This window comes from Streptodolium elevatio (assembly GCF_053592165.1).
Window position 1 is genome coordinate 114,398 of the sequence record NZ_JBSFVE010000010.1, and the last position, 83,415, is coordinate 197,812.

Sequence of the window (83,415 nt, forward strand, 5' to 3'; positions counted from 1 at the left end):
ATGCGGTAGGTGGGCATGAGCGGGACACTACTCCATTCATGATTTGCATATGCAAGGCTTTGGATCTCACGACCTTGCATATGCGATAGGCGAGGGGGCGGTGCCGGAGCACCGGGCGTTATGGGGGACCATGGTGCCGTGGCAAAGAAGCGCGGGCTCGAGACCGTCCGGGACATGGTGTTCTCCCTTGGAGTCGTCGGCATCGTCGTGGTCGCCCTGCTGATTTTCGGACGGCACAGCGAGCGGGACCCGGTCCGGCCGATCGACTATTCGCTGAAGTTCCAGCAGGCCAGCCAGGTGGCCCCGTACCCGCTGCTCGCCCCGCAGGGGCTGCCCGACCAGTGGCGCGCGACGTCCGCCGACTACGACAGCCGCAACCCCACCCGCGTCACCTGGCACATCGGGTTCATCAACCCGAACGAGCAGTACGCCGCGGTCGAGCAGGTCAACGGCCCGTCGGGTCCGTTCGTCCAGGACAAGGGCAAGAAGGGCAAGCCGGTCGGCGTCCACGACGTCGCGGGCGTGCCGTGGAAGTCGTACGACGGCCCCAAGTACCGCTCCCTCGTCCACGAGCAGGGCGGCGTGACCACGATGGTCACCGGGACCGCGACCTTCGAGGACCTCGCGCAGCTCGCCGCCGCGCTGCGTCCGGCCACCGCGGGCGGGGCGCAGGCAGCCGTCGCGTCCTGAGGCACGGCTCCGCTCCGACTCGTCCCGCGCGTTCCGCTCGTGCTGCCCGTCTCGCTCAGCGTCCCCGCACGGCCCTTTCACGCCGCTCTCCGGCGCGGTGCCCTGACGGGCAGTCAGGGTTGGGTGGTCCGGCATCGAGAGTTCATCACGGTGTCGCCCGAATGTCTTGATCGCGATGTCAGCCTTCGCCGGTGGACGTCTCGTACTTCTGCGGAACACTCGCCGAGCTGAGCGCCGAGCGGCTCTACCGCCTGCTCGCGCTGCGCAGCCAGGTCTTCGTGGTCGCCCGGCAGCGTGCGCGCCACGAACCCGACGGGCTCGACATCGAGCCCGAGACCCTGCACGTGTGGGGCGAGCGCGACGGCGTACCGATCGCCACGCTCCGCCTGACCGAGGAGCCGGACGGCATCCTGCGCCTCGGCCGCCTGTGCACCGCGACCGCCGACCGCCGCAAGGGCTACGCCACCACCCTCGTCGAGCACGCCGTCATCCTCGCCGAAGGCCGGCCGATCGTCGCCGACGTGTTCGTCCGGGTCGCGCCGTGGTTCCTGCAACGCGGCTTCACCGCCCTGGGCGGCCGCTCCGTCGTCGACGGCGAACCGCACATGCACCTGTGCTTCACCCCGGGCCAACAGGTGCCGGCCCACCCCGAGTCCCGCAACGCGACGACGCAGCAGGCCGCGGCGGCCGTACCGCAATCCGTGGACGCCGGCGGGCAGCCGTACGTCCCGGCCTGGGTCGCCCTGTGAGCCTCGACCGGGTGCGGGCCCGAGGCGCAAGCCGCTGGCGGCCGGTGGACGCGCGCCCCGGCGAGGGATGGGAGGTGCTTCCGCGCCTGCGCTGGGTCGTCCTGGGCGGCGTGGCCGCACTGGTCATGCTGGTCGTGACGATCGTGGTCGCCCTGCACGGCTGACCCGGACCGGATCAACCACGCCGGACCGGGGCCGAGCCGACCGGGCCCGCGTCGAACCGGACACGCCTGCCCGCTCAGTCCTCGGCCGCGTCCTCGGCCTGTGCCTTCATGACCGCGTCGAGGCGCGCCCGCGCGCCGTCGAGCCACTGCCGGCACACGTTCGCCAGCTTCTCGCCGCGCTCCCACAGCGCAAGCGACTCCTCCAGTGAGATGCCGCCGGTCTCCAGCCGCCGGACGACCTCGACCAGCTCGTCGCGGGCCTGCTCGTACCCGAGGGACTCCTCGCCGGAGTCGACCGCGGCGTCCACACTCTTCTTGGCCATGACGCCCAGCCTATGCGCCGCTACCGACGCGCCGGAGTGACGCCGATCAGCGCGCCGCCGTCCGCTCCGAACGGACGCAGGACGCGGACCGACACGCCGTACGCCCGCTCCGGCCCCGGGTCCCCGGTGCCCAGCACCGACCCGCCGAACGGGACCCCGTAGTGCTCCGGATCGGGCGACCCGTCCGGCTTCACGACCCGCGTCGAGTAGGGCTCGCGGGCCGGCACCACCGTGCCGCCGTCCCGGAAGCGGTCGACCGGACGTCCGTCCAAGTACTCCGCACCCGCGGCCCAACCCCGCGCGTCGCTGAACTCCGCCCGCCCGTCCAGGGCCGGGAAGTCCTGGCACCACTTGCCCTGCGTGTGGCATGCGGTGAACGGCTTGGTCGCCTCCGCCGAGAACGCCGCGTTGGACGACTGCGCGCGGTTCTCGAGGTTCTTGAGCGGGTTGCGGGCGATCGAGTAGTTGGCGCCCGTCTCGCCGCTCCAGCGCAGCGGATCCACGTGCGCGTCCACCAGCAGCACCTGCCCCTTGGGCCCGTGGCTCGGCGGCGCGTCGAGATTGAACCGCACGCCGTTGTTCTGGTACTCGGCGTCCCGCAGCCACACCAGCAGCCCCGGCACGTTGTAGGGCACGCGCGCGATCCGCGTCCCCCCGGAGCCGCTTCCACTCGCGGCCCCGCTCTTGACCGTCGTGTACGCGTAGTTCAGCCCCTCGTCGAAGCCGACCGGCGCCCGCCACTCCAGCAGGTAGTACTGCTCGCGCTCCACCGATCCGGACGTGCGCGACCAACCCGCCCCACGCGTGATCGTCGACGTGCCGAGTACCGCGCGCCAGCCCGCGTCGCCGTTCTCCACGTCGTCGGACCACACCGTCGCGCCGTCCGCGATCAACGCGAAGTCGTCGGCGAACCAGCCGCGTTCGGTGAACGCGGCGTCCGTCATCGTGGACAGCCGCACCTGGACGGTCTGCCCCGAGTACGCCGTCAGGTCCACACGGTCGTGCCGCCAGCCGCCGCTACTGCCGGTCAGACCGCTCGTCTTGCGGAACTCCGCGAGGTTGCGGTTGGGGTCGGGGTAGTCGGGCGGCGTCGAGACCGGGTTCCCGGACTCGTCGTGCACCGCGAGCTGCGTCCACGTCGTGCCGCCGTCCGTCGAGGCCTCGACGAAGCCGTAGTCCCAGTCCTCTTCGATGACGTAGTCGTTCCACATCCACAGCGCCGCGTCGCGGGCACCGGCCGGGACGGACAGCTCGCGCACGATGGACGTGTCCGCCCACTCCTGGTCGCGCCCGGAGTACCACATGTTCCCGCCGGAGTGCGGTGTCCCGATGCGGACCGTCTCCGGCGGCAGGTCGACGCGTACCGAATCGGGCATGCCCCGACGGGGTTTCGCCGCGGCGCCGACGGCCAGGACCTGCTTCGGGTCGCCGACCCGCACGACCTTGGGGTCGGTCCACCCCAGCACGTACTTCGACCACGCGCCCATGTGGGCGGGCATCGCCTGGAACAGGGGACCGGAGTGCGAACCGGACGACATCAGGTCCCAGAAGTCGACGTCGGTGTCGCCGCCGCTGAAGTTGTCGTACAGGTCGGGGAGTCCGAGGTCGTGGCCGAACTCGTGGGCGAAGACGCCGACTCCGGAGTCCTCCGGCTGCACGATGTAGTTCGCCACCCGCAGGTCCGTGCCCGGCACCGGGTGTCCGCGCAGCACGTTGCTCGCGTGCGCCCAGATCGCGTACGTCCCCTCCGCACCGCCGCCCGCCGACTTGTCGCGGCCCGCGTGCACCAGCACCAGATGGTCGACGACTCCGTCGGGCTCGCGCAGATTGCCGTCGTGATCGGCGTCGCCGAGGTCCTCGCGGTCGTAGTCGGACCACGGGAAGTCGGGCCGCGCCGCCGCCAGGGCGTCGACCGCGTCGACGACGAACTGGCGTACGCCGCGCGGGTTGTCGGGGTGGCCGGTGTTGTCCTGCATGATCGCGTCGCACTTGCCGGCGCCGTACCAGGCCTCGGAGTGCGGCACGGTCACCCACCCAGCGGCCTCACCGCCCACGCTGTAGGCGCCCTGGGACATCTCGCGGTACATGTTGCGCATCGTCAGGCCGGTCAGGTCGACGCCGGGGCGGCCGTCCGGGCCGGTCAGATCGGGGCGTACGCGTTCGGTGAGGCCGCGCTCGGAGTACAGCATCGCGTTGTAGTGCGCGGGCGAGAAGTCCGGCACCCACAGGGTGTTGTTGTCGTCCGTGCCCGCCGGGTCGGGCAGCAGGTTGTGCTTCGGACCGTTCATGACGGTGCCGGGCGGTTCGGTGACGCAGGTGGGATCCGCCACGCTCTTGGGCCTGGCGAAGCCGGAGAAGTCGTCGTTCGCCTGGTCGTTGAACTCGACCAGGATGGTGAGCAACTGCGCCTCGTTGGTGGACGGTCGGCCCGCGCGCCGGTCGCGCTCCTCGCGCAGCGCGCGCGGACTGCGGCCGGCCGCGGACGCCTCGGCCTCCGCGGCGGCGAGCGCGCGGGCGGCGACCGGGTTGCCGTCGGCGAACTTCCGGTCCACGTCGTGTGTGTGGCGGAGATGCGTGTTGCCGGGGTGTGTGTCGTCGGGGCGCGTGTCGCGCGGCGTGGGACCGGCCTGCCCGCCGACCTGCCCGCCGACCTGCGCGGCCGGGCTGTTCGCTGCGTCGCGGAGCGAGTCGGGCGGCAGATCGTCGCGCGCGGCAACGTAGTTGATGTAGTCGTCCGCGGCCGAAGGCTGCCAGACGGCCTGGCTCGCGGATGCCGCCGCCCGGGTGCTGTGCGGCGCGGGGGCCGCGGCGGCGACGGTGGCCACCGCGATCAGCGGCAGCGCGGCGCGTACGACGGCTCTGCGGACGGTGAACAGCCCGGCACGGCGCATGGCAGCCCCTACGGATCGGAGTCCAGAGCCCGAACGTAAGCGCGCCTCGGGGCCGAAAGGGGCACCGCGCCGAGAGCCCGTACGTGATCCACCCGAACGGACGACAACTAGTCGGACAAATGGTTGGACGCAGGGTCGGACGACCATCCCGGGAGGGCCGGAAGGTCGATGCGATTATCCGGCAACTCCCGTTGTGACGAAGGGAAATGGCAGGGATTCGTCCGTTCGGGTGGGTGTCCTGTTCGGCGCTACCCAACGCCGTCGCCGGTGCCGCATGCTCGGCGTCAAGCCGGTGTTCGACCCGGCGTCCACGACGAGGCGCTCTGGAGGCAGGCTTGCCGGACATCCCGGAAGACCGTTCGTACACGAAGGACCACGAGTGGGCGCAGCAGGCCCAGGCGGGGCGCTGGCGCATCGGCCTCACCGACTTCGCGCAGCGCCAGCTCGGCGACGTCGTCTACGTGGAACTCCCGGCAACGGGAGTCAAGTTGGACGCGAACGAGCCGCTGGGCAGCGTCGAGTCCGTCAAGGCGGTCTCGGAGATCTACATGCCGCTGGGCGGCACCGTCACGGCCGTGAACGACATGCTCGCCGACAGCCCGGAGCAGGTCAACGAGGACCCGTACGGCGACGGCTGGCTCATCGAGTGCACGTCCTCCGGTGCCGTGAACGAGGACGGACTCCTGACCGCCGCCGAGTACGCCGAGTACGTCCGCCAGGAATCCGAGGAGTAGCCGCCCGGCCGGAACGGGGCGGTGGACCTCGGTCCAGGAGTGGGGCCCGGCCAGGAGTGGCTGCCGGGGCCTCACTCCCCGGCGACCACCACGCTCAGGCGGCCCGACGCGAGCCGGGCGGTCAGCTTCTCGCCCGGCTCGACCTCGTCCGGGCTGCGGACCGCCTGGCCGTTCTCCTTCTGCAATACGGCGTACCCGCGCTCCAGCGTTGCCGCCGGGGACAGCGCGACGACGCGCGCCCGGGTGTGCTCCAGGTCCGTCGCCGCGTGGTCCAGCCGGTGCCGCAGCGTCCGCCGCGAGCGGTCGACCAGGGCCTCGACCTCCTCCTCGCGCACCTCGACCATGCCGTACGGATCCGCGAGCACCGGGCGGCTGCGCACCGACGCAAGCCCGTGCTCCTCGCGCTCGACGCGCATCGCGATGGTGTGGCGCGCGCGGTCGCGGAGCTGGTGCACGCGCGCCATCTCCTCGCCGACGTCCGGGACGACCTTCTTCGCGGCGTCGGTCGGGGTCGACGCGCGCAGGTCGGCGACCAGGTCGAGCAGCGGGGTGTCGGGCTCGTGGCCGATCGCGCTGACGACGGGGGTGGCGCAGCGGAAGACCGTACGCACCAACTGCTCGTCGGAGAAGGGCAGCAGGTCCTCGACACTGCCGCCACCGCGGGCCACGACGATGACGTCGACGGACGGATCGGCGTCCAGTTCCTCGACCGCGGTGACGACCTGCGGCACGGCGTGCGCCCCCTGGACCGCGACGTTGCGCACCACGAAGCGGACGGCCGGCCACCGCCGCCGCGCGTTCTCCAGCACGTCGCGCTCGGCCGCGCTCGCCCGGCCGCAGACCAGCCCGACGCGGTGCGGCAGGAACGGAAGGGGCTTCTTGTGCCGCGGGTCGAACAGGCCTTCGGTGGTGAGCGTCCGCTTCAGCTGTTCGATGCGGGCCAGCAGCTCGCCGATGCCGACCGGCCGGATCTCCGTCGCGCGCAGGGAGAGCGTGCCACGCCCCTTGTACCACTCGGGCTTCGCGTACACGACCACGCGCGCGCCCTCCGAGACCACCTCGCTCACCGCGTCGAAAACGCGGCGGAAACAGGTCACCGAGATCGACACGTCGGCCGACGGGTCGCGGAGCGTGAGGAACACGACACCCGCTCCGGGACGGCGGCTCAGCTGGGTGATCTGGCCCTCGACCCAGACGGATCCGAGTCGGTCGATCCAACCCCCGATGAGGCGCGAGATCTCCGATACGGGGATAGGGGATTCCGCAGAGGTGGTCAGCGCCATGCCGCCACATTACGGGTCGGGACCGACACTTTGGGTGGACGGGGCCGCTCGGCCGCCGACCGGAGCGCAGGCACCCCCGTACCATGGACGGCATGACTGAGGTCGCTCCGCAAACCCGCCGCGTCCTGCTCGCCGCCCCCCGTGGGTACTGCGCGGGCGTGGACCGGGCCATCGTCACCGTCGAGAAGGCCCTGGAGCTCTACGGGCCGCCGGTCTACGTCCGCCACGAGATCGTGCACAACAAGTACGTCGTCGAGACGCTCCGCAAGCGCGGTGCGATTTTCGTCGACGAGGCGTACGAGGTGCCCGAGGACGCCACGGTGATCTTCTCGGCGCACGGGGTGGCCCCGGTCGTGCACGAGCAGGCCGCCGAGCGCCGCCTCAAGACCATCGACGCGACCTGCCCGCTGGTCACCAAGGTCCACAAGGAAGCCGTGCGCTACGCCGAGGACGGCTACAACATCCTCCTCATCGGCCACGAGGGCCACGAAGAGGTCGTCGGCACGATGGGCGAGGCGCCCGAGAGCATCACGCTCGTCGACGGCCCGAAGGACGTCGCGAACATCGAGGTGAGCGACCCGTCCAAGGTGGTGTGGCTGTCGCAGACCACGCTGTCGGTCGACGAGGCCATGGCCACGGTCGGCGCGCTGAAGGAGAAGTTCCCGCTGCTGGAGAGCCCGCCCAGCGACGACATCTGCTACGCGACACAGAACCGCCAGATCGCGGTCAAGCAGATCGCCGCGGAGGCGGACCTGATCATCGTGGTCGGCTCGAAGAACTCGTCGAACTCGGTGCGGCTGGTCGAGGTCGCGCTGGAGGCCGGTGCGGGCGCGTCGTACCTGGTAGACGGGGCCGACGAGATCGACGCGGCGTGGCTGGACGGGGTCGGCACGATCGGCGTGACGAGCGGGGCCTCGGTGCCCGAGGTGCTGGTCGACGGTGTTCTGGAGTGGCTGGCCGGGCAGGGCTTCGACGACGTGCGCGTGCACACCGCGATGGAGGAGCGCCTGGCGTTCTCGCTGCCGCAGGAGCTCCGCCGCGACCTGAAGGCGGCCGGGCAGCAGGCCTGACCGTTTCTGGCTCCCTTGGCCTGGCTCCCTTGGCCTGGCCCCTGGGGCGTGACGCGGGTCTTGAGTCCTCGCCCCGAGAGTTCGGGGAGGACGGACCGCCAACTGCACAAAGATTCCGCGGACTTCACAGGCCCGCGTGAACGCAGGCGCCGACGAACCCGGCGTCGGCGGTCACGCGGGCCTTTTGTTCATGACCACCGCTGCTTCCGGTACGCGGTGTTGCCGCGCCCGCGAAGCCCGCTACGGCCTTCTCGGCCCTCCCGGCGCTTGCGTACCGCCGCCTGCGGACCGCCGTCGCGTCGCCTCGCGGTCCGCCCGGAAGCGGACGAGGGCGATCGCCGCGGCCAGGGCCGTCCCGCTCCACAACACGCCGGCCTTGAAGGTCAGCGCCGTGAACATGTCCAGCACGGTCCGGACCACGAAGCCCTCGCCGTTGTCGCTCGGGAAGAAAAGACTGAGCGCCAGTATGGTCAGCGCGAACGCGAGCGGCGGCGCGATCACCGCCGCCGCCAGGTCGCGCATCCGCGTCTTGGCCGCGACCACCACACAAGTCGCGAGGAAGACCACGGCGAACGGCGCACCCAGGGTGCCGGTGAGCATGCGGTCGAGCACGCCGCCGACCAGGGTGACCCCGGACGCCACGACCAGCGCACCTGGCGCGGTCAGCCCCGGGGCGGCGGCCGGGCGGCGGCGTTGCGCGGGGCGGCCGTTGTCCGGGCCCGGCCTGCCACCGGGTCCGCCGGGGCTCTGACGTACGCGCCCCCGACCGCTGGTCACCGACGGAGCGGCGGGCGGGGACGCGGGGGGCTCCGACGCCGCCGGTCCACCCCATCCGGGCTCCGCCGGCCGCGACTGCGGCTGCGCCGAACGCGCTGTCTGGCCCGCATGCGGGGGCTGAGGAGGTTGTGACGGTTGAGGCGGCCGACCCGCGCCGGCTCCCGGCGCATCGGCTCGGTCGGGGTGTCCGGGCGGTCCTTGGCCGGCGGCCCCTGGCCCGGGAGTGCCGGGTTCGGGTGACTCCGCGCTTGACGGTCGTCGTCGGCGCACCGGCTCACCCCGCCCAGGCGCGGGTACGGGACGCCGCCCCTGCGGGGGACGCCCGGCCGCCGATGGGCGGGGTGCTCGGCTGCGCTGTTCCACAAAGCCACGGTATGTGGTGAACCACGGACAAAGGGGTGAAGAACACGCGCATCCTCAGCTGATCCGAACGGAGCCACCCGGGTGGCCGGTGTGGCCGGGCCCCTCGTCGCCAGGGCCGTCGGCGGACTCGCCGGGGAGCCGCGGCAGGGTCGGCGACGAGGGTGACGAACGTGCCGACGCCTTCGATGACAACTGCGCCGACGACTGCGCCGACGACTGTGGGACCGACTGCCCGGAAGACAGCGGGGACCACGCATACGCCCTGCCGTCGAACGGCGGCAGTGAACGCAGCCGGTTCCCCTCCGCCGCGGAGGCGACCAGCTCCGGAGCGGACAACGCCCGCCCCGTCTGCTCGACCCGCGACGGTACCGCGAGGTCGTCCTCGACCATGCGCAGGTCGCGCATCCGCCGCGCGCCGACGAGCACGCGCGCCTCCCGCGAACCCGCCGTGCGGTTGTCCGCACCGACCGCGCCCCCAGCACGCCCGGCGCGGGCGCCCATCGCGAGCCCGCTGAGCAGCAGCAACACAGCTGTGACGTCCATATGTTCATCCTTACGGCTCAGCGCCGCCCGGACCCCCACGGCACGCCGACGCCCTCCTCGCGTGACCTGCGCCGCCCAGCCGTGAGTGCCCGGTGGGGGCGGTGTACCGCGCCGATAGAATGGCACCGGCGTACCCTGTTCCGGCGCGCCCGGGCGGGTCCCCGCGCCCACCCCACCAGCCACGCCCACCAGCCGCCTCACCAAACACCAGGGAAGCCACGTTGTCGCTCACCATCGGAATCGTCGGTCTGCCCAACGTCGGCAAGTCCACCCTGTTCAACGCCCTCACCAAGAACAACGTGCTCGCGGCGAACTACCCGTTCGCGACGATCGAGCCCAACGTGGGCGTGGTGGGCGTTCCCGACGAGCGGCTGGGCAAGCTCGCCGAGATCTTCGCCTCGCAGAAAGTGCTCCCCGCCACCGTCGACTTCGTCGACATCGCGGGCATCGTGCGCGGCGCCTCGGAGGGTGAGGGACTGGGCAACAAGTTCCTCGCCAACATCCGCGAGTCGGACGCGATCTGCCAGGTCATCCGGGTCTTCACCGACCCGGACGTGGTCCATGTCGACGGCAAGGTCTCGCCGAAGGACGACATGGAGACCATCAACACCGAGCTGATCCTCGCCGACCTCCAGACCATCGAGAAGGTGCTGCCGCGCCTGCAGAAGGAGTCGCGGCTCAAGAAAGAGTCGGCGGTCGCCGCGCAGGCGGTCGAAGAGGCCCAGAAGGCGCTGGAGAGCGGCCAGACCGTGTTCGCCGCCGGCCTCGACTCCGCCCCGCTGCGTGAACTGCACCTGCTGACCGCGAAGCCGTTCCTCTATGTCTTCAACGTCGACGAAGAGGAACTGGTCAACGAGGAGCTCAAGGCCGACCTGCGGGCGCTCGTCGCGCCCGCCGAGGCCATCTTCCTGGACGCCAAGATCGAGTCCGAGCTGATCGAACTCCCCGACGACGAGGCCCTCGAACTCCTGCAGAGCCTCGGCCAGGAGGAGTCCGGCCTGTCCCTCCTCGCCCGCGTCGGCTTCGCCACGCTCGGCCTGCAGACGTACCTCACGGCCGGCCCCAAGGAAGCCCGCGCCTGGACGATCAAGAAGGGCGCCACCGCCCCCGAGGCTGCTGGTGTCATCCACACCGACTTCCAGCGCGGCTTCATCAAGGCCGAGGTGATCGCCTTCGACGACCTCGTCGAGACCGGCTCCCGCACCGAGGCCCGCGCCAAGGGCAAGGCCCGCATGGAAGGCAAGGACTACGTCATGCAGGACGGCGACGTCGTCGAGTTCCGCTTCAACGTCTGAGCGGCCGGCACGTGGGAGCGGCCGAGCGTTCGACCCGGCGCGGGTTCTGATCGGGGCTCGTCGCGGCCTGACATTGCCGTGACAAGTACAGGACCGGAAGGACGTATTACCGTTTCGCGTCGGACCGATGGTGTTCGTCTCTTGGGAAAATCCGATCCTGCTAGCATCTCGCCGCATGGTGACGGAGAACCGGCCGAGCGGCTGGTATAAGGATCCCTCGGGGCAGCCGAACACGCTGCGTTGGTGGAACGGTTCGGCGTGGACCGACGACTTCCGCCTCCAGTCCGACTTCCTTGGGTCCTCGAACACGGGGGACGAGGCGCAGTCGAACGCCCAGAACTCCGCTGCACAGGCGCCGCCCGCCGGGCCGCAGCCGCCGTACACGGTGCACGACGAAGTGGCCGCGCAGCCGACCGTGGCCGCGTCGGCGTCGGATCAGCCGCCCTGGCCCGGGGCCGACCGTCCCATCCCGCAGCCGATCGCATCCGTGCAGTTCGAGGCCGTCGAGCCGGACCGGCGCAAGCGGTTCGTCATCATGGCCGTCGTGGCGGCCGTCCTCGCGGTGGGCACCGGACTCGGCGGATACTTCCTGGGCCAGGGCGACGACGACAAGGCGACCACGACCGCCGGGCCGTCGCCGACCACGTCGGCCACCGTCGCCGCGCCCGCCGATGTCACCAGCCCCGACGGGTTCGCCGGCAGCGCGCTGGCCGGCGGCAAGCCGATCCCCGGGGCGCAGCCGATCACCGGGCCCAAGGAGATTGCGAAGTTCTCCGTTCCCGCCGGGTGGACACCGCAGGTCAACCCCAAGGCCACAAGCGAAGAGAGCCGCTTCGTTCTCGCGCCGTACGAGTGCACCGGGAGGGCCGCCAACACCTGCACCCGGGGTACTGTCGTGCACAACCTCCGCCTGTTGAGCGGCGGTTGGTCCGACCTCAAGTCGCTCACCCTGGGCATGGGCGGGGAACTGCTCGCCGTCCAGGGCGGTACCCCCGAGGTCGCGGCCAAGCCGCTGAAGCAGCAGGCGATCACGTTCCAGGGAAACGACGCGTACCTTGCGCTGTGGGACCTGCCGAACCTGGTCGGGAAGACCGCGCCGAGCAGTTACTGCGGCGTCCTCTCGGTGCGGATCGGCACCACCGAAGAGGTCGCGGTGTTCCAGATGTGCCTGGACCGTACCGCCGAGGCGCCCGCCGTCTCGCTCATGGACGAGATCGCCAACTCGATCCAGATGCAGAAGAAATAGGCCACGCCGCGGCGGTCAACCGGACCGCCGCCGGCACTTGAACCGAAGCGCAAGTCGCAAGAGGAGGGACACGGTCCGTGTCTGGGACGGGGGACCGCCGTGGCCGCCGCAGGGCCCGTGAGGGCCGAGTTCGCCGCGCCAACAAGCGCGAGCGCAGGAACCGAATAGCGCACCGCGCGTATCTGGACTGCGCCACTGTCGCGGGCCCGCTGAACCCGGCTCCGGACGGCCCTTACACGGTCGCCTTCCGCGCGGTCGCCCGTCCGTGGACCAAGTTCACGCTGCACGTGCTTGTGCTCGTCAACGTCGTTGCGGGCCTTGCCTTCGTGGGCTGGCTGCTGCTGCCCGAGCACGTTCCCGGAGCCGGCATCACCTGGGTCCAGGGATGGAAGCTCACGGTAGCGCGCATCGCGTTCTGCGCGGTGATCATCGTGGAACTCACCCGGCTTGTCCAGACCGTCTCGGTGTGGATTTTCGCCTCCCGGGCGAAGGACCCGCTGCCGGTCGAGCCCGAGAGCGGGCTGCGCGTCGCCGTGCTCACGACCATCGTCCCGGCCAAGGAGCCGATCGAGATCGTGGAGCGCACGCTCGTCGCGATGAAGGAGATCGAGTACGACGGCCAGGTCGACGTCTGGATCCTCGACGAGGGCGACGACCCCGAGGTGAAGGCCATGGCCGCCCGCATCGGCGTGCACCACTTCAGCCGCAAGGGCAGGCCCGAATACAACCGCCTGGAAGGCGAGTTCCGCGCCAAGACCAAGTCGGGCAACCACAACTCCTGGCGCGCCGAGCACGAGCACAACTACGACGTCGTCGCGCAGATGGACCCCGACCATGTGCCGCTGACGTGCTTCCTGGAACGCACCCTCGGCTACTTCCGGGATCCCGACGTCGCGTTCGTCGTCGCACCGCAGGTGTACGGCAATATGTACGACAACTGGGTCGCCCACGGCGCGGGCGTCCAGCAGTTCATGTTCAGCGGCGTCGTGGAACGCGGCGGGAACGGCCTCGACGCCCCTCTGCTGATCGGCACCAACCACCTCTACCGGCCCACGGCCTGGCGGCAGATCGGTGGTTACCAGGACTCGATCATCGAGGACCACCTCACCAGCATGCGGGTCCAGGGCACCGACAACCCGGCGACCGGAAACCGCTGGAAGGGCGTCTACACGCCCGACGTGCTGGCGATCGGCGAGGGCCCCACGTCCTGGACGGACTACTTCAACCAGCAGAAGCGCTGGGCATACGGCATCTGGGAGATACTCCTGGACCGCAAGATGCGCTCCGGGATCCGCCTGAGCCTGCGGCAGCGCATCCTGTACGGCTTCGTGCAGTTCTACTACCCCAGCGTCGCGGTGACGAGCCTGCTCGGCATCGTGGCGACCGCCACCTACCTGCTGTGCGGCATCAGCGCGATGCGCGTCAACGGCGGCCACTGGCTGGCCCTGTGGGCCGCGAGCATGGGCAGTTGGTTCGTACTGTGGCTGTGGCTGAGGCGGTTCAACCTCGCGGCCCACGAGCGCCGCGAGGTCGGCGCGGCCGGCATAGCACTCACCTTGTTCGCCGGACCGGTGTACGTCTCCGCCGCGATCGCCGCCATCCTGCGCAGGCCCCTCGCGTACGCGGTCACCGCCAAGGGCGAGTTGCGCAGCGCCGAGTCCCTGAGCACGTTCCGCCTGCACCTGTTCTGGGCGGCGCTGGCGGGCGGCCTCATCGGGGCGAGCATCATGCTGTCCAACGACCAGACCGTCTTGCGGGTCTGGGCCGGGCTGGCGCTGTTCACCGGCCTCATGCCCCCGCTGATGTCCTTGTTCACCGGACGCCGCGCCGCCCGCGACGCGGTCAAGGCCGCGGCCTCGCGGGCCGAGCAACTCCAGGAGGCACGAGGGCGGGCGGCGGCCAAGCAGGCGAAGCAGGCCGAACGGGCCGAACAGGCCAAGAACGCCGCCGAGGCCGAGGAGGCCAAGTCGCCGCGCGGGGCGGGCGGGCAGGCCCACGTACCGATGCCGCGGGCCACCGACGACGGGACGGCCCATCCGGCCTCCGACCCGGCCGGGGAGCCGGCGTCCGGTAGGACGCGAGATGCTGCGCCCGGCCAGACGGCCGACGAACCCGGCGACGAGGTGTCCGACTTCGACGGCTTGTACTACGACGAAACGGTGGCCGGTGCGCACGGCCGCCGGGCGGTGGGGTGACGGTCGTGCGCATCACCGTCCCCCGCGTGCTGGGGGCCTTGGTCCTGGCCCTGATGATCACCTACACGTTCGTGTGGGCGCCCAATCTCGTGGACTCCCAGGCGGCGCCGGAAGCGCCCGGCCTCGGGCCGATTCCCGAGCACCAGCCGGCCCCTTCCTGGGTCAAGGAGCGTGCCGCCGCGGCGCCGACCGAGGTCTTCCCCCCGGCGGGCAAGAAGTTCCTCGGCATCATGACCGCGCACGGCTCGTACGACCTCGCGCCGCTCGACGAGTTCGCGCGCGCCGTCGGGCGCGACCCCTCCGTGCTGCAGTTCTCCGTGGGATGGGCCGACTCCCCGTTCGACCGGCGGCTGTTCGACCAGGTGGCGAAGCGGGGGCTGATGCCGCTGATGGCCTGGGAGCCCTGGGACTTCCGCAAGGAGAGCCCGATCGAAGAGGAGCGCGGCAACCAGCCCGAGTACGCGCTGCGCCACATCATCGCGGGCCGGTTCGACGACTACATCACCAAGTGGGCCGAGGGCGTCAAGGAACTGGGCTACCCGGTCGCGATCCGCTTCGCCCACGAGATGAACGGCTTCTGGTACCCCTGGGCCGCCCAGGCCAACGGCAACACGACGGACCAGTACATCCAGGCGTGGCGCCACGTCCACGACATCTTCACGCGGGTCGGCGCGGACGAGGTGACCTGGGTGTGGAGCCCGAACCGCGACTACGACGGCTCGACGCCGATGCAGTCGCTCTACCCGGGGGACGAGTACGTCGACTGGGTCGGGCTGTCCGGCTACTTCGGCACCAAGGGTGTCGAGGAGTACAAGTCCTTCAACGAGATCTTCCAGCCGACCGTCCGTGCGCTGCGCCGGTTCACCCAGCGGCCCGTCGTCATCACCGAGACCGGTGCGGTGGACTTCGACGGACGCAAGGCGGAGTGGATCTCCGAGATGTTCCGGCAACTGCCGGAGAATCCGGACCTCATCGGCGTCATCTGGTACGAGGCACGCAAGGAGCGCGAGGCGGACTGGCGGATCGCCGTGTCTCCGGCCGCGTCGGAGGCTTACCGTACCGGCATGGGGGATGCGCGGTACGACGTGAAGTGGACTTTCAAGGCGACTCCGCAGCACTCCGTGGAGCAGGCCGCCGACCCGCCGAAGTCGCCCGCGCCGCCTTCGGCTCCGTCCACCACGACGAAGCCGCCGACGAGCACGGCCCCGGCCCGCCCGACGACGACGAAGCCGCCGACCAGGACCACCACGAGACCGGCGGGTTCCAGGACGCCGACGGCCACCCGGACCGCTCGAGGCGGGGCGGGCTGAGCCGTGCTGATGAGGGCGGGGGAGATCACGCGACTGCGTTCCACGGCCCGCAGCCACCCGGTGCTCACCGCGGCTGCGGCCCTGTTGGTGGTGGCCGCGCTGCTCGGCGCCTGGATGCTCATGCCGCCGCGCTTCATGGACGACTTGCAGCGGGCGGCCGCCGCACAGGAGCGCCCGCCCGCGCCCATCGCGCAAGTGGTGCCGGGAACGGACGAGTTGTGCTCGGGTGAAGTGAACCGGCACCCGGCCCGCGAGGTCGCCGGCGGGCGCTACCAGGTGAACCCGAACGAGTGGAACGCAGTCGGCGGACTGTGCATCCGTTCGGACGGCGGCACGGACTTCCGGATCAGCCAGAGCGGGGTCAACGGGCGGACGGTGGTCGACCCGGACCGCGGCCCGGGGGCGTACGCGCACATCACCACCCCGCTGAACGGCGGCATTCTGCCCATCCGCGTCGACAACCTGCGGTACGCCGTGAGCAGTTGGACGACCGCGACGGTCGACTCTGGCACCTGGAACGCGGCGTACGACCTGTGGTTCAGTCCGGTCCACGGCGAGTGCTCGTTCACGGCCAGCGCCGAGCTGATGATCTGGATCGACAGCCGGGGCAAGGAGCCGTCGGGGGAGAAGGTCGACGACCCCGTGCGAATCGCGGGCGTTTCGTACACGGTGTACCAGCTGCCCAAGAAGAGCAGTCACACGGTGATCGTGTACCAGTTGGACGACCCCACGCAGGCGGTCCGGGACCTCGACCTGCGGGCGTTCGCCCTCGACGCCGTCCAGCGCGGGTACGTCCCCAAGGACTCCGAACTGTGCTCCGTGCAGGCCGGTTTCGAGGTCTGGGACGGCGGCGTCGGGCTGCGCACCGAATCCTTCTCGTTCGACGCCGCGGTCGGCCTGCCGCGCGGCGCCGTCACGTCGGGACTGCCCGGCATGTGCCTCGCGGCTCCGGTGGACGGCCGGACCCCGGTCGTCGCCACCTGCGACGCGTCACCCGCGCAGGAGTGGACGACCGACCGGAACACGCTGGTCCAGGACGGCAGATGCCTGGAGGCCGGACGCAACGGCGCGGTCTTCCTCGCGAAATGCACGGGGGCCACCGCCCAGCAGTGGCAGGCGGGACCGGACGATTCGCTGGTGGGCGAGGCCTCGGGCAAGTGCCTCGCCGCCGGGGACCCGGCCCCGAACCGGTCGTCGGTGCCCCGCGTCCAGACGTGCGAACGCGGGGCGGCGCAGACGTGGTACCCGCCCCGCTGACCGGGCTCGGCCGCGCCGGCCGGCTCGGCCGCCCTGGCTGAAGAGTTCGAGCTGGAGAGCGGGGCGAGGTCGGTGAAGTCGAGGACCTCGGCGTACCAGCGCGCGCCGGCGTCGCAGTCGGTGACGGACAGCGAGACGTGCGAGAAGCCGATGTCCGGGCATGGGGCCCCGGGATCGAAACGCGGATACTCCGGCTCGGAGTATCTGGCGCCGGCGCCATACTCCGGGCCGGAGTGTCTTGTCGGCGCCGCGGTCCGTCAGCGCCGTGTACGAGGAGCCCAAGCGCCTGGTCGCCGCCGGGCTCGCGGACGCCCGCAAGGAGTATCACCGGCAAGCGCCCGCGGACCGTGTACGCCGTTACCGAGGCGGGTCGGACCGTCCTGCGCGCCTGGCTCGCGCACGAGCGCGAGACCCCCGCCGCCGGGAAGACGACCTACTGCGCGTCGCGTTGGCCGATCAGGGCGAACTGGGCGACCTGCGCCGGACCCTCGCCCGCATGCGCGGACGCCGCCGACCGGGTCGCGCAGAGCCGCGCGCGCGGACGAATACGCCGCGACGGGCTGTCCGCACCCCGAGCGCCTGCCCGTCATCACCCTGGTCACGCGGATGTTCACGGAACAGGCGGAGGCGGCGTACGGCTGGGCGGTGTGGGCGGAAGGGGCGGTGGCCGAATGGCAAGGGCGTGACGCCGGAGTCAGGCGTCCGCGTCCCGGCCGATGCCTTCACCCCGACGGCCGACGGGGCCGAGCCGGGCCGCCGAGGCAGGCGCCGCCGGGCCCGGCCGCACGCCGGGCCCCGCCCAGCCGGATCTGGTCGTGCCGGATCGCGTCGTGCCGGATCCCGCCGCGCCCGACCACGCCGGCTACGAGGCCAGCGGTCCGTACCCCGCGTAGTAGCTGCGCGCCGGGAGGACCGGGACCCACAGCGTGGTCTCGCCTTCGCGGGCGAACGTGAAGGTGACGCGCCGCGTGTCGCCCGAACGGACCAGGTCCGCCGCGTTGGGGACGACCGCCGTCGTGTTGCCCGGGCCACCGAGTTGCAGCGTCTGCTTCGGCAGCACCCGCAGTTCGGGGTGGTTCGGGGCCGGGGTGATCTCGGCCGGGAGCGGGAGCTCGTTCACCGAGATCCGCTGGATCTGGTCGGGGGCTCCGCCGCCGTTGTAGATGGAGCCGGTCACCGCCAGCGGCCCGCCGCCGCCGAGCGGCCCGGTCAACAGCACGACGTTCTGGATCAGCAGCGGCCCGAGCGAGGCGGCCGGGGTGTCGGGGCGGATCTCCAGCGTCTCGGCCTTTTTGCCCGCCCCGCAGCCCGCGAGGGCGAGGGGGACGGCGGCCAGGAGCACTGCGGCGAGGGCGCGGCGGAAGCGGTGGGGGTGCGGCACGGCGGCGTCTCTCCATCACTCTCGGAGCGAGTCGGATACCTGCGTCATGTCGCGATTATCCGAATTCTCCGAAAAGTATGTACGGCGGCGTCCGCCGCGGCCCGCCGACGCGCCGGAGCCCGCCGACACCCGGGCCCCACCCCCCTGCCGACCGGCGCCCAGCCGCTACTTCGCGCCGTGCTGCCGGGCGATGGCGTCGATGTCGGTCGCCAACTCGACGTCCAAGGAGGTGACGCCGCCCGCATCGTGCGTGCTCAGCGCGATGTGCAGGGTGCGCCACCGGATGTCGATGTCGGGGTGGTGGTTCATGTCCTCGGCGGCGACCGCGATGACGTCCACGATCCGGATCGCGGTCGGGAAGTCCGGCGCGGTGAGCGTCCGGCGGATCTGCTTGACGTCTCCCGTCCAGTTGTCCAGGCCCGAAAGGGCGGCGAGTACGGCGGCTTCGTCCAGGATTTGGGGCATGCTCCGGAGGCTGCTCCCCGCATGCGCGCGCGTCAAGGGCCGACACGGGGACGCGGCCGAGCGGTCCGCGTCTTCCCTCGTACGCCCGTACCACCCCTCGAACGCCGTAAAGTGGTCCGGCATGGACCGGCCGGAGGCGACACCGCACCCCGAGGACGACCTCGTCATCGTCGTCGGGGCCGCGATCCTGCACGCCGGACGCGTCCTCGCCGCCCGGCGCTCCGCACCCCCGCACCTCGCGGGCGGCTGGGAGTTCCCCGGCGGCAAGCTGGAGCCGGGCGAGGCCGAGGCCGACGCGCTGGTCCGCGAATGCCACGAGGAACTGGGCGTCACGGTGCGCGCCGTGCGGCGCCTGCCCGGTGCCTGGCCCCTCAATCCCGGATACGTCCTGCACCTGTGGCAGGCCGACCTGCTGGACGGCGAACCCCGCCCGCTGGAGGACCACTCGGAGCTGCGCTGGCTCGCCCCCCACGAGTTGGGGGACGTGGCCTGGCTGCCGCAGGATCGGGACGCCGTCGCGGTCGTGGCGCGCCTGATGGCCGCCACACCGGCAGGCTGACCGGCTGTCGAACCGCACGACCGCACGACCGCACAACTTCAGAACCCCACAACTGCACATCTTCACAAATTCCGACTAATCCCGTGGGCCGTGACAAACTCGGCCATTCGGCTTCAGTTCGGAACACAGGGCAAAGGCTTGAAAAAGCCGCGAATCGGGGAAACGGCACCTAATAGCAGCGACGTGAAGGATCCGCGGTCCATGGAGCAGGGTCAGAGCGCCGGGCGGCCACCGGGGGGCACAACCCCCAATTCCGTGGCGCCCGGAACCCTGTACGACCTCGTCCCGAGCGCCACCTGGGTGCTGGACGCGCAGGGCCTCATCACCATGTGGAGCCGCTCCGCCGAGAAGCTGTTCGGCTACCGCCGCGACGACATCCTGGGCCGCTGGGCCGGCGACCTCCTCGTCCCGCCGCTGACCGAGGCGGACCGCGACCGCATCGAGCAGGAGATCGCGGACGCCGAACTGGCCGGCGGTACGTACCGCATGCGGCGCGCCGACGGGAGCATCGGCGAGTTCGAGTCGCGCTCGGCCTTCGTCACCGACGCCGCCGGCAACCGGTCGATCCTCATCACCTCGGTCGAGGCCGACGCCCTGCACCGCGTCGAGGCCGACCTCGCGATGCGCGAGGCGCTGTTCGACCAGTCGCCGATCGGCGTGGGCATCTTCGACACCGAACTGCGCTACGTCGCCGCGAACGAGGCGCTGGCCGCCATGGACGGCGTGGCCGTCGCGGACCACCTCGGCCGCACGATCGACGACATCATGCCCGGCATCGACACCGCCCGGGTACGCACCATCCAGCAGCGTGTCCTCGACACCGGCGAGCCGGTCGTCGACTCGCGCATCTTCGGACCGATCCCGCTGGACGGCGGCCCGCGCACGGTCTGGTCGATGTCGTACAACCGCCTCCAGGCCCAGGGCGGCAAGATCCTCGGCATCAGCTGCTCGCTGATCGACGTCACCGAGCGGCACTACGCCATGGTCAAGGTCGACGCCGCCCGCAAGCGCCTCGCGCTGCTCAACGAGGCCGGCACCCGCATCGGCGCGACCCTCGACATCCCCCGCATCGCCGAGGAACTGGCCGCGTCCGTCGTGCCCGGCTTCGCCGACCTGGCCGCCGTCGACCTGCTGGAAGCCGTCATGGTCGGCGACGAGATCCCGCCCGGCGCACACGGCGACAGCACGGTCATGTACCGCGTCGCCTCACGCGGCGCCCGGCCCGGCCGCTACACCGACGAACTCCTGGAACAGGGGTCGCGGCTGGTGTACTCGGCCGACTCGACCTTCGGGCGCTGCCTGCGCAGCGGCGGCTCGTACCTGGTGCAGAACATCCAGGACGAGATGTACGAGGAGCTGATCCGCGACACCGGCCGCGCCGAGTCCGCCCGGGTGCTCGGCCTGCACACGCTGATGGTGGTGCCGCTCAGCGCCCGCGGCATCGTGCTGGGCACCCTGCTGCTCGGCCGGGGCGAGGGCCGTCCGGCGTTCGACCCCGACGACCTCACGCTCGCCACCGAGCTGGGCGCCCGCGCGGCCGTGTCGGTGGACAACGCGCGGCTCTACCACCGGCAGCGCGAGACGGCCGTGATGCTGCAGCGCAGCCTGCTGCCGCAGGACCTGCCGGACATCCCCGGCATCGAGGTCGCGCACCGCTATCTGCCGGGCAGCCTGGTGACCGAGGTGGGCGGCGACTGGTTCGACGTACTCCCGCTCTCCGGCGGGCGCATCGGCCTGGTCGTCGGCGACGTGATGGGCCACGGTGTGCACGCCGCGGCCGTGATGGGGCAGCTGCGCACCGCGGTACGCACGCTCGCGGGCCTCGACCTGCCGCCTTCCGAAGTCATGGGCCATCTCGACGACATCGTCGCCAGCCTCGGCGAACTGCACTACGCCACCTGCGTGTACGTCGTGTACGACCCGGTGGCCCGCACCTGCGAGTTCGCCAGCGCCGGGCATCTGCCGCCGGTCCTGGTACCGCCGGGCGGCGTCCCCGTACCGGTCGACCCGCCCTCGGGTGCCGTGCTGGGTGTCGGCGGAGTGCCGTTCGAGCAGAAGGAGTTGCAGGTCGAGCCGGGCAGCCTGCTGGTGCTCTACACCGACGGCCTGGTCGAGACGCGCGAGCGGGACCTCGACACCGGCATCGGCCTGCTCTGCGACGCCATCGCCGAGCACCGGGGCCCGCTGGAGGAGGCGTCGGACGCCGTCATCTCCTCGCTGCACAAGGAACTGGGCTTCGACGACGTGGCTTTGCTCATGGCCCGCCTCGACGCGCTGCCGGAGGACGCGGTCGCGTCGTGGTGGCTGCCCGCCGAACCGCCGGTCGTCGCCCGGGCCCGCGAGCTGACCCGCAAGACCCTGCACGACTGGGACCTGGAGATCCTGGTCGACATCGCCGAGCTGCTGGTCAGCGAGCTGGTGACCAACGCCCTGCGGTACGGCGCAGGTCCGATCCGGCTGCGGCTGCTGCGCGGCCGGAACCTGCTGTGCGAGGTCGCGGACGCCGTACCCAGCCTGCCCCGGCTGCGCGAGGCCCGCGACACCGACGAGGGCGGCCGCGGCATGCAGCTGGTCACCACGCTCGCGGAGCGGTGGGGGAGCCGGAGGGCGGGCCACGGGAAGATCGTGTGGTTCGAACTCCAGCTCCCCACCGGGGAGTAGCGCCGGCGCGTCAGTTGCCGCGGCGGCGGATCTTGTTGCCAAGCCAGACCAGCGGGTCGTACTTCCGGTCCGCGACGCGCTCCTTCATCGGGATCAGCGCGTTGTCGGTGATCTTGATGTGCTCCGGGCAGACGTCCGTGCAGCACTTGGTGATGTTGCAGTAGCCGAGCCCGTGTTCGTCCTGCGCGGCCTTCTGGCGGTCCGCGACGTCCAGCGGGTGCATGTCCAGCTCGGCGATCCGCATGAGGTAGCGGGGCCCGGAGAACGCGGGCTTGTTGTCCTCGAAGTCACGGATCACGTGGCAGGTGTTCTGGCACAGGTAGCACTCGATGCACTTGCGGAACTCCTGCGAGCGCTCGACGTCCACCTGCTGCATGCGGTACTCGCCGGCCTTCAGCTCCGGCGGCGGGGTGAACGACGGGATCTGCCGCGCCTTGGCGTAGTTGAACGACACGTCGGTCACCAGGTCGCGGACGACCGGGAAAGTCCGCATCGGCGTCACGGTGATGGTCTCTTCCGGCGTGAAGGTGCTCATGCGCGTCATGCACAGCAGGCGGGGCCGGCCGTTGATCTCGGCACTGCACGAACCGCACTTGCCGGCCTTGCAGTTCCAGCGCACCGCGAGGTCCGGGGTCTGGGTGGCCTGGAGGCGGTGGATGATGTCGAGGACGACCTCGCCCTCGTTCACCTCGACCGTGTAGTCGCGCAGCTCACCGCTGTCCACGTCACCGCGCCACACGCGGAAGTTGGCCTTGTACGACATCAGTCCTTCTCCTCGTCCGAGGCCGTGTCCGCGGTCTCCGCGGTCTGTGCGACGTCCGCCGGCTTCGCGGGGCCCGGCGTCTCCGCGGTGTCCGCGGTTTCGAGAACCTCCGCGGTTTCGGCAGTCTCCGCGGTTCCGGCGGATTCCACCGTCTCCGCGGCTTCCGCCGGCCCGCCCGGCAGTTCCGCGTCCGTCAGGTACTTCTTCAGCTCGTCCAGCTCGAACAGCGCGAGCAGGTCGCCGCGCATCGGCTCGGGGGTGCGGCGTACCAGGTCCACGTGGCCGCCGTCGGCCGCGAGCGTGCAGGCCAGGACGACCTTGCGCCATTCCGCGGACATCGCCGGGTGGTCCTCGCGCGTGTGCCCGCCGCGGCTTTCCTGGCGCTCCAGCGCCGCCTTGGCGATGCACTCCGACACCAGCAGCATGTTGCGCAGATCGATGGCGAGGTGCCAGCCGGGGTTGTACTGCCGGTGGCCCTCGACACCCGCCTTCTCGGCGCGGGCCCGCAACTCCTCCAGGCGGCCCAGGGCCTCGGCCATCTCGCCCTCGCGCCGGATGATGCCGACGAGGTCGTTCATGGTCTGCTGGAGCTCCTGGTGCACCGAGTACGGGTTCTCGGCACCCTCGTTGTTGAACGGCGCCACCGCCTCGGCGGCTGCCGCGTCGATCTGGTCCTGGTCCAAGTCGCGCCGTGCGTCACCGAGTTCGGCGACGTACTCGGCCGCGTACAGGCCGGCGCGGCGGCCGAAGACCAGCAGGTCCGACAGCGAGTTGCCGCCGAGCCGGTTGCTGCCGTGCATGCCGCCGGCGACCTCGCCCGCCGCGTACAGGCCGAGTACGCCCGGCGTCGCGGCGGTGTCCGGGTCGACCTCGATGCCGCCCATGACGTAGTGGCAGGTCGGGCCGACCTCCATCGGTTCGGCGGTGATGTCGACGTCCGCCAGCTCCTTGAACTGGTGGTGCATGGACGGCAGTCGGCGGCGGATCTCGTCGGCGGGCAGGCGCGTCGAGACGTCCAGGAAGACGCCGCCGTGCGGTGTACCGCGGCCGGCCTTGACCTCGGAGTTGATGGCGCGGGCGACTTCGTCGCGCGGCAGCAGCTCGGGTGGCCGGCGGTTGTTGTCCGGGTCGTCGTACCAGCGGTCGCCCTCGGCCTCGGACTGCGCGTACTTCTCCTTGAACACGTCCGGGATGTAGTCGAACATGAACCGCTTGCCCTCGGAGTTGCGCAACACCCCGCCGTCACCGCGCACCGACTCGGTGACCAGGATGCCCTTGACGCTGGGCGGCCAGACCATGCCGGTCGGGTGGAACTGCACGAACTCCATGTTGATGAGGGACGCCCCGGCCAGCAGCGCGAGCGCCTGGCCGTCGCCGGTGTACTCCCACGAATTGGAGGTCACCTTGAAGGACTTGCCGATGCCGCCGGTGGCCAGCACGATCGCGGGCGCGTCGAAGACCACGAACCGGCCGGACTCGCGCCAGTAGCCGAACGCGCCGGTGACCCGGTTGCCCTCCTCGGAACCGGCGTCCGGCACGGTCAGCAGCCGCGTGACGGTCACCTCCTGGAAGACCTTGAGCCGGGCCTCCGGATCGCCGAACTCCGCCTCGTCCTCCTGCTGGAGCGCGACGATCTTCTGTTGGAGGGTGCGGATCAGCTCCAGGCCGGTGCGGTCGCCGACGTGCGCCAGCCGCGGGTACTCGTGGCCACCGAAGTTGCGCTGGCTGATGCGGCCGTCCTTGGTGCGGTCGAACAGCGCGCCCCACGTCTCCAGTTCCCACACGCGGTCCGGGGCCTCCTGCGCGTGCAGTTCGGCCATCCGCCAGTGGTTCAGGAACTTGCCGCCGCGCATGGTGTCGCGGAAGTGCACCTGCCAGTTGTCATTGCTGTTCACGTTGCCCATCGACGCGGCGATGCCGCCTTCGGCCATGACCGTGTGGGCCTTGCCGAACAGCGACTTGCACACCACGGCGGTACGCATTCCCCGCGAGCGCGCCTCGATGGCCGCGCGAAGCCCGGCGCCGCCCGCCCCGATGACGACGACGTCGTAGCTGTGCCGTTCAACTTCGGACATGAAGCTCGGTGCCTTTCCTGGGACTTGAGCCTGGAACGTGAGCCTGGGATCGAGCGTGCGACTAGAAGAAGCGCGGGTCGTCGAACGCGCCGGAGGCGACGAAGTACACGTACAGGTCGGCGAGCGCGACGCTGAACAGCGAGGCCCAGGCGAGCTGCATGTGCTTGGTGTTGAGCCGGCTCACCAACTGCCAGTAGCGGTAGCGGACCGGGTGCTTGGAGAAGTTCTTCAGCCGCCCGCCGATGATGTGCCGGCACGAGTGGCAGGAGAGCGTGTACGCCCAGATCAGCAGCACGTTGGCCAGCAGCACCAGCGTCCCGAGGCCCATGTGCCCCCACGCGCCGTGCTCGTCCCGGAAGGCGATGATCACGTCCCAGGTCAGGATCCCGGCGACCACCACCGCGAAGTACAGGAAGTAGCGGTGCGAGTTCTGGATGATCAGCGGGAACTTCGTCTCGCCGCTGTACTTCGAGCGCGGTTCGGGGACGGCGCACGCCGACGGCGACGCCCAGAAGCCCCGGTAGTACGCCTTGCGGTAGTAGTAGCAGGTCATCCGGAAGCCGAGCGGGAAGATCAGGATGATCAGCGCGGGGGAGAGCGACCACCAGTCGCCGAAGAGCGGCGCGTTGGCGCTCATCGGCATGCTGTCGCAGTTGGTCGACAGGCAGGGCGAGTAGAACGGCGAGACGTACGGTTCCGCGAAGTAGTCGTCGTTCGCGAACGCACGCCAGGTCGAGTAGATGATGAACGCGACCAGGATCGTGACCGTGACGGCCGAGCCCAGCCACCAGCGGTCCGTGCGGAGATGCCGTTCCTGGATCTGCGCCCTGCCGGGCGCGGCGGTGCCGGTGGCCATTCGTGGGTGCCCTTCTCGGCTGCGTGTTCCCTGGGTACGGGTGGTGCGCGTGGCGTACGGCTAAGGCCGCTGCGGCCGCATGCCGCCGATCCCTTCGTCGTCCGCGTCCGCGAACAGCGAGGGATCGTATGGCACTTCGGGCAGCGGTTCGAGCTCGGCACGCGGGCTCGGCGGCCCGGGATGCCGGTCGTCCGGGGCGTGTTCGCACAGCAGCGCGAGCGAATCGCGCAGTCGCTCGACGTCGCCGCAGACCCGGCGTATGTCGAGCGTGTTCCCCAACCGTCCGCGCACCGACCGCAGTACGCGGTCAAGTTCGTCGAGCTTGCGCTGTGCGCGGGTCAGGTCGTAGTCCACGGTCGTCGTCATGTCGCGCGCTCACCCCCTGGTCGCCGGCCCCGCGCCGTCGGGGGACCGGTTGGTCGGTGTTGCGGACGTGCTCATCGTGCGTGACGTGCGTGACGTGCATTGGCGTGCCGGACGTGCTTTTCGTGCAGGCGGGACGCATGCGCGCGCAGCCCGGACACACAGTCGGCCCGGCACGCGGTGCGAACCTCGGAAGTGTGGCGCGATCCGGGAAAGATTGGAAAGTGCTATCCCGATCTTTTTCCCGGTCACCCGCCGATTTCCCCCGCACGAGGGACGAAAGGGCACCCGGTGACCCGGAGACCGGCAATTGGTGATCATGAATGCGTGATCGTGTATTCATGATCACGAACGGTCGGTCGGGCAGAGATGATCAAGAAAAGACGGTCAGGAATGCAAGATCAGCCCCCCCCCGACCACGCCGATACGGGCGAGTCCGGGCGCGTGCTCCCGGGCGCTCCAACACCCGAGCTGCGTCCTTGGGACGGTTCTGCGCCGCATAGGCGCGCGCGATCGTGCAGCAGTGATGCGCGGCGGCAATCACCAGCGGTCCGGTGCCGAGATCCACACTCTCGGGCCGGAGCCCGACCGCATAGGACCAAAGTGCGCGGAGCGCGGGGGCCAACGCGAAGAGCAAGCGCCACGTGACGGCCATCGAGCCCAAGGCCCACCAGGCGTCGGTCATGTCCCAGTCGAGCGCTTGCGAGCCGATCAGAAACGCGGCCGACATGATCACCCAACGGGCGAAGAAGCCGAGGGCATCACGCTGCCTGTCGTGTCGACGGCTTCCGGGACCGGTGCGGCCGTCCCGGAAGCGGGTGGGGTTTTCGGAGGTCATGCGTACGCATGATCCGCACTTCGTCGAACACGCGTGCCCGTGTTGCCGAATCGCAATAGCGCCCGACGCGCCCCGCCCGACAAGATCGGCCTGACCTACTCCTCGTGCAGGGTCGCGGCCGGGCTGGACTCGATGCGGTTGCGGGTGGCGGTGATGCGGGGGCGGCCGGGGAGGATGCGCTCGGCGTCGGCGAGGGCCTGGCGGGCCGTGGTGATGTCGCCGGCGGCGGTCAGTGCGAGGGCGAGGACGCAGAGGGCGTCCGCGTGGCCCGCCGGGGTGCCCTTCTTCTCCGCGCGGACCGCCTGCTCCGCACTGCGCACGCCCTTCCGGGCGTCGCCGTGCAGGACCAGGAGGAGCGGGTGCGTCTCCTCTTCGCCGGCATACTTCAGCAGCATGCCGGACTGGTGCACGTAGTAGTCGGCCGGTGCGGCGAGGGCCTGCTCGGCGGCGGTGAGGTTGCCGGCCATCGGGACGGTGCCCATGACCAGCGCCTGCACCATGACCTCGCCGAAGAGGCTGCGCGCGGTCTCCCAGTCGGGGTGGCCGGAGTGCAGGCGGTTCAGGTACGTCTGGGCGAGCTGCGCGGCCCGCGCGTCGTCGGCCTGCGCCTCGGCGGCGAGGACCTGCGCGTACGTGCGGTACGGCTCGGCCTCCGGGCCCTCCGGCATCAGGTCGGCGATCTGCGTCACGGTCCGGACGTCCCCGACGGCGTACGCCTCCGTCAGCCGCTCGTGCATCATGCGCGCCCGGGCCGTCGTCCCGCTCTCGGCCGGAGCCGGCGGCGGGTCGTCGAGCCCGGGGGAGTCGAAACCGGCGGCGTCGGGCCCCGAGGCGTCCGCCCCCGGGCCGTCCGATCCGGGGCCACCGAAGGGGTTCCCCGGGCCGCCGCGGCGACCGCCGCCCGCGCCGCCGGAGCCCGCGGAATCGGCGCCGAAGGCGCCGCCCGGGCCCCAGGGGTCGCCGCCGCCGTCGCCCCGCCGCGCCGACCAGCGCCGCCGCATCCGCTCGCTGAAGGATTCGCTCACACCGTCGATTGTGCCCCGACCCGGGCGTCGCCCGTCGATCCGCGTGCCCCGGGGCGCGCGTCGTCGGGGGTCCGCGGGCCGGACGTGACCGGACGTGATCAGCGTTGCCCCGTACCATGGGAGGTGCCGCGGCGGACCGGCCCGGCTTGCATCCCGGCATATCCGGCGGAACCGGACGTAGACATGCTGACCGGATGCGACGTCCCGAGCCCAACGGAAGCGCATACCCGCATGCCCACGCGCAACGACATCCGCAACGTCGCCATCGTCGCCCACGTCGACCACGGCAAGACCACCCTCGTCGACGCCATGCTCAAGCAGGCCGGTGCGTTCAGCGCGCACCAGCACGTGGACGACCGGGTCATGGACTCCAACGACCTGGAGCGCGAGAAGGGCATCACGATCCTCGCGAAGAACACCGCCGTGAAGTACCACCCCAAGGACGGCGGGGACCCGATCACCATCAACATCATCGACACCCCCGGCCACGCCGACTTCGGCGGCGAGGTCGAGCGCGGCCTGTCGATGGTGGACGGTGTGGTGCTGCTGGTCGACGCGTCCGAGGGCCCGCTGCCGCAGACACGCTTCGTGCTGCGCAAGGCGCTGTCCGCGAAGATGCCCGTCATCCTGTGCATCAACAAGGTCGACCGGCCGGACTCGCGTATCTCCGAGGTCGTCGACGAGACGTACGAGCTGTTCATGGACCTCGACGCGACCGAGGACCAGATCGAGTTCCCCATCGTCTACGCGTGCGCGCGGGACGGCATGGCGTCCCTGAACCGGCCGGAGAACGGCGTCACGCCGGACAACGACAACCTCCAGCCGTTCTTCCAGACCATCCTGGACACCATTCCCGCCCCGACGTACGAGGAGGGCCACCCGCTCCAGGCGCACGTCACCAACCTCGACGCGTCGAACTTCCTGGGCCGCATCGCGCTGTGCCGCGTGCACAACGGCACGATCCGCAAGGGCCAGACGACCACGTGGTGCCGGCACGACGGCAGCATGGAGAAGGTCCGCATCACCGAGCTGCTGATGACGGACGCGCTGGAGCGCAAGCCCGCCGAGGAGGCCGGCCCCGGCGACATCATCGCGATCGCCGGTATCCCGGACATCATGATCGGCGACACCATCGCCGACGCCGAGGACCCGCGCCCGCTGCCGCTCATCACGGTGGACGAGCCCGCGATCTCGATGACGATCGGCACCAACACCTCGCCGCTGGTCGGCAAGGGCGGCAAGGGCCACAAGGTCACCGCGCGCCTGGTGAAGGACCGCCTCGACAAGGAGCTCGTCGGCAACGTGTCGATGCGCGTCCTGCCGACCGAACGCCCGGACGCCTGGGAGGTCCAGGGCCGCGGCGAACTCGCGCTGGCCATCCTGGTCGAGCAGATGCGCCGCGAGGGCTTCGAGCTGACCGTCGGCAAGCCGCAGGTGGTCACCAAGGAGATCAACGGCAAGGTGCACGAGCCCTTCGAGCGCCTGACCATCGACTCGCCCGAGGAGTACCTCGGCGCGATCACCCAGCTCCTGGCGACCCGAAAGGGCCGCATGGAGACCATGACGAACCACGGAACCGGTTGGATCCGCATGGAGTTCGTCGTCCCGGCGCGCGGCCTCATCGGCTTCCGTACGGAGTTCCTGACCGAGACCCGCGGCACCGGCATCGCGCACAGCATCCACGAGGGCTACGAGCCGTGGGTCGGCGAGCTGCGCACCCGCAACAACGGCTCGCTGGTGGCCGACCGTTCGGGTGTCGTGACGGCGTTCGCGATGACCAACCTCCAGGAGCGCGGCACGCTGTTCATCGAGCCGACCATCGAGGTGTACGAGGGCATGATCGTCGGCGAGAACAGCCGCTCCGACGACATGGACGTCAACATCACCAAGGAGAAGAAGCTCACCAACATGCGCTCGTCCACCGCGGACGAGACGGAGAAGCTGATCCCGCCGCGCAAGCTCTCGCTGGAGCAGGCCCTGGAGTTCTGCCGCGAGGACGAGTGCGTCGAGGTGACGCCGGAGACCGTGCGCATCCGCAAGGTGGTGCTCAACCAGCAGGAGCGCGCCCGCGCCGCGTCCCGGGCGAAGCGCTCCTGACCGAAAAGCGTTCTCGATCGAATTCCGGGCCCGGCCGCCGGCCGACCGTTCGGCGGTCCGCGGCCCGGCCCGGGGTCCGACAAGATCGAATTCATCGGCAAGATCGAATTCAATTGCGCGAAAAGCCCCAACCGATGGCCCACAGTCTGGACTGTGGGCCATCGGCGTTTTACCGGGCAATCGCGGCGAACTGCGCAGTCCACGCGCATAGTTGATCAGCCGGGAGCGCGCTGATCGAACACCCGGGTCCGTTCAGCGGGAGACCGTTCCGTTTGGTTGGCAGGCAATTCGTCCCGATGGATAGCCATTTCAACGGAATATCGCGAGCAGGCTTAACTGAAATGCAACAGTCCAAGCCTGGATGTAGATCATTGGGCGTCGGATAGTTGCGCTTGCGCCCGAGTCCGAATTCGCTGTCCGTTCCCCGTACGACGCTCGGGCGCCGGCATGATCATTTCCTGCCCACACCGGGAAATCGATCAAGCCGGTCCGCACCTGTGCAATCTCCCTCCCCCTTCCTGTCCGAAGAACTTCGAGGAGGCAGACCGTGCGTGGATCTACGCGCGTGAAAATCGGAGCTGCGGTGGCCGTGTTGGCCTTGGCGGCGACCGCGTGCAGCACCGATGACGACGATCCCAAGACCCCGCCCGGCAGCCCGGGGGCGTCCCAGTCGGGAGGCGGCAAGAAGGGCGGGTCGATCGCGGTCCAGCTCGGCGAGCCGCAGCACGGCCTCGTACCCACGAACACCGCGGAGAGCGAGGGTGCGGAGGTCCTCAACGCGCTCTTCGCCGGGCTCGTGGACTACGACATCGAGACCAACGTCCCGCAGAACCGGGTCGCCCAGTCGATCGAGAGCACCGACAACAAGGTCTGGACGATCAAGATCCATCCGGACTACACGTTCCACAACGGCGAGAAGGTGACCGCCAGTTCGTTCGTGGACTCGTGGAACTACGGTGCGAACCAGAAGAACGCGCAGGAGGCGCTGCCGTTCTTCGACAAGATCGAGGGATCCCAGGACCTGGCCCCCGGCGAGGGCAAGGAGCCGACCGGCGACAAGTTGAAGGGACTTGAGGTCGTCGACGACACGACCTTCAAGGTGACCCTCAAGGTGCCGTTCGCGCAGTTCCCGACGATGCTGGGCTACAACGCCTACTACCCGATGCCCAAGGCGTTCTTCGCCGACCCGAAGAAGTTCGACGAAGAGCCCATCGGCAACGGTCCGTTCATGATGGACGGCAAGTGGGAGCACAACCAGCACATCAAGGTGAAGCGGTACGACAACTTCCCCGACCGCGACGGCGACGCCATGCTCGACGCGGTGACCTTCAAGATCTACGAGAAGCTGGACACCGCGTACAACGACCTGCGCGCCAAGGCCATCCAGATCACCGACAAGCTCCCGGTCTCCGCGATGGGCACGGTTGAGAAGGACTTCCCGGGCCGCACCTCCAACAAGCCCGAGTCCGCGGTCGGCTACATCGGCTTCCCGATAGCCACCAACCCCGCCTTCGCCAAGCCCGAGCTGCGCAAGGCGATCTCGATGGCCATCAACCGCGAGGCGCTCAACAAGGCGATCTTCAGCGGTACGCGTCCCCCGGCGGACGACTTCGTCAGCCCGATCATCCCGGGCTACCGCAAGGGCGCGTGCGGTGAGGCGTGCACGTTCAACCCGACCAAGGCCAAGGAGCTCTACACCGCGGCCGGCGGGCTGCCGGGCAACAAGCTGGAGCTCGGCTACAACGCGGACGGCGGCCACAAGGACTGGATCGAGTCCGTCGTCAACATGCTCAAGCAGAACCTCGGCATCGAGGTCACGCCGCGGCCGTTCGAGAAGTTCGGGGCCATCCTGGACGCGCTGGGCGACAAGCAGTACAGCGGCGGCTTCCGCATGGCGTGGTCGATGGACTACCCGTCGATCGAGAACTACCTGCGCCCGATCTTCAGCAAGATCGCGATCGAGAACGGCTCGAACTACGGCGGTTACGTCAACGAGCAGTTCGAGGCGGCGCTCGCGGCCGCGGACGTCAAGCAGGGCCAGGAGGGCATCGCCGCCTACCAGGCCGCCGACGACATCCTGCTGAAGGAACTCCCGTACATCCCGGTGTTCTTCTACCAGGGCTCGAACGCGTGGACCGACCAGGTCACCAACGTCAAGATCGACGCGCAGAACCGCATGCGCCTCGACCTGGTGACGATGGCCTCGTAACGCAAGCCGACGTCGCATCGGCGGTACGCGGCCGGGGGTCCCGCACGGGGCCCCCGGCTCCGCCCCGCCGTACCCGGGCGCGGCCATGCCCCGCGTCCGGGCGAGGCCCCCACCGGGAGAACTCATGTACCGCTACCTCGCGCGTCGGCTGCTGCAGGCGATACCCGTCCTGATAGGCACGACGCTGCTGATCTACCTCATGGTGTACCTGCTGCCGGGGGATCCCGCGAGGGCCCTGGCCGGGGACCGCCGCTCCGACCCGGTCGTGGTCGACATGCTGCGGGAGAAGTACCACTTCAACGACCCGTTCCTCGTGCAGTACTGGCACTACATCACCGGGATCGTGCAAGGCGACTTCGGCACCACGGTCCGCGGCCGGGACGTCGGCGAGATCATGGCCGAGCGCTTCCCCTGGACGATCAACCTCGCGCTCACCGCGATCGTCATCGAGGCCGCCGTCGGCGTCGTCGCCGGCATCATGGCGGCCCTCCGGCGCGGGAAGTTCTTCGACAACCTGGTCCTCATCGCGACGCTGATGATGATCTCCATCCCGACCTTCGTGACCGGCTTCATCCTGCAACTGCTGGTCGGTGTCGAGTGGCAGGTCCTGCCGGTGTCGTTCAACGAGGCGGACGGCTTCAAGGCGTACATCCTGCCGGGCTACGTCCTCGCCTCGCTGTCGCTCGCGTACGTCACGAGACTCATGCGCACCAGCCTCGTCGAGACGATGCGCTCCGACTACGTGCGCACCGCGGTCGCCAAGGGCCTGCCGCAGCAACGCGTGGTCCTGCGGCACGGGGTGCGCAACGCGCTCATCCCCGTCATCACCTTCCTCGGCGCCGACCTCGGCGCGCTGATGGGCGGCGCGATCATCACCGAGCGGATCTTCAACATCCCGGGCGTGGGCGGGCAGTTGGCCCAGTCGGTGTATCTGCGAGAACGCCCGGTGGTGGTGGGGATGGTCACGGCGCTCGTGCTCATCTACATCGTCGCCAACCTCCTCGTCGACATGCTGTACGCCGTTCTCGACCCGAGGATCCGGTATGAGTGAGATCGCGAAGAGCGACCCGAACCAGTCCACCGAGGCGGTCTCCGCGGCCGACATCGAGATCGGCGCGATGGGGCAGCGCGTCGGCAGCCTGTGGACCGACGCGTGGTACGACCTGCGCCGCCGCAAGCTGTTCATCGGCTCCGCGGTCGTCATCTTCATCCTGCTGCTCTTCTCGGCGTTCCCCCAGCTGTTCACCGACCACAACCCGCGCGACGCGGGGGCCTGCCAGTTGATGAACTCCCTGAAGGAACCGAGCAGTTCCCACTGGTTCGGCTACGACGTGCAGGGTTGCGACGTCTACACGAAGGTCATCTGGTCGACGCGCAACTCGATCGTGGTCGGCTTCTCGACGGTCATCATGGTGACCCTCGTGGGCGGCACCCTGGGCCTGGTCGCCGGCTACTCGGGCGGCTGGATCGACGGGCTGCTGTCCCGCTTCGCCGACATCTTCTTCGCGATCCCGCTGATGCTCGGCGCCATCCTGGCCCTCGCGGTCTTCGACACCGGCGACGCCTTCACGGTGGCCCTGATCATGGCCGCGCTGGCCTGGCCGAAGATCTTCCGGCTGATGCGCGGGGCGGTGATCGCGAACAAGCACAACGACTACGTGGTGGCGGCGAGAGCCCTCGGCGGCGGCACGTTCCGCGTCACCGTGCGGCACATCCTGCCCAACGCCATCGCCCCGGTGCTGGTGTACGTCACCATCAGCCTCGGCGAGTTCATCGCTGCCGAGGCGGCGCTGTCGTACCTCGGCGTCGGCATCCAGCCCCCGGGCATCTCGTGGGGCCTCATGATCAGCGACGCGCAGGAGCGGTTCCTGCTGGCCTCGCACCCGCTGCTGTTCCCGTCCCTGTTCCTGAGCGTCACGGTCCTCAGCTTCATCCTCATGGGCGACGCGGTACGCGACGCGCTCGACCCGAAGAGCCGGTGAGGAGGACGAGGTGACGATCCACATCACGGATCCGGTGCTGATGAAATCCGATGCCCCGCTGCTCGAAGTCGACGACCTGCACGTGGAGTTCCACACCCGCGACGGGGTCGCCAAGGCGGTGAACGGCGTCTCGTTCGCGGTCCACGCGGGGGAGACGCTCGCCGTGCTGGGCGAGTCGGGCTCCGGCAAGTCGGTGACCGCCCAGGCCATCATGGGCATCCTCGACATGCCGCCCGCCCGCATCGCCCGGGGCGCCATCCGCTTCCAGGGGCGCGACCTCCTGGAGATGGGCGCCGAGGAGCGCCGCAAGATCCGCGGCCGCCAGGTCGCGATGATCTTCCAGGACGCGCTGTCCGCGCTGAACCCGGTGCTGTCCGTCGGCTACCAGCTGGCCGAAATGTTCCGGGTGCACCGCAAGATGTCGCGCAAGGAGTCCAAGGCCAAGGCCATCGAGCTGATGGACCTGGTGAAGATCCCGGCGGCCAAGGCGCGGGTGAACGACTTCCCGCACCAGTTCTCCGGCGGCATGCGGCAGCGCATCATGATCGCGATGGCGATGGCCCTGGAGCCGGACCTGATCATCGCCGACGAGCCGACCACCGCGCTCGACGTGACGGTGCAGGCCCAGGTCATGGACCTGCTCGCGGAACTCCAGCGGGAGTTCCACATGGGCCTGATCCTGATCACCCACGACCTCGGCGTGGTCGCGGACGTCGCGGACAACATCGTCGTCATGTACGCGGGCCGCATCGTCGAGCGGGCGCCCGTCCACGCCCTCTACAAGACGCCGGCCCACCCGTACACGATGGGCCTGCTGGAGTCGATCCCGCGGCTCGACCTCAAGGGCCAGGATCTGGCCGCGATCAAGGGGCTGCCGCCCAACCTGACGCGCATCCCCGCGGGCTGCGCGTTCCACCCGCGGTGCCCGTACGTGCAGGACATCTGCCGCGCCGAGACGCCTCCGCTGCAATCGGTCACCGGCGAGCAGGTGTCGCCGCACCGCGGGAGCGCGTGCCACTTCTGGAAGGAGGCGCTCGATGGAAGCATCGGTCGATAAGCAGGCCGCCGAGGCGGCTCGGCCCGCCCCGGAACCGGAGCCGACCGGCGACCCGATCCTCCAGGTGAAGGACCTGGTGAAGCACTTCCCGCTGACCCAGGGCATCGTCTTCCAGCGCCAGGTGGGGGCGGTCAAGGCGGTGGACGGCCTCTCGTTCGAGCTGCGCAGCGGCGAGACGCTGGGCCTGGTCGGTGAGTCGGGGTGCGGCAAGTCGACGGTCGCCAAGCTCCTGATGAACCTGGAGAGGCCGACTTCCGGCCAAGTCCTGTACAAGGGGCAGGACATCTCGAAGCTGTCCGGCAAGGCGCTCAAGGCGGTGCGGCGCAACATCCAGATGGTGTTCCAGGACCCGTACACCTCGCTGAACCCGCGCATGACGGTCGGCGACATCATCGGGGAGCCGTACGCCATCCACCCGGACGTCGCCCCGAAGGGGGACCGGCGGAAAAAGGTGCAGGACCTCCTGGAGGTCGTGGGCCTGAACCCGGAGCACATCAACCGGTACCCGCACCAGTTCTCCGGGGGGCAGCGGCAGCGCATCGGCATCGCCCGCGGGCTGGCGCTGAACCCGGAGATCATCGTCTGCGACGAGCCGGTCTCGGCGCTGGACGTGTCGGTGCAGGCGCAGGTGATCAACCTGATGGAGAGACTGCAGAACGAGTTCAACCTGTCGTACATCTTCATCGCGCACGACCTGTCGATCGTGCGGCACATCTCCGACCGCGTCGCGGTGATGTACCTGGGCAAGATCGTGGAGATCGGCGCCGAGACCGAGATCTACGACCACCCGACCCACCCGTACACGCAGGCACTGCTGTCGGCGGTGCCGGTGCCGGATCCGGACGGTCGCGACAGCCGGGAGCGGATCATTTTGACCGGTGACGTGCCGTCGCCGGCGAATCCGCCGTCGGGCTGCCGGTTCCGCACCCGGTGCTGGAAGGCGCAGGACATCTGCGCGAGGGAAGAGCCGCTGTTGCAGGTCAAGTCCCAGTTGAACGGACCGGCTGTGCACGCGAGTGCGTGCCACTTCGCCGAGGTGCGGGACGTGGTCCAGGCGCACTGAACCGAGCCGTTCTGCTCCGCTGACCGGACCGGCTGATCCGGTCAGATTGCACGACACGCGACCCCGCAGGGTGTCACCTCGTGATCGAGGTGGCACCCTGTTGTTTTGCGCCCGGCATGCTACGCGCGTCACTTGACGCCGCGCCAGACCCATCGGCCTTTCGGGTACCGCCACTCTCCGTAGCGTTTCCCGGAGTGGGAGGAGAGGTAGGGGCGGCGTGTGGTTGTTCGTTCATCGGACTGTATGCTCCGGGCTGCGGTACACCGTGTCCGATTGATTCCGCTAGCTCCGGGAAGGTGTTCGACCACAGGTCGAGACGTTCGGGAGGGTCGCGTGATCAAACCGCAATACTCCAAAGGGTTGGAGTAGGCGAATCGGTGACGGATAGTAGATGCGCTTGTGCTCGGAACACGGTCATGCGCTCAGCGGCGCGACTGAACGGGCAGCCGCGGCGAGGACACCCACGGGTTGCCCGTCGTACTTCACTTCCGAAGTGACCCTTGAGGAGGCAACCCATGCGCGGAACGACGCGCGTGAAGTGGATCGCCGGCGTGGGCATGCTCGCGCTCGCGGCCACGGCGTGTGGTGGCGACAGCGACAGTGGTGGCGGCGGGGGTGCGCCGTCCGGTTACTACACGGCCAGCAGCACCGAGCCGCAGAACCTTCTGCAGCCCGCGAACGCCAACGAGACCGGCGGCTTCTACCCGCTCTCGATGCTCTTCCGCGGCCTCTACACGTACGACGCCAAGACCGGCGAGACCGTGTCGGCCATGGCGGAGTCGATGGATTCCCCGGACAACGTCACCTGGACGGTCAAGCTCAAGACGGGCTGGACCTTCCACAACGGTGAGCCGGTCAACGCGAAGTCCTTCGTGGACGCCTGGAACTGGGGCGCGCTGTCCACCAGCAAGCAGCTGAACTCCACCTGGTTCCAGCCGATCGTCGGCTACGACCAGGTGCACCCCGCCGAGGGCAACCCGACGGCGCAGACGATGTCGGGTCTGAAGGTCGTCGACGACACCACCTTCACGATCCAGCTGACGCACCCGATCTCGTCGTTCAAGGCGCAGATGGGCTACACGCCGTTCATGCCGCTGCCGCAGGAGTTCTACAAGGACCCCGAGAAGTACGGCGCGGCCCCCATCGGCAACGGCCCGTTCCAGCTCGACACCGCCAACGGCGGCTGGGACCGCAAGAAGTCGATCACCGTGAAGCGGTTCGACAACTACCAGGGCGCCGACAAGGCGAAGTCCGACGGCGTGCGCCTGGTCTTCTACACGACCTACGACGCCGCGTACACCGCGCTCCGCGACAACAAGCTCGACGTCATCGACCAGATCCCGGTCTCGGCGGTCGGCAACTTCCAGAAGGACCTCGGCAACCGCGCCATCGTGCAGCCGCAGCTGTCCATCCAGAAGATCGGCTTCCCGCTGTACGACGCCGGCTGGGGCACCCCGGGCGCGGCCAAGGTCCGCCAGGGCCTGTCCATGGCCATCGACCGCGACGGCATCACCAAGGCCCTGTACAAGGGCATGGAGCAGCCTGCCGTCGACTGGCTCGCCCCCGGCGTGCCCGGTCAGATGGACATCTGCGGCGAGACCTGCAAGTACGACCCGGCGAAGGCCAAGCAGCTCATCGCCGAGGGCGGCGGCATCCCCGGCGGCAAGCTGACCATCGCGACGAACGCGGACGGCCCCCACAAGGAGTGGGTGACCGCGGTCTGCAACAGCATCAACCAGGCGCTGGGCTCCACCGCCTGCGAGCCGAAGCTGTACGCGGAGTTCTCCGTCGCGCGTGAGGAGATCACCAACAAGAAGATGACCGGGGCGTACCGGACCGGCTGGAAGGCCGACTACCCGTTCCCGGACAACTTCCTGAACGACATCTACCGCACGGGCGCCGCGTCCAACGACTCGGGCTACTCGAACGCCAACTTCGACAACCTGGCGAAGCAGGCGCAGGGGGCCACGGACGAGGCCCAGGCGCTGAAGCTCTGGCAGGACGCCGAGAAGCAGATGGTGCAGGACCTGCCGTCGATCCCGCTCTGGTACTACGTGACCAAGGCCGGTTCCTCGACCAAGGTCTCGAACGTGTCGTTCGACGTGTTCGGCAACCCGGAGTTCACCGAGGTCACCGTCAACAAGTGACCCGTACCTGAGGGTTCGGCCCCGTCCGCTCCGGCGGCGGGGCCGCCCGCAAGGGCTTCGCAAGACCGCCTCAGCCGGCGCCGTGATCCACGGCGTCGGCTGAGACGCGGCAGGTGACGTGCCGAATTCGACAGCAGGAGGCTGGCATGGGGCGTTACGTCGTCCGACGGCTGCTCCAGATGATCCCGGTGTTCATCGGGACCACGTTCTTGATCTACTTCATGGTCTACCAGCTCGGTGGGGACCCGATCGCCGCGATGTTCGGCGACAAGGCCGCCGACCCGGTGTTCGTGAGACAGATGCGCGAGGAGTACCACCTCAACGATCCGCTGATCGTTCAGTACTGGTACTACCTCACGGGCCTCCTGCAAGGGGACTTCGGCACCAGCTTCAGCGGCATCCCGGTCGCCGACGAGCTGCGGCGCGCCTTCCCGATCTCGATCCGGCTGGCGCTCATCGCGTTCGCCATCGAGCTCGTGGTCGGCATCGGGGCCGGCCTGCTGGCCGGTCTGCGGCGCGGCAGGTTCGCCGACTCCGTCGTCCTGGTGACGACGCTGATCGTCATCTCCATCCCGGTCTTCGTGCTCGGCTACGTGCTGCAGTACTGGCTGGGCCTGCAGTGGAACGTCTTCCCGGCCACCGCGACCCCGGGCGACCCCACGTGGGAGGACCTGATCCTGCCCGGCATCGTGCTCGGCAGCCTCTCGCTCGCGTTCGTCGCCCGCCTGACCCGGACGAGCATCGCGGAGAACATGCGGGCGGACTTCGTCCGCACCGCGACGGCGAAGGGTCTTCCGCGCCGCCGCGTGGTGACCGTGCACCTGCTGCGCAACTCCCTGATCCCGGTGGTGACCTTCCTCGGGGCCGACCTCGGCGCACTCATGGCCGGGGCGATCGTCACCGAGGGCATCTTCAACGTCGACGGGGTCGGACGACTGATCTACCTGGCCGTCACCAAGCACGAGAGCGCCACAGTCGTCGGCGCGGTCGCCGCACTGGTGATCGTGTACCTGGTGATGAACCTGATCGTCGACCTCCTGTACGCCGTCCTGGACCCGAGGATCCGGTATGTCTGAGCACGACAAGCAGCGCGAACAGCTGCCCACCAGCAGCCAGGAGCAGCCGCACTTCGGTTCCCAGGAGTCGCCGACGATCTTCCTCGCGGACGCGGACGGCACCAGCCTGGAGAAGAACGGCCCGTACTCCGGCCCCGAGGCCCCCGGCCAACTCGACAAGCCGCGCGGCGCGTGGGCCGAGGCGTGGCGCGAACTGCGCCGCAGCCCGCGGTTCTACATCTCGGCGTTCCTGCTCCTGCTCCTGATCGTCATGGCGATCTTCCCGGGCTGGTTCACCGACCAGGACCCGCGGTTCTGCCCGATCGCGCGTACCGACCTCAAGCCCTCGGGCGACCACTGGTTCGGTACCAACACGCAGGGCTGCGACATCTACTCGCGCACGATCTACGGGGCGCGCGCGTCGATCATCGTCGGTGTCGTCACCACCGCCCTCATCGTGGTGGTCGGCGGCCTCGTCGGGGCGCTGTCCGGTTACTTCGGCGGCTGGGTCGACTCGATCCTGGCCCGCGTCACCGACATTTTCTTCGGCATCCCGCTGCTGCTCGCGGCCCTGGTGTTCATGAGCTCCTTCCAGGACCGCACGGTCTGGACGGTGGTCGCCGCGCTCGGCATCTTCGGCTGGATGCAGACCGCCCGCATCATGCGCGGGTCGGTGATCACGGTGAAATCGTCGGACTACGTCGTGGCGGCGAGAGCGCTCGGCGCCGGGACCGGGCGCATCCTGATCCGGCACGTGCTGCCGAACGCCGTCGCGCCGGTGATCGTCGTCGCGACGATCTCGCTCGGCACCTTCATCTCGGCCGAGGCGACGCTGTCCTTCCTGGGCATCGGCCTGCCGCTGACCGAGGTCTCGTGGGGCGCCGACATCAGCACCGCGACCAACGTGCTGCGCGACGCCCCGTACCAGCTGTTCTTCCCGTCGCTGTTCCTGTCCGTGACGGTGCTCAGCTTCATCCTGCTCGGCGACGCGGTCCGCGACGCCCTCGACCCGAAGCTCCGCTGACGGGGGAGGGGACAACACAAGTGACGACGAACCAGCTCACCAAGCCCGAGCCGACGGACACCGCGCCCGGCGCGCCGCTGCTCGAGGTCGACGACCTCCACGTCGAGTTCCGCACGCGCGACGGCGTGGCCAAGGCGATCAACGGCGTCTCGTACTCGGTCGCGGCCGGCGAGACGCTGGCCGTGCTCGGCGAGTCGGGCTCCGGCAAGTCGGTGACCGCCCAGACGATCATGGGCATCCTCGACATGCCGCCCGGTGTGATCACCGGCGGCGAGATCCGCTTCCACGGCCGCGACATGCTCAAGATGAACAAGGAGGAGCGCCGGCGGATCCGCGGCCAGAAGATCGCGATGATCTTCCAGGACGCGCTGTCCGCGCTCAACCCGGTCTACTCGGTGGGCTTCCAGCTCGCCGAGATGTACCGCGTGCACAAGGGCATGTCCCGCAAGGACGCCAAGGCCAAGGCCATCGAGCTGATGGACCTGGTGAAGATCCCGGCGGCCAAGGAGCGGGTGAACGACTACCCGCACCAGTTCTCCGGCGGCATGCGGCAGCGCATCATGATCGCGATGGCGATGGCCCTCGACCCCGAGCTGATCATCGCGGACGAGCCGACCACCGCACTCGACGTGACGGTGCAGGCCCAGGTCATGGACCTGCTCGCGGAACTCCAGCGCGAACGGCACATGGGCCTCATCCTGATCACCCACGACCTCGGCGTGGTCGCCGACGTCGCGGACAAGATCGCGGTGATGTACGCGGGCCGCATCGTCGAGGAGGCGGCGGTCCACGAGCTGTACGCCAACCCGGCGCACCCGTACACCGAAGGCCTGCTCGCGTCGATCCCGCGCCTCGACCTCAAGGGCCAGGACCTGTACGCGATCAAGGGCCTGCCGCCGAACCTCATGCGCATTCCGCCCGGCTGCGCGTTCAACCCGCGCTGCCCGTACGCGGAGGACATCTGCCGCACGGACGTGCCGCCGCTGATCGAGGCGGCCCCCGGCCGGCACAGCGCCTGTCACTTCGCGCAGCGTGTGCTCGACAACAACGGAGGCTCGTGATGGCACCCAGCGGTGAGCCCATCCTCCAGGTGAAGGACCTGGTGAAGCACTTCCCGCTGACCCAGGGCATCGTTTTCCAGAAGCAGGTCGGCGCGGTCAAGGCGGTCGACGGCGTCTCGTTCGACCTGCTGCACGGCGAGACGCTGGGCCTGGTCGGCGAGTCGGGCTGCGGCAAGTCGACGGTCGCCAAGCTCCTGATGAACCTGGAGAAGGCGTCGTCGGGGCAGGTCCTCTACAAGGGCGAGGACATCTCCAAGGTGTCCGGCAAGGCGCTCAGGGCCGTGCGGCGCAACATCCAGATGGTGTTCCAGGACCCGTACACCTCGCTGAACCCGCGCATGACGGTCGCGGACATCATCGGCGAGCCGTACGCGATCCACCCCGAGGCGGCGCCCAAGGGCGGCAACAACGCGGTCAAGAAGCGCGTCCAGGAACTCCTGGAGCTGGTCGGCCTCAACCCGGAGCACATCAACCGGTACCCGCACCAGTTCTCCGGCGGTCAGCGGCAGCGCATCGGCATCGCCCGCGGGCTGGCGTTGAACCCGGAGATCATCATCTGCGACGAGCCCGTGTCGGCACTCGACGTGTCGGTGCAGGCCCAGGTGATCAACCTGATGGAGAAGCTGCAGAACGAGTTCAACCTCTCCTACATCTTCATCGCGCACGACCTGTCGATCGTGCGGCACATCTCCGACCGCGTCGCGGTGATGTACCTGGGCAAGATCGTGGAGATCGGCGCCGAGACCGAGATCTACGACCACCCGACCCACCCGTACACCCAGGCACTGCTGTCGGCGGTGCCGGTGCCGGACCCGTCGGGCCGCGACAACCGCGAGCGGATCATCCTGACCGGTGACGTGCCGTCGCCGGCGAATCCGCCCTCGGGTTGCCGGTTCCGCACCCGGTGCTGGAAGGCGCAGGACATCTGCGCGAAGGAAGAGCCGTTGCTCCAGATCCGCACGGGGCTCCAGGGGGCCGCGGTGCACCCGAGCGCGTGCCACTTCGCGGAGGAGAAGGACGTCGTCCACGCGCACTGACGCACACTCAACTGCCGGGCCGGGCCACGTGGGACGTGGCCCGGCCCACAGTCTTTGCGGCGGTGTGCACGTATTCTGACCGGTGGCCGGAAATGTTCGGTCGTGGGTCGTTCGGCTTGGGGAGTTCCACGCGTGCGCAGCAAGACCGTGTCCATATGGGTGGCCGGGACCGCGGCCCTGGCGATCGCCGCGACCGGGTGCACGGGAAGTGAGGGCGGCGCGGCGTCGGCGGCCAAGGACGCGGCGCAGAGCCCGCAGGGGGCGCCGGCCCCGTCGACGCCGCCCCGGCCGTACGACTGCCTCCCGGCAGCCGCCGCGGCCGCCGCGCCCGGGACCCCGGTCGATCCCGCGGCGGTGTACAGCGCGTCTTCGACCGAGCCGCAGGATCTGCTGCCCGGCAACACCGGGTTCGACCGGAACACGAACCACGCGGTGGGCATGCTCTTCCGGGGCCTGGTCGACTACGACCCGGCGAGCGGAAAGCCGGTGTCGGCGATGATGGCGTCCTGTACGACCACCGACGCACGCAGCTACACCATTGCCGTCAAGCCCGGCTGGACCTTCCACAACGGCGAGAAGGTCACCGCGAAGTCGTACGCGGATGCCTGGACCTGGGCACTCGATCCGGCCAACAAGGCGGCCGGCGAGGAGGTTCTCGCCGAGGTCGACACGGTCAAGGCCGCCGACGAGGCCACGCTGCTGGTCACGCTCGACGAGGCCGACTCGTCGTTCCCCGCGCAACTGGGCCTCGCGGCGTACTCGCCGCTGCCCTCGGTCTTCTTCCAGGACCCCGGCCGCTTCGCCCGCGAGCCGGTCGGCAACGGCCCGTTCCGGATCGACCCGGATGCGGGCTGGCGGCAGGGGGTGTCGCTCACGCTGCGGCGCTACGACGCGTACGCGGGTCCCGACAAGGCCCAGGCGGCAGGCGTACGGCTGGAATTCGGCAGCGACGCCGCGCGCCGCGGCCCGCTCGACGTGATCAGCCTGCTGCCCGCAGTCGAGCCCGGACGCACCGTGTCGGCACCCGGCGGAACCGTGGTGCACCAGGTGATGTCCACTGCCGAGGTGCTGTACTTCCCGATGGCCGACCCGGCGTGGTCGGCGCCCGGCGCGGCGAAGGTGCGGCAGGGCCTGTCCCTCGCGATCGACCGCGAGGCCATCGTGCGCGCGATGTACCCGGGTGGTGCGTGGCAGCCCGCAACGGACTGGCTGGCCGCGGGAGTTCCCGGCGGCGACAACGCCTGCGGGGAGCTGTGCGCGTACGACCCCGAGCGGGCGCGGCAGTTGGTCGCCGAGGGCGGCGGCGTCCCCGGCGGCTCCGTGACCCTGTCCTACGCCCAGGACGGCGGCCGCGGCAGAGTGTTCAAGGCGATCTGCGACAGCATCAACACCGCGCTGGGATCCGCCGTTTGCGTGCCCGCGCCGGTGGCGGGCCTCGGTGAGCTGCGGAGCAAGGTCGACGCGCGGCAGATGACCGGGATGTTCCGGGGCGGCTGGACCGCCGACTACCCGAGCCCGCGGAACTTCCTGGACCCGATGTTCCGCGGCGACTCCGAGGCCAACGACTCCGGCTACCGGAACCAGTTGTTCGACGAGTCGGTGGCGCAGGCCCGCAAGGCCGCCGACCCCGCCAAGGCCGCGCAGTTCTGGTCGGACGCACAGGCGCAACTCGCCATCGACATGCCCGCGCTGCCGCTGTGGTCGTACGGCAAGGCGCTCGCAAGCGGCCCGAACATCGCCAACCTGGCGGCAGATCACTTCGGGACCCCGGTATGGACGCGTATCGGCGTCAAGGCGCCCGTGGCGCCGCGTAGCTGACGCGAAGGCCGGGCGACGCCGAGTCGCCCGGCCTTCCGTTTCCGTGCCGAGCCTCGGCGGCTCGCGGGACGGCCGGATCAGCCGCCCAGCGAGCGCCGGAGGAAGTCGACCTGGAGCAACAGCAGGTTCTCCGCGACCTGTTCCTGCGGGGTCATGTGGGTGACGCCGGAGAGCGGGAGGACCTCGTGCGGGCGGCCGGCGGAGAGGAGGGCCGAGGACAGGCGGAGGGTGTGGGCCGCCACGACGTTGTCGTCGGCCAAGCCGTGGATGATCATCAGGGGGCGGGCCTCGTCGGCCACCGGTCCCAGATCGCCGCCCTCCACCAGGGAGTTCACCGCGTAGACGGTCTGCTCCTCGTCGGGGTGGCCGAGGTACCGCTCGGTGTAGTGGGTGTCGTACAGCCGCCAGTCGGTGACCGGCGCGCCGGAGACGCCGGCGTGGAACACGTCGGGGCGGCGCAGCACCGCGAGGGCCGCCAGGTAACCGCCGTACGACCAGCCGCGGATCGCCACCCGGTCCAGGTCGAGGTACGGGCGGTCCACGGCCAGCGACTGGAGCGCCGCCACCTGGTCGTCGAGCGTCGCGCCGGCGAAGTCGCCGACGATCGCCTTCTCCCACTCGGGCGAGTAGTGCGGCGTGCCGCGGCCGTCCGCGACGATCACCGCGAAGCCCTGGTCGGCGAACCACTGCGAGGTCAGGTGCGGGTTGCGCGCGGCGACCACGCGCTGCCCGTGCGGACCGCCGTACGGGTCCATCAGCACCGGCAGCTTCCCGCCCGAGGTGGCGTCGAAGCCGCTCGGCAGCAGGATCGCGCAGGGGATGCGGGTCGGGCCCGCGGTGGTCAGCTCGACCTCGGCGGTGAGCACCGGGGTCTCCGGGTAGGAGGCGATCTCGCCGATCGGGGACCCGTCCTGAAGGACCGTCACCTTCGGGCCGGAGCGGTCGAGCGACGACGAGACCAGGACCGTCGTCGCGCCCGAGCGGACCGCGCCGTGCACGCCCGGAGTCGTGGTGACGCGCTCGGCGCCGCCGGGGCCGACCCGGTAGACGTGGATCTGGCCGGTCTCGGAGTCGGCGGCCTCGTACCCCGCCGAGGCGGTGACGAGGATGTCCGCGGCGCTGCTGTCGACCACCGAACGGATGTGCAGCGTCGCGTCGGTGAGCACGCGCGCGTCGGCGACCAGGCGGCGGGCGCCGTCCGCGTCCTCGACGCGCAGCAGTTCCCCGTTCGGGGTCCAGGCCGGGGCGCCGGGGACGATGTCGATCCACACCGGGTCCACCTGCGTGTGGAGTTCCGTCGTCGCGCCCGTGGCGGGATCGGCCGACAGCACCCGCTGCGTGCGCTGGTCGCGCGACTGCACGACCAGCAGCGGCGGCCCCGAGGCGGTCCACGCCACATTGGCGAGGTACGGGAACTCCTTGCGGTCCCAGGCAACTTCGGTGCGTTCCCCGGACTCGGCCCGCAGCGCGAACAGCGTGACGTCGGCGTTGGGGGTGCCCGCGGCCGGGTATGCGACCTCCTGCGGCGCCGACGCCGGGTTGGCCGGGTCGGCGATCCACCAGCGGTCGACGGGGGAGTTGTCGACGCGTGCCGCCAGCAGCGTGGTCCCGTCCGGCGACCACCAGTATCCCCGGTTGCGCTGCATCTCCTCGGCCGCGATGAACTCGGCCGCGCCGTAGGTGACTTCGGCGTTCTCGGGGGTCGCGAGCGCGCGGTCGTCCGAGCCGTCGACGGCGGCGACGCGCAGTTCGCCGCCCGCAAGGTAGGCGACGTGGCGGCCGGTGGGCGACGGGCGGGGGTCGATGACCGGTGCGGGCGTGTCGAGTTCGACGACCGTGCCGGCCGCGAGGTCGGCCACGAACAACCGCCCGGACAGGGTGAAGGCGGCGACGGTCCCGGCGCTGTCGACGGCGTAGCCGACGATGCCCGCGGAGCCCTCGCGGCTGCGTTCGCGACGGGCGCGCTCCTCCGCGGACAGGTGCTCCTCGGCGCCGCCGAGCAGGACCGCCGGGTCGGCGACGATGCGCTCGCCGGACCCGGGGGAGTACGCCCACAGGCACGTCGCGCGGTCCTCGCCGGACCGCGAGCGCAGGAACAGGACAGTGGCACCCGTACCGCCGCCTCCGGTGATGGTGAAGGCGCGCGGGACCCCGAGCGTGAAGCGCTGGGTGCGGGCGTATTGCCGGGGAAAGGTGATCTCCGAGCTCATGCGCCCAACCCTACGGGCGAGGCGCCCCGGGAACACGGGTTCGGGCCGTACGGCGGCGGACGGGCTATCCGGGTGATTTCGAGCCGTGCGCGTTGCGTTACGCACCGTATCTGGGCTTGATTCGTTGGTAGCGGGTTTTTGTCCGTCAATCATTCCGGGAGGTGCGTGACCATGGCGGTCTCGGTCTCCGTCGTGATGCTTCTGGGCGTCGCGGTCGTCTTTCTGCTCCGCAAGGCCGGGCTCCGCCCGGTGCACGCCGTCGTGTGTGTGCTGCTCGGCTTCTACCTCGCGGGGACCTCGCTGGCCCCGTCCATCCACGATGCGGGTGCCAGCTTCGCGGGCATCGTCAACGGCATCCATTTCTAGTTCCGTCACCGGCTGACCCTGCCCTCCCGGCCGTCCCCTGCCGGGTCCGGTGGTGCTCGGTGGTCCACGGCGGTGTCCGAGTGCGGGACCGTACTGTGGCGGCATGTCCACAGACGATCATCGGACCGGTCCCGCCAACCGCTGGCTGGAGGTCACCGGCGGCACCCGCGGTCCGGCGTACGCCGCCCGCTTCCGCGAGTTGGCCGCACAGGGCCGTGACCTGCACGGCGAGGCCCGCTTCTGCGACGCCTTGGTCCCGCGCGGCGCGCGGGTGCTCGACGCGGGCTGCGGCACCGGCCGCATCGCCGTCGAACTCGCCCGGCTCGGCCACAAGACGGTCGGTGTCGACATCGACGCCTCGATGCTCGGCGAGGCCCGGGCCGCGGCGCCCGGTCTGGCCTGGGTGCTCGGCGACCTCGCGACGCTCGATCCACAGGCTGTGGACGGGCCGGACGCCTTCGACCTCGCCGTCGCGGCCGGGAACGTCATGGTCTACCTGACCCCGGGCACCGAGGCCCGCGCGGTCGCGACGCTGGCGTCCTGCGTACGCCCGGGCGGCGGCCTCGTCGTCGCCGGCTTCGCGCTCGACGGCGGCGACGGCGGCACGCGCGTCGAGGTGTCCGCCTACGACGCGGCGTGCGCGGCGGCCGGGCTCGAACCCGTCGACCGCTTCGCCGGATGGGACCGCGAGCCCTGGGACCCGGCGGGCGGGTACGGCGTGTTCGTGCACCGCCGCCCCTGAGCGCCGGCCCCTGATCGCCCCCGGTCCCATCGCCCCCGGTCCCGTCGGTGCGGGCGTCGGTGTGCGTCGGAGGCGCCACGTACGCTGGCGTTCATGACCGATGCGCCCGCGACCCCGCCCGCGACCCCGCTCAGCCTTCTCCTCGTGCACGCCCATCCGGACGACGAGGTGATCAACAACGGTGCGAGCATGGCCCGCTATGCCGCGGAAGGTGTGCACGTCACGCTCGTGACCTGCACGCTCGGCGAGGAGGGCGAGATCCTCGTGCCCGAACTCGCGCACCTGGCCGCGGACCGCGAGGACGGGCTCGGCGCGCACCGCATGACCGAGATGCTCGACTCCATGAAGGCCCTCGGCGTCGACGACCAGCGCTACCTGGGCGGGCCGGGCCGCTACCGCGACTCCGGCATGATGGGCACGCCGCCGAACGAGCGGCCCGACTCCTTCTGGCAAGCCGACGTCGACGAGGCGGCGAGCCACCTCGTGCCGATCGTGCGCGAGGTCCGGCCGCAGGTGCTGGTGACGTACGACGAGATCGGCGGCTACGGCCACCCCGACCACATCCAGGCGCACCGCGTCGCGATGCGCGCCGCCGAGTTGGCCGCCGACCCGGCGTACGGCACCGGCGAGGCATGGGCGGTCGACAAGATCTACTGGAACGCGATGCCCCGCTCGGTGCTCAAGGAGGGCTTCGAGCGGATGAAGGCGGAGGGCAAGGAACTCCCGTTCGAGTTCGTCGACATCGACGAGTTGCCGTTCGTGGTCGACGACGCACTCGTCACCACCGCGGTTTCGGCGGCGGACTTCTTCGACGCCAAGGTCGAGGCGCTGCGCGCCTATCCGACGCAGGTGTCCACCGACGACGCGTTCTTTGCGCTGTCCAACAACGTGGGCCAGTCGATCATGTCGGTCGAGCACTACCGGCTGGTCAAGGGCGAACGCGGGCCGGTCGGGCCGGGCGGTATGGAGGACGACCTGTTCGCCGGGCTGCGCGGGTGACCTCCGCGGCGTGCGGCGGCCGGGTTACAGTGCATCGGTGATTTCCAAGGTCGGCCGGATCGCGGCGTACGTCCTCCTGTTCGCACTCGGCAGCGCGGCGGGTGTGCTCGGTGCGTTCGCCCAGGCGGCCTACGCGCCGGGCGGGCTGATCGTCGCCCTGGCCGGTGCGGGGGGCCTGTTCGTCGCCGGCGGACTGCTGATGGACACCAAGGCGGGCGCGGCCGTACCCGCGGCCGCGTGGCTCGTCACCGTCTTCTACATCGCGGCGGCGCCGCGACCCGAGGGCGACTGGGTGTTCACCGGGGGCTTCACGTCCTATCTCTATCTGTTCGGCGGTTCCATCGTCGGTGCGATGATCGCCATGCAACCGTGGGGCGGCGCAAGCCGCCAGCTACTTCTTTCGGGTGAACGGCTGCCCGGAGGCGGCAAGTAAGGCACCAGGCCGCCGCATGCTCGTTGTGCGGGGCCGTGGGGCGAGGCTGCGGAGTCGGACACGTCCCGGCCGCCCGGAGTGCGAACGTAACTTCCGGCGCGCCGCATTCGTTGCTCCGCCTGTAGCGGCCAAGTTCTCGAGTCCATTGGCCCCACGTGTGCCGTCAAGGTACGCGGTTCCGTCCCGGTACGGCGCGCCGCATACGATCATCATTCGGTCGGTCGCGGGAGCCGTCAGACGCAACCGGTCGTCGGTGGCCGCCTCCCGGGGCGGTCGAAGATCGCAACGGAGAGTTCGTTCGTCGTGAGCAACGACCATCCCACCACGCCCTCAGGCGTGCCCGGCGAGGAGCCGCACCCCTTCTTCGGACGACCGCCCGAGCGGACCGAGCCTCCGCCGCGTTCGCTTCCCCCCGAGGGGGCGCCCGTCCCTCCGCTGCCCTTCCCGTCGCCCGCCGGGCCGTCGTCCGGGGGTTCGCCCGCGTACGGCGAGGACCGGCTGCCGCCGCGCGACCCGGCCGCGTTCGACGCGTGGTTCGACGACGAGCCGGTGCGCCCGGCGGCGTCCGGCGGGGAGACCCCGCCGCACCCGCGATCCCCGTCGTACCCGGCTCCGGAAGCGCCGACGTACCCGGCCGGCCCGTCCTACTCGGACAGCCCGTCGTATCCGGACGCGCCGGGTTACCCGGAGACCCCGTCGCACTCCGCGGGCTACGCCGGGCCCGGCACCGACTCCGGTACCGCGGGCCACCCCGGTGCTCCGGGGGCACCCGGTGGTTCCGGAACACCCGGGGGCCCGGGAGCATCCGGTGCCCCCGGCGTGGAGGACACCGACGGGGACCACGGGGACCGCAGCGCTTCCGGGCTGCCCACCCGTGCCGGGCGCCGCAGCCTGATCGGAGCGTTCGGCCCGCCTGCCGATCTGCGGACGCCGACGACCTCCGAAGGGTTCACCCAGGACGCGTCCGGAGCCGAGGTCGGCGACCAGACGATGACCACGCGCGTCAGCATCAAGATCCCCGGCTCGCGGCCCATCCCTCCGGTCGTACTGCGCGGGCAGGCGCCCGTCGGCAGGCCCGAGGACGGCTACCCGGAGTTCGACGAACGCGGCTGGGACGACGTCGACGACCACGAGTTCGGCGTCGACCCCGCGGCCGATCCGCAGGCCGCCCCGCGCGCCAACCGCCAGGAGGCCGGCCGTCGCGCGCCGGTGCCCCCCGCCGTCGCCGCGAAGCGCAAGCGCCGCCGCCTCGCGATTGTGTCGATCGCGGCGGTGTTCGCACTGCTCGGCGGCATCTACGGGGGGTCCCTCGCGTACGCGGGCGGCGGTGTCCCGCGCGGTACCTCGGTGCTCGGCATCGACATCGGCGGCCAGTCGAAGTCGGAGGCGGTGCGCACCCTGGAGACGCACCTCGGCAACCGCGCCTCCGGCCCCTTCGCGGTCAAGGTCGGCGACAAGGAGCTGGCCCTCGACCCGCCCAACGCCGGTCTGATCTTCGACACCCGCGGCACGGTCGACCGCGCCGCCGAGCGCACCCTGAACCCGCTCAAGTCGGTGCCCGCGATGTTCGGCGGCGGCCGCGAGGTCAAGCCGCGCACGATCGAGGACCCGGCCAAGCTGGGCGCCGCGCTGGAGCAACTGGTCGCGGAGGCGGGCGAGGAGCCGCGCGAAGGCGGTGTGTCGTTCGCGGGCGGCAAGGCGGCGGCGATCGCGCCGCAGGCGGTGCAGGTGCTGGACACGCAGGCGGCGGTGGCGCTCGTACGCGACGCCTACCTGTCGGGCAAGGGCGGCGAGAAGGGCAACCCCGTCGTCCTGCCCACCAAGCTGTCCACGCCGAAGGTGACCCAGGCCGAAGTGGACCGGGCGATGCGCGAGTTCGCGGTGCCGGCGATGTCCGGCCCGGTGACGCTGACGGCCGGCAAGGTCAAGCTCCAGCTCGACCCGCAGACGCTGGCGAAGTACCTCACGATGGAGCCGGACGCCAACGGCCGGCTCAACCCGAAGATCAACACGGCCGGCCTCCAGGACGCGCTCGGCAACACCTTCTCGGCGGTCGGCCAGAAGCCGGTCGACGCGACGTTCAAGGTGGAGAACGGCAAGGTCGCGGTCGTGCCCTCCAAGCCCGGGCAGGGGGTGTCCGGCGAGACCGCCGCGCAGGCGCTGCTGGGCGTGCTCACCAAGCCGACGGGCCGCACCGCGCCGGTGACGCTCGGGCCGGTCGAACCAGCGTTCACCACCGCGAAGGCGGAGGCGCTGGGGATCAAGGAGGTGGTCTCGACGTACACCACGGAATACCCGTACGCCGCCTACCGCCTGACCAACATCCACCGTGCCGCGGACCTCATCGACGGCAGCGTCGTGATGCCCAATGATAAGTGGTCGCTCAACGACACGGTCGGCGAGCGGACCGCGGAGAACGGCTTCGCCAAGGGCACCATCATCAACAACGGCCGCTTCCAGACGGACTTCGGCGGCGGCGTCTCGCAGGTCGCGACGACGATGTTCAACGCGGTGTTCTTCGGCGGCCTGAAGGACATCATGCACCGGCCGCATAGCTTCTGGATCGACCGCTACCCGGCCGGCCGCGAGGCGACCGTCGCCTGGAAGTCGCTCGACCTGGAGTGGCAGAACGACTCCGGCAAGCCGATCTACATCGACACCTCGTACACCGACTCGACGGTCACCGTGACCCTGCTGGGCACCAAGAAGTACGACCAGGTGAAGTCGGTCAGCTCGGCCAAGTACGACCTGGTGGCGCCGAAGACCGTGCACGACACCAGCGCGGGCTGTGTCGCGCAGGCACCGTCGCAGGGCTTCAAGATCGACGTGACGCGGGTGTTCATCCAGGGCGGCAAGGAGGTGCGCCGGGAGCAGTTCCACACCAAGTACGACCCGGCGGACAACATCATCTGCGGCCCGGCGGCCCCGCCCGCGGGCGGGGCCCCGCCATCGGGGGCGACACCCCCGGCAGGTGGCGGGACGAGCGACTAGCGCGCCCCGACCCGCCTGGAGTACCGATCGACATCGGCCGGCTTCCCGTCAAGGGAGCCGGCCGATGTCCTGTGCGAGATCGAGGCCGAGCGTGCGGTCGAGGTGGATCAGCGACTCGAAGCGCGCGCCGGGCGGTACGTCCGGGTCGGCGCGGAGCGCGTCGGTGAGCGCGAGCGCGCGGGCGGTGTCGAGGTCGTCGTCGACGGCGGCGTGGACTTCCGCCACCGGCGCGGCGGCCAGGGCCGCCGACGGGGATTCGGCGAAGCGGGCCACGTCCGCACGCAGGAGTGCGAGGCGTACCGCGGCCTCCGCGATCACGTCGGCACCCGGCGGCGCGTCGGACGGGCCGGCGAGCAGCGCGAGGCGCAGCGCGAGCGGGTCGGCGGCGGACCAGGCCTCCGCCTCGGGGGTGCCCGCGGCGGCATCGGCGGGGACCGTACGCAAAATCCGCGGGCCGTCGGCGGCCTGCTCCTCGGACGCGCCCGCCGACGCGCCCGCCGGCCGGTCCCCGGACCGCTGGTGGCCGTCGGGCGTGATGTGCACGTCCACGCGCGCGTCGGGCCCGTCGCCGTTCGGCGGATGGATGTTGAACCGCAGCGGATCCGGCAGTTCGGGGTGGTCGCAGGCGTGCCGGAAGACCGCGACGAGGAGATGGTGGCGTTCGCCCGCGCGTCGCACCAGGTCGGCGGCGAGTGCGGCGCGCAGGGACGCCGGGCAGTAGGCCACCCGCAGCCGCCTGGTGCCGGGTGGGGCGGCGGGCTGCGGGCGGCCGGTCGGGGTATCGGTCAGGTGCAGCATGAGCGCACCGTACCCGTGCGCTCCGGTGGGAACGCGTCCGCGGCACTGCTTGTCAGGGTCAACGCACGCCGGGGCCTTCGGGTTGCGGCCGGACGGCGGTGAACCGCAGGCGGGCGTAGTCGGCGAACCACCGGCCGTCGGCGTCGGCCAGGCGGTCGCGCAGCAGTGCGTCCGTGCGGGCCAGGAGCGCCGGGCGGCTCTCCTCGGGGAACGGCGCGAGCACCGACGCGCCGAACATGCGCCACCAGTCCGCGGCGGTGTCGCCCGGGCTGAGCGGTGTCGGCCGCGCGAACCAGTGGGCCGTGTGGACCTCGAAGCCGGCCGCCTCCAGGCGCGTCGCGTACTCGGCGGTGGACGGGAAGTACCAGGGCAGTTCGACCGGTACGCCCGGTGCCACCTCGGCCGCGGCGGCCCGCAGCCCGTCGATCAGCGCCGCGACGTTGCGGTGCGCGCCGAACTCGGCGACGAACCGGCCGCCGGGCCGCAGTGCCGCGTACACGCGGGCGATGACGTCGTCGGGCCGCGTCATCCAGTGCAGTGCGGCGTTGGAGAACACCGCGTCGAACGGCTCGTCGACCCGGAAGGTGTGGGCGTCGGCGACCGCGAACGTCGGTGCGCCGTCGCCCTGGCCGTGCTTCGCGAGGGCCGTGCGGATCATCTCCGCGTCGCCGTCGACGCCGTGCACGCGGGCACCGCTCGCGGCGATCTCGACTGCCAGGTCCCCTGTGCCGCAGCCCAGGTCGAGCACCCGCTCGCCGGCGCTCGGTGCCAGGAGGTCCACGACTCCGCGCCCGTATGCCGAGACGTAGGCGAAGTTGTTGTCATACTGCGTCGCGTTCCAGGTCATGCCTTGCAGCATAAGGGTCGTGTTCAGGGGTTGAGACTCGTTTCTTGAATAGTGAGACGACTTGGCGGGGTGTGACGAAGAACCGGACAGAGGCGGCGCGGTGTTGCGGCCGGTGCGGCGAATCGACCGAGTAGAGTCCATGCGCCACCGGCGGCGGCTCGCCGAGCGACGTTCGCCGGGCCGGGGCTCCGGGACCAACCCCTCGGATTTGTGCCGCACTTCGGAGGCAGGGCCATGGTGCTGCGCCGCGCGAATGCGCCGGGAAGACGCCCGGCTCCGACGTCGCGTGCGCTCGCGGCGCTTCGCGGACGCGTACGTTGGGCCGTCACCGCGGTCGTCCTCGCCGCACTTCCGGCCGTGTTCGTGGTCGCGTTCGGAGACGACGGGAAGCACACCAAGCTCACTGCCGAGTATGTGCGGACCGGCACTTGGCAGACCGGCTTCAGTGCGCAGTACGTCGTCCGCAACACCGGCGACGGCACCACGCACGGCTGGACGCTGCGCTTCCGCCTCGCACCCGGCAGCGAGGTCTCGACGCTCTGGAACGGCCGCATGGACCACGACGGGGCGCGCTACACCGTGCGCGCCCGCGACTGGAACCACGATCTGAGACCCGGCGAAACCGCCGTGATCGGATTCGAGGTCCGGCACGTCGACCCGGCCGCGCCGGCGCAGCAACAGCCCGTCGAATGCAGCATCAACGGCCGTTCCTGCGTGGTGGGGGACACCCGCGGAGTGGCTGCCGAGGGGAACACCGACGAGATGCGCGCGGCGCCGAGAGACGAGGCGCCCGCCGGGCCGCGCACGCCTGCGCCCCGAGCCGCAACCCCCACGACTGCGCCCCCGACGCGGACCGCCACGGCACCCGGCGCGTCGCCGTCGGGCGGCGCGACCGGCACAGGCGCCGCACCGACCGTGGCCGGCCCCCCGCAGGGCGCCGCCGCCGGGACGCAGCCCCGTACCCCCGTCCGCCCCTACATCGACCTGGCCGCCCCCGCCCCGCTCGACCTCGACAAGGCCATAAGCAGCACCGGAGTCGGGGACTGGACGCTGGCGTCCGTCGTCGACGCGGGCGGCTGCGAGCCGAGTTGGGGAGGCGGGGCACGCCTCGACGACCCGGCGATATTGCAGCGGTTCGGCGAACTGCGGACGCTCGACGCCGTCGCGGCCGTGTCCTTCGGCGGCAGCGCGTCGTCCGATCTGGCCGCGACGTGCGAGTCCCCGGAAGCGCTGGCCGTGGCGTACCGCAAGGTCGTGGACCTCTACGACGTCGAGCGCATCGACATCGACGTCGAAGGACGCTCGCTCGGGCGGCCGGACATCGTCGAGCGCCGCAACGAGGCGCTGAAGCTGCTGCGCGGACAGCTGGAGGCGGCCGGCGGCAGACTGGAACTCACCTACACGCTCCCGGCGCTGCCGACCACCGGCCTCGGCGCGGAAGCGGTCGCGCTGCTGGCCGACGCCGCCGCACGGGGCCTGCACGTCGACACGGTCAACGTCCTGGCGATGGACTACGGGCAGGCCAACGTCAAGGAGCCCACCGGCCAGATGGGCCGGTACGCGATCGACACCGCACGCCTGGTCCACGGCCAACTGCGCGGCGTCTGGCCCACCCTGACGTCGGATCAGGCATGGCGCCTGATCTCGGTGACGGTGACGATCGGCGTCGACGACGCGCCGGGCGAGGTCTTCACCCTCGATGACGCCCACCTGCTCGCGGACTTCGCGGCACAGCAGCACCTGGGCCGACTGTCGTGGTGGGCCGCGGGGCGCGACCGGGCGTGTCCCGACAACGCGGCGACGGCGGCGGATCCGCTGTGCAGCGGTGTGCCGCAGGCCCCCTACGCGTTCCTGGGCGCGTTCCTGGGCCGTGTGGGGGTCAACTGACCTCCGCTCAATTGACCGGTGATCGGCTCAATTGAGCCGAGCGCGCGCCTCGCTCGCCTCCCGGCGTACGGTCGCCGCCAGTTCGCGGTCGATCGCCCCCACCAGGTCGGCGAAGTCGTCCAACTCCGCGGCACCGCCGAGGAAATCGCCGGTCTGCACGAGCAGCGAACCGCGCTCGCGCCGCAGCGCGGCGGGGTGCCGCGGCAGCAGCAGCGACAGTTCGACCGCCCACAACCGCGTCCACGCCCGCTCCGGAGCCTGCGCGGGGTTCTGCGCCCACGCGCGGATGTTGTTGAGGATCCGCAGCAGCACCGCGATCGGCTGCGCCGGGGCCAGCAGGTGCGGGTCGTTCGGCGAACCGCCCGCGCCGGCGGCGATCTTGCGCGCGTCGTCGACGGTCAGCAGGCGGCCGCCGTGGAAGGGGTCGGCGAGCACGAAGTCGCCGTCGGGGTCGCCGATGCCGACGACGAAGTGGCCCGGCAGCGCGATGCCGTGGACCGGCAGGCCGACGCGCCGCCCCACCTCCGTCCACACCACCGACAGCAGGATCGGCAGGCCTCGGCGGCGGCGCAGCACCTCGTGCAGCAGCGACGAGCGCAGATCGGCGTAGTCCGCCTGGGCGCCGCCGAACCCCGCCCGGGCGCCCAAGACGAGCGCGAGGACCGCGGCCGCCCGGGTGGGCTCGGTGTCCTCCGCCGGCACCGTCAGCTTCGCCGCGACGGCCGTCGCGAGCCGGTCGAGCTCGGCGAGCCCGGGGCCCGGGTCGAGCGACGGGTCGACCTCGGCACCCATCAGCAGGCACGCCTCGGCCAGGTCGACCGGGTCGTCGCGTACCACCTCGGCGAATCGCGCCCGACGGGCGAGCGCGTCATTCGGGTCCTTCACCCTCACGGCTCCCTGCGGTAGTGGTAGCGGTGGTGTTCGGTGAATCCCAGGTCCTCGTACAGGCGCAGCGCGGGCCCGTTGCCGGCCTCCACGCCGAGCAGCCCGGTGGTCGCCCCGGCCCGCAGCGCGTGGTCGGTGAGCGCGGCCATCACGGCCCGCGCCAGACCGCGCCGACGGTACGCCGGATCGGTCTCTATGGCGGTGAAGCTCGCGACGCGCAGTCCCGCGCCTCCTGGACCTCTCGTGCCCCCGAGGTCGACACTCACGCGGCCGATCGCGATCGGGACGTCGGAGATCCGGGAGGCGTCGGCGGCTCGGGGACCGGGGTGCGTTTCGGGACCGGGGTCCGTTTCGGGACCGGGTCCGAGATCCGCCGCGTGGACGGCCGCGAAGGCGTGCCGCACGGTCCCCGTTCCCGGGCCGCCCGACGTGGGGCCCGCCGCCGATTCGCCGCCCGCGGTCCCGGCCACCACCGCCCACGCGGCCTCCGCCGCCGGGCCCGAGGCCGCGGCCCGGTTGTAGCGGGCCATCCAGGCGGCGTCCGGTACGTCGGAAACGTGCACGGCGACGTCCCCGGCCGCGGACGGCCCGGCCGCGGACCGCCCGGCGGCGGCGGGCGTCGCGCGGTCGCGCACGGCGGCGAGCCGAGCGGTGCGCACGATCGTCGGCGCCTCGGCCGGCCAGCCCTCCGCGGCCAGGAGCAGATCGGTGTCGGAGCCGACGACGGTCTGGAAGTACACCGGGAGGCCGCGCTCGGCGTACCAGGCCCGCACCCGCGCCACCGCCTCGGCGGCGGGCACGCCGGGGCCGCCCAGCGCCAGCACCGAGTTCGCCCGGCGCGTGAAGCCGGACGCGGCGCGCAGCCGCCACCGCCCGAGCTCCGCGTACTCGACGGCGGGCCACGCCCGGTCGGACGCCGCGGCCAGCACCTCGGGGGACAGCGCCGCCGGACCGCGCACCGGAACGGGCGGCACGACCTTGGCCGCGGTGACCGTGCGCTCGGCCACTCGGGCGATGCTGCCGTCCTTGCGGGTGATGGTGAGCACTCCCCCGTCCCACGCGACCAACTCGCCCACGACGTCGCCGAACTCGTCCGGTGCACCCTCGGGGTTGAGTCTGCGGCGAACCGACACGCGGCGGCCCACGTCTTCGGGTGTGATCCGGTTCACCTGTCCAGCACTCCGATCCTTGCTGACCTGAGACTGTGATCTCTGCTGATATGGGCCCGCTAGGAGATAGCCCGGGACCACCGCGATACTAGAGGCGGGCATCGACGTTGCCGCGCTCCCGCGCACCCGTAACGACCTAAGGCGTAGCCCGCCATGAGGAGGAATCCCACGTGACGTACGTCATCGCGCAGCCCTGCGTCGACGTGAAGGACAAGGCCTGCATCGAGGAGTGCCCCGTCGACTGCATCTACGAAGGACAGCGCGCGCTCTACATCCACCCGGACGAGTGCGTGGACTGCGGTGCCTGTGAGCCCGTCTGCCCCGTTGAGGCGATCTTCTACGAGGACGACGTTCCGGAGCAGTGGAAGGACTACTACAAGGCGAACGTCGAGTTCTTCGACGACCTCGGTTCGCCCGGCGGTGCTTCCAAGATGGGCCTGATCGAGAAGGACCACGAAGTGATCGCCGTCCTGCCGCCCCAGGGCGAGGGCGACTGAGCCTCGTGACCGAAACGCACAATCGCACCGCGCCGCCCGCCCCCGCCGGGGGGTGGGCGGCGCGGCGTGTGTCCGGACGCCTGCCCGAGTTCCCGTGGGACCGGCTGGAGTCGTTCAAGGCCACCGCCGCCGCGCACCCCGGCGGCATCGTCGACCTGTCGGTCGGCACTCCGGTGGACCCGACACCCGAACTGGTCCGCGACGCCCTCGCCGCCGCCTCGGACTCGCCCGGTTACCCGCTGACGTACGGCACGTCCGCACTGCGCGAGGCGGTCGCCGGATGGCTGCGCCGCACGCTCGGCGTGGCCGGCGCCGACCCGGCCGCGGTGCTGCCGGTCATCGGCACCAAGGAACTGGTCGCATCGCTGCCCGCGCAGTTGGGGCTCGGACCGGGCGACAAGGTGGCGCACCCGGCTCTCGCGTACCCGACGTACGACGTGGGCGCGCGCCTCGCCGGTGCCGAGCCGGTTCCGGTCGCCGACGGCGAGTTCCCGGACGCCGACGGCGTGCGGCTGGTCTGGATCAACTCGCCGGCCAATCCACACGGTGCCGTGCGCAGCGCCGACGAGCTGCGCGAGATCGTCGCCTGGACGCGTTCGATCGGCGCGCTGCTGGTGTCGGACGAGTGCTACATCGAACTGGGCTGGGAGGCCGAGCCCGTCTCGGTCCTGCACCCGGACGTCTGCGACGGTTCGCACGAGGGCCTGCTCGCGATCCACTCGCTGTCCAAGCGCTCGAACCTGGCCGGGTACCGCGCCGGGTTCATCACCGGGGATCCGGCCGTCGTGCGCGAACTCCTCGCCGTACGCAAGCACGCCGGGCTGATCATGCCGGGCCCCGTGCAGGAGGCCATGCGGGTGGCGTTCGGCGACGACGCGCACGTGGCCGAGCAGAAGGCGCGGTACGCCGCGCGGCGCGCGCAACTGCGCGGCGCCTTCGAGTCCGCCGGGTTCCGGATCGACCACTCGGAAGCGAGCCTGTACCTCTGGGCGACGCGGGACGAACCGTGCTGGGACACCGTCGGGTGGCTCGCGGAGCGCGGTGTCCTGACGGCTCCGGGGGACTTCTACGGGACGGCGGGCGGCCGGCACGTGCGGATCGCCTTCACGGCGACGGACGAGCGCGTCGAGGCGGCCGTGGAACGGCTCAAGACCGCCTGAGGCGGTCGACCCTCCCGGGCGGCGCCGGGACCGGCGTCCCGCCCGCCCGGGGGAGCGTTGCTCGGGCGGGTGCTTTTGGAGAGCACCCGGGTGTGTGCCGATGGACGCGGAGTGTGCGGGACCTGCGTACCCGCGACCTGCGTATCCGTCCGACGTCTGTGGGACATCAGCGGGACAGGCGTGCGGGGCGGTGCTCGGTATCGCCCCGCACACCCGGGGTTCCGCGGGCGGGGCCGGGCGCCGGACGCCCGGCCCCGCGATCCGCCGCTGATCCGTCTCGGTCGGTGCAGACCGGCTGGTCGATCAGAGGTGGTACGGAACCTCGCGCAGCGGCGTGCTCACGCCGTCCATCGTCTCCGCGGAGTTCGTCTGCAGGTGCTGCTGCGTGCCGTGCATCAGGGCCGCGTCGGCCGCGGGCAGGCCGGCGTTGATCGACTTGTCGGCGGCGTAGCCGGCCACCGGCAGGGACGGGCCGACGCCCATCATCGCCGGGCCCAGGATGGAGTCCTCGAGCTGCTGGCCGACCTGGTCGGTGGCACCCGCGGGGATGGACTTGGCGGCGGCCGGGATCGGCGCGTCGGTGTCGACGACCTTGGTGACGTCCGGGTTGACGCGGTCGGCCAGGTTCTTGACCTTGCCGACGGCCGGCTGCGTGATCATGCCGACCTCGGGCCGGGCCATGTCGGCCACGTCCGGACGCGCGACCGACACCTCGGGCTGCGTCAGCGAGCCGAGGTCCTGCTGGGTGAGCGCACCGAGGTCGCCCTGCGGCAGCCCCTCGGTGAGCGCGGTCTGCGGCAGGGAGTCGGTGAGCCCCGCGTGCGGAAGCGCCTCCAGCAGGCCCGACGCCGGCAGGCGGTCGGTCAGACCGGTCTGCGGGAGGGTGGACTGGGTGAGGGGGGACTCGGTGAGGCCCTCCAGGCCCTGGGATCCGACCACGGGCAGGTTGGCCGCGTCGGGGGTGAGCCCCTCGGCCTCGCCCAGAGCGGCGAGCGGAAGGCCCGCCACATCGGGCTGGGAGACTCCGGAGAGCCCGCCCAGGGGCAAGACGGCGTGGGCGGTGGACGCGCCCACGACGGGTGCGGCACCCGCGGCGACCAGCAGCGCGGCCTGGACCACACGGCGCGGGAGAGTGCTCGACATCGCGCTCCTCAATCTTTCGGCAGGCGAGATTGCGGCGTCCGGACCGAACGGGCCGGACGCCGGGTATATCTGCCGGAGTGCGCGAATGGTTCCGGGGACTGCTCCATTCGGGTGGTTGAAAATTTGCGGCGTGACGGTGGCGAGGTCCCGAAAACGGGTACCGGAGCGCGCCGCGCGGGCGCACCCGGCGACGCCCTGACCAGCGGTTCCTACGATTCACCGGGGCGCGGCGACGGTGGGCGTGGCCGTCTCGGGGCCTTTCGGTCCCGGTGCGGCGCCCCTGACGGCTTGAGACAGCCCCTGATCAGCTGCCAGGTGGAGCCGGGTGGGCCGCGGCGACCCAGGTGGGTCCGAGCGACAGGTCGACCCGGGTAGACCCTTGGTCACCCGCAGGCCCGGGGCCCAGGCAGACCCGGATCGATCCAGGTAAACCAGGGTGACCACAGCCGGACTCGGGGCCGCCGCCTTGCGCTTGCCGCTTCCGCGCCAGGGCCCAGGGCCCCAGACAGTCCCGGGTAGGTCCAGGTCGACCCAGACAGACCCGGGTCGACCGCGGCCGGACTCGGCGTCGTCCTCGCGCCCGCCTACCCCCTCCGCGTCCCGGCTCCGCGAGCGCGTTCGGCGTGGGGAGCGTCACCGCCCGGCCCGCGTCCTGTCCGGCGCATCTCGAGCCTGGGTCGGCGTCCTTTTGCTCAGTCCGCGTAGCGGATCCGCACGATGGTCGGGTCGGCGGGCGGGGGAGTGCCGCCCGAGGGGCCCGTCGCCTGGCCGACCCGCCAGCCCTTGCCGCTGTCCTCGCGCGTCCAGACCTTGCCGTCGAACGCGATCTCGCGGACCTGCAGTTCGGAGGCGTGCGCGACGGTCCAGGACGCGATCGCCCAGCCGCGGCCCGGGGCGGCCCCCGGACGCACCGAGAGCGTGCCGGGGGCGGTCTCGGTGATCGACTGCGCGGGCAGCACCGAGGTGAACTCCTCGGCCAGCGCGCTGCGGATCGGTGCCGCGGTCACCGGCGCGGGGTCGCCCTTGAGGCGGCAGCTCAGCGCGCCCGGGGCCCGGCCGGTCAGGGCGGCGGCGAGCACCGCGGCCTCCGGCTCGTGCTTCGCGTACGCCTCGGGGAACGCGCTGCGCTGCACCTCCTGCGCGGCCTCGGTCAGCGGCATCGTCTCGTAGCCGCGGATCTTGACCAGCCCGTCGTAGAACTTGCCGGCCGCGTACACCGGGTCCTGGACCTGCTTGGGCGTACCCCAGCCCTGCGACGGGCGCTGCTGGAACAGCCCCAGCGAGTCGGCGTCGCCGTAGTCGATGTTGAACAGCTTCGACTCCTGCATGGACGTCGCCAGGGCGATCGTCACCGCGCGCTCCGGCAGGCCGCGCGCCTGCGCGACCGCGGCGATGGTCGCGGCGTTCGCGGCCTGCGCGGGGTCGAAGTCCGCGGTGCCGTCCGATGCGGTCACCGTGCACTCGTCGTGCTCCGGGCCGCCGTCCGGCAGCATCTTCATGACGACGACGGCGACTCCGGCGAACAAGCCGAGGACGACGAGCAAGGCGACTGCCCAGCCGACTATGCCCGACTGCTCCGAGCGCTCCGAACTGCGTTTTCTCTGGCCCACAGCCAGAAGACTATGGTGGCCGGTATGCCTGCTGCTCTGGACTTGTCCCGTGACGCCGCCGATGTGACCGCGCAACTCGTCGACATCCCGTCGGTGAGCGGTGCGGAGAAGGTCCTGGCTGATGTCGTGGAGCAGGTGCTGCGCGGCCTCCCGCACCTCACGGTCGACCGTGACGGCGACGCGGTCGTGGCCCGGACGAACCTCGGGCGGGCGGAGCGCGTCGTGCTCGCGGGGCACTTGGACACCGTGCCGATCGCGGACAACCTGCCGTCGCGCGTCGAGGGACCGCTGCTGTACGGGTGCGGCACGTCCGACATGAAGGCCGGCTGCGCGGTGCAGCTGCGGCTGGCCGCGCACCTGCCCGCGCCGAACCGGGACATCACGTACGTCTTCTACGACAACGAGGAGGTCGAGGCCGCCCGCAACGGCCTCGGCCGCCTGGCCCGCAGCCGGCCGGAGTGGCTGGCGGGCGACTTCGCGGTGCTGATGGAGCCGACCGGCGGCGTCGTCGAGGGCGGCTGCCAGGGCACGATGCGGATCCGCGTCACGACCGCCGGGCGCCGCGCCCACTCCGCGCGGTCGTGGCTCGGCGACAACGCGATCCACAAGGCGGCGCCGATCCTTGCCGCGCTGGAGGCGTACCGGCCGCGGATCGCGATGATCGACGGCCTGGAGTACCGCGAGGGCCTGAACGCGGTGGGCATCGAGGGCGGGGTGGCCGGCAACGTCATCCCGGACGCGTGCTCGGTCCTGATCAACTTCCGCTTCGCGCCGGACCGCTCGGAGGAGCAGGCCGAGGCGCATCTGCGCGAGGTCTTCGCACCCGCGGTCGAGCGCGGCGCGACGATCGAGGTGACCGACTCCGCCCCCGGCGCGCTGCCCGGACTCGACCGTGCCTCGGCCGCGGCGTTCGTCGCGGCGGTGGGCGGCGAACCCCGCGCCAAGGTGGCGTGGACCGACGTCGCGCGCTTCTCCGCGCTGGGTGTTCCGGCGGTCAACTACGGGCCCGGCGACCCCGCCCTCGCGCACACGCGCGGCGAGTACGTCGAGATCGCCGCTATTGGCGAGGCCGAGCGCCGCATGCTGGCCTGGTTGACGGCGTGACGGCGTGACGGCGTGACGGCGTGACGGCGTGACGGCGTGACGGCGTGACGGCGTGACGGCGTGACCTGCGCGGGGACGGTTTGGCGTCGATCGGATGATCTGATCGTGCCGGTTGGGTAAATCCGTACATCTGATCGTCGCGCATGCCAGTGTGGACGGCATGGATACGCGCTTCACTCCCGCAGAACCACCCGAGTTCGCCACCCCTGCCGAGGTCGCCGCAACGCACCCAGCGGCGGTGCGGCATTTGGGCGCGGAGGCCTGGCGCGTGCTGCGGATCCAGTCCGAGTTCGTCGAGGGGTTCGGTGCGCTCGCCGAACTGGGCAAGGCCGTCGCGGTGTTCGGGTCGGCGCGTACGCCGCCGACCAGCCCCGAGTACGCACTCGGCGAGCAGGTCGGCAAGGCCCTCGTCGAGGCCGGCTACGCGGTGATCACCGGCGGCGGCCCGGGCGCCATGGAGTCGGCCAACAAGGGCGCCCAGGAGGCGGGCGGCACGTCCGTCGGGCTCGGCATCGAGCTTCCGTTCGAGCAAGGCCTCAACCCGTACTGCGACATCGAGCTCATCTTCCGCTACTTCTTCGTCCGCAAGACGATGTTCGTCAAGTACGCGCAGGGCTTCGTCGTGCTGCCGGGCGGCATCGGCACCCTCGACGAGCTGTTCGAGGCGCTGACCCTCGTGCAGACGCGCAAGGTGACGCACTTCCCGCTGGTCCTCATCGGCCGCGGCTACTGGTCGGGCCTGCTCGACTGGCTGCGCGACAGCGTGGTGGCCGGCGGCAAGGCCTCGCCGAAGGACCTCGACCTCATCCACGTCACCGACGACATCGAGGAGGCCGTCCGCATCATCGTCGACGCCGAGATGCTGTTGGACGAGGCCGAGGCGGCGGCCCGGCACGACAAGGAGGAGGCGGAGCGGCGGGCCGGACGGTAGGCCGGAGGCGCGCCCGCCGTAGGCGCGAGCGAGGGGCCCGAGCATGAGGCCTGCCGTGGGCTCAAGCGGGGCCCGCGCTCCTGAACACTCGTCACAACCCCTGCCAGAGGCGGACGAACGGTCTTCTGAGCGGCATCCGTCCGACCGGCCGCGTTCACCCGGCGGACACCGCCACGCGGGACTGTGTGTCCGCCCGGTGCGATCGGCCGGTGCCGGAGGTGCGCGTGGCCGTCACGCGCATCCGTCCCCTCTGAGCAGGAGAACCGATGTCGCTGTCCCGTAGAGGCTTCCTGGGCCGCTCCGCCGTGGCCGGAGCCGGTATCGCATTTGTCGGCAGCACCGAGATGCTGCTCGCCCCCGGCGCGTCCGCCGCGTCCGCGAACGGGGACGGCGGCCGGCACGGCGGCCCGCAGCGCCCGGAGTTCGGCTACGGACCGCTCGTCGCGGACCCCGCGGGCAAGCTCGCCCTGCCGGCCGGGTTCTCGTACCAGATCGTCACCCACGCCGGTGTCACCAAGCTGGAGTCGGGCCAGTACACGCCGAGCAACCACGACGGCACCGCCGCCTACCACCGGCACGGCGGGGGCACCGTGCTCGTGGTCAACCACGAGCTGGGCGCGATGGCCGACACCGAGCTGCCGGTCCCGGCGCTGCCGCGCTACACGTACGACCCCGCGCTCGCCGGCGGCTGCACCGTCGTCGAGACCGACCGCAACGGCCGCCGCACCCGCGAGTACGTCGGCGTCGCCGGCACCGCGGTCAACTGCGCGGGCGGCAAGACCCCGTGGGACACCTGGCTCACCTGCGAGGAGACCGAGCTGCTGGCCGGCCAGGGCGGTGCGACCAAGGACCACGGCTACGTGTTCGAGGTCGACCCGTACGACAGCCGCGCCAACCGCGACCCCAAGCCGATCAAGGCCCTGGGCCGCTTCGCGCACGAGGCCGCCGCGGTCGACCCGTGGCGCGGCCACATATACCTCACCGAGGACGCGAGCGGCCCGAACGGCCTGCTCTACCGCTGGGAGCCGCCGAAGTACTACCGCGGCGGCCGCGGGCACCTCAAGGGCCTGTCCGACACCGCGGGGACGCTCGCCGCGATGAAGGCCTTCGACGCGTCGGGCCGGTTCGTCGACGACCTCTCGCGTGCCGTCGAGATCGGCACGACCTACGAGGTCAAGTGGATCACGGTGCCGGACCGCGACGCGCGGACCACGTCGATCCGCAAGCAGTTCACCAACTCCGACGTCACGCGCGGCCGCAAGATCGAAGGCGCGTGGTGGGGTGACGGCGGCGCGTACATCGTGACCAGCTTTGCGCGCAACGAGAGCCCGGGCGTCGCGCACGACGGCCAGGTGTGGTTCTACGACCCGAGCCGCCGCCGCCTGATCCTCAAGCTGCGCTTCGGCGTCAACGCGAACCCGTCGGTGGACGGCGCGTTCGACGGCCCGGACAACATCAGCGTGTCGCCGTACGGAGGCGTCATCCTGGCCGAGGACGGCAACGGCGTGCAGCACCTGATCGGCGCGACGAGCGGCAACCGCTCGTACCCGATCGCCCGCAACGACCTCAACAACGGTTCGCCCGAGGCCCCGGAGTTCAGCGAGTTCACCGGCCCGACCTTCTCGCTCGACGGCCGGATCCTGTTCGCGAACGTGCAGACCCCGGGCATCATGTACGCGATCAAGGGCCCTTGGCGGTACCACCGCGACATCTGAGGTCTCTTCGAGGGCTGGATGTCCCGGCCGGAGGTCTGAGGTCCTTTTCGGACCCCCTGGGGCTCTTCGTGTGTGAGATCTCCCGCTCCTGACACCAGCGCGCACGATCGCGGGCGGATGCTGACATCTCGTCAGCACCCGCCCGCGTCACGCGCATCAGCCCGTACGGCGCAAGCGGATCACGCCGTGCGGGGCAAGCGGATCAGGCCAGTGCGCGCCGGGCGACAGCCGGCTCGCGCTGGCCTTTGATCGTGGCGACCATGTCGAGGATCTGCCGGGTCTCGTGCACCTGGTGCACGCGGTAGACGCGCGCGCCGAGCCACGCGGAGACGGCCGTGGTCGCGAGGGTGCCCAGCAGCCGCTGGTTGACGGGCGCGTCCAGGGTCTCGCCCACGAAGTCCTTGTTGGACAGCGAGACCAGCACCGGCCAGCCGGTCTCCGCCATTTCGCCGAGGCGACGGGTGGCCTCCAGCGAGTGCCGGGTGTTCTTCCCGAAGTCGTGACCCGGGTCGATGATGATCGCGTCGCGGCGTACGCCGAGTTCCAGCGCGCGTTCGGCGAGCCCGACCGTCACGTCCAGGATGTCGGCCATGACGTCGTCGTAGCCGATGCGGTGCGGACGCGTACGCGGCTTGGCCCGCCCCGCGTGCGTGCACACGATGCCGACTCCGTGCCGAGCGGCGACCTCCGCGAGCTTGGGGTCCACCCCGCCCCACGCGTCGTTCAGCAGGTCGGCGCCCGCCTCGCAGACGGCCTCGCCTACCTCGTGCCGCCAGGTGTCGACACTGATCACGACGTCCGGGTGGCGGCGGCGCACCTCGGCGACGAACGAGACCGTGCGCCGCATCTCCTCGGCGGCGTCCACCTCCGCGCCCGGGCCCGCCTTGACCCCGCCGATGTCCACGATCGCCGCGCCCTCCGCGACGGCGCGCTCGACGGCGTCCAGAGCCGGACGGTCGTCGAAGGTCGCGCCCTTGTCGAAGAACGAGTCGGGGGTGCGGTTGACGATGGCCATGATCACGTGTTCGTCGTCGCCGAACTCACGTGCCCCCAGCTTCAGCGTCGCCACCGGCGCCTCCAGTTCGTGCGATTACCGCCATTGGTCCCGCGGGCAGTTCGGGCATTCGTGCCTGCGGGCGGACATCACCACGTCAGATCGTGGCACGATCGTCCCGTGCGCGGCCGACAGGGGGCCGTGGGCGCGGTGCCGACAAGGGGAGAGAGTTTCCGTGTTCTGGATCCAACTGGTCGTCGTGACCGGAGTGGTCTTCGTGGTCGCCGCCGTGGTGCTGGGTGCGGGGGGCTCGCTGGCGGACGCCCACCAGGACCGGCCCGACCTGTCGTGGACGCCGGACCGCCCGCTGACCGTCGAGGACATCGACCGCGTGCGCTTCCCCGTCGTCCTGCGCGGCTACCGGATGAGCGAGGTCGACTACACCCTGGACCGGCTCAGCGCGGAGCTGTCGGCGCGCGACGCGCGGATCATGGACCTGGAGTACCGGCTCGCGGGCGTGCTGCCGCCGGGTGTGGCGGCCCCGACGCAGGGGTCCTCGGCGATGCCGGGCGCGGCCCCCACGACGGTCGGCCCGGCGGGGGCGCGTACCGGCACGCCCACGCTGACCAAGCAGGCGTCCCCGGACGACGCGGAACGCGCCCGTGAGGCCGCCGGGGACGCGGACGGGGAACGCGGGGACGCGGCTCAGGCGGATGCGGTCTCGGCCCACCGGGACGCGGGGGAGCGGGGCGGGCACGACGAGGAGGTCGGCGGCGCCGACCGCCGCGAGGGCGGGAAGGACAAGGCGTGACCGAGGGCGGAGCGGTGGTGGGTCCGGACGGGCTCGCCCGCTGCCCGTGGGGGATCAGCACGGACGACTACGTCGAGTACCACGACACCGAGTGGGGCGTACCGGTACACGGCGACGACGCGCTCTTCGAGCGGCTGTGCCTGGAGGCGTTCCAGTCGGGCCTGTCGTGGATCACGATCCTGCGCCGCCGGGAGGGGTTCCGGGCGGCGTTCGACGGGTTCGCGATCGCCAAGGTCGCGGAGTACGACGACGCGGACGTGGAACGGCTGCTCGCCGACACCGGCATCATCCGCAACCGCGCGAAGATCCTCGCGTGCATCGCCAACGCCAAGACGGCACAGGACCTGCCCGGCGGGCTGGACAAGCTGATCTGGTCGCACGCGCCGAACCCCAAGCCGCGCCGCAAGGCCCCGCGCACGGTCGCGGACGTCCCCGCGGTGACGCCGGAGTCGGAGGCGTTGGCCAAGGATCTGCGCAAGAAGGGCTTCAAGTTCGTGGGCCCCACCACGGCCTACGCGATGATGCAGGCGTGCGGCCTCGTAGACGACCACCTGGCCGCCTGCCACGCCCGCCGAATGCCCCGCTAAGGCCAAGCCCCGGCTTCGCCCCACCACGGCGTACGTGCCGATGCGGACCTGGCCCGCGCGTAGCCCCCTGGTCGGGGCGTGGCGCTCTTGTTGTGCGGTCGTAGCACCCCCGGCGGCTTGCCGCGCGCGTCGCCACGCCTGTCGCCAGCCGTCCCTGAAGCCTGCCGCGACCGGCCCTGGCGGCCTCCGGCCGCTCTCCTCGCTTCGCTCGTCGATCACACGGGGTGTGCCGCGGCGGGGGATTGGGGTTACTTGCCGGTGAAGGTGGGCTTTTGCTTGGTGAGGAAGGCGTCTACGGCGATGCGGTGGTCGGCGGCGCTGCCGGCGCGGAGTTGGAGTTCGTCCTCCTTGGCCAGGGAGTCGACGATGTTGTGGTCGGCGGCGTAGGCCAGGGACTCCTTGATGGCGCCGTAGGCGACGGTGGGGCCCGCGGCCAGGCGGAGAGCGAGGGCGGCGGCTTCGGAGGCCACCTCGTCGGCGGGTACGACCTTGGTGGCCAGGCCCAGTTCGAGGGCGCGGGGGGCCTTGATCATTTCCGGGAACATCAGCAGTTCGGTGGCCCGGGCGTGGCCGACCAGGCGCGGGAGGGTCCACGACGCGCCCGAGTCCGCGGTCAGTGCGACGCCCGCGAAGGCGGTGTTGAAGCCCGCGGTGTCGGCCACGATGCGGAAGTCGCAGGCGAACGCGATGGCCGCGCCGGCGCCCGCGGCGACGCCGTTGACCGCGGCGACGACCGGCTTCCGCATCGTCGCGATCGCGGTGACGAGCGGGTTGTAGTGGTCCTTGACGGTCGCGAAGGTGACCTCGGGGCTGACCTCCAGCAGTTCGATGTGCTGCTTGAGGTCCTGGCCGACGCAGAACGCCCGACCGGTGCCCGTCAGAACCACCGCACGGACCGCGTCGTCGTCCGCCGCCCGCAGGACCGCGTCGCGCAGGGCGACCTTCGTGTCGGTGTCGAGCGCGTTCATCGCGTCGGCCCGGTTGAGGGTGATCGTCGCGACGCCGTCGGCGAGGTCGTAGAGAACGTTGTCGGCCACGATGGGTCTCCCGTCGATGTGAGGGCACTGGCGGATGTGCGCGCCTCCGAACGGACTCAGCATGCCGGACGGCATTTCCCGCTTCGCCGCGACCCCGCCCGTCCGGCCGCACGGCGTACGTGTCGGCGCAGGTCGGGGCGCATGTGGCGGACCGGACGGATCGGACCGTGAATCCGGCCCCGGATCGGCCCATACGCGGCCGTCCGTGACCGTTGTTGCTCACCCCGCCGCTGAATGCGGGATAATGGGGCCTGATCAATGCGCTCGAAGACCGGTGGCCGGGTGAGCACCGGTGTGTCGATATGCAGGAAGGGGAACGAGCATGGCGGCCATGAAGCCGCGGACGGGCGACGGCCCGCTCGAGGTGACCAAGGAAGGGCGGGGTATCGTCATGCGCGTTCCGCTCGAGGGCGGGGGGCGGCTTGTTGTCGAGCTGACGCCCGACGAGGCGGGCGCGCTCAGCGAAGCGCTGGCGAACGCCACGGGTGCCAAGACCTCCTGAGGAGGTCCTGACCCACCCGGTGCCTGCCACCCTCGACCGAGTCGCGGTGAGCAGCGGCCCCGGCCGGTATGTGTTCAGGGAGTTCCCGATCGGAGGATCGGGACAAATCCGTGAGAACGTACCGGCCGGGGCCGTCGCATGCCCGGATACCGGCGAACCGTCCGGCTGGATGCGGGAGTTCGGGTGTCGACTCAGCCGCGGAGCACCGCGCAGAGCAGGCCGTCGCCGACCGGGAGCAGCGTGGGGACCAGCGCCTCGTGCTCGCGTACGGTCCGCAGCACCTCGCGGACCGCGGTGGTCTCGGGGTCCCGGTGCGTGGGGTCCGGTACGCGGTCGTGCCACAGCGCGTTGTCGAAGCACACGACGCCGCCGGGCCGCAGTAGGCGCAGTGCCTCGGCCAGGTAGTCGGGGTACTCCGTCTTGTCGCCGTCGCAGAACACCAGGTCGTAGCCGTGGTCGGCGAGGCGCGGCAGCACCTCCAGCGCGCGTCCGGGGATGAAGCGGGCGCGGCCGCCGGAGAACCCGGCCTCCGCGTACGTCTCCTTGGCGACGCGCTGGTTGTCCGGGTCGAGGTCGACGGTCGTCAGCACGCCGTCCGGGCGCATCCCGCGCAGCAGATACACCCCCGACACGCCGGTGCCGGTTCCGATTTCCGCGACCGCGCGGGCATCGGTCGCGGCGGCGAGGAAGCACAGCGCCGATCCGCCGCCGGGGCTGATGGGCACGACGCCGGCCTCCCGGGCGCGGTGGCGGGCCTGCACGAGGACGGTGTCCTCGCCGGCGTACGCCTCCGCGAAATCCCGGCCGGCCTGGCGGTTGCTGGAGATGGCTTCCTCCTCGCGTCGGGCCGCCCGGGGACAGGGCGGCCTTTTGGCGCAAGAGTAATGGAGTGCCCCGTACGCCAGCGTGGGGTACGCCCACGCGTCGTGCCAGGTCGGGGCGGGTGCGCGAGGAGTACAGACGCGACACGGCGGTTGCCCGGTTCCCGGCCGCCGCGAAATGTGCCCGGCCGGGGACAGCGTGTCGGGAACCCCGGGCGCGGTCGGCTCGTTGGCCTCTTTGGAACAGGCAAACAGAACAGAAGCACAGCAGGTTCGCGGTGCCGGTGCGGTGCCCAGAGGCACTTATCCGGGCTTAACAGGCAGGTTGTCTATGGTGGTTGCGCTACTCGAAAGAGGAGGTGTGGCAGTGGACGACCACCGCGGGGATCAGACCGTTCCTCGCCGTGGTGCGCCGATGCCAAATCACGTGGCCGAAGCCGCAAACGCAACCACCGATCATGCCCCCGCTCCCGCCGGTACCGCGGCGGCGTCGGGGGACTTTGCGCAGACCGCATCCGTGGAGGGCACGACCGCCCGTCCCGGGGCCGACGCGTGGACCCCGCCGTCGTGGGAGGACATCGTCCGCACCCACTCGGCGAGGGTGTACCGACTCGCCTATCGCCTGAGCGGCAACCCGCACGACGCGGACGACATCACGCAAGAGGTGTTCGTCCGGGTCTTCCGTTCGCTGTCGAGCTACACGCCCGGCACGTTCGAGGGCTGGTTGCACCGGATCACCACGAACCTGTTCCTCGATATGGTGCGCCGTCGCCAGCGCATCCGGTTCGAGGGTCTCGCCGACGACGCCGCCGAGCGGCTCCCCGGACGCGAGCTCTCCCCGGCGCAGGCATACGACGACGCCCACTTCGACGCGGACATCCAGCAGGCGCTCGACGCGCTCGCCCCGGAGTTCCGCGCCGCGGTCGTACTGTGCGATATCGAGGGCCTGTCGTACGAGGAGATCGCCACCACGCTCGGTGTGAAACTCGGGACCGTTCGGAGCCGCATCCATCGCGGCAGGTCCCAGCTCCGGGCGGCGCTGCGGCACCGTGCCCCCCGGACCCCCGCTGACCGCGAGGAAATCCCGGGGTGTGCGTCGGTGCAGAGATGAGGGCACCGTGATCGTTGGTTCGAACGTCGGGACGGTATGTCCGGCTGCGGGAGCAGGCCGGTGAACCACCCCGAGGACAAGCTCGCGGCCTATGTGGACGGCGAGCTGGGGCACGACGCCAGGGAAAAGGTCCTGGCGCATTTGGCGCAGTGTGCCGACTGCCGCGTCGAGGCGGAGGAGCAGCGGCGCGTCAAGGCCCTGCTCGCCCGCAGTTCCCAGCCCGGGCCGTCGGCGGACCTGATGGCCCGCCTGCTCGCGATGGGCGAGGGCGGGTTCGGCGGCCCCGCGGAGCCGGCGCACGACGAGGACGAGCTGATCCCGCCGCCGCCGCGTATCAGGGGGTCGGTTCAGCCCTTGAGCCGCAAGCCCGGTGCCGCACGCCCGCGCGGCGGTACGGGCCCTCGGGGCGGACGCCCCAACTCCGCCCCTTCTCGCGTGCGTCCCCCGGTCGGCAGACGCCGCCTCACCTTCGCCGCCGCCGGCGCGTTCTCGATGATGGCCATGGCGCTGAGCAGCGCGGTCATCGCGCAGGGGCCGGCCGCCGGTTCGTCCGGACGTCCCGCCGCGCCCATCGTCGAGCGCAACCTCGTGGAGCAGGCCGGCACGGTGGGCGTCGCGCCCACCGGCGGCACCTCGACGGCGGTGCCCGCGACGCTGGCCGCTTCGGCGGGCAGGCCGCTGTCGGTCTCGGTGACCTCGTCGGCCGTGGTGTCGGACCGAAACTGACCGGGCGTACCCCGCCGGCGTGCTTTGCCGCGTACCTTGAGCGCTCGTACGGCCGAGCGCTCGCCGACGTGTCCGCGCTCGGCACGGGTGGGTGTGCGCCGCGGCGGCGGCCGGGGATCCGCTCGTGCCCACAGAGCCGTTCCGGTGGGTCCCGCGCTGCGCGGTGGCGCGGCACCGGGGAGACTTGCCCGTGACGGGTCCGCCGCCGGCGACCCATGAGGAACGGCGCGGCAGAGCCGCCACGGAGGGTTCTGGATGAGCGACGAGCCGGGTGACGTCGTCGGGCACGGTGACGGACACGGTGACGCGGACCGGCGGCGTGCGCCTGGAGAGGGCTGGGACGCCGAGGAGCTGCGGGCCCGTTCGTCCGGTCGGGAGCCGGAGGACGACGCCGACACGGGCGCCGACACGGACGCCGACACGGGCGCCGGTGCGGACGCGGGCGCCGAGGGCCCTGCGCGCAAGGCACACGAGACGTTCCAGGACAGGGCGGACGAGCCCGCCGCCTTCGGCGCGCCGCCCGTGCATCCGGCGCCGCCCCCCGCACCGCCCGCGCCCCCGGCGACACCGCCGGCGCCCGCCTGGGGCTTCCCGCATCCGGCCGGGCAGCCGACGCTGCCGCCCAACGCGGGTACCCCGCATGTCCATCCCGCGGCCCAGGGCGGCACGCCCTGGCAGGCCCACGGGCACGGTCAGCCGTTCGGGTTCGGCTGGACGTACGACGCCGACACGGGGCCCGGCGGCCTGCCGTACGGCGACGCGGCCGGCTACGGGGCGGCGCCTCCCGGGTACCCGCCGAACGCCGCGTACGCCTTCCCGGTCGAGGAGCCGCGCGAGCCCGTCAAGTGGACGTGGCGCATCGGGGTGGGACTCGCCTGCATCGCCCTCGCGGCCGGCGCCCTCGGCGGGGCCGTCGGCGTCTGGGTCGGGGACCGCGACGAGCGGGGCGTCACGCTGCGCCAGCCGGCGTCGTCGGGCCCCGAACGGGCGCGCGACACGGTGGCCGGACTCGCCGCGACGACGCTGCCCGGCGTGGTGTACATCCACGCGTCACGCGGCGGCGAACAGGCGAGCGGCACGGGCTTCGTGCTGGACGGCAACGGCTACATCCTGACCAACAACCACGTCGTCTCGGGGGCCGCGAACGGCGGCCGGATCACCGTCGTCTTCAACGGCGGCGAGCAGGCCGACGCGCGCATCGTCGGCCGCGACACCGGCTACGACCTCGCGGTGATCCGGGTCGACAACGTCCGGGGCCTGGTGCCGCTGACGCTCGGCAACTCCGACTCGGTGCAGGTGGGCGACCCGGTTATCGCGATCGGCGCGCCGTACAACCTGGAAGGCACGGTCACGTCGGGCATCATCAGCGCGAAGGACCGCGCGGTGAGCGCCGGCGGCTCGGGCGACGACGTGTCGTACATCAGCGCGTTGCAGACGGACGCGCCGATCAACCCCGGCAATTCCGGCGGCCCGCTGATCGACGCGGCCGGCCGGGTGATCGGCGTCAACTCGGCGATCAGGTCCGCGGGCGACGAGGAGAACCCGTTCGGCGGCGAGGTGGCGGCCGGCAGCATCGGCCTCGGCTTCGCGATCCCGATCAACCAGGCCAAGCGGGTGGCCCAGCAGCTGATCGACAACGGCAAGGCCGTGCACCCGGTGATCGGCGTCACGCTCGACATGCACTACGAGGGCGAGGGCGCCCGGATCTCCGACCAGGACCTCAAGGGCCAGCCGCCGGTACGCCCCGGCGGGCCCGCCGCCCGCGCCGGACTCCAGGCCGGGGACATCGTCACTGCAGTCGACGGCAAGCGGGTCGCCGAGGCGAACGAGCTGATCGTCCTGGTGCGCAGCAAGTCGCCGGGCGACACGGTGACGCTGACCGTCAAGCGCGGGGACGCGGAACTGAGCCTGCCGATAAAGCTGGACGGCGAGAGCGGCTGAGCCGGGGCGGGCCGCGGCAGGTCGCGGCAGGAGGCGACAGATGGAGGTCAGCCGCATTCGGGCCCGGGTGACCTCGCCGTGTCGGGTACATGACCGGCCGATCACATCTGCGGGACAAAGTAATGCCAAAAGGTACGTATCGGTCGGGACTTCGCAAGAGGCAGTGCCGCTCCGCGGCCCCGGCGGTTACTGTTGTCGAGGTCCGGTCGGCCGATCGGCCCTTGCCGCGTAGCTCGTGGAGTCCAGGTGTTCGACGTCGGTCCGCTGGAGATGGTCGCGCTCATCGTCATCGCGATCGTCGTCTTCGGGCCTGACAAGCTGCCCAAGATGGTCGGCGAGGCGGCCCGGACGATACGCAAGTTCCGCGAGTTCTCCACCAACGCGCGCTCGGACCTGAAGAAAGAGCTCGGGCCGGAGTTCGAGAACATCAAGTTCGAGGACCTCAACCCCAAGACCTTCGCCCGCAAGCACCTGATGGGCGAGGACGACGAGCTCGGCATCAAGGAGTTCGGCGAGCTGCGCGAGGACCTGACCCGCCAGCTGCGCTTCGACGACGACGCCAACGGCGTCCCGAGCGCCACGGGCCCGTCCGCGCACCCGATGCTGGAGAAGAAGAACGGCACGCGCGTGCAGCCGGGGGAGCGCCCGCCGTACGACGCCGACGCCACCTGAGGCCCGCCTCGGCCCTCTCCCTCTTTCTCTCTGACCTCCGCTCGGCCCGTATGGCCGCAGAACGCCCATAGGACCCCCGGAACGGCGGGTCGTGCGCGATTGCCGCGCGTGTGGCGGGGCACAGGCCGTACCGTGCCAGAGCGGTACCGGTGACGGCGCGCCCCAGGGCGTCGCGAGCAGACAAGGCGAAGCATGGACACGATGAGCCACGCAGGCGCACCCGACCGAGCGCTGGGCGACCAGTCGGGGGCGGACCACGCGGGAGGCGGCACGGCCGAGGAGGAGACGGGACCTTCGCTGCTCGACCAGTACCTCGCCGCCGACTTCCCGTGGTACGGCCTCGACGAGGGCTGGGACGGGCGGCGCTGGCTCGCGTCGGTGTGCCAGGGCCGCGAGGGGCTGGAGTACGGCACCCTCGGCCACGGCGACGCCCCGAGCCGCCGGCCCGGCGACCCCACCCCGCGCAAGTTCGTCTCGGTCGTCACCGTCCCGCAGCGCGAACGCCGCCCCAGCGGTGACGGCGCCGGACTCCTGGAGGCCACCTCCATGGCCAGCGCCGCGTCCGTCGCCGGCGTCGCGCTGCTGGCCGACAGCTGGCCGTGGGACCTCGACCGCGAGCTGCGGCAGGAGTGGATGGACCAGCAGACCCACCTCGCGTGGGAGCTGGCCGACAACCTGGACGGCGACGGGTGGACGGGGCTGGCGCTGCCGGTCAACGGCGTTCCGAACCGTTTCCGCTACCGCGAGTCGGAGTACGGCTGGGTGCTGGCCGGGCAGGCGGCGGGCGTGTACCTGGGCGTGTACGGGTGCGGGGTCAGTGCGTACGGGCTCGGGCTGGCGCTGATGCCGGAGCTGAAGGCGTACGAGGCCTGACGCGGCCGTCACACGGTCGCGGTACGACCTGAGGGGGCGCCCGGACGGGCGCCCCCTCAGGTCAGTCACCACCGACGCCGAAATCGGCCCGGGGTGCCGATCCGCTCAGAACTTGCGCTTCGGGGTCAGCCCCAGCTGCATGCCCGACAGCCCGCGCTGGCGGTTGACGAGCTTGTCGGCGATGCCGCGCAGGGCGACCGCGGCCGCCGATTCGGGGGTGTCGACCACGACCGGCGATCCGGTGTCGCCGCCCTCGCGCAGCCGGGTGTCGATCGGGATCTGCCCGAGCAGCGGGACCTTGGTGCCGGTGGCCTGCGAGAGGCCGTCCGCGACGCGCTGCCCGCCGCCGCTGCCGAACACGTCGAGGATGTGGTCGTCGCAGTGCGGGCACGGCAGGCCCGACATGTTCTCGATCACACCCGCGATGGTCTGCCGCGTCTCGACCGCGATCGTCCCGGCCCGCTCGGCCACCTCGGCGGCCGCCTGCTGCGGCGTCGTGACGACCAGGATCTCGGCGTTCGGGACGAGCTGCGCGACCGAGATGGCGATGTCGCCGGTGCCCGGCGGCAGGTCCATCAGCAGGACGTCCAGGTCGCCCCAGTAGACGTCGGCGAGGAACTGCTGGAGTGCCCGGTGCAGCATCGGTCCGCGCCACACCACGGGCGTGTTGCCCGACGTGAACATGCCGATCGAGATGACCTTCACGCCGCGCGCCTCGGGCGGCATGATCATGTTCTCGACCTGCGTCGGGCGGCCTTCCGCGCCGAGCATGCGCGGCACCGAGTGGCCGTAGATGTCCGCGTCGACGACGCCGACCTTCAGGCCCTGGGCGGCCATCGCGGCGGCCAGGTTCACGGTCACGGAGGACTTGCCGACGCCGCCCTTGCCGGACGCCACCGCGTACACCCGCGTCAGCGAGCCCGGTTTCGCGAACGGCACCTCGCGCTCGGCCTGCCCGCCGCGCAGATGCGACGCGAGCTCCTTGCGCTGCTCGTCGCTCATGACGTCGAGCTCGACCTCGACCGCGGTGACGCCCGCGACCTTGCCGACGGCCTCGCGCACGCGCGAGGTGATGGTGTCGCGCATCGGACACCCGGCCACGGTCAGGTACACCGCGACCTTGACGCGCCCGTCGGCGGCGATGTCGACGGACTTGACCATGCCGAGCTCGGTGATCGGCTTGTGGATCTCGGGGTCGTCGACGGTCGCCAGCGCGTCCCGTACGGCGTCTTCCGGGACAGAAGTACGGGTCTCGCCAGATTCCAGGGTTGCCATACGAGTGAGCTTACGTCCCCGGCGGGGTTCCACCGCGCCTAGGTGGCCTACCTCGCCCGCTCTCCCGGCCGCCGTCGCGGCCGCCCTCGGACCCCGGATCGCGCCCGGGCTCGCGGGCGTTGTCCCGCCCACCTTCGCGGCCGCGGTCCCGTCCGCCCGATCCGCCGGAACTGTCGCCCCCGTCACGGCCGTTGTCGGCCGCCTCGGGGTGTGACGCGAGCCACTGCTCGGCCTCCCGGCGTTCGTCCAGCTCCTTCATCAGCGACTGGAGCTCGGACCGCAGGAAATCGCGGGTCGCCACCTCGCCGAGGGCGATCCGCAGCGCCGCGACCTCGCGCGTCAGGTACTCGGTGTCGGCGATGTTGCGCTCGTTGCGCGCGCGGTCCTGCTCGAGGTTGACGCGGTCCCGGTCGTCCTGCCGGTTCTGGGCGAGCAGGATGAGCGGCGCCGCGTACGACGCCTGCAACGACAGGGCCAGCGTGAGGAAGATGAACGGGAACTCGTCGAAGCGCAGCCTCTCCGGCACCGCGACGTTCCACGCCACCCACACGAACACCGTCGCGGTCATGTAGACGAGGAACCGCCCGGTGCCCAGGAAGCGCGCGATGCGCTCGGAGAACCGGCCGAACGAGTCCGGGTCGTACTTCGGCAGCAGGTTGAGCCGCCGCTGCGGCAGCTTGGGCTGGTCCAGGCGGGGCCGGCGGCGGCGCTCGTCCGGCAGCGCGCCCTGCGCCTCACGCGCCATTGAGACGGCTCCTCACCTCGGCGGGATTGATCCCGCGCGCCTCGCCGTGCAGCGCGCCCTCGCGCCAGTCCTCGGGCAGCAGGTGGTCGAGGACGTCGTCGACGGTGACCGCGCCGAGCAGGTGGTCGTCCTCGTCCACGACGGGCGCGGCGACCATGTTGTACGCGGCCAGGAAGCTGGTCACCTCGGCCAGCGGGGTGTCCGGGCGCAGCGGCCGCAGGTCGGTGTCGACGACCGCGCCGACGAGGGTGAACGGCGGGTCGCGCAGCAGCCGTTGGAAGTGCACGGTGCCGAGGTACTTGCCGGTGGGGGTCTCGGTGGGCGGCCGGCAGACGTACACCTGGCTGGCCAGCGCGGGGGACAGGTCGGGGTTGCGGACCAGGGCCAGCGCCTCGGCGATGGTCGCGTCCGGCTCCAGGACGATCGGCTCGGTGGTCATCATGCCGCCGGCGGTGTCGTCGGAGTAGGTGAGCAGGCGGCGGACGTCCTCGGCCTCGTCCGGCTCCATGAGGTCCAGCAGGCGTTCCGCGGTCTCCTCGGGCAGCTCGGAGATCAGGTCGGCCGCGTCGTCCGGGTCCATGGCCTCCAGGACGTCGGCCGCGCGCTCCTCGCGCAACTGGCCGAGGATCTCGACCTGGTCGTCCTCGGGCAGTTCCTCCAGGACGTCCGCCAGCCGGTCGTCGTCGAGCGCGGCGGCCACCTCGACGCGGCGCTTGGACGACAGGTTGTGCAGCACGTTGGCGAGGTCGGCGGCGCGCAACTGCTCGAACGTGGCGAGCAGGTTCGCCGCACCCTGCTGGTCCTCGGGCCGCTCGAAGCCGGTCACCGCGTTCCAGTCCACGGTCAGCGTCTCGCCGCGGCGGCGGCGCAGCGCGGAACCGCCGCCGCCCTTCTGCACGAAGAGCTTGCCGACGTACCAGTCGCGCCCGCGGCCCGCGCTCATCGCGACGTCGAGCACGGTCACCTGCTCGCCGGTCTCCACCAGCGTGACCCGGCGGTCCAGCATCTCGGCGAGCACGAGCGTCTCGGTCGGCCGCTGCTCGAAGCGCCGCATGTTGACCAGGCCGGTGGTGATGGCCTCGCCGGTCTCGACGCTGGTCACGCGGGTCATCGGGACGAAGATGCGGCGGCGCGTCGTGACCTCGACGACCAGGCCCAGGACGCGCGGCGGCTGGTTGCCGGTGCGCAGCGCGATCACGACGTCGCGCACCCGGCCCACCTGGTCGCCGCCGGGGTCGAAGACGGCGGCGCTGGCGAGGTGCGAGATGAACACGCGGCTCGGCGTGCCGGTCATGCGGCCACCTCGCTCCACTCGGCGGCCGCCTTCGTGGAACGCATCCCTTTGGTGACTCGCCCGCCGCGCTCGCTCATGGCCGCCTCCTCTCGGGTGGCCCGCAGGTGTGCGGGCGACGCCGTACCGCCGCGTACGAACAGTACCGGCCGGGTCGGCTCCGCGATCTTCGGGAGATCGCACCCGCCGGTCCCGCCTTCCGCCTGTGCCCGAACCGGCCGGATGTGATGCCCGCGCCGCCGCTTTGTACGCTGCGTGCTGACCACAACCCGCACCGCCACCCGCACCGCCACCCGCGGCGGGCACGCGCCGACGTACGTGCCGGCCACCCGCCACCGCCTGCCGCCACCTGCTTTCGATGCCCGAGGGGAACCGTTGCGCCGACGATTGCGAGCGCCCGTCGTCCTGGTCCTGCTGCTGTGGATGCTCGTGTCCGCGTGCTCCTCCGACGACCCCACCGGCCTGGCCGGCGAGCCGACCGACACGATCCTGGAGCAGACCCGGACGGCCGCGAAGAACGCGACCTCGGTGCACATCACCGGTACCTGGGTGACGCAAAAGGTCGAGTACCAGATCGACATGCGCATCAAGGCCGACGGCGCCAGCGGCGAGATCGTCAGCACCGGCACCAGGGTCCAGCTGCTGCGGGTGGGCGTCGACCTGTTCGTCCGCGGCGACGAGAGCCTCTACCAGCCGCGCGACGGCCGGCAGGACCCGGACGCGGTGGCCTCGGCGGAGGTCCTGCGCGACAAGTTCATCAAGGTGCCGCCGGACGACCCGGCGTTCGCCCGGCTCTCCGGCTTCACCCAGCTCCACCCGCTGCTCGACGAGCTGTTCCGCCTCGAGGGCAAGGTCAAGAAGGACGGCCGCAAGAACGTGCGCGGCGTCGAGACCCTCGCCCTCGCCGCCAACAAGGGCCGGGGCGGCGAGCTGTACGTCTCGCTCGGCGGCAAGCCCTACCCCATGCGCTACAGCCCCGGCCCCAACGCCGGTCGGCTCGACTTCTACGAGTACGACACGGACTTCCCCGTCGAGGTCCCGCGCGGCGACCAGGTCGTCGACTACGGCAGCCTCAACCCCGCCCAGCCGCCCGCGCCCGGAACCGACGCCCACCAGTCGCCGCCGCCCTCGTCCTCGCCCACAGGCGGTTCGTCGGGCAGTCCCTCGGGATCCAAGAGTCCGAGCGGCCAACCCACCAGTACGCGCTCTTCGTGACCTGAACCGGGGTCCCACCGGGATACGGTGGCCCCGGCCCTACGCCCTCTGGGCACCGGCACCCGGCTCCACCCGGCTTGATACGTAAGGAAACTGGCGGTGACTCGACGAAGCGCCCGGTCGCGGACGGGCCTGGTTGCGACGGCGGCGGTCGTGGCGGCGGTCCTGGCAACCGGATGCAGCGTGGGCAAGCCCGCGCACCGGTCCTTCTCCGACCCCGGCGACGAGCCGTCCGTCGGGCTGCCGCTCGGCAACCAGGTCGGCGGGCTGGATGCCGCGGCGATCCTGCAGCGGGCCCAAGCGGCCACCGCGGCAGCGGCGTTCGTGCACGTCAAGGGCACCGTCACCGAGCCGGGGGCGACCACGCCGTTCAGCGTCGACATGCGCTTCACCGCCACCGGCAGCGACGGCGCGATCGTCGAGGACGGCGTCACCGCGCGGGTCACCCGGGTGCAGAACCAGGTGTGGTTCCAGGGCGACGCGCGTTTCTGGTCCGAGGTCGGCAGCGCGGCCGCGGAGACGGCCAACCGCGGCAAGTTCGTGCAGGTGCCGGTCGGCGACCGGAAGTACGCGGGGCTGGTCGAGAACACGTACGTCGAACGCCTCGTCACCAAACTTCTCGGCAAGCCGGGCCCCCTCGAAAAGGGCGAGACGCGCGAGGTCAACGGCCGCACCGCGATTGCCCTCGTCGACAAGGGGCCGGGCGGCGGCACCATCTGGGTCGCCACCGAAGGCGCGCCGTATCTGATGCGCTTCGAAGCCGCCCCCGACGCGCGCACCAAGGGCGCCATCGACTTCATCGGCTACAACGACCGCACCGTGATCACCCCGCCGGACCCGGACATCGTCGTCGACAAGGACCTCTCCCCGCAGCCCACCGGCTCCGCCAAGTCCACCAAGCGCCCGACCTCACCGACCACGAAGTCGACCGCCGGCACCACCAAGTCCCCCAGCGCCACCCGCAGTTGACCCCGCGGCGGTACGTGCGGGCCGGTGCGGGTCACCGCGTTGCCGCGGCCGACTCCCGACTGCCCGTTGCCTGCTGCCTGTTCACCGCTGCCGCCGGGAGGTTGCGGTGGAGGACTCCTCGGCGCGCCCTACTTCGTGCGCTTGCCCGGCGGCGTCAGTTTGCGGCCCAGGGACAGGTTCCTGGGGGACGGGCCCCTGGTGACGGCGGTGGTGGGCGCCGGGGGCGCGGACTGGGAGGTCCGGGGGAGCGCGGGGCCGTGGGTGAGGGCGCGGGGGTTGTCGAGGCGCACGATGACGCAGTCGCGGGCCCAGCGCGACGGCTGCTCCTCGCCGTCGGGGGCGTTGAGGCGGTCCGCGTGCAGGGCGGCGGCCGCGGTCGGCCAGGACCCGGCGTCGGGGGTGAGCACGACGACGTCCGCGGTCCAGGTGAGCAGGCGTCCGCCCTTGTCCTTGCTGCGCAGGGTCACCTCGGCGGCGGCCGCCTCGGTGAGGCCGGGGACGTGCTGCTCCACCGCGTCGGCCGTACGGTCCTGGAGGATGTGCACCGCGCCGTCGTGCCAGGTGTGCCACACCGGGCGTGCGGGGTGCCCGGCGGGGGCGATCCACAGCAGGCCGGACTTCTTCGCCGCCTCTTCGAGCAGCGCGCTGTCGAAGGGCGGCGTCGTGGGCGTGGCGGGCGGTGTCATGGGCGGCGAGGGGGTCCCGGGCTCACTCATGGACGTCAGGTTCCCACACACCGGAAGCGGCATACCCCACATGGTTCTCCAGGTGACCTGCCAGTAACCTGACCGCACGATCCGCATGCAATGGGAGGACCATAAATGGCCGCCACATCGCGTAGCCTGCGTTCCCGCCGTTCCTGTATGGCAGTTCCGGGCAGCAACCCGCGCTTCATCGAGAAGGCCCAGGGCCTGCCGGTGGACCAGGTGTTCCTGGACCTGGAGGACGCCTGCGCACCCCTCGCCAAGGAGGGCGCGCGCCACACCATCGTGGACGCGCTGAACAACGGCGACTGGGGGGACCGGATCCGCGTCGTGCGGGTCAACGACTGGACCACGCACTGGACCTACCGCGACGTCGTGACCGTCGTGGAGGGCGCGGGAGCGAACCTCGACTGCATCATGCTGCCGAAGGTCCAGGACGCCGCGCAGGTCAAGGCGCTGGACCTGCTGCTGACGCAGATCGAGAAGACGGTCGGCCTGGAGGTCGGCAGGATCGGCATCGAGGCGCAGATCGAGAACGCCCGCGGGCTGGTCAACGTCGACGAGATCGCCGCCGCGTCGCCGCGCATCGAGACCATCATCTTCGGCCCGGCCGACTTCATGGCGTCCATCAACATGAAGTCGCTCGTCGTCGGCGAGCAGCCGCCCGGGTACGACACGGGCGACGCGTACCACTACATCCTGATGCGGATCCTGATGGCCGCGCGCATGCACGACCTGCAGGCGATCGACGGCCCGTACCTCCAGATCAAGGACACCGACGGCTTCCGCCGGGTGGCCGGCCGCTCGGCCGCGCTGGGCTACGACGGCAAGTGGGTGCTGCACCCCGGCCAGATCGACGCCGCGAACGAGGTGTACGCGCCCTCGCAGGCGGACTACGACCACGCCGAGCTGATCCTCGACGCGTACGAGTGGTCCACCTCGGAGGCCGGCGGTGCCAAGGGCGCCGCGATGCTCGGCGACGAGATGATCGACGAGGCGTCCCGCAAGATGGCCCTGGTCATCTCCGCCAAGGGCCGTGCCGCGGGCATGACCCGGACCGGCAAGTTCGAGCCGCCGCAGGGCTGACGAGCCGGCGTCGCGACGCCGTCCACCGACACGACGAGGCTCCGGCCGCCCGACCGCCCCGGGCGGGCCGGGCGGAGGAGGGGGCGTGGGCGGGCGGGGCCCGACGGCGCCCGCCGGGGCGGACCGCGGGGGGGCCACCCCC

The 83,415-nt window shown here is 71.2% G+C and carries 73 protein-coding genes and 1 pseudogene (1 of these 74 running past the window's edge); 46 read left to right on the forward strand and 28 right to left on the reverse strand.

Annotation, left to right across the window (positions count from 1 at the left end; translation table 11 throughout):
• A protein-coding gene (locus ACWD12_RS19760; RefSeq protein WP_450100590.1) for a TOBE domain-containing protein crosses the window boundary here: on the reverse strand, positions 1–17 show its start. 388 nt of this gene lie to the left of the window's left edge; the window shows 17 of its 405 coding nt (coding positions 1–17); it begins with the start codon at positions 15–17; its stop codon lies beyond the left edge, outside the window.
• 121 nt (positions 18–138) lie between these two features.
• On the opposite strand from ACWD12_RS19760, the gene ACWD12_RS19765 reads away from it, so the two are divergent.
• From ACWD12_RS19765 to ACWD12_RS19775, 3 genes are all read left to right on the forward strand, one after another.
• A complete protein-coding gene (locus tag ACWD12_RS19765) occupies positions 139–690 on the forward strand; it encodes a DUF4245 domain-containing protein (protein ID WP_358353568.1) in 552 nt (183 codons plus the stop codon).
• A gap of 191 nt (positions 691–881) precedes the next feature.
• A complete protein-coding gene (locus ACWD12_RS19770) occupies positions 882–1,439 on the forward strand; it encodes a GNAT family N-acetyltransferase (protein WP_450100591.1) in 558 nt (185 codons plus the stop codon).
• On the forward strand, positions 1,436–1,603 hold the full coding sequence (locus ACWD12_RS19775; protein WP_450100592.1) for a hypothetical protein: 168 nt from the start codon (positions 1,436–1,438) through the stop codon (positions 1,601–1,603). Before ACWD12_RS19770 ends, ACWD12_RS19775 begins: the two co-directional genes overlap by 4 nt.
• A gap of 74 nt (positions 1,604–1,677) precedes the next feature.
• Here the strand turns inward: ACWD12_RS19775 and ACWD12_RS19780 are convergent, their stop codons facing one another.
• Entirely contained in the window at positions 1,678–1,926 is a 249-nt protein-coding gene (locus ACWD12_RS19780; protein WP_358353572.1) for an exodeoxyribonuclease VII small subunit, read from the reverse strand.
• A gap of 20 nt (positions 1,927–1,946) precedes the next feature.
• Positions 1,947–4,817: an immune inhibitor A domain-containing protein gene (locus ACWD12_RS19785; RefSeq protein WP_450100593.1), complete on the reverse strand. Its 2,871-nt coding sequence runs from the start codon at positions 4,815–4,817 to the stop codon at positions 1,947–1,949.
• A 335-nt stretch (positions 4,818–5,152) separates the two neighbouring features.
• Between ACWD12_RS19785 and gcvH the strand changes: the two genes are divergently transcribed.
• Positions 5,153–5,551: a glycine cleavage system protein GcvH gene (gene gcvH, locus ACWD12_RS19790; protein ID WP_450100594.1), complete on the forward strand. Its 399-nt coding sequence runs from the start codon at positions 5,153–5,155 to the stop codon at positions 5,549–5,551.
• 71 nt (positions 5,552–5,622) lie between these two features.
• Here the strand turns inward: gcvH and xseA are convergent, their stop codons facing one another.
• The gene (gene xseA, locus ACWD12_RS19795; protein ID WP_450100595.1) at positions 5,623–6,834 is read right to left on the reverse strand and encodes an exodeoxyribonuclease VII large subunit; all 1,212 of its coding nucleotides are present in this window, start codon (positions 6,832–6,834) and stop codon (positions 5,623–5,625) included.
• A gap of 83 nt (positions 6,835–6,917) precedes the next feature.
• Here xseA and ACWD12_RS19800 point away from each other — a divergent pair, with 83 nt between their 5' ends.
• Entirely contained in the window at positions 6,918–7,904 is a 987-nt protein-coding gene (locus tag ACWD12_RS19800; protein WP_435839043.1) for a 4-hydroxy-3-methylbut-2-enyl diphosphate reductase, read from the forward strand.
• A 240-nt stretch (positions 7,905–8,144) separates the two neighbouring features.
• Here ACWD12_RS19800 and ACWD12_RS19805 read toward each other — a convergent pair whose 3' ends face one another.
• Positions 8,145–8,681: a DUF6542 domain-containing protein gene (locus ACWD12_RS19805; RefSeq protein ID WP_450100596.1), complete on the reverse strand. Its 537-nt coding sequence runs from the start codon at positions 8,679–8,681 to the stop codon at positions 8,145–8,147.
• 417 nt (positions 8,682–9,098) lie between these two features.
• Positions 9,099–9,587 carry a hypothetical protein gene (locus ACWD12_RS19810; RefSeq protein ID WP_450100597.1) on the reverse strand — a complete coding sequence of 163 codons (489 nt, stop codon included), beginning with the start codon at positions 9,585–9,587 and terminating at the stop codon, positions 9,099–9,101.
• Between the two features lie 221 nt (positions 9,588–9,808).
• Here ACWD12_RS19810 and ychF point away from each other — a divergent pair, with 221 nt between their 5' ends.
• The 5 genes from ychF (at position 9,809) to ACWD12_RS19835 (ending at position 16,890) form a co-directional block, all read left to right on the forward strand.
• Positions 9,809–10,882 carry a redox-regulated ATPase YchF gene (gene ychF, locus ACWD12_RS19815; RefSeq protein ID WP_450100598.1) on the forward strand — a complete coding sequence of 358 codons (1,074 nt, stop codon included), beginning with the start codon at positions 9,809–9,811 and terminating at the stop codon, positions 10,880–10,882.
• A 175-nt stretch (positions 10,883–11,057) separates the two neighbouring features.
• Positions 11,058–12,128 (forward strand): DUF2510 domain-containing protein, encoded by a 1,071-nt coding sequence (locus ACWD12_RS19820; protein WP_450100599.1) that lies wholly within the window; start codon positions 11,058–11,060, stop codon positions 12,126–12,128.
• 77 nt (positions 12,129–12,205) lie between these two features.
• A complete protein-coding gene (locus tag ACWD12_RS19825; RefSeq protein ID WP_450100600.1) occupies positions 12,206–14,323 on the forward strand; it encodes a glycosyltransferase family 2 protein in 2,118 nt (705 codons plus the stop codon).
• Between the two features lie 5 nt (positions 14,324–14,328).
• Positions 14,329–15,633, forward strand: coding sequence for a glycoside hydrolase family 26 protein (locus ACWD12_RS19830; RefSeq protein WP_450100601.1), 1,305 nt, complete (start codon positions 14,329–14,331; stop codon positions 15,631–15,633).
• Positions 15,634–15,642: 9 nt separating this feature from the next.
• Positions 15,643–16,890 (forward strand): GH12 family glycosyl hydrolase domain-containing protein, encoded by a 1,248-nt coding sequence (locus ACWD12_RS19835; protein WP_450100602.1) that lies wholly within the window; start codon positions 15,643–15,645, stop codon positions 16,888–16,890.
• A gap of 862 nt (positions 16,891–17,752) precedes the next feature.
• Here ACWD12_RS19835 and ACWD12_RS19840 read toward each other — a convergent pair.
• Positions 17,753–18,271, reverse strand: a complete 519-nt coding sequence (locus tag ACWD12_RS19840) for a hypothetical protein (RefSeq protein WP_358353598.1) — start codon at positions 18,269–18,271, stop codon at positions 17,753–17,755.
• A 165-nt stretch (positions 18,272–18,436) separates the two neighbouring features.
• On the reverse strand, positions 18,437–18,736 hold the full coding sequence (locus ACWD12_RS19845; protein WP_450100603.1) for a 4a-hydroxytetrahydrobiopterin dehydratase: 300 nt from the start codon (positions 18,734–18,736) through the stop codon (positions 18,437–18,439).
• A 121-nt stretch (positions 18,737–18,857) separates the two neighbouring features.
• On the opposite strand from ACWD12_RS19845, the gene ACWD12_RS19850 reads away from it, so the two are divergent.
• Both ACWD12_RS19850 and ACWD12_RS19855 read left to right on the forward strand, forming a co-directional pair.
• Positions 18,858–19,295 (forward strand): (deoxy)nucleoside triphosphate pyrophosphohydrolase, encoded by a 438-nt coding sequence (locus ACWD12_RS19850; protein WP_450100700.1) that lies wholly within the window; start codon positions 18,858–18,860, stop codon positions 19,293–19,295.
• Positions 19,296–19,550: 255 nt separating this feature from the next.
• On the forward strand, positions 19,551–21,956 hold the full coding sequence (locus tag ACWD12_RS19855; protein ID WP_450100604.1) for a SpoIIE family protein phosphatase: 2,406 nt from the start codon (positions 19,551–19,553) through the stop codon (positions 21,954–21,956).
• 10 nt (positions 21,957–21,966) lie between these two features.
• On the opposite strand, the gene ACWD12_RS19860 is transcribed toward ACWD12_RS19855, so the two are convergent.
• The 6 genes and pseudogenes from ACWD12_RS19860 to ACWD12_RS19885 all read right to left on the reverse strand — a co-directional run bounded on the left by ACWD12_RS19860 (position 21,967) and on the right by ACWD12_RS19885 (position 27,876).
• Complete coding sequence (locus tag ACWD12_RS19860; RefSeq protein ID WP_358353603.1) at positions 21,967–22,719, reverse strand: succinate dehydrogenase/fumarate reductase iron-sulfur subunit; 753 nt, start codon at positions 22,717–22,719, stop codon at positions 21,967–21,969.
• 179 nt (positions 22,720–22,898) lie between these two features.
• A pseudogene (locus tag ACWD12_RS19865) lies at positions 22,899–24,794 on the reverse strand (fumarate reductase/succinate dehydrogenase flavoprotein subunit); the annotation flags it as partial.
• A 61-nt stretch (positions 24,795–24,855) separates the two neighbouring features.
• A complete protein-coding gene (locus ACWD12_RS19870) occupies positions 24,856–25,650 on the reverse strand; it encodes a hypothetical protein (RefSeq protein WP_358353605.1) in 795 nt (264 codons plus the stop codon).
• 60 nt (positions 25,651–25,710) lie between these two features.
• Positions 25,711–26,016 (reverse strand): hypothetical protein, encoded by a 306-nt coding sequence (locus ACWD12_RS19875; RefSeq protein ID WP_358353606.1) that lies wholly within the window; start codon positions 26,014–26,016, stop codon positions 25,711–25,713.
• A 370-nt stretch (positions 26,017–26,386) separates the two neighbouring features.
• Positions 26,387–26,851 carry a hypothetical protein gene (locus tag ACWD12_RS19880; RefSeq protein WP_450100605.1) on the reverse strand — a complete coding sequence of 155 codons (465 nt, stop codon included), beginning with the start codon at positions 26,849–26,851 and terminating at the stop codon, positions 26,387–26,389.
• A 95-nt stretch (positions 26,852–26,946) separates the two neighbouring features.
• Positions 26,947–27,876: a hypothetical protein gene (locus tag ACWD12_RS19885; protein ID WP_450100606.1), complete on the reverse strand. Its 930-nt coding sequence runs from the start codon at positions 27,874–27,876 to the stop codon at positions 26,947–26,949.
• Positions 27,877–28,107: 231 nt separating this feature from the next.
• Here ACWD12_RS19885 and typA point away from each other — a divergent pair, with 231 nt between their 5' ends.
• The 12 genes from typA to ACWD12_RS19945 all read left to right on the forward strand — a co-directional run bounded on the left by typA (position 28,108) and on the right by ACWD12_RS19945 (position 44,426).
• The gene (gene typA, locus ACWD12_RS19890; protein WP_358353611.1) at positions 28,108–29,973 is read left to right on the forward strand and encodes a translational GTPase TypA; all 1,866 of its coding nucleotides are present in this window, start codon (positions 28,108–28,110) and stop codon (positions 29,971–29,973) included.
• Between the two features lie 565 nt (positions 29,974–30,538).
• Positions 30,539–32,182 carry a peptide ABC transporter substrate-binding protein gene (locus ACWD12_RS19895; protein ID WP_450100607.1) on the forward strand — a complete coding sequence of 548 codons (1,644 nt, stop codon included), beginning with the start codon at positions 30,539–30,541 and terminating at the stop codon, positions 32,180–32,182.
• 124 nt (positions 32,183–32,306) lie between these two features.
• Positions 32,307–33,233, forward strand: coding sequence for an ABC transporter permease (locus tag ACWD12_RS19900; RefSeq protein WP_358353615.1), 927 nt, complete (start codon positions 32,307–32,309; stop codon positions 33,231–33,233).
• The gene (locus ACWD12_RS19905) at positions 33,226–34,164 is read left to right on the forward strand and encodes an ABC transporter permease (RefSeq protein ID WP_358353617.1); all 939 of its coding nucleotides are present in this window, start codon (positions 33,226–33,228) and stop codon (positions 34,162–34,164) included. Before ACWD12_RS19900 ends, ACWD12_RS19905 begins: the two co-directional genes overlap by 8 nt.
• A gap of 40 nt (positions 34,165–34,204) precedes the next feature.
• Entirely contained in the window at positions 34,205–35,221 is a 1,017-nt protein-coding gene (locus tag ACWD12_RS19910) for an ABC transporter ATP-binding protein (protein WP_450100701.1), read from the forward strand.
• Positions 35,202–36,284 (forward strand): ABC transporter ATP-binding protein, encoded by a 1,083-nt coding sequence (locus tag ACWD12_RS19915; RefSeq protein ID WP_358360343.1) that lies wholly within the window; start codon positions 35,202–35,204, stop codon positions 36,282–36,284. The genes ACWD12_RS19910 and ACWD12_RS19915 overlap by 20 nt, the downstream gene beginning before the upstream one ends.
• Before the next feature lie 515 nt (positions 36,285–36,799).
• Positions 36,800–38,431 (forward strand): peptide ABC transporter substrate-binding protein, encoded by a 1,632-nt coding sequence (locus ACWD12_RS19920; RefSeq protein WP_450100608.1) that lies wholly within the window; start codon positions 36,800–36,802, stop codon positions 38,429–38,431.
• 146 nt (positions 38,432–38,577) lie between these two features.
• Positions 38,578–39,507, forward strand: a complete 930-nt coding sequence (locus tag ACWD12_RS19925) for an ABC transporter permease (RefSeq protein ID WP_358360348.1) — start codon at positions 38,578–38,580, stop codon at positions 39,505–39,507.
• Positions 39,500–40,510, forward strand: coding sequence for an ABC transporter permease (locus ACWD12_RS19930; protein WP_358360350.1), 1,011 nt, complete (start codon positions 39,500–39,502; stop codon positions 40,508–40,510). The genes ACWD12_RS19925 and ACWD12_RS19930 overlap by 8 nt, the downstream gene beginning before the upstream one ends.
• Before the next feature lie 20 nt (positions 40,511–40,530).
• Positions 40,531–41,571 (forward strand): ABC transporter ATP-binding protein, encoded by a 1,041-nt coding sequence (locus ACWD12_RS19935; protein ID WP_358360353.1) that lies wholly within the window; start codon positions 40,531–40,533, stop codon positions 41,569–41,571.
• Entirely contained in the window at positions 41,571–42,608 is a 1,038-nt protein-coding gene (locus ACWD12_RS19940) for an ABC transporter ATP-binding protein (RefSeq protein ID WP_450100609.1), read from the forward strand. The genes ACWD12_RS19935 and ACWD12_RS19940 overlap by 1 nt, the downstream gene beginning before the upstream one ends.
• Positions 42,609–42,740: 132 nt before the next feature.
• Positions 42,741–44,426 carry an ABC transporter substrate-binding protein gene (locus ACWD12_RS19945; RefSeq protein ID WP_450100610.1) on the forward strand — a complete coding sequence of 562 codons (1,686 nt, stop codon included), beginning with the start codon at positions 42,741–42,743 and terminating at the stop codon, positions 44,424–44,426.
• A gap of 77 nt (positions 44,427–44,503) precedes the next feature.
• On the opposite strand, the gene ACWD12_RS19950 is transcribed toward ACWD12_RS19945, so the two are convergent.
• Positions 44,504–46,636 (reverse strand): prolyl oligopeptidase family serine peptidase, encoded by a 2,133-nt coding sequence (locus ACWD12_RS19950; protein WP_450100611.1) that lies wholly within the window; start codon positions 46,634–46,636, stop codon positions 44,504–44,506.
• A 171-nt stretch (positions 46,637–46,807) separates the two neighbouring features.
• On the opposite strand from ACWD12_RS19950, the gene ACWD12_RS19955 reads away from it, so the two are divergent.
• From ACWD12_RS19955 to ACWD12_RS19975, 5 genes are all read left to right on the forward strand, one after another.
• Positions 46,808–47,002 carry a DUF2304 domain-containing protein gene (locus tag ACWD12_RS19955; RefSeq protein WP_358360363.1) on the forward strand — a complete coding sequence of 65 codons (195 nt, stop codon included), beginning with the start codon at positions 46,808–46,810 and terminating at the stop codon, positions 47,000–47,002.
• 103 nt (positions 47,003–47,105) lie between these two features.
• The gene (locus ACWD12_RS19960) at positions 47,106–47,744 is read left to right on the forward strand and encodes a class I SAM-dependent methyltransferase (RefSeq protein ID WP_450100612.1); all 639 of its coding nucleotides are present in this window, start codon (positions 47,106–47,108) and stop codon (positions 47,742–47,744) included.
• A gap of 93 nt (positions 47,745–47,837) precedes the next feature.
• Positions 47,838–48,743 carry an N-acetyl-1-D-myo-inositol-2-amino-2-deoxy-alpha-D-glucopyranoside deacetylase gene (gene mshB / locus ACWD12_RS19965; protein ID WP_450100613.1) on the forward strand — a complete coding sequence of 302 codons (906 nt, stop codon included), beginning with the start codon at positions 47,838–47,840 and terminating at the stop codon, positions 48,741–48,743.
• Positions 48,744–48,780: 37 nt separating this feature from the next.
• Complete coding sequence (locus ACWD12_RS19970) at positions 48,781–49,176, forward strand: DUF6113 family protein (protein ID WP_358360370.1); 396 nt, start codon at positions 48,781–48,783, stop codon at positions 49,174–49,176.
• 303 nt (positions 49,177–49,479) lie between these two features.
• Positions 49,480–52,167: a VanW family protein gene (locus ACWD12_RS19975; protein WP_450100614.1), complete on the forward strand. Its 2,688-nt coding sequence runs from the start codon at positions 49,480–49,482 to the stop codon at positions 52,165–52,167.
• A gap of 48 nt (positions 52,168–52,215) precedes the next feature.
• Here ACWD12_RS19975 and ACWD12_RS19980 read toward each other — a convergent pair whose 3' ends face one another.
• Together ACWD12_RS19980 and ACWD12_RS19985 are read right to left on the reverse strand one after the other, a co-directional pair.
• On the reverse strand, positions 52,216–52,965 hold the full coding sequence (locus tag ACWD12_RS19980; protein ID WP_450100615.1) for a hypothetical protein: 750 nt from the start codon (positions 52,963–52,965) through the stop codon (positions 52,216–52,218).
• A 58-nt stretch (positions 52,966–53,023) separates the two neighbouring features.
• Positions 53,024–53,812, reverse strand: coding sequence for a class I SAM-dependent methyltransferase (locus ACWD12_RS19985; RefSeq protein WP_450100616.1), 789 nt, complete (start codon positions 53,810–53,812; stop codon positions 53,024–53,026).
• Positions 53,813–54,046: 234 nt separating this feature from the next.
• On the opposite strand from ACWD12_RS19985, the gene ACWD12_RS19990 reads away from it, so the two are divergent.
• Entirely contained in the window at positions 54,047–55,699 is a 1,653-nt protein-coding gene (locus ACWD12_RS19990; RefSeq protein ID WP_450100617.1) for a cellulose binding domain-containing protein, read from the forward strand.
• Positions 55,700–55,726: 27 nt separating this feature from the next.
• Here the strand turns inward: ACWD12_RS19990 and ACWD12_RS19995 are convergent, their stop codons facing one another.
• Together ACWD12_RS19995 and ACWD12_RS20000 are read right to left on the reverse strand one after the other, a co-directional pair.
• Positions 55,727–56,584 (reverse strand): SirB1 family protein, encoded by an 858-nt coding sequence (locus ACWD12_RS19995; RefSeq protein WP_450100618.1) that lies wholly within the window; start codon positions 56,582–56,584, stop codon positions 55,727–55,729.
• Between the two features lie 2 nt (positions 56,585–56,586).
• Positions 56,587–57,753 carry a GNAT family N-acetyltransferase gene (locus ACWD12_RS20000; protein ID WP_450100619.1) on the reverse strand — a complete coding sequence of 389 codons (1,167 nt, stop codon included), beginning with the start codon at positions 57,751–57,753 and terminating at the stop codon, positions 56,587–56,589.
• A 170-nt stretch (positions 57,754–57,923) separates the two neighbouring features.
• Here ACWD12_RS20000 and fdxA point away from each other — a divergent pair, with 170 nt between their 5' ends.
• Both fdxA and dapC read left to right on the forward strand, forming a co-directional pair.
• Positions 57,924–58,250, forward strand: coding sequence for a ferredoxin (gene fdxA / locus ACWD12_RS20005; RefSeq protein ID WP_358360389.1), 327 nt, complete (start codon positions 57,924–57,926; stop codon positions 58,248–58,250).
• Between the two features lie 68 nt (positions 58,251–58,318).
• Complete coding sequence (dapC, locus tag ACWD12_RS20010) at positions 58,319–59,410, forward strand: succinyldiaminopimelate transaminase (protein WP_450100702.1); 1,092 nt, start codon at positions 58,319–58,321, stop codon at positions 59,408–59,410.
• Positions 59,411–59,713: 303 nt separating this feature from the next.
• Here dapC and ACWD12_RS20015 read toward each other — a convergent pair whose 3' ends face one another.
• Both ACWD12_RS20015 and ACWD12_RS20020 read right to left on the reverse strand, forming a co-directional pair.
• A complete protein-coding gene (locus tag ACWD12_RS20015; RefSeq protein ID WP_358360392.1) occupies positions 59,714–60,553 on the reverse strand; it encodes a hypothetical protein in 840 nt (279 codons plus the stop codon).
• A 692-nt stretch (positions 60,554–61,245) separates the two neighbouring features.
• Complete coding sequence (locus ACWD12_RS20020; RefSeq protein ID WP_450100620.1) at positions 61,246–62,163, reverse strand: hypothetical protein; 918 nt, start codon at positions 62,161–62,163, stop codon at positions 61,246–61,248.
• Positions 62,164–62,187: 24 nt separating this feature from the next.
• On the opposite strand from ACWD12_RS20020, the gene dapE reads away from it, so the two are divergent.
• The 3 genes from dapE (at position 62,188) to ACWD12_RS20035 (ending at position 65,913) form a co-directional block, all read left to right on the forward strand.
• On the forward strand, positions 62,188–63,267 hold the full coding sequence (gene dapE, locus ACWD12_RS20025) for a succinyl-diaminopimelate desuccinylase (RefSeq protein WP_450100621.1): 1,080 nt from the start codon (positions 62,188–62,190) through the stop codon (positions 63,265–63,267).
• A 160-nt stretch (positions 63,268–63,427) separates the two neighbouring features.
• Positions 63,428–64,198, forward strand: coding sequence for an LOG family protein (locus ACWD12_RS20030; protein ID WP_450100622.1), 771 nt, complete (start codon positions 63,428–63,430; stop codon positions 64,196–64,198).
• A gap of 266 nt (positions 64,199–64,464) precedes the next feature.
• Entirely contained in the window at positions 64,465–65,913 is a 1,449-nt protein-coding gene (locus ACWD12_RS20035) for an alkaline phosphatase PhoX (RefSeq protein WP_450100623.1), read from the forward strand.
• A 202-nt stretch (positions 65,914–66,115) separates the two neighbouring features.
• On the opposite strand, the gene folP is transcribed toward ACWD12_RS20035, so the two are convergent.
• On the reverse strand, positions 66,116–66,928 hold the full coding sequence (gene folP, locus ACWD12_RS20040) for a dihydropteroate synthase (protein ID WP_358360408.1): 813 nt from the start codon (positions 66,926–66,928) through the stop codon (positions 66,116–66,118).
• Between the two features lie 214 nt (positions 66,929–67,142).
• Here folP and ACWD12_RS20045 point away from each other — a divergent pair, with 214 nt between their 5' ends.
• Both ACWD12_RS20045 and ACWD12_RS20050 read left to right on the forward strand, forming a co-directional pair.
• Positions 67,143–67,718 (forward strand): DivIVA domain-containing protein, encoded by a 576-nt coding sequence (locus ACWD12_RS20045; RefSeq protein WP_450100624.1) that lies wholly within the window; start codon positions 67,143–67,145, stop codon positions 67,716–67,718.
• Positions 67,715–68,305, forward strand: a complete 591-nt coding sequence (locus tag ACWD12_RS20050) for a DNA-3-methyladenine glycosylase I (protein ID WP_450100625.1) — start codon at positions 67,715–67,717, stop codon at positions 68,303–68,305. Before ACWD12_RS20045 ends, ACWD12_RS20050 begins: the two co-directional genes overlap by 4 nt.
• A gap of 248 nt (positions 68,306–68,553) precedes the next feature.
• On the opposite strand, the gene ACWD12_RS20055 is transcribed toward ACWD12_RS20050, so the two are convergent.
• The gene (locus ACWD12_RS20055; protein WP_450100626.1) at positions 68,554–69,342 is read right to left on the reverse strand and encodes an enoyl-CoA hydratase-related protein; all 789 of its coding nucleotides are present in this window, start codon (positions 69,340–69,342) and stop codon (positions 68,554–68,556) included.
• A gap of 322 nt (positions 69,343–69,664) precedes the next feature.
• On the opposite strand from ACWD12_RS20055, the gene ACWD12_RS20060 reads away from it, so the two are divergent.
• Positions 69,665–69,844, forward strand: coding sequence for a DUF3117 domain-containing protein (locus tag ACWD12_RS20060; protein ID WP_358363886.1), 180 nt, complete (start codon positions 69,665–69,667; stop codon positions 69,842–69,844).
• Positions 69,845–70,035: 191 nt separating this feature from the next.
• Here the strand turns inward: ACWD12_RS20060 and ACWD12_RS20065 are convergent, their stop codons facing one another.
• Positions 70,036–70,671: a class I SAM-dependent methyltransferase gene (locus ACWD12_RS20065; RefSeq protein WP_435839213.1), complete on the reverse strand. Its 636-nt coding sequence runs from the start codon at positions 70,669–70,671 to the stop codon at positions 70,036–70,038.
• Positions 70,672–70,996: 325 nt separating this feature from the next.
• Between ACWD12_RS20065 and sigE the strand changes: the two genes are divergently transcribed.
• The 5 genes from sigE to ACWD12_RS20090 all read left to right on the forward strand — a co-directional run bounded on the left by sigE (position 70,997) and on the right by ACWD12_RS20090 (position 75,988).
• Positions 70,997–71,776, forward strand: a complete 780-nt coding sequence (sigE, locus tag ACWD12_RS20070; RefSeq protein ID WP_358363900.1) for an RNA polymerase sigma factor SigE — start codon at positions 70,997–70,999, stop codon at positions 71,774–71,776.
• A 60-nt stretch (positions 71,777–71,836) separates the two neighbouring features.
• The gene (locus ACWD12_RS20075; RefSeq protein ID WP_450100627.1) at positions 71,837–72,502 is read left to right on the forward strand and encodes an anti-sigma factor family protein; all 666 of its coding nucleotides are present in this window, start codon (positions 71,837–71,839) and stop codon (positions 72,500–72,502) included.
• 255 nt (positions 72,503–72,757) lie between these two features.
• A complete protein-coding gene (locus tag ACWD12_RS20080) occupies positions 72,758–74,443 on the forward strand; it encodes a trypsin-like peptidase domain-containing protein (RefSeq protein ID WP_450100628.1) in 1,686 nt (561 codons plus the stop codon).
• Positions 74,444–74,689: 246 nt separating this feature from the next.
• The gene (locus ACWD12_RS20085; protein WP_450100629.1) at positions 74,690–75,115 is read left to right on the forward strand and encodes a sec-independent translocase; all 426 of its coding nucleotides are present in this window, start codon (positions 74,690–74,692) and stop codon (positions 75,113–75,115) included.
• A 192-nt stretch (positions 75,116–75,307) separates the two neighbouring features.
• Positions 75,308–75,988 carry a hypothetical protein gene (locus ACWD12_RS20090; RefSeq protein WP_435839212.1) on the forward strand — a complete coding sequence of 227 codons (681 nt, stop codon included), beginning with the start codon at positions 75,308–75,310 and terminating at the stop codon, positions 75,986–75,988.
• A 105-nt stretch (positions 75,989–76,093) separates the two neighbouring features.
• Here ACWD12_RS20090 and ACWD12_RS20095 read toward each other — a convergent pair whose 3' ends face one another.
• From ACWD12_RS20095 to ACWD12_RS20105, 3 genes are read right to left on the reverse strand one after another with little or no spacing between them, the layout of a single operon-like run.
• On the reverse strand, positions 76,094–77,263 hold the full coding sequence (locus tag ACWD12_RS20095; RefSeq protein ID WP_358363892.1) for an Mrp/NBP35 family ATP-binding protein: 1,170 nt from the start codon (positions 77,261–77,263) through the stop codon (positions 76,094–76,096).
• Between the two features lie 10 nt (positions 77,264–77,273).
• A complete protein-coding gene (locus ACWD12_RS20100; RefSeq protein WP_450100630.1) occupies positions 77,274–78,008 on the reverse strand; it encodes a DUF1003 domain-containing protein in 735 nt (244 codons plus the stop codon).
• Positions 77,998–79,302 (reverse strand): magnesium transporter MgtE N-terminal domain-containing protein, encoded by a 1,305-nt coding sequence (locus ACWD12_RS20105; protein ID WP_358363893.1) that lies wholly within the window; start codon positions 79,300–79,302, stop codon positions 77,998–78,000. The genes ACWD12_RS20100 and ACWD12_RS20105 overlap by 11 nt, the downstream gene beginning before the upstream one ends.
• Before the next feature lie 372 nt (positions 79,303–79,674).
• Between ACWD12_RS20105 and ACWD12_RS20110 the strand changes: the two genes are divergently transcribed.
• Together ACWD12_RS20110 and ACWD12_RS20115 are read left to right on the forward strand one after the other, a co-directional pair.
• Positions 79,675–80,514 (forward strand): hypothetical protein, encoded by an 840-nt coding sequence (locus tag ACWD12_RS20110; protein WP_450100631.1) that lies wholly within the window; start codon positions 79,675–79,677, stop codon positions 80,512–80,514.
• A 99-nt stretch (positions 80,515–80,613) separates the two neighbouring features.
• Complete coding sequence (locus ACWD12_RS20115; protein WP_450100632.1) at positions 80,614–81,483, forward strand: hypothetical protein; 870 nt, start codon at positions 80,614–80,616, stop codon at positions 81,481–81,483.
• A 128-nt stretch (positions 81,484–81,611) separates the two neighbouring features.
• Here the strand turns inward: ACWD12_RS20115 and ACWD12_RS20120 are convergent, their stop codons facing one another.
• Positions 81,612–82,199, reverse strand: a complete 588-nt coding sequence (locus ACWD12_RS20120) for a hypothetical protein (protein ID WP_450100633.1) — start codon at positions 82,197–82,199, stop codon at positions 81,612–81,614.
• Between the two features lie 105 nt (positions 82,200–82,304).
• Between ACWD12_RS20120 and ACWD12_RS20125 the strand changes: the two genes are divergently transcribed.
• Positions 82,305–83,273, forward strand: coding sequence for an HpcH/HpaI aldolase/citrate lyase family protein (locus ACWD12_RS20125; protein ID WP_358363898.1), 969 nt, complete (start codon positions 82,305–82,307; stop codon positions 83,271–83,273).
• Positions 83,274–83,415: the final 142 nt, after the last annotated feature.

Excerpts from the sequence above, each read along its gene's own strand:
- ACWD12_RS19900 (WP_358353615.1), top strand. The coding sequence starts at position 32,307 with ATGTACCGCTACCTCGCGCGTCGGCTGCTGCAGGCGATACCCGTCCTG.
- ACWD12_RS19845 (WP_450100603.1), bottom strand. The coding sequence starts at position 18,736 with ATGCCCCAAATCCTGGACGAAGCCGCCGTACTCGCCGCCCTTTCGGGC.
- ACWD12_RS19940 (WP_450100609.1), top strand. The coding sequence starts at position 41,571 with ATGGCACCCAGCGGTGAGCCCATCCTCCAGGTGAAGGACCTGGTGAAG.
- ACWD12_RS19960 (WP_450100612.1), top strand. The coding sequence starts at position 47,106 with ATGTCCACAGACGATCATCGGACCGGTCCCGCCAACCGCTGGCTGGAG.
- ACWD12_RS19820 (WP_450100599.1), top strand. The coding sequence starts at position 11,058 with ATGGTGACGGAGAACCGGCCGAGCGGCTGGTATAAGGATCCCTCGGGG.
- ACWD12_RS19880 (WP_450100605.1), bottom strand. The coding sequence starts at position 26,851 with ATGACCTCCGAAAACCCCACCCGCTTCCGGGACGGCCGCACCGGTCCC.
- ACWD12_RS19800 (WP_435839043.1), top strand. The coding sequence starts at position 6,918 with ATGGACGGCATGACTGAGGTCGCTCCGCAAACCCGCCGCGTCCTGCTC.
- folP (WP_358360408.1), bottom strand. The coding sequence starts at position 66,928 with ATGGCCATCGTCAACCGCACCCCCGACTCGTTCTTCGACAAGGGCGCG.
- ACWD12_RS20090 (WP_435839212.1), top strand. The coding sequence starts at position 75,308 with ATGGACACGATGAGCCACGCAGGCGCACCCGACCGAGCGCTGGGCGAC.
- ACWD12_RS19990 (WP_450100617.1), top strand. The coding sequence starts at position 54,047 with ATGGTGCTGCGCCGCGCGAATGCGCCGGGAAGACGCCCGGCTCCGACG.
- ACWD12_RS19980 (WP_450100615.1), bottom strand. The coding sequence starts at position 52,965 with ATGCTGCACCTGACCGATACCCCGACCGGCCGCCCGCAGCCCGCCGCC.
- ACWD12_RS19985 (WP_450100616.1), bottom strand. The coding sequence starts at position 53,812 with ATGACCTGGAACGCGACGCAGTATGACAACAACTTCGCCTACGTCTCG.
- ACWD12_RS20035 (WP_450100623.1), top strand. The coding sequence starts at position 64,465 with ATGTCGCTGTCCCGTAGAGGCTTCCTGGGCCGCTCCGCCGTGGCCGGA.
- ACWD12_RS20125 (WP_358363898.1), top strand. The coding sequence starts at position 82,305 with ATGGCCGCCACATCGCGTAGCCTGCGTTCCCGCCGTTCCTGTATGGCA.
- ACWD12_RS19925 (WP_358360348.1), top strand. The coding sequence starts at position 38,578 with ATGGGGCGTTACGTCGTCCGACGGCTGCTCCAGATGATCCCGGTGTTC.
- ACWD12_RS19875 (WP_358353606.1), bottom strand. The coding sequence starts at position 26,016 with ATGACGACGACCGTGGACTACGACCTGACCCGCGCACAGCGCAAGCTC.
- ACWD12_RS20120 (WP_450100633.1), bottom strand. The coding sequence starts at position 82,199 with ATGAGTGAGCCCGGGACCCCCTCGCCGCCCATGACACCGCCCGCCACG.
- ACWD12_RS19850 (WP_450100700.1), top strand. The coding sequence starts at position 18,858 with ATGGACCGGCCGGAGGCGACACCGCACCCCGAGGACGACCTCGTCATC.
- mshB (WP_450100613.1), top strand. The coding sequence starts at position 47,838 with ATGACCGATGCGCCCGCGACCCCGCCCGCGACCCCGCTCAGCCTTCTC.
- ACWD12_RS20095 (WP_358363892.1), bottom strand. The coding sequence starts at position 77,263 with ATGGCAACCCTGGAATCTGGCGAGACCCGTACTTCTGTCCCGGAAGAC.
- ACWD12_RS19860 (WP_358353603.1), bottom strand. The coding sequence starts at position 22,719 with ATGTCGTACAAGGCCAACTTCCGCGTGTGGCGCGGTGACGTGGACAGC.
- ACWD12_RS19835 (WP_450100602.1), top strand. The coding sequence starts at position 15,643 with ATGAGGGCGGGGGAGATCACGCGACTGCGTTCCACGGCCCGCAGCCAC.
- sigE (WP_358363900.1), top strand. The coding sequence starts at position 70,997 with ATGGTGGTTGCGCTACTCGAAAGAGGAGGTGTGGCAGTGGACGACCAC.
- ACWD12_RS19780 (WP_358353572.1), bottom strand. The coding sequence starts at position 1,926 with ATGGCCAAGAAGAGTGTGGACGCCGCGGTCGACTCCGGCGAGGAGTCC.
- typA (WP_358353611.1), top strand. The coding sequence starts at position 28,108 with ATGCCCACGCGCAACGACATCCGCAACGTCGCCATCGTCGCCCACGTC.
- ACWD12_RS20060 (WP_358363886.1), top strand. The coding sequence starts at position 69,665 with ATGGCGGCCATGAAGCCGCGGACGGGCGACGGCCCGCTCGAGGTGACC.
- ACWD12_RS19870 (WP_358353605.1), bottom strand. The coding sequence starts at position 25,650 with ATGGCCACCGGCACCGCCGCGCCCGGCAGGGCGCAGATCCAGGAACGG.
- ACWD12_RS19955 (WP_358360363.1), top strand. The coding sequence starts at position 46,808 with ATGGCGGTCTCGGTCTCCGTCGTGATGCTTCTGGGCGTCGCGGTCGTC.
- ACWD12_RS19920 (WP_450100608.1), top strand. The coding sequence starts at position 36,800 with ATGCGCGGAACGACGCGCGTGAAGTGGATCGCCGGCGTGGGCATGCTC.
- ACWD12_RS20030 (WP_450100622.1), top strand. The coding sequence starts at position 63,428 with ATGGATACGCGCTTCACTCCCGCAGAACCACCCGAGTTCGCCACCCCT.
- ACWD12_RS20080 (WP_450100628.1), top strand. The coding sequence starts at position 72,758 with ATGAGCGACGAGCCGGGTGACGTCGTCGGGCACGGTGACGGACACGGT.
- ACWD12_RS19785 (WP_450100593.1), bottom strand. The coding sequence starts at position 4,817 with ATGCGCCGTGCCGGGCTGTTCACCGTCCGCAGAGCCGTCGTACGCGCC.
- ACWD12_RS19930 (WP_358360350.1), top strand. The coding sequence starts at position 39,500 with ATGTCTGAGCACGACAAGCAGCGCGAACAGCTGCCCACCAGCAGCCAG.
- ACWD12_RS19950 (WP_450100611.1), bottom strand. The coding sequence starts at position 46,636 with ATGAGCTCGGAGATCACCTTTCCCCGGCAATACGCCCGCACCCAGCGC.
- xseA (WP_450100595.1), bottom strand. The coding sequence starts at position 6,834 with ATGGCGCTGACCACCTCTGCGGAATCCCCTATCCCCGTATCGGAGATC.
- ACWD12_RS20100 (WP_450100630.1), bottom strand. The coding sequence starts at position 78,008 with ATGGCGCGTGAGGCGCAGGGCGCGCTGCCGGACGAGCGCCGCCGCCGG.
- dapE (WP_450100621.1), top strand. The coding sequence starts at position 62,188 with ATGCCTGCTGCTCTGGACTTGTCCCGTGACGCCGCCGATGTGACCGCG.
- ACWD12_RS19905 (WP_358353617.1), top strand. The coding sequence starts at position 33,226 with ATGAGTGAGATCGCGAAGAGCGACCCGAACCAGTCCACCGAGGCGGTC.
- ACWD12_RS20105 (WP_358363893.1), bottom strand. The coding sequence starts at position 79,302 with ATGACCGGCACGCCGAGCCGCGTGTTCATCTCGCACCTCGCCAGCGCC.
- ACWD12_RS19910 (WP_450100701.1), top strand. The coding sequence starts at position 34,205 with ATGAAATCCGATGCCCCGCTGCTCGAAGTCGACGACCTGCACGTGGAG.
- ACWD12_RS19915 (WP_358360343.1), top strand. The coding sequence starts at position 35,202 with ATGGAAGCATCGGTCGATAAGCAGGCCGCCGAGGCGGCTCGGCCCGCC.
- ACWD12_RS20015 (WP_358360392.1), bottom strand. The coding sequence starts at position 60,553 with ATGTCGAGCACTCTCCCGCGCCGTGTGGTCCAGGCCGCGCTGCTGGTC.
- ACWD12_RS19810 (WP_450100597.1), bottom strand. The coding sequence starts at position 9,587 with ATGGACGTCACAGCTGTGTTGCTGCTGCTCAGCGGGCTCGCGATGGGC.